Raw genomic sequence first — 112,485 nt, forward strand, 5'->3', positions numbered from 1 at the left:
GTCGGGACGCACGCCACCAGCCTTATGTACCAGCCGCCGGCCCCAGCCCAGGCTGTGCCCGACACGCTCACTAGCAGCCTCGATCGTCACCCCCGAGGCATACCCGTCCCAAAACACACACTGCTCAGCACGTAACGGCCGATAAACCATGACGACAACTCCTTCAGAACGAAGGTGTTGCGCTGACTCCTTGAATCCGCCCGCCGTTGGGTAGGCGTTCACGAAGGTACGCCGGGTCGTGGGCGCGGTGATGGTGATGACTGCAGAGCAGCGCTGCGTTGTCGAGATCTGTCAGGCCGCCTAGGGACCAGGCGAGCCAGTGGTGGGCTTCGGCCCAGGTGCCGGGGATGTCGCAACCTTCTGCCTCACAGGTCGCTGATCGTAGGAGGAGCGCTCGGCGTTGGGCGGCGGTGAAGAAGCGTTCCTTTCGGCCGAGGTCGAGGACCTCGGAAGCCCCTCCGAGGACGGCCGGGATGATGCCGGCGGTGCACGCGAGCCGTCGGGCCTCGGCCGCGGTGATCGGGCTGCCGCCGAGGATCTGGCCGATGCCGGCGTCTTTGCGGAGCTGGTCGAGGTCGATGGTCACGATCACCGTGGTCGCATCCCCGCCATGGATCGGAAGCCGGGCCGGGTCGAGGGTCTCGAGCATCTGGCAGAAGGCTCGCCCGAGCCGTCGGGCGTAGGGCAGGTACTCACCGGTCTCGGTGCGGGTGCCGTCATCGCGTCGCGGGGAGGCGAAGGCCTCCAGGTTGGTGGCCAGCCGGTCCGCAGCAGCGTCCGGGATGACCGCGGAGATCCGGGTGGTGCCGTCCCCGACCCGGCGCATGGTCAGGCGGGTCTTCTTCCTTGCGTGGGCTTCCTCGGCCGCGAGTCGTTTGGCTTCTTCGGCTTCGGCGATCTCGGGGGCGATGACGTCGAGGATCCGGCGTCCTAGGCGGCGGAGTCGGGTGGGGTCGAACTGGGTCGCACAGGCGACCAGGGCCTCTTCCGCCCGGTTCTTGATCTCGGGGTCGAGGTCCGCGGGAAGGTCGTCGAGAGCAGCGACGATCACCTGTGCCTGGGCGAGGTTGCAGTCCCCGGCGCGCATCGCCGCAGCGACCCGGTGATAGGTCCGATCCAACCTGTGCGCGAGCCGGAGGTCATCGCGCAGGGCCTCGGGACGTTGGTGGGCGTGGTGATGCAGCCATGCCGCTACATCGCGAGCCGCGCTGTCCGCAGCGACATCGTCGGCAGCCGCGATCACGCGTAACTCGAGCTCGGCCAACTGGGCTTTCGCCCGGGCGATCTCAAGGAGCGTGACGGCCTTCTCGGAGGTGGCCATGAACGACGGGTTCGCATCCGCGACCTGATCGAGAGAGCCCGTGATCGCGACCACCGCCGCCAGCACAGGATGCTGGGGCTGCTGCAGTGTGCTCATCACGGTCACCTCCCGACGTACGAACTCAAAAGGACTTCCTGCTAATTGCAGAATCCCTGCTTGGTTCGCTGGTCCCGGAGGCCCGCCAAACACGGGCTATTACTTACCCTCGCAGCTCAGCGCTCACGCCCCTGGATCCCCTGGAATACCCCACGCCCGTTGTCTCCGGGGCTGAGAGGCACGCCTCAGATGAGGTGGTCGGCCTTCACGTTCACGCCTACCCCCACCATAACATAATATGTGAGGCAAAGGAAGAGGAAGACCGAAAACCCAATCAGGGACAAGTATCCCAAACCCAACCCGAACCGCTGCTGGAAGCCCGCAAGACAGCCAAATGGCACCCAGCCCGGACACCCTGCTTCTAAATCTCCCAACCCAGACAACGTATTGGCCCCACCCGTGCTGGAACCCAGGCACGAGACCGACGGACACACATCCACCCGACCCATACGCAAGCGGCCAGCGAGCCGAAATCCACTACTCTCAACCCCGATGCCCACCACCACCATCGCCGCCGCCTACGACAGCCGCGCAGCCGAATACATCGACCTCTTCGGAACCATCGACCAGCTCGCAGAACAAGATCGCGACACGATCACCACCTGGCGAGACACCACGACCGGCCGCCTCCTGGACGCCGGCTGCGGCCCTGGCCTCTGGAGCCAGGAGCTCACCACGGACGGCGTACGCGAAGTAGTCGGCCTGGACGCCTCCGCCGAGTTGATCAAAGCAGCCCGAGAGCGCTTCCCGGCCATCGCGTTCCACCAGGCCGACCTCGCCGCGATCCCACTGGAGGACCACTCGGTCGGCGGCATCCTGGCGTGGTGCTCGATCATCCACACCCCGCCCGCCGACCTCCCCGCCATCCTGAGCGAGTTCGCCCGCGTCCTCTCCCCCGGCGGATCGGCACTGATCGGCTACTTCGAAGGCAAGCCCGGCGAGGCGTTCGACCACGCCGTGCACACCGCTTACTACTGGTCGGCACAAGCGCTCGAAGATCTGCTCACCGAGCACGGTTTCGCCGTCGAGCGCGCGTCGGCGAGACAAGATCCGGGCGCACGCCGGCAGGGCGACCTCGTCGCAAGACTCATCGCCTGATCGCCCTTCGGCTTGACCCTCACGCAGCGTGAGGCTGAACGATTCCCCGCATGAGCGACTACTACGACGCATTCGAGGTCAGCCCCGTGCCGAAGCCGGGACCCGACGCGATGGCCCCGGAGCCGTTTCGCGGGATCTACGGGATGCCTCAGTTCCTGACGGTGCCGTGCACCGACCTGGCCACCTCGACGGACTTCTGGATTCGTGGCCTCGGGTTCATCGAGCTGTTCAGCGTCCCTGGACAGGTGGTGCACCTACGCCGCTGGATGTTCCAGGACGTGCTGCTCGTCACCGCCGGGCCTGACCTCACCGAGCCGACAGCGCCGCCGGCGACGAGCGTCAGCTTCTCCTGCGTACTGAGCCAGATCGAGCAGGTCGCAGAGAGCTGCCGGGCGATCCTCCCCGACAGCGTCGAAGGGCCGCGCGACACATACTGGAACACGCGCGACATCGAGGTGATCACGCCCGAGCGCACGCGGGTGATCTTCACGGCCGCGAAGGAGTACGAAGCGACGAGCCAGGGCGCCCGCAACCTCGATGCGATGGGCATCCCGGCACCGAGCGAGTCCTGAGGGCACAATGACGTACGTGGCTGAGCGATCGCACGACACCGGCCTGACGGTCGGCGACACCGCCGCGCTGATCGGCGTGACCGTGCGGACGCTGCACCACTGGGACGAGATCGGCCTGGCCACACCATCGGCTCGTACGCCGGCGGGCTACCGCCTCTACACCGACGCCGACCTGGAGCGACTGAACCGGATCCTCGCCTACCGCGAGACCGGCCTCGGGCTGGACGCGATCCGCGGCGTACTCGACGATGCGGCCTCCGAGATCGGAGCCACCCTCCAGGAGCAGCGCGAACGGCTCGCGGCGCGGATCGCGGACCTGCAACGGCTCGAGGACCGGCTGGCCAAGATGGCCGAGGCGCACGAGCACGGGATCCCGCTGAGTCCCGACGAGCAGGAGGCCACGTTCGGTCCCGGCTGGGATCCCGCCAGGAGCGCCGAAGCCCGTGCCCGCTGGGGCGACTCACCGCAATGGGCACAGTTCGCGGAGCGTGCGGCCTTCCGCTCCAAGCAGGAATGGCGCGATCTGAGCCAGGCGATGTCGACGCTCGAGCAGGATCTCGCCGGCGTGCTCGAGGGAGGCGTACGACCCGGCAGCCCCGAGGCCAACGAGCTGGCCGAGCGCCATCGGGAGATCTTCAGCAGCTTCTTCCCGATCACCCGCCAGATGCAGGTCTGCCTCGGCCGGATGTTCGAGGCAGACCCCGGCTTCGCGGCCCATTACGACGGCATCCGTGACGGTCTGGCGAGCTGGTTCCGCCAGACCGTCGACGAAGCGGCGAGAGCCCACGGCATCGACCCTGCCCTGGCCACCTGGCGCTGACTGCGTCAGGTGGCCGGCCGGCTGGTCAGTAGTGGCGCACGCAGTCGCGCAGGGCGAGAGCGGTCTCCATGGCGGCCGCGGCAGCCTCGTAGCCCTTGTCCTCGCGAGACCCCTCGAGCCCGGCCCGGTCGAGCGCCTGCTCCTCGTCGTCGCAGGTCAGCAGGCCGAAACCGACGGGGATGATGTGGTCGATCGCGATCCGGTTCAGCCCGTCGGTGGCAGCCGAGCAGACGTAGTCGAAGTGCGGGGTGCCGCCACGGATGACGACCCCGAGCGCGACGATCGCGTCGTAGCCGGACTTGGCCAGCGCGGCCGCGGCGACCGGGAGCTCGAAGGCGCCGGGCACCCGGACGATGGTCAGACCGCCGACGGAGGCCTCCTTGAGTGCCCTCTCGGCGCCGTTCAGCAGGCCGGCCATGACCTCGTCGTGCCAGCGTGCAGCGACGACGGCGACCCGCAGATCGCTCGCATCGACGACCTCGGGGGTCGGGGCTCCCTTGCCACTCATCGGTTCTCCTCAGACAGATCAGGCAGCGCGTGACCCATCCGGTCACGCTTGGTCAGCAGGTAGGCGAGGTTGTGCTCGTTGGGTCGCGGAGTGAGCGGAACCCGCTCGGCGACCTCGACACCGTACGCCTCCAGATGACTCACCTTCTCAGGGTTGTTGGTCAACAGCTTCACCGAGTCGACCTTGAGGTCGCGCAGGATCTGCGAGGCGGCGCCGTAGTGCCGCGCGTCGGCCGGCAGACCGAGATCGAGGTTGGCGTCGACGGTGTCCCGCCCGCCGTCCTGGAGCTGGTAGGCCTGCAGCTTGGCGAGCAGCCCGATGCCGCGGCCCTCGTGGCCGCGCAGGTAGACCACCACGCCGCACCCGGCGTCCGCGATCCGTGCGAGCGCCTCCCGCAGCTGCGGCCCGCAGTCGCAGCGCTGCGACCCGAAGACGTCCCCGGTCAGGCACTCCGAGTGCACCCGGGCGAGCACGGGCTCGTTCCCGCCGATATCGCCGTGGACCAGCGCGACGTGCTCCACCTCGTCGTCGGTGGTGAGATATCCGTACGCGGTGAACTCACCGAACTCGGTGGGCAGCCGGGTCACCGCGCGCCGCTCGACCAGCACCTCCGTACGCCGCCGGTAGGTCACCAGGTCGGCGATCGAGATCATCGCGAGACCGTGCTCGTCGGCGAACTCGCGCAGCTGCGGCGCGCGCTGCATCGTGCCGTCGTCGTTGACCAGCTCGACCAGCGCGCCGGCCGGCTCCAGGCCGGCCAGCCGGGTCAGGTCGACGGCGGCCTCGGTGTGCCCGACCCGCACCAGCACTCCCCCGTCACGCGCGCGCAGCGGGAAGACGTGGCCCGGCCGGGTCAGGTCCCCGGCCACCGAGCCAGGCCCGGCGAGCAGGCGCGTGGTGAGCGCCCGGTCGGCCGCGGAGATGCCGGTCGAGACGCCCTCGCGGGCGTCCACCGAGATCGCGTAGGCAGTCTGCTTGCGGTCCTCGTTGACACGAGTCATCGGGGGCAGGTCGAGAGCATCGAGCCGCTGCCCCGGCAGCGCCACGCAGATCACGCCGGAGGACCAGCGGATCGCGAACGCCATCACCTCCGGAGTCGCCAGCTCGGCGGAGAAGATCAGGTCGCCCTCGTTCTCCCGGTCCTCGTCGTCGACGACCACGACCGGCTTCCCGGCCGCCAGGTCGGCGATCGCGTTCTCGACCGGATCCAGCCGGACCCCGGCGTACTGTTCCTCGTGCGTCATGACCGCACCCCTCCCAGAAGCTTCTCGACATGCTTGGCGATGATGTCGGTCTCGAGGTTGACCTCGTCGCCGACGGCCCGGAACCCGAGCGACGTACGCGCCAGGGTCTCGGGGATGAGGCTGACCGTGAACGCGTCCTCGGTCACGGACACGACGGTGAGGCTGATCCCGTCCACCGCGATCGAGCCCTTCTCGACGACATAGCGCGCGAGCTCGGGCTCGATGGAGACGGTGACGAGCTCCCAGTGCTCGCTGGGCTCGCGGGAGACGATGCGCCCGACACCGTCGACGTGGCCCTGGACGATGTGGCCGCCGAGCCGGGTGGACGGGGTGACGGCTCGCTCGAGGTTGACCTGGTCACCGACCTCGATCGCGTGGAGGCTGGTGCGCTTGAGCGTCTCCAGCATCACGTCGGCGGTCCACGCCTTCTCCCCGAGCGTCGCGACGGTCAGGCAGCAGCCGTTGACCGCGATGGAGGCGCCCAGCTCGGCGTCCGACAGCACCGTCTCGGCCGTGATGGTGAGGCGCACGGCGTCGCCCTGGTCTTCGATCCCGGCGACGGTGCCGAGCTCCTCAACGATCCCGGTGAACATCACTGCTCCCCTTTCTGTGGTTCCACGATGCTGTGTGGCTTCAACATGGTGTGTGGCTCCAAGATGAAGCGCACGTTGGGCTCCTCGCCTTCGGCAGCGGGAGCGAGGACGTCGACCGAGCGCACGCGCGGGCGGAAGGCCTCTGAGATGGTGTCGATCCCGAGGTCGGCGACCGCCGAGCGCCCGGCGCCGAGCAGGAACGGGGCGACGTAGACGACGATCTCGTCGACCAGGTCCTCCTCCAGGAACGCCGCGGCCAGGGTCGGTCCGCCCTCGAGGAAGACGTGGCGACGCTCCCGCTGCCACAGCTCGGCCAGCGCCGAGCGCGGGTCGCGGGTGCGTAGATGGAGCGACGGCGCCTGGGTGTCGAAGATCCGGCGGTCTTCGGGAAGGTCGCGCTCCCCCATGACGACCCGCAACGGCTGTACGCCGAGCGGCCGGTCCTCCGGGTCCCGGACCGTCAGCGCCGGGTCGTCCACCTCGACCGTGTTGGACCCGACCAGCATCGTGTCGCTCAGCGCCCGCAGCTTGTGGGCGTCGAGCCGCGCGGCACGCGAGGAGACCCAGCGGGAGGTGCCGTCGACGGCGGCGCTGCGCCCGTCGAGCGTGGTCGCGAACTTCCAGGTGACGTAGGGGCGCTGCAGCTCGGCCGCCCGGGTCCAGACCCGGTTGAGGTCACCGGACTCCGCTGCGTACAGGCCCTGCTCGACCTCGATGCCCGCCTGCTTCAGCGTCGCGGCGCCACCGGCGGCGACCGGGTTGGGGTCGGACTGGGCGTAGACCACCCGGGCGACGCCGGCGTCGATCAGCGCCTGCGCGCACGGACCGGTGCGGCCGGTGTGGTTGCACGGTTCGAGCGTCACGACGGCGGTCGCACCGCGGGCCGCGTGCCCCGCCTTGGCCAGCGCGTCCACCTCCGCGTGCGGGGTGCCGGGACCACGATGGAACCCCTCGGCGACCGTCGACCCGTCAGCCCCCAGGAGTACGCAGCCCACCCGCGGGTTCGGATAGGTGGCCGGCCCCGGGGCGCCGATCGCAGCGGCCAGCTCCAGGGCGCGACGCATCGCTCCCGGCTCCGGGCCACGCTGGTCCAAGCTCTTCATCTGATCCCCTCTGGTCCGTCTCACGGACTCCGGGGTCAGGCCGAGACATCGCGCCAAGCCCTGTGGAACCAGGGTGGTCACGACGAATCGGGCTGCGTGCGTCTTCCCATCCGGACTTTAACCGTCGGTGCAGGAGTTTCACCTGCTCAACCGATGGCTGGCTGCCATCGGGTCGCGGACTTCTAAGCCCCAAATTGGTAGAGGGACCCAGTCACCGCCGGCTCGGAATTTCACCGACCCCAGAGCACGCGAGCACAAGCTCGTCTCCAACAAGTGTGCCACATGCACGGCACGACCCCGGATCAGGCGTCGACGGCTGAGACGGCCCTCTCCCGCAGCGAGCTGATCATCGCGTCCGGGTCGGCGGCCGAGTAGACGGCGAAGCCGGCCACGAAGACGTCGGCTCCGGCCTCGGCGCAGCGCTCGATCGTCTCCAGCGAGACCCCACCGTCGACCTGCAGCCAGGTCTCGACGCCGGCCTTGTCCATCATCGCCCGGGCCCGGCGGATCTTGGGCAGCACCAGGTCGAGGAACTTCTGCCCCCCGAAGCCCGGCTCGACGGTCATCAGCAGCACCATGTCGAGCTCGGCCAGCATGTCCTCGTAGGGCTCGATCGGGGTCGCCGGCTTGAGCGCCATCGACGCCCGGGCGCCCTTCGCCCGGATCTCGCGAGCCAGCCGCACCGGGGCCTTGGTGGCCTCGACGTGGAACGTCACCGAGCCGCAGCCGGCCTCGACGTAGGCAGGGGCCTCGCGGTCGGCGTTCTCGATCATCAGGTGAGCATCCAGCGGCACCGAGGTGGACCGTGCCAGCGCCTCGATCATCGTCGGCCCGAAGGTCAGGTTGGGCACGAAGTGGTTGTCCATCACGTCCACATGGATCCAGTCGGCGCTGGGGATCCTGGCCACCTCGGCCCCGAGGGCGGCGAAGTCGGCGTTGAGGATGGACGGAGTGATCTGGATGTGGCCCACGAAGGCACCCTAGATGACCTCAGGGGTCACAGGGCAGCCAGGTCGGCGTACGTCATTCCCTCGAGCGTGTCGCGGAAGACCCGGCGCTCACCGGGGGCTACGGGGACGTGGTTCTCGATGACGAGGACGGTGCAGCCGGCGGCCTCGGCGGAGCGGGCGCCGGTGTTGGAGTCCTCCACCGCGACGGTGTCCTCGGCCGCGACCCCGAGCGCGGCGGCCGCGGTGAGGTAAGGCTCGGGATGGGGCTTGCCGTTACGCACCATGTCGCCGGTCACGATGACCTTGAAGGTGCCCTCGGGCAGCTGCTCGAGGATGGGTCCGACGAAGCGGGCGTACGACATCGTCACCAGCGCACACGGCACGCCCTGCTCGACCAGGTCGGTGAGCAGCTCGCGTGCCCCCGGCCGCCACGGGACCTCACGCTCGACCTGCTCGACCACACCGTCGAGGAGCATCTCGACGATCTCCTCGGGCTCGTGGGGAAGGCCCATGCCCTCCTTGACCAAGCGCGCCGACTCGATCAGCGCATTGCCGACCAGCGCCATCGCCTGCTCCTCGGACCAGGTAGCCCCGAAGCGCTCGGCGATGGCGTACTCCGCCGCGATCCAGTAGGGCTCGGTGTCGACCAGGGTGCCGTCCATGTCCATGAGAACAGCCGCAGGTTTCATGGCGGGAATCCTGCCACAGCCTCTTTGCCTAAACCCCTTCCCGCCACGTCAGCGGACGTACTCGTCGTAGGTTCGCTGACCGCGGAACGGGGCGACGTGCTGGGCGATGATTCCGACGGGCACGGTCTCGCGCTTGAGGACGCCGTACTCCTCGGGCCAGCTGCCGTCGCGCGGCAGCTTGAAGGAGCCCATCAGCATGTCGATGACCGGCAGGTGGATGGCGTAGTTGCGGTCCCAGTAGTCGAGGTGCCGGGCATGGTGCCAGTGGTGATAGCGCGGTAGAACCACCAGATACTCGAGGAACCCGAACCGGATGCCGATGTTGGCGTGGGCGACGACCGCCTGGATGCCGACCAGCACGGCGTACGCGTTGACGACGGAGGTCGAGAAGCCGAGGAAGAGCAGCGGGAGCAGCACGATGCTGCGGGTCAGCACGGTCTCGACGAAGTGAACGCGGGAGCCGGCCAGCCAGTCGAGCTCGGGGCTGGAGTGGTGCACCGCATGGAAGCGCCACAGCACCATGATCCGGTGGTAGCAGCGGTGCAGCACCGCCTGGGCGAGGTCGGCGAGGAAGACAGCGAGCAGGAAGGCCACCACGAACGGCAGTCCGTCGATCCAGGCCTCTATGCCCGGGACCTTCAACGTCGAGACCACCAGCGACGTCGAGGTGGTGACCAGGATCAGGATGAGCTGCACCAGCACGTGGCTCATGAAGAAGTAGCACGCGTCGGTGCGCCAACCGGGTCGGAAGACCGGCACCGGCCGGCGGGCGAAGGCGTGCTCCAGCGGGATGAAGACCAGCGCGGAGAAGAACAGCGCGAGCACGAACCAGTCGAGACCGAGTGAGAACGGCGTGTCCTTGACCGAGCCGTCGAAAGGCACGTCGGTGCCGCCGAGCAGCACCGCGGCGGTCGCCGTGCCGACGCCGGTGAACGCCAGCCGCTTGTGCTGGTCACGCAGCACCGCGATCGTGCCGGCGAAGAAGGCGGCGGCCAGGCCGACCAGGAGCAGCGTACGCGCGAAGTCCTCGGTGTAGACGGCGCGGAACTCGCGGGTGGTCAGCAGCTCTGGGAAGTGGAAGCAGAGCACCGTGGCCAGGCTGAGGACACCCAGGAAGCAGGAGCTCGCGGGCGCGAGCAGGTGGTGACCCGGCAGGGCGAGGATTCGCGGCTGCGTTCTGGTGGCATCGGTGTCGGGCATGGCAGCAGTCTGGCCGCCCGGTCCCCCGCTCGGCCTGAGCTCACGTACTCATTTCCGAGGAGCGGCTGGCCGCTGACGATGCCTCAGCCGACGGGGACGGCCTCGATGCGGTCGATGCGGTCGATGCCGGCGTAGATGTTCATCGAGGAGCCCCGCAGGAAGCCGACCAGGGTCAGGCCGTTGTCGTCGGCCAGGTCGACGGCGAGCGAGGAGGGGGCCGAGACGGCGGCGAGCAGCGGGATCCCGGCCATCACGGCCTTCTGGACGAGCTCGAAGGAGGCCCGGCCGCTCACCATCAGCATGTTGTTGCGCAGCGGCACCAGGCCCTCGCGCAGCGCGTGCCCGATGACCTTGTCGACCGCGTTGTGGCGGCCGACGTCCTCACGTACGCAGAGCAGGTTGCCCTCGGCGTCGAAGAGCCCGGCGGCGTGCAGGCCGCCGGTGCTGTCGAAGACGCGCTGCGCCTCCCGCAGCCGCTCGGGCAGGATCGCCAGGAGCTCGGGGGTCACCCGCAGGGTGTCCTCGGCGACCGACCAGACCGAGGACGTACGCACCGCATCGAGGGACGCCTTCCCGCACAGCCCGCACGAGGAGGTCGTGTAGAAGCTGCGCTCCAGCGAGGCGTCCGGCGGTGGGACGTGCGCGGCCAGGCCGACGTCGACCACGTTGTAGGTGTTGCCGCCGTCGGCGGTCGCGCCGGCGCAGTAACGGACGCTCGCGACGTCTTCGGCAGAGTGCACGACGCCCTCGCTGACCAGGAAGCCGATGGCCAGGTCGAAGTCGCCGCCGGGGGTGCGCATGGTGACCGTCAGGGGCCGTCCGTTGACCCTGATCTCCATCGGCTCCTCGGCGGCCAGCGTGTCCGGCCGCCGCGAGATGACGCCGTCGCGCACGCGCAGCACCGGTCGTCCAACTGTCACTCGTCCCATATCAGCTCCTGAGGTGAGGGGTGGGCGTTTCTCGCTTGGATACCAGCATCACAGCAGAAGCCTCGGCCGCTGCTCTTGAGGCAGAGGAGGCCGACGCAGCGGCCCTCGTCGACCACGGCCAGACGGCGGCGGCCGCTCTCGGTCATCCGCACCCAGGTCTCCCACAGGTCGGCGGCCGACGAGGTCGTGCGGCCCTGCAGCGTGCCCAGAGCGCTCGCGGCCGCCTCCTCGCAGGCCTCGGCCTCGTGCGGCTCGATGACCGTCAGCAGCCGTTCATCGTCGACGACGAGCGCGGCGTGCACGTGGTCGTCGCGGAACAGGTCGCGTACGTCGCTGCTGGTCGCCGCCGCCGTCAACAGCTTCGGCCGACGGACCATGGCGTCGGCCACGGTCGCCTCTCCCGGCGCGTACGCCACTCGCCCACCGCCGTACTCGACCCCGTCGATGGGCCGGGTGGGCGGCTTCCCGATCCGGGTGAGCGGCACGCTGTCCTCGGTTCTCTCTGCGGTGCTGGTATCTCCAAGTCTGCCTCGGCACCATCCTGACATCACGAAGGTGCCACCAGTTGAACCGTCGACTCGGCACAGGATCGCCGGGCCACGTACGATCTGCCTACCCTACGACTGGTCCCGGAGGTTCAGTGAACGAGATCCAGCTCAGCGACCTGAGTCTGGGACGCCATATCGCCCAGGGCTCGCAGGGCCGCATCATCGAGCTGGCCGACCATCCCGGGACGGTCGTGAAGCTCTACCGGACCCGTGAGCTGGGCCTCGTCGACGGCCGCGCGCTGGCGGAGCTGGTGCGCATCCGCGGGTTGGTCGAGAGCGAGGGTCTCCAGGTGGACCACTTCGCCGCCTGGCCGCACACGGTGGTCCTGGACGGGCTGCGTACGGCGGGCTTCCTGATGCAGCGCGTGGCCGAGCCGTTCCTGGCCGGGTTCGGTCCGACGACCTCGCTGGCCGAGCTGGGGCTGCTCGTGAACACGGGCGACGTCCAGCAGCCCGGAGTCTACGAGCGGGTGCTGCTGATGCGGGCGCTGGCGGCGGTGATGGATGCGCTGCACCGTCAGGGGCTCGTCCTCGGCGACCTCTCGCCGCGCAACATCGCCTGGTCGGTGTCGCCGGTCCCGCGGGTGATGCTGCTCGACTGCGACGGGATCCGGCCCGCCGGCGAGGACGGCGTCCTGCCGCCCGCCGACACCCGTGGCTGGGAGGACCCCAGCAACGCCGGGCGGCCGCCGACCGCTGACAGCGACCGGTTCAAGCTGGCTCTCACGATCGCCCGCGTCCTGACGGGGAACCGCAACGCCGCCCCCGCCCTCCGGCCGGACCTGGGCTTCGCGGGCGAGGCCGGCATCCTGGTCGGCCCGCTCACCCGGCTGATGGACCAGGCCGCCGGTCCTCCCGGGCTCCGCCCGACCGCCTCGCAGTGGGCCACCGTCCTGGACGTACGCAGCCCCTGGGCGGGTGCCGCAGCGCCGATGGCTCCCCCCGCGCGCCCGCCGATGCCACCGCCGATGCCACCGGCGATGCGTTCGCGTGGTCCGTCTCCCAGCGGTGAGATCCTGCGGCCGTTCCGGCGACCGCGCTGATGAGGGCCGTCATCGCAACCCCCGTCGACAGGTTGCTGAGTGCTGGTCGCTGAGGCCGAGCGCCTCCTCACCGACGACCTGGTCGAATGGCTCGCCGACCTCGTCGACCCTGCACTGGTCCGGTGTGAGTCGCCGAAAGCACGACGGCAGGGCATGGTCGGTGCGGTCGTCCACCGCATCGGCGTCAACGAGACCTTCGGACTGCTGCACTTTCGTGACGGGCTCGAGCACAACCCGTTGCCGCTGCGCGACCCCGACGGGCTGCGGCTGGTGCTGGTGACCAGCCGCGGGGAGGATCTCGGCCTGGACGACGTCGAGTTCATCGACTGGAGCCGCGACGACGACTGCCAGCGCTGCCGTACGGCGCTGGAGAGCTGGGAGCCGCCTGCCTTCGACCGTGGCTCACGGATCACCTCGGTCGGCGCTCTCCACATCGCCTACGACCACTCCGACCGCGCGGGGATGACGGCCAAGGACGTCCTCTCCCGGCTCCGGCCGGCGGTCGCCGAGGCGAACGCGGGGCTGAGCTCATGGGACGGCGCGACGGTCGGCGCCTACTGGTACCCGGCCACCGAGACCTGGGCACACGTCGTCCCGCTACGCCTGGACCCTGCAGCCGACCCGGTCGCCGGCGTGCTCATCCAGCACCCCGACGGCTATCACCTCGTCACGATCCTCACCCGGCGTACGGCCTTCTGGAACCTCGTCAGCGTCGGTCAGGTGCCGCCTGCCTGGCTCGACAATCCTGCCCTCGACGACCCCGCAGACGACCCCGCAGACGACCCGGTCAACGAGCCGACCACCCCGACCACCGAGTGACCTCGACCGCGATCACCGGCCCCTGCGGCGGCTGCTCGCGATAGTCGGCGTACTTCGCGACCAGCGGCTCCAGGTCGTAGGACTCGTGGACCCTCGCCACACCGTCGGCGCGCGCCCACCACAGCTGGTCCCAGTCGTCGGCATACTCGTCGACCAGCACCGACACTCGCGGGTTCGCCGCGATGTCGTCGAGCCGCCGAAGCCGCGTCGTCGACTTCGGCTTGTGGTCGACAGCAGTGATGAGTACGCCGCCGGCCACCGTGAACACGATCGGCACCACCCGCGGCGTCCCGTCGGCGGCCACGGTCGCCAGCCGCGCCACCCGCGCCGACGCGAACCGCTCTCGAGCCCACTCTTCGTCGCGCTTCATGAGCCGACCCTAGCGGCCACAAGTGGCGACGAAATAGCCCGCGACACGCCTGTTCACGGCGTGTCGCGGGTCGACCGGGCGGCCGTTGTGGCCGCCTGCCCGTGGGGGCGCTGAGCTCAGTCCTCGGGGTCGTAGCCCAGATTCGGCGAGAGCCAGCGCTCGGCCTCGGTCATCGTCCAGCCCTTGCGCTTGGCGTAGTCGGCGACCTGGTCCTGCCCGATACGCCCCACGACGAAGTACTGCGAGTCGGGGTGGGCGTAGTAGAGGCCGGAGACCGAGGCGCCGGGCCACATCGCCATCGACTCGGTGAGCTCGATGCCGGTTTTCTCCTTGACGTCGAGCAGCGACCAGATGGTCTGCTTCTCGGTGTGGTCGGGGCAGGCCGGGTAGCCCGGGGCAGGGCGGATGCCGGTGTACTTCTCGGCGATCAGGTCCTCGTTGGACAGCGAGCCGTCGGTCTCGTCGGCGGCGTAGCCCCAGAACTCGGTGCGTACGCGCTGGTGGAGCCGCTCCGCGAACGCTTCGGCCAGGCGGTCGGCGAGCGCCTCGACCATGATCGCGGAGTAGTCGTCGAGCTCGTTCTTGAACGCCATGACCCGCTCGGGCAGGCCGATCCCGGCGGTCACCGCGAAGGCACCGACGTGGTCTGCTCCCTCGCCGACCGGCGCGACGAAGTCGGCCATCGACTTGTTGGAGATGCCGTCGCGGTGCTGGCCCTGCTGACGCAGCTGGAACAGCGTCGCCCGCTCCTCGGTGCGCGAGGGGTCGGTGTAGACGACCACGTCCTCGCCGGTCGAGTTGGCCGGGAAGAGCCCGTAGACGCCGCGCGCCTCGATCCACTTCTCCTCGATGATCTTGTCGAGCATCGCCTGCGCGTCGTCGAAGAGCTTGCGCGCCTCCTCGCCGGTGGCCGGGTTGTTGAGGATGTCGGGGAATCGGCCCTTCATCTCCCAGGAGTTGAAGAACGGCTGCCAGTCGATGTAGTCCCGCAGCTCGGCTACGGAGTAGTCCAGCAGCGTGTGCACCCCGGGCTGCGCCGGCTCCGGCGGCAGCAACGAGTAGTCGATCTCGGGCTTGTTGGCCTTCGCCTGGACGTGCGTGAGGGAGACCCGCTCGCGCCGCTCGGCGTGGCGCGCGCGCAGCGAGTCGTAGTCGTCCTTGACCTCGGCCATCAGCTTCTCGCGCCGGCCGGCGTCGAGGAGGGCTGCCGCGGTCGGCACCGAACGGGAGGCGTCCTTGACCCAGACGACCGGGCCGTCGTACGCCTTGTCGATCTTGACCGCGGTGTGGGCCCGCGACGTGGTGGCGCCGCCGATGAGCAGCGGCAGGTCGAGCCCGACCCGCTGCATCTCTGCTGCGAAGCCGACCATCTCGTCCAGCGAGGGCGTGATCAGCCCGGAGAGGCCGATGATGTCGGCGTCGTGCTCCTTGGCGGCGTCGAGGATCTTCTGCGCCGGGACCATCACGCCGAGGTCGATCACCTCGTAGTTGTTGCACTGCAGCACCACGCCGACGATGTTCTTGCCGATGTCGTGGACGTCGCCCTTGACCGTGGCCATCACGATGGTGCCCTTCTTGGTCTCGGCGTCACCGGGCTTCTTCTCGGCCTCGATGAACGGGATCAGATAGGCGACCGCCTTCTTCATCACCCGGGCGCTCTTGACCACCTGCGGCAGGAACATCTTGCCGGCGCCGAACAGGTCGCCGACGACGTTCATGCCGTCCATCAGCGGGCCCTCGATGACCTCGATCGGACGGCCACCACGGGCCGAGATCTCGGCGCGGAGCTCCTCGGTGTCGGCCTCGACGTAGGCGTCCAGGCCCTTGACCAGCGCGTGGGTGATCCGCTCGCCGACCGGCAGCTCGCGCCAGGCCTCGGCCTTCGCCTCGGCCTCGGGCGTGTCCCGGTTGTACTTGGAGGCGATCTCGAGCAGCCGCTCGGCCGCGTCGGGCCGCCGGTTGAGCACGACGTCCTCGATGCGGTCGCGCAGCTCGGCGTCGACCTCGGAATAGGGCACCAGCGCGCCGGCGTTGACGATGCCCATGTCCAGGCCCGCCTCGATCGCGTGGTAGAGGAAGACCGCGTGGATCGCCTCGCGCACCGGGTTGTTGCCGCGGAAGGAGAAGCTCACGTTCGAGATGCCGCCGGAGACCTTGGCGCCCGGGAGGTTCTGCTTGATCCAGCGGACCGCCTCGATGAAGTCCTGGCCGTACGTCGCGTGCTCCTCGATCCCGGTCGCGACCGCGAACACGTTGGGGTCGAAGATGATGTCCTCGGGGTCGAAGCCGACCTCGTCCACGAGGATCCGGTAGGCGCGCTCGCAGACCGCGATCCGGCGCTCGTAGGAGTCGGCCTGGCCGTCCTCGTCGAAGGCCATCACGACCGCCGCGGCGCCATAGCGCTTGCACAGCTCGGCGTGCTCGACGAAGGACTCCACGCCCTCCTTGAGCGAGATCGAGTTGACGATCGGCTTGCCCTGGACGAGCTTCAGCCCGGCCTCGATGACCTCCCACTTGGAGGAGTCGATCATGATCGGCACCCGGCTGATGTCGGGCTCGGAGGCGATCAGGGTGAGGAACCGGGTCATCGCCGCGACCCCGTCGATCATGCCCTCGTCCATGTTGACGTCGATGACCTGCGCGCCGTTCTCGACCTGCTGCGCGGCCACCGAGAGGGCGGTGTCGAAGTCACCGGCCTTGATCAGGTTTCGGAACCGCGCCGAGCCGGTGATGTTGGTCCGCTCCCCGACGTTGACGAAGAGGCTCTCCTCCGTCACCGTGAACGGCTCCAGACCGGACAGGCGCAGCGCGGGCTTCACCTCGGGGATCTCGCGGGGCGTGACGCTCTCGACCTGCTTGGCGATCTCGGCGATGTGGGCCGGCGTGGTGCCGCAGCAGCCGCCGACGAGGTTCACGAAGCCGGCAGTGGCGAACTCGTGGACGTGGCCGGCCGTGTCGGTGGGGCCCTCGTCGTACTCGCCGAAGGCGTTCGGCAGGCCCGCGTTGGGGTAGCACGACACGAACGCGTCCGAGATCCGGGCGAGCTCGGCGATGTAGGGGCGCATCTCCTGGGCGCCGAGCGCGCAGTTGAGGCCGACTAGGAGCGGCTCGGCGTGGCGTACGGAATCCCAGAACGCCTCCGTGACCTGCCCGGACAGCGTGCGTCCGCTGGCGTCGGTGATCGTCCCGGAGATGACGACGGGCCAGCGGCGGCCGTACTCCTCGAAGACCTGCTGGACGCCGAAGATCGCCGCCTTGGCGTTGAGGGTGTCGAAGATGGTCTCGATGAAGATCAGGTCCGAGCCGCCCTCGAGGAGCGCGCGGGTGGCCTCGGCGTAGGCGTCGCGGAGCTGCTCGTAGGTGACGTTGCGGGCGCCGGGGTCGTTCACGTCGGGGCTGATGGAGGCCGTCCGCGACGTCGGGCCCAGCGTGCCGGCGACATAGCGCGGCTTGTCGGGCGTCGAGTAGGCGTCCGCGGCAGAACGGGCCAGTCTGGCCGCCTCGAAGTTGATCTCGTAGGCGAGGTCGACCATGTCGTAGTCGATCAGCGAGACCGCGTTGGCGTTGAACGTGTTGGTCTCGATGATGTCCGCGCCGGCCTCGAGGTATTCGCGGTGGATGCCCTCGATGATCTGCGGCTGGGTGAGGTTGAGCAGGTCGTTGTTGCCGATCAGGTCGACGTGCCAGTCCTTGAACCGCTCGCCGCGATAGCCGGCCTCGTCGGGACGGTCACGTTGGATCGCCGTGCCCATCGCGCCGTCGAGCACCATGATCCGCTCCTTGAGGGTGGCAGACATGGTCTCGGTGACATCAGGGCGCAGACTCACTCTTGGTTCCTTCCCGGCGTGCATTCTGGTGTGATCGGCTTTGCCTGAAACACGCTACGGCGTAGATGTGCGGGCAACGCCATCTCATTCCGCATCCTGACACCGCCAGTCCACCAGGTGGGAATTCGTGAGGTGTACGCAGGGTGAACGACGTCATCGGACTGGTGCTCATGGCTAGGGTGGAGAGGTGATCGAGATCGAAGAGACCCGCGACCTGGTCGATCCTGTGGTGATCGCCGCGTTCGAGGGATGGAACGATGCGGCCGATGCCGCGTCCGGCACGGTTGACCATCTGATGGACGTCTGGCATGCGCGGGTGGTGGCCGAGATCGATCCCGAGGACTTCTACGACTACCAGGTCAACCGCCCGGTCACCGGGACCGATGAGAACGGCTTCCGTTCGATCACCTGGCCCACCACCCAGGTGGCCGTCTGCTCCCCACCCGATATGGACCGTGACATCATCCTCGTGCGCGGCATCGAGCCCAACATGCGCTGGAAGCAGTTCGTCGGCGAGATCCTGGAGTGCGTCGACGAGCTCGGCGGCCAGCTCGTGGTGACCCTCGGCGCGCTCCTGGCCGACGCCCCGCACACCCGCCCGATCCCGGTCTCCGGCACCGCCACCGAGCCCGATCTCGTCGACCGGCTCAAGCTCGACTCGCCGACGTACGAAGGGCCGACCGGCATCGTCGGCGTCGTCCAGGAGGCCTGCGTCCAGTCCGACATCCCGGCGGTCTCCTACTGGGCGGCCGTCCCCCATTACGTCGCCGCGCCGCCGTGCCCCAAGGCCACCCTCGCGATCATCAACAAGCTCGAGGACCTGCTCCAGTGCTCCATCCCCCTCGGCGACCTCCCCGAGGACGCCAAAGCCTGGGAGCGCGGCGTCAACGACCTCGCCGAGGAGGACGAGGACGTCTCCGACTACGTACGCTCCCTGGAGGAGGCCCGCGACACCGTCGACCTCCCCGAGGCGAGCGGTGACGCGATCGCCCGGGAGTTCGAGCGCTACCTCAAGCGTCGCTCCGACGACTCCTGACAGCCGAAGCGTCACTCCCGTCGGCCGAAGCGTCACAGCGATGACGTCTCGGCCGACCGGAGTGACGTCTCGGCTAAAGCTTGATGCCCAGCGCGGCGTCGACGAGCTTGGTGATGGCCTCGCCCGCAAGCGCGTCGGAGGTCTCGGCGAGGCCGCCCTCACCGAGCGTGGCGGCGACCCAGGCGTCGACGGCCTTGACCGCGCGCGGGGCGTCGAGGTCGTCGGCCAGGGCGCCGAGGACCGTCTCGACGACCGGCGCCGCGGGGGCGCCGCGGCCGAGAGCGACGGCCTTGCGCCATTCGGCGACCTGGTCGACGGCGTCGAAGAGCTTGGCGTCGGTCCACTCCCAGTCGTCGCGGTAGTGGTGGCCGAGCAGCACCAGCCGGATCGCCATCGGGTCGATCTCGGAGTTGCGCAGCGCGGAGACGAAGACGAGGTTGCCCCGCGACTTCGACATCTTGTGACCGTCGTAGGCCACCATCCCGCCGTGGGTGTAGATCTCGGCGAACTCCTTGCCTGCCGCACGCGAGTGCGAGCCGGACATCTCGTGGTGCGGGAAGATGAGGTCGGAGCCGCCGGCCTGGACCGTGAACCCGGCTCCGAGGTGCTCCAGGGCGATCGCGGTGCACTCGATGTGCCAGCCGGGTCGGCCCGGGCCGTAGGGCGAGGGCCAGGACGGCTCCCCCGGGCGCTCGGCGCGCCACAGCAGCGGGTCGAGCGGGTCCTTCTTGCCGGCCCGCTCGGGGTCGCCGCCTCGCTCACCGAAGAGCTCGAGCATCTCCGAACGAGACATCCGTGACTCCTCGCCGAAGGCCTCGTCGACCGCCACCGAGGCGTAGACATCATCGTCGACCTTGTAGATCGCACCGCCCTCCTCGAGCTCGCCGATCAGCGAGACCACCAGCGGGATCGACTCGACGGCACCGATGTAGTTCTGCGGCGGCACGACCCGCAGCGCCTCCATGTCCTGGCGGAAGAGCTCGGTCTCGCGCTCGGCGAGCGCCTCCCACTCGATCCCGACCTTGTCCGCCCGCTCGAGCAGCGGGTCGTCGACGTCGGTGACGTTCTGGGTGTAGTCGACCTCGTGGCCGGCGTTGAGCCACGCGCGGTGGAGCAGGTCGAAGGCGACATAGGTGTTGGCGTGGCCGATGTGGGTCGCGTCGTAGGGCGTGATGCCACACACGTACAGCGAACGGCGTCCCTGACTTTCCGTCGGGACGACCGCGTCCCGCTGATGGTCATAGAGCTGCACCTCGGGCCCTCTGGCGGACAGTTCTGGGACTTCGGGTGCAGACCAAGCGCGCATGAGTGCAGCCTACTTGGCGCGCACCACGTGTCTCAGAAGGGCGGCCACGGGATGACATGGCGGTCGTACTCCGGCCGCGGGAAGACGCCCTCGGCGAGCAGCGTCTCGCACCGCAGAGCGAGCGCTTCGAGATCCCCACCCGAGAGGTACGCCGCCAGCTCCCGCCCGAGCGCACCGGAGAGCCCCGCGTGGACTGCCCGGATCCCGGCGAGCTCCTCGTCGGAGAAGCCCAGCCCGTGCCATCCCCACAAGATGGTGCGCAGCTTCGGCTCTTCGTGGAAGGTCAGCCCGTGATCGCAGCCGAAGCGGTGTCCGTCGGCGACCGCCAGGACGTGTCCGCCCTTGCGGTCGGCGTTGTTGGTGATCGCGTCGAAGACCGCCATCCGCCGCAGGGCGGGCGTGTCCTCGTGAGCCAGCGAAACGACCTGGTCGAGCGCGTCATAGCCGTCGAATACGTGCCGGAATCCGTCGGGGATCTCCCCGACGGGGACGATCGTCACCGGCTCCACGCTCTCGTCGGCCGAGATCCAGCGCTGCACCATCCCGACACCGTGCGGCCCTTCGCCGAGCCAGGTCTCGGGCACGACCGACCAGCCCAGCGCCTCGGAGACGAGGTAGGAGGCCACCTCGCGGTGGGCGAGGTGGCCGTCGGGGAAGTCCCACAGCGGCCGCTCTCCCGCGATCGGCTTGTAGACCACCTCGGTCTGCCCGATGGTGGCCAGGAACGTCGCGTTAGAGGCAGTCGTCAACCGTCCGACGAGCTCCATCGCCCCGTCGGCCGCATCGGTGGACTCGATGACCGGCTCCACCGGATCAGACCGGGTCGCGCCGCTTGAACCCGTTCGCCCGGACGCACAGGTGGCCTTCGGGGTCGATCGGGAAGCCGCAGAACGGGCAGTTGGGACGTCCGGCGCCCAGGACCGCCTCGGCACGTTTGACGAACGCCCGGGCGTTGCCCGGGTCGAACCGCACCAGCAGCACCTCGTCGGGCTCCGACTCCTCCAGCTCGATGGCCGCCACGGCGTCCTCGTCGACCAGGTGGCCGGCCTCGTCGACCTCGGCGATGATCTCGGTCTCGCTGATCGGAAAGACCTCGAGGACCACCTTGTCCTCGTCGGGGTCCCAGGCCAGCGTCATCGTGCCCGCCCGGAACTCCTCCTCGATCGGCTGCTCCAGCGGCCCGTTGTCGTCGAGGTCGACGGGGGCGATCGCGGGCACCACGGCGGGAGCCGACTTCATCACCTCGTCGAGGAGCTCGTCGAGCCGCTCGGTGAGCACCGTGACCTGCTGCTTCTCCAGGGCGACCGAGACGAGCCGCGTCCCCTCACGTGCCTGGAGGAAGAACGTACGCGCCCCTGGCTCGCCGACGGTGCCGACGACGAATCGTTCGGGCGGATCGAAGGCGTGCATCACAGGCATGGTCAAACCTTATCCAGACCGTCCTCGGGACCCGAGCCGCCGCCCACGACGGCGTCGTTTCGCCGGCGTGACGGCTTGCGCCCCTTCTTCGCGGGCGTCCTCTTGGAAGAGCCCTGTGGCGCCAGCCAGGAGAGGTCGCCGGCGTGGGTGTTCGTGGCCAGGACCGAGGGCCGCCCCTCGCCGTAGCGGACCACGGAGATGGAGGCCGGGTCGACGTGCAGCCGCTGGAACAGGTCCAGGTGCATGCCGAGCGCGTCGGCCAGGATCGCCTTGATCAGGTCGCCGTGGCTCACGCACAGCCAGACCGCCGAGTCTCCGTGCGCCGCCGTGACGGCGGCGTCGTGGCGGCGTACGGCCTCGACTCCGCGGGCCTGCATCGCCGCCATCGACTCGCCACCGGGGAACGTGACCGCGGACGGCTGCGCCTGCACCGTCTTCCACAGCCTTCGGCGCGCCAGCGTGCTGAGCTTCTCCCCCTGCCACTCGCCGTAGTCGCACTCGGACACGCCGTCCTCGACGACGACGGCGGGCTGCTCGGGGCGGTCCCCCAGGATCACCGACAGCGTCTGCTGGCAGCGCTCCATCGGACTGGTGACCGCCAGCGCGAGCGGCACCGGCGCGATCCGTTCAGCGGCCCTGCTCGCCTGCTCCACCCCGCGCTCGTCGAGCTTCACCCCAGGAAGCCGGCCGGCCAGGGTGCCGGATGCGTTCGCCGTCGTACGGCCGTGTCTCACCAGGATCATCGTCGCCACGATTGGCGACCCTATCCATCCCGGGGAAGGCGCACGGCATGCCCTAACCTGAAAGCGTGATCGTCGACAGCGCTCTCTACCGCGCCGGTGCGCGCGCGCAGACCGACTGTTCGCCCCACGACTACGCGGCGCTGCGCCGCGGGGTGAAGGGCGAGGGCGACTTCGTCTGGCTCGGGCTCTACCAGCCCAGCCAGTACGAGCTCGAGGAGGTCGCCGAGGCCTTCGGTCTGCACCCGCTCGCCGTGGAGGACGCGCTGACCGCCCACCAGCGCCCCAAGCTGGAGCGCTATGAAGGCGCGATGTTCCTCGTCGTCAAGACGCTGTGGTACGTCGATGCCGAGGACGCCGTCGAGACCGGTGAGGTCGCCTTCTTCATCGGCCCCGACTACGTGATCACCGTCCGCCACGGCCGCGGCTCCCAGCTCGCGCCCGCCCGCGAGCTGCTGGAGACCAGCGACGAGCACCTGCTCACCGAGGGCTCCTACTCGGCGGTCCATGCGGTCGTCGACTACATCGTCGACGGCTACGTGGACGTGGCGAACGAGCTCACCAAGGACGTCGACGAGGTCGAGACCTCGGTCTTCTCCGACGAGCGCACACACGACTCGGCCCGGATCTACCGGCTCCGCCGCGAGCTGGCAGAGGTACGCCGCGCGGTGATGCCGCTGCGCGAGCCGGTGCGCCGCTTCGCCAACGGGGAGGGCGGCATCGAGCCCGACCTGCGTCCCTACTTCCGCGACGTCCTCGACCACCTCTCCTCCATCGTGGAGTCGATCGAGAACCTCGAGACGCTGCTGTCCTCCGCCTTCGAGGCCCACCTGGCGCAGCTCTCGCTGCAGCAGAACGACGACATGCGCAAGATCTCCGCGGGCGCGGCGATGATCGTGGTGCCGACCCTGATCGCCGGGATCTACGGGATGAACTTCACCCACATGCCCGAGCTCGACTGGAGGTTCGGCTACCCCTTCGCGCTGCTGCTGATGGGCGGCGTGATCACCGGGATGTGGATCTTCTTCCGCAGGTCCGGCTGGTTCTGACCCCGCTGGTCGAGCCGCCGGTCAACCTCAGTGCAAGAAGGTGAACAGCGGTGAGTCAGGCGCGATCCGCTCGATGAGCAGGTCGCTGTCCCCCATCCGCTCGAGCAGACCATCGAGCCCGTCGGCGGAGTCGAGGTCGATCCCGATCAGCGCGGGGCCGAGCTCGCGGTTGGACTTCTTGACGTACTCGAAGACGACGATGTCCTCACCGTCGGCGAGAACGTCGTCGAGGAAACCTCGCAGCGCCCCGGGCGCCTGCGGGAACGAGACCAGGAAGTAGTGACGCAGGCCCTGGTGGATCAGCGCGCGCTCGAGCACGTCGGCGTAGCGGGAGACGTCGTTGTTGCCGCCGGAGAGAACCGCCCCGACGCGGGTGGCGCCACGCAGGTCGACCTGCCCCAGCGCAGCGACCGCGAGCGCGCCGGCGGGCTCGGCGATGATCCCCTCGGTCTGGTAGAGCTCGAGCATCTCCACGCAGACCGCGCCGACCGGAACGGAGACGAGCTCGTCGACGTACTCCTTGACGATCGGGTAGGTCACCTTCCCCGCGGTCGCGACCGCGGCGCCGTCCACAAACGTGTCGAGCGCCTCGAGTCGCACCGGGCCGCCGGCCTCGATCGCGGCGGCCATCGAGGCGGCGCCCGCAGGCTCGACCCCGACGATCCGGGTCTGCGGCCAGACCTCGCGCACCCAGGTCGCCACGCCGGAGGCGAGCCCGCCGCCACCGACCGGCAGCAGCAGCACGTCCAGCGGCTCGGTGATCTGGGAGGTCAGCTCGTAGCCGACGGTGCCCTGACCGGCGATCGTGCGCGGGTCGTCGAAGGCCGAGACGTACGTCGCCCCGAGCCCGCGGCCCAGCTCGTAGGCGTAGGCGGAGGCCTCGTCGTAGGTCGAGCCGTGGAGCGTCAACGTCACGTGGGAGCCGCCGAGGGCGGTGATCCGGTCGCGCTTCTGCTTGGGCGTGTTGGTCGGCACCACGATGTGGCCGGGCACCCCGAGACGGGCGCACGAGATCGCGACACCCTGGGCGTGGTTTCCGGCGCTGGCGCACACCACGCCGCGCTCGAGCTCGTCGGGCGAGAGCGAGCTCATCAGGTTGTAGGCGCCCCGGACCTTGTAGGAGCGGCCCAGCTGCAGGTCCTCGCGCTTGAGCAGGACCTCGGCGGCGTACCTCTCCGAGAGTCTGACGGAGCGTTCGACCGCCGTGCGCGTGGCGATCGTGCGCGCGGCGGCTTCCTCGATCGCAGCGGGTGTTACGACGGACTTCGCACCGGACTCAGACACATCCGTGAGTTTGGCACGATCACCACTCGGTGAGCACACCCACGCCGAGGAGCACCAAGACGGTGAGACCGAGGACGACCCGGTAGATCACGAACGGGGTGTAGGTGTTGCGGGAGAGGTACTTGAGGAGCCAAGCGATCACGGCGTAGCCGAGGACGAACGAGACGATCGTGGCGACGATCGTCGGGCCCCAGCCATAGAGGTTGGCTCCGTGGGCGATCTCGCCCATCTCGAACAGGCCGGCTCCGAAGACCGCCGGCAGCGCGAGCAGGAAGGCGTAGCGGGTCACCGTGGCCCGCTCGTAGCCGAGCGCACGGCCCATCGAGATCGTGGCCCCCGACCGGGAGACTCCCGGGATCAGCGCGCAGGCCTGGGCGCAGCCCATCAGGACCGCGTCACGCCAGGACAGGTCATCGAACCGCTTGCGGTTCGCGCCGATCCGGTCGGCCACACCGAGGACGATGCCCATGACCACGAGCATGGTGCCGACGACGTACAGGCTGCGCAGGTCGTGCTCGATGACGTCCTTCATCACGACGCCGATCGCCGCGATCGGGATCGAGCCGACGATGATGAACCAGCCCATCCGGGCGTCGGTGTGGCTGCGCAGCTCGGCGTTGAAGAGGCTGCGGAACCAGGTCACGATGATGTCGCGGATGTTGCGCCACATGTAGATGACCACGGCCAGCTCGGTGCCGATCTGGATCACGGCGGTGAACGCCGCGCCGGGGTCGCCCCAGCCGAGCAGCTCGGGGAAGATGCGCAGGTGCGCGCTCGAAGAGATGGGCAGGAACTCGGTGAGTGCCTGAAGGATGCCCAGTGCGATCGCCTGCAAATAATCCACGGGCGGAAACTCTAAGGGGCATGTACGCGGCGCCCGACCGCTGCCTCCCCGCCGGAGTGTCCGCCGTCACTGCCAGCGTGTCCGTCCGGGGCCGAAGGGAGGGCCCGGATAGATTGTCCCCATGCAGAGCCGACTCCTCGGAGCCACTGGGCTGCGAGTCTCGTCTCTCGCCCTGGGCACCATGACCTGGGGCAGCGTGACCGATGAGCACGAGGCCCGTGAGCAGCTGGCCGGCTTCGCCGAAGCCGGCGGCACCCTCCTCGACACCGCCGCAGGCTACGGCGGCGGCGCGTCCGAGGCGCTGCTCGGCTCGCTCCTCGGCGAAGGCGTCGTGGCCCGCGACGATGTCGTCCTGGCGACCAAAGGCGGCATCACCTGGCGCGGCGGCGACCGCGGCGTCGATACCTCGCGCGGCGGGCTGATCACCGGTCTCGACGCTTCGCTGAAGCGGCTCGGCGTGGACCACGTCGACCTGTGGCAGGTGCATGTCTGGTCCCCCGAGGTGCCCCTCGAGGAGACGCTCTCGGCGCTCGACATGGCGCTGAGCAGCGGCCGGGCGGCGTACGTCGGGGTCTCCAACTACAGCGGATGGCAGACCGCCCAGGCGGCGACCTGGCAGCGAGCCGTGCCCGGGCGAGCGATCCTGGCCTCCACCCAGGTGGAGTACTCACTCCTGGCCCGCGACATCGAGTACGAGGTGGTGCCGGCCGCCGAGGCGATGGGAATGGGCCTGCTGGCCTGGTCGCCGCTGGCGGGTGGCGTGCTGACCGGGAAGTACCGCACCGGCACCCCAACGCACTCCCGCGGCGCCGACCCCAACTTCTCCGCCCGGGTGGATGCCTACGACGACGAGCGCTCCCGCGGGATCGTCACCGCCGTCGCCAAGGCCGCTGAGGGTCTGGAGTGGACGCCTCTGCAGGTCTCGCTGGCCTGGGTGCGCGACCGTCCGGGTGTCACCGCACCGATCCTCGGGGCGCGTACGGCCGCTCAGCTCAAGGAGGCACTGCAGGTCGCCGACCTCACCTTGCCGCCCGAGATCGCGCTCGCTCTCGATGACGTCTCCGCCGTCTGAAGAACTTCCCTCGCGAGAACATCGATCCCCCGGAGGTCGAGCTCGTCGAGACCACCCCACGGGAACATCCGATCCGGCACACTGGTTCTCCTGAGTAGTCCATCAGAAGGAGTGCTGCCTTGGCTCGAGCCGAACGCCGCCCGCCCCGCCCCGGAGTGGTGTGGGAGTACGACAAAGTGATCTTCTCGCGTGAGTTCTCCCGCAACATCGTGACCAAGCTTCTCGTCGAACGCGCCGAGCACGGCGGCTGGGAGCTCGACCGGGTGCGGATCACCGCGGACGGCACCCGCCGGGTGACGCTGCGCCGCAAGATCATCCGGCAGCGGCTCACGGTCTGAGCGCGTCTTCGCGGCCCTCGCGGTGCGAAAGACTAGGGTCCGAAGCGTGATCCATCTCGTACGTCACGGTGAAGCTGCCGGTGAGGACAAGGCCGATCCGGGCCTCTCCGATCACGGCCGCCACCAGGTCCAGGCCCTTGCCAACCGGCTGGCCTTCCGACCGATCCGCCAGGTTCTGCACGGCCCGAGCCGGCGTACGTCCGAGACCGCCTGCGTCCTCACCGAGAACCTCGGCGCCGGGGCGACGCCCTCCGACCTCCTCGCCGACCGCACCCCGGTGCCATCGGCGGAGCGGCGCGGCGACTACCCGACCCACCGCTGGGAGTGGTTCGAGCACGTGCCCGCCGCCGAGCGCGACCTCGACGGCGCCGAGCTCACCGAGGCCTGGCACCAGCTCTGGTTCGAGCATCATGACGACGAGATCGTGCTGGTCACCCACGCGTTCGTGATCGCCTGGTTCGTACGCCAGGTCCTCAACGCCCCGCCCGCGACGTGGATGCGGATCGGTCCGATCGGCAACGCGACCCTGACCAGCATCGGCCCCAACATCGCCGCCGAGCCCGTGGTGGAGACGTTCAACGCCGAGGTCGTCCTCCCGATCTGAGCCGATCTGAGCCGATCTGGACAAGCGGCGCCCACAAGGTGCCAACAACATGGACATGTCGCCGCGACACGGCGGCTCGGGCCTGCTCAGCACTGGCAAGATCCGCCCGTGATCTCGGCACTCGACACCCTGACCCCCGCCCAGCGCGACCTCCTCGACCAATGGCTCCCCGGAGCCGAGGTGGTCGCCGACCGCAGCGCCCTGCACCGCGCCGGCACCACCGCCCTCGTGATCTCTGCAGGCGACGACCGCTTCCTCGTGAAGACCACGGCAGAAGGCGTACGCCACCTCGACCGTGAGCTCGCGGCACACCGCAGCTGGCTGGCCTCCTGGACCGACGCCGGCCGCGCGCCGGGCCTCGTCCAGGCCGACCTGGACGCCCGCATCATCGTGATGACCCACCTCGACGGCGAGCCGGCCGACACCTCGGCCGCCATCCATGACCCGGAGTTCTACCGTCAGGCGGGTGAGCTGCTGGCGACGTTCCACGGCCAGGCCGGCGTCGAGGACGAGGACTACGAGCCGGAGCTCAATCAGCGCGCCCTCGCCTCGCTCGACGGGGCGGGCCTGGAGGCCGACCTCGCCGAGCGTCTCCGCACCGAGATCACCTCGTGGCCGACCCCCACGACGGTGCTCGTCCCCACCCACGGCGACTGGCAGCCCACCAGCTGGGTCGTCGACGCGGGCATCCTGCGCGTGATCGACTCCGGCCGCTTCGCCTTCCGAGCCGCCCTCTACGATCTCTCCCGGCTCTCCGCGCGGGACTTCGTCCGCAACGACACCTTCGAGAAGGCCTTCCTCGAGGGCTACGGCTCCGACCCCCGCGAACCCGAGGCCTGGCACCGCCTCCAGGTCCGTGACGCCATCTCCGTCGCGGCCTGGGGCCACCGCGCCGGCCACGCCGCGGTCGCCACCCTGAGCGAGGAGACCCTCACCGCTCTCGTCCCCTGAAACGACGAAAACAGCGCCGAGTCGGTTCGTCAGACCTGGTCGAGGAAGCGGTCCATCACCCGCGCTCCGAACTGGAGCGCGTCGACCGGCACCCGCTCGTCGACGCCGTGGAAGAGAGCGGTGAAGTCGAGCTCCTCGGGCAGCCGCAGGGGCGCGAAGCCGTAAGTCCTCATCCCGAGCCGCTTGAAGTGCTTGGCGTCGGTGCCGGCCGACATCAGGTAAGGCGCGACCAGGGCGTCGGGGTCCTCGGCGATGAGCGAGCGCTCCATGGCGGCGACGATGGCGCCGTCGTAGGGCGTCTCCCACGGCATCTGGTTCTGCTCGAACTCGATGTCGATCCCCTCGCCGCACAGCTTGCGCAGGGTCTCGAAGAAGTCGTCCTCGTAGCCGGGCAGGAAGCGGCCATCGACGTGGGCGGTGGCCTCGGTGGGGATGACGTTGACCTTGTAGCCGGCGCTGGTCATCGTCGGGTTGGTGACGTTGCGCAGCGTGGCGCCGATCATCCGCGCGGCGGGGCCGAACTCCTCCACGAGCCGCTCGGCGTTCTCCGGGGTGGGCTCCTCACCCGCAATCTCGCCGACCGCGGCGAGCAGCGTCTGCATCGTCGGAGTCAGCTGCACCGGCCACTCGTGGGCGCCGATGCGGGCGATCGCGCCGGACAGCCTGGTGATCGGGTTGTCCCGGTTGATCATCGAGCCGTGCCCGGCGGTGCCGCGGGCGGTCAGCTTCATCCAGGCCATGCCCTTCTCGGCGGCCTCGATCAGATAGAGACGACGCCCCTTCACGGTCGTCGAGAAGCCGCCGACCTCGCCGACCGCCTCGGTGCAGTGGGCGAGCAGATCGGGGTGGTCCTCGACGAGCACGTGGGCGCCCTTCATCCCGCCGGCCTCCTCGTCGGCAGTGAAGGCGAGCGTGATCGGGCGCTCGGGGATCCGTCCGGTGCGCTGGCGCTCCCGGACGACCGCGAGCAGCATCGCGTCGAAGTCCTTCATGTCGACCGCGCCGCGGCCCCAGACGTACCCGTCCTGGATCTCCCCGGAGAAGGGGTCGACCTTCCAGTCCTCCGCAGCAGCAGGAACGACGTCGAGGTGCCCGTGCAACAGGAGTCCGTCACCGCTCGATCCACCCCACTGGGCGACGACCGAGGCGCGGCCCGACTCGGACTCGTAGATCTCGGAAGGGATCCCGACCTCGTCGAGCTGTGCCGCGACGTACTCGGCCGCCTTCCGCTCCCCCGGCCCCGGGTCGTTGCCGTAGTTGCTCGTGTCGATGCGGATCAGGTCACGGCAGAGGTCGACGACCTCGGTCTCGGCGCTGGTCATGTGGCCACCGTATCGACCTGCCGCGACAACCCGCCCCCTGAAGTCCACCTGAGCGCAACCTGAGGATTTAGATGCGGTCGAACGGGTGGGTTTCCATTGACGCATGCAGACGCGGGCCCTCCTCTCCGCTCACCGCGCCGCGGCGCGTCAGTCGGGGCACCGCGACAACTCCTGGGAGTCGCTGCTCGAGGCGGTCCGGATGGAGGTCGACTACGTCGAGTTCGACGTCCACCGCACCCGCGACGGCGAGCTCGTCCTCCACCACGACAGCCACGTCCGTGACCGCATCGGCCGCAAGGTCAAGATCGAGGACAGGACGTACGCCGCGCTCTCGCGGCTCGCGCCGTTCCGACTGGTGCGCTACCGGGAAGCCCTCGAGCTGCTCGCCGCGCACGGCAAGCACGCCCACATCGACCTCAAGTTCGCCTCCCCTGCCAACCACCTCGGACTCCCGCACGAGGTCGACGCCGCTGAGATCGCGCTCGAGGTGATGGACGAGAGCTTCATCGTGACCACGATGGTCGATGAGTCCGTACGCGTCCTGCGCGACTGGGCCGATCTCCGCTCCCCCTCGACCCTCGTCGGCCTCTCCCTCGGCGGCGTCGACTTCCGGCACCACCCCGTCAAGCTGCTCGGGCTGAAGCTCTCGGAGTTCTTCCCCGAGGGCCGCATCCGCTGCTGCCGCTCCAACCTCGTCGTCGTCGAGCATCGCCTAGCCGACGTCTGGCTGCTGCGCTGGGCCCACCGCCGCAACATCAAGGTCCTCGTCTGGACCGTCGACGACCCCGGCCGCCTGCGCCGTTTCGTTCACGACAAGCGCGTCTGGATGGTCACCAGCAACCACCCCGCCAGGGCCCTGCTTCCGGCCTGACCTGGGGCACTATCCAGAGGACTACCCCGATTCGGCACCAACGCCCCCTCCTGATAATGTTCTTCCTGTTGCGCGCGGGTGGCGGAATAGGCAGACGCGCTAGCTTGAGGTGCTAGTCCACGTACTAGTGGGTGGGGGTTCAAGTCCCCCCTCGCGCACGCATTGGATTGTGGCCCTGACCTGGGAGAACCGGGTCGGGGCCACACTTCGTTTTCGCCTAGTTGGGGACCAGAGCGTGCACGCATCCCCTCTTCAACTTTCCAGGTCAGCCTAACTGAACGCGTTGTCGTCTCTGGCGCAGAGCTTCGCGGAATCGAGCACCCCACCCTGCACGGCCCGCGCAGACGCGCACGACGGTGGCGCCAAAGGTGGCGCACGCAGGCGGCGCTCTTCATTGTTCTCTCTCAGGCCTTTGGCAGCTCGTCGTTGGCGATGAACACGACGCGACGGGCGTTCTCGACGGGGGCGAAGTTGAACTCCTCGGCGGGCTGCACAGGACGCGAAGGCATTGGCCCGCGAGTCGAAGAAAACGCGGTTTCGGTCAGCGGATTGGTCCGGCACCTATCCATCCACGACATCGGTGTGTCGTACGTCGAGTCGACATCGTCGCGGGTCTACCGATCTCGCGCCCTGATCCAGCGAGAGCCCCGCGACGACGTGCTGTTGTCCATCCACCTCAGTGGCAGCGGACAGGTTTCGCAGGCGGACCGCTGCGCTGTTCTCGTTCCCGGCGCTGGGGCACTCTATGACGCCGACCGGGCGTACGAACTCTCTTTTCCGACCACGATGAGCGAGATCGTGCTGCAGGTTCCCCGGGCTCGATCGGGTGTTCGGGACTCGATCATCCGCGATGCCACGGCCCGCCAGCTCGTCGCGGGTTCTCGACTCACGGTGTTGCGGCACCCGGGGCGCGCTGGCAGCACCCGTGATCGGTGGCTACATCGGCGCCGCCTACTGGTTCACCAGCTCCGCCTCATTCGCCAACCCGGCGGTCATGAGGTCAGACCTGGGCAGCCGCGGCGAGCAGGTGCGACCAGGCCGCGGAGGTCGGGTCGCCCCAGGCGGCGTGGTCGGCGCCGTCGACCACCTCCAGACGTACGTCGGGGTGTGCTGCCGCGTAGCGCTCGGAGATCGCGAGCGGAATCACGCTGTCGGAGGCGCCGTGCAGGACCCGCACGGGGATCTGTGGGGCGAGGCCGAGCGGGTCGGTAGCGGTGTACGCCTCGGGCGACTCGGCCGGGGTGCCGCCGAGGAACTCCTCGACCGCACCGTCGCCGAGACCTTCCTGGCTCATCGCGGCCAGCGCGGCGGCCGGGGCCAGAGCCACGACGCCGGTGACGAGAGTGCCTGCCTGGGCGGCCGCCCACAGGGCCAGTTGGCCGCCGGAGGAGTGGCCGACCAGGGTGATCCGGCGGGGTGCGTCGTTGTGGATGGTCCATTCCCGGCCGCTGAGCTGGATCGACTCGATCGCGGTCTCGACGTCCTCGAAGGCCTGCCGCCACTGGCCAGGTCCGTGCCGGTACTCCACCGTCGCGGTCAGATGGCCCGCCTCGGCCAGCGCCCGGCCGGCCGACCAGGTGCGCATCCGGTCGGAGTCGCGCCACATTCCGCCGTGGAGCAGCAGCACCAGCGAGTCGGTCGCCTCGGCCGGCTCGAAGACGTCGGCTACCTGCCGGGCGGTGGCTCCGTAGCGCATCGTCGCATCGGGGTAGGTGGTGTCGGTGGTGGTCATGACTTCTCCCTGCTGTTGTTTCGGCTGTCGTGGTCGAGCAGCATGCTGACCGCGAGACCGACCACCAGCCCCCAGAAGGCGGAGCCGATGTTGAAGACGGTGATGTCGGCGACGGTCACCAGGAAGGTGACCAGGGCGCCGGTGACGTGGGGACCGCTGAAGGCGGTCTGGAAGGCGCCCTGGAGCGGCTTGAGCATGGCCAGGCCGCCCAGCACGGCGACGTACGCCTCGGGCATGGTGGTGATGATCCGGACCATGCCGGGGGCTAGCAGGCCGAACCCGATCGCGAGCACGCCGCACCAGATCGCCGCCGCATAGTGCCGACGCCGCTCGCCCGAGGCGGTGACCAGCGCGTTGGTCGGACCCGCCAGGCACGTGGACACGCCTCCGAACGGGGCCGCGACCAGCGAGGTCACCCCGCACCAGCCGGTCACCTGGTTCATCCGCGGGTCGTGGCCGGCGGCCCGCAGGACCGCCATGCCCTGGCCGTTCTGGACGACGAGGACGGTGATCAGCAGGGGGATGGTGAGCTCGATGAAGGCGGACCCGGTGAAGGCCGGCGTGGTCCAGACCGGGTCGATCATCCAGCGGCCGGAGACCTCCACGGCCGGCCGGTCCGCGAGGCTCACCGCGACCGCGCCGACCGCGAGCGCGACCAGCACCGCCGGCAGCCAGCGCGCCAGCCGCGGGGCAGCGCTGACGGCGACGAACGCGACCACCATCGGGCCGGCCACCGCCAGGTCGCGGTCGACCGCGAGGACCAGGTCGGTGCCGAAGCGCAGGAAGACACCCGCCACCATCGCCATCACGATCGGCATCGGGAGCAGGTGCATGATGCGGTCGACCTGCCGGGTCAGGGCTAGTCCGATCAGCAGGACCGCGGCCAGGCAGAACCCGCCGACCGCCTCCGGCCAGGTGGTGCCGGCGGCCATCGCCTGGCCGACGACCACAGTGCCGGGAATGGTCCAGAAGTAGACCAGCGGCTGCCGGCTCCACCGCGAGGCGACGATCGTCAGCAACCCGTTGAGGCAGAAGACCGCGCTCACCCAGGAGGCGACCACAGCAGCGGAGAGCCCCGCACCCTGGCCGACGGCGAGGATCACCGCGACCGGGCCGGTGCAGGAGAACAGGAACCCGATGAAGCCGTTGACCAGCTCGTGACGGCCCAGGTCGCGTCGCAGACCGGCCCGGGGTTCTCGGACCTCGAGGTCGGTGCTCATGGTTCCTCCGTCGGCTCGGCTGCCATCGCGGCGAGCTCGGTCCGGCTGCGGACGCCGAGCTTCGCGTAGATGCGGGTCAGGTGGTACTGCACGGTCTTGGGCGAGACGAACAGCTGCGCGGCGACCTCGCGGTTGGAGAGACCGGAGGCGACCATCTCGGCGACGGTCTCCTCCTGCGGAGTCAGGTCCACCGGCCCACGGCGGCCGCGCGGCGCCCGCACTCCCCCGGCGCGCAGCTCCCGCTGGGCGGCGTCGACGTAGGTCACCGCGCCCAGCCCGTCCCACAGGTCGCGAGCCGAGGAGAGCAGCGCGTCGGCATCACGCCGACGGCCGGCGCGACGCAGCGCCTGCCCGTAGGCGAAGGTGACCCGGGCGCGCTCGTAGCGCAGCGGCAGCTCGTCGAGCAGACCGAGCGCGCGGTCGAACGTGTCGCGAACCCCGGCGAGCTCGCCACGCGCGCCGTGCCAGCGGCCGCGGGCGGTGGCGAGCCTGGCCTGGGCGGAGCGGTGTCCCTCCTCGTGGGCGCGGGCCTCGTGCGGGCGGAGGAACTCGTCGGCCTCGTCCAGCCTGCCCTCCGCGATCAGCGCGGCGGCGTACGTGTCGGCCCACGGCCAGATCGCCGGCTCGGTCAGCGCGCTGCCGGCCGGGGCCTGGGTGAGCGGCTCGAGGATGCGGAGGACGGCACGGAAGTCGCTGCGGGCCTCGGCGATGTGGGCGCGGGCGAGCAGCGCGGGGACGCGCATGATCTCGTAGCCCTGCGCCCCGATCTCGGCGGCGCGGGCGGTGCGGACGGCCTCCTCCCAGCTCCCGCGCAGCAGGTGGGTCTCGGTCGCGGTCCACTCCAGCAGCGGGGTGACCAGGGCGATGCCAGACTCGGCGGCCAGCGCCCGCCCGGCCGCGACCGTCTGCAGGGCCGCCTCCCCCTCCCCCGTAAGGAACTGCACCCGCGCCAGCCAGGCCAGGGCCCACATCGAGATCCGGGTCGAGCCGCCGAGGACCCTCGGGTCGGTGACTCCCTCCAGACGGCTGCGGGCCTCGTCGGGCTCGTCGGAGAGTACGTCGAGCCAGCCGCGGCCCATGGTGACCCGCTGGGTCTGGGCGCTGTGGCCGACGCGGCTGGCGGCTGCGGCGTACGCGTCGTGGGCCTCGTCGAACCGGCCGGCCATCGCCAGTCCGAGCCCACGGATCGCCGCCGCCTCGACGCCGGCCGCCGAGTCCCGGCCGGCCAGCGAGATCGCCCGGTCGGCCCAGGTGACGAGCTCGTCGCCGCGGCACAGCGCCAGCGAGTGCAGCACGTGGCGCGTGGCGATCAGCGCGGCGGTCTCCGGCTCCCGGTCGGCGTTGACGATGTCCCAGGCACGCTTGAGCCGGACCTCGGCCTCGGTGGCGCGCCCCCGCAGCATCGCCAGATAGGCGAGCACGGCATCGCGCAGCGGCGTCTCGCGCAGACTCTCGACGACGGGGACCAGCGCTGCCGCACCCATGCCGTCGCCGGCCGCGACCAGGGCGTCGACGGAGTGGATCAGCCGGTCGTCGCGCCGCACGGGGTCCTCGGTGAGCCGGCTGGAGTCGCGGTAGAGCGCCGCGGCCTCCGCCCAGGCACCCTCGTCGCCGCGCCGTTGGGCCAGCCGGGCGACCCCGTCGGCCAGTTCGGCGTCGGGCAGCGGGGTCGCGGCGACGAGGTGCCGGGCCCGGCGGACCTCGTCGTCGACGATCGCGGCGGCGCGCTGATGCGCGTCGGCAGCCCGGCGAGCGCCCATCGTGGCCAGCACGGCGACGCCGACCAGCGGCGTACGCCATCGGGGGCGGTGGTCACGCGTCGTCTCGACGAGCCCGGCCGCAACCAGGGCGTCGACCGCGGAGAGCGGGTCCTCGAGACCGGCGAGGGCGGCGGCCTGGCCCAGCGACGCGTCCTCTCCCAGGACCGCGAGGGCCTCGGCGAGGGCGCGTCCGGCGGCACCGCACCCGGCGAGGGCGAGCTGGACCTCGTCGCGTACGTGGGCCGGGGCCGGAAGCTGGGTGTCGGGCCGTGCCCAGCGGCTCGGTGGGAGCTCGTCGAGCAGCGCGACCGCGTCGCGCGGGCTGCCCGCCGTGTGACGGGTGAGGACGTCGGCCATCGACGGGTGCAGGACCCGACCGCGCAGCGAGGCGAGCTCGCCGATCGCGGCCGCGTCCAGCCCCTCGATGCGTACGGTCTCGGTCGCGATCTCGCCGAGGAACGCGGTGGTTCGAGTGGCTGCCAGCACCACCAGCAGCGGTGCCTCACGGTGGTGGCGCAGCGCGGAGGCGATCGCCTGCAGGGAGAACGTGTCGGCGAGGTCGGCGTCGTCGACGAGGACCAGACCGGGCTCGTTGGCACACCCGGCCAGGGCCCGCGTGACCAGAACGTCGGCCGCGGCGACCGGATCGGCCGGCGCAACCTCGCCGAGCAGCTGGCGCAGCACCGCCCCTGGCGAGTCCTGTTCCCACGCGCCGGCGCGCGCCCTCAGCGCCGGCGTCGCGGCCCGGTCCGCCAGGCCGCGCAGCAGCGCGGTCTTCCCCAGCCCCGGGTCACCGAGGACCAGGACGGCGGCGGAGCCGGAGGCGCGGGTGGCTGCCAGCCGCGAGGTGAGCTCGACGAGCTCGTCCTCGCGACCGACACACCCAGCTCGTTCGATGAGCACGGTCACACCCTAGGCCCCCTTCATGCTGGTACGCCGTCGTCGAGCGTGACACTCACGACGGTCTCTTCGGGCGACCGCGGCACCGCCACGGCCACCACGGCACCGAGCACCGCGACGCCCGCGAAGATCTGGAAGGCGGTGGTGCCGCCCACCCCGGCGGCGACCAGTGCCCCGCCGATGATGGGTCCGACGATGCCGCCCAGCCGGCCGAACCCGGCACACCAGGCGACGCCCGCGCCACGGGCCCGGGTCGGGTAGTAGTTGGCGACGAGCCCGTAGATGAGCACCTGCGTACCGATCGTGCCGACGCCGGCGATCGCGACGGCCGGGAACAGGACGGCGAGCGGCAGCCCGAGGGGCAGCAGCAACAGCATCAGGGCGGCGAGCACGAAGGTCGTCGCGACCACCTTCTTGGCGCCGGTGCGGTCAGCGACGTACGAGGCGAGGAGACCGCCGATGATGGCACCCCCGTTGAGCACCAGCAGGAAGGTGAGCGCGTACGCCTTGCCGTAGCCGTTGTCCTCCATGATCTTCGGCAGCCAGGTGTTCAGGCCGTAGGTCAGCAGCAGACCGGAGAAGCTCATCAGCCCGAGCACGAGGGTCGGGAACGCGAGCGGACGGCGGGCCAGGGCACTGAAGCCGACCGCCTCCTGGGCGGTGCTGGTCGACGCGACCCGGCCGCGGGAGTCGAGCCACAGCTGCGACTCGGGCAGCTTGGCGATGGCGAAAGGCAGCAGGAGCACCAGCGGCGCGGCGCCGATCGCCATCAGGATCCGCCAGTTGGAGCCGCTCGGGTCGATGATCAGCGCCATCACGGAGGCGGCCACGCCACCGGCGGGTATGCCGCTGTAGACGATCGCGTTGAGCCGGTTCTTCCGCTCCGGCGGCGCGAACTCGGCGACCAGGGCGCCGACGGTCGCCAGGATCGCGCCCAGCCCGATGCCGGTGAGGAAGCGGAGCATGCCGAAGACGGCGATCGACTGGGCGAACGCGGTCGCGGCCATCCCGAGCGAGAACCAGGTGATGCTGGCGAGCACGACCTTCCGGCGGCCGATCCGGTCGCTGACCGCGCCGGCGCTCAGCGCGCCGACGAGCACCCCGACCAGCGCATAGCTGCCCAGGGTGCCCGCCTGACCCGCGGAGAGCTGCCCGATCTGGGATGGATCGGCCATCAGGGTCGGCAGCACCGTGCCGTAGACCACGAGGTCGTAGCCGTCGAACATCAGGGCCAGCGCGGAGAGCGCGACGACCCAGGCGAGCTGGCGCCCGGTCTTGGCCCGAGTGATTTCTTCGGTGTTTGCTGTGTTGTCGGGCATGGGTGATCTCCATGGGTGACGCGAGCGCGCTCGCGAAGGGAGGGACGGCCCCGAGAAAGGACCTGGTGGCTCAGCCGAGGTCACCGCCGGCGACGGGAAGGACCGTGCCGGTGATGTAGGAGGCTTCCTCGGAGGCGAGGAAGCAGATCGCGGCGGCCTGCTCGTCGAGCGTGCCGTAGCGGTGCATCAGTGAGGTCTCGAGGGTCTGGTCGATGTGGGCCTGGAACCAGGCCTTCTCAGTGTCGCTACGCGGCTGTGGTGTGCCCCGGGAGATCCGGCGTGGCGGAGCCTCCGTACCTCCCGGGGCCGTCGCGGCGACCCGGACGCCCGAGCCGGCGTACTCCAGCGCGAGCGAGGCGGTGACCGCGTTGATCCCGCCCTTCGCCGCGGAGTACGGGATCCGGTGGACGCCGCGGGTCGCGGCCGAGGAGACGTTGACGATGACGCCGTGTCCGCGCTCGACCATGCCCGGCAGGGCGGCCCGACAGGCGTACAACGTGGTCATCAGCGACCGGGTGATCTCGGCGTCGATCTGCGCAGGCGTGAACTCGGTGAACGGCTTGAAGTTGATCGCGCCGCCGACGTTGTTGATCAGCACGTCGATCCGGCCGTACGTCTCCACAGCCTGCTCTACCAGCGCGGCCGCGCCCGCATAGTGCTCCAGATCGCACTCGACGGCGGTGGCACTCGCGCCCTGGCCGGTGAGCTCGTCGGTGACCTCGCCCACCAGCGGGGAGCGGTCGGCGAGGACGACCTTTCCGCCCTCGGCGCCGACCCGGCGGGCCACCTGGGCGCCGATGCCCTGGGCCGCCCCGGTGACCACCACGACCTGGCCGGCGAACCGGCCCGGCGTGATGAACCGCGGCCTGGTCGCGGCGGCCGACTCGGCCATCGCGCGCCGCATCGTCTCCTGAGACCGCTCGCTGTGGGCCTTGATCAGGTCGCGGGCCGCCACTCGGTCGACGCGGTCGAAGGCCTCGACGATGTCGAGGTGGTCCTGGGTGCACCGCGGGTGGCACCAGGTGGCGTTGCGCAGCACGTCCTCCATCCGGCCCTTGACCCCGAGCGCCTGGTAGGCGGCCAGCAGGTGGCTGTTGCCGGTGAGGGTGAACAGGTAGTCGTGGAAGGCCGCGTTCGACTCGGTGTAGCCGTGGGCGTCGAGGAACCGGTCGCCCTCGACGTACGGGAGGGTCGACTCGGCGAGCAGCCGGTAGCCGCTCAGCTGCCGGGAGTCGAGCCGTCCGATGGTGAGGTCGAGCGCTCCCACCTCCAGCGCCGCCCGGGCCTCGAAGATCGCATCGGAGGCCGAGATGTCCGGGTGCTCCTCACCGATCGTGTAGCCGTCCTCGGTCGTGTCCCCGCTGGTCGAGCCGCCGGAGCCGCTAGGCGGAGGCGTGTCGAGACCAACAGAGTCATCTCGAGCGAACACCTCTTGGCCGCCGATGCCACGCGCCTCCACGACAACGATCAGGTCCTCGACCGTGTTGGTCTCGACACGCTCGCTGGCGCTCGCGGCTCGACCAGGGGGGACCGGCGCGACCAGCTGACCGGCGATCCGGCGTACGACATCGCCGTCGTCGCGAGGCACATCAGCCGATCCGCTGGGACCGAGAGCGTGAGCCGGGAGCATCACCTGGCCCGCGATGGCTCGCGCCTCCGGGTGGGTCTCCAGCTCACGTACGAGTGACTTCTCGACCAACGCGGGTGACTTCTCGGCCGACGCCGCTGACGCCTCGGCCGACGGGGCTGACGCCTCGGCGGGGACTGCCAGGGCGAACTTCTCGTAGTAGAAGCCGGTGGGCTGGAGGCCGGCATCGGCGACGTGCGTACGCACCGCCTCGACCATCGGGGGCGGGCCGCACAGGTAGATCGCGACGTCGCCGTCGTGCAGGTCGTCGTCGCCGATCAGGCTCATCACGTAGCCCTTGTTGGCCGCGGTCGAGGCGGGGTCGGAGACGCAGTGGTCCCAGCTGAACCCGGGCAGCCGCGAGACCAGCTCACCGACCTCGTCGAGCTTGACCAGGTCGTCGTCGGTGCTGACGCCGTAGACCAGCCGGCCACCGCGGTCGCAGCCGTCGACCTCGAGCTGGCGCAGCATCGAGAGCACGGGCGCGAGCCCGGTGCCACCGGCCAGCATCAGCACCGGCCGGCGTGCCTCGCGCAGGAAGAAGGAGCCGTTCGGCCCGGTGAAGGTGACCTCGTCACCGACGGTGGCCTGCTCGGTCAGCCAGGTCGACATCGCGCCGCCCGGGGTGAGCTTGACCAGGAAGACGAGCCGCTCCTCGTGCGGGGCGTTCGCGAAGGAGTACGACCGGGTCACCTCGGTGCCCGGCACGGCGATGTTGACGTACTGACCCGGCAGGAAGGCCAGCTCGCCCCGGTTGGGGATGTCGATGGAGAGCTCGACCGTGGTCGGGCTGAGCCGGTCCAGGCCGACCACGGTGCCGGTGTAGCTCGCGGCGCCGGTCTTGGCGACCTCGGAGGTGGTGGCGATCTGCAGTGCGAGGTCTGAGCGCGGCTTCATCGAGCACGGCAGGGCGTACCCCTCGGCGGCCTCCGCCGCCGACAGCGCGTCCTCGATGTAGGTGCCGCCGTCGTACTCCCCCGACTCGCACAGCGCCTTGCACGTCCCGCAGGCGCCGTCGCGGCAGTCCAGCGGGATGTTGATCCGCTGCCGGTAGGACGCATCGGCGACGGTCTGGTCCTCGCGGACGGTGATGAACCGGGTCACCCCGTCCTCGAAGGAGAGCGCCACCTGGTGGGTCGCGACCCCAGTGGTCGGCTCGGTCTCTGTTGCAGTCATCGCGGTGCCTCAGACGTGGTAGATGTCGACGACGTGGTGGATGTAGTCGTTCTTCAGCACCACGGTCTTGCGGCGGATCAGCGGCTGCGAGCCTGTGAAGTCGATGGTGTAGAACGACGTGCCGTAGTAGGGGTCGACGGTCTTGTAGCGGAAGTACATGGTGTGCCAGTTGAAGCGCACGTCGACCAGGTCGCCGCGGCGCTCGATCACCTCGACGTTGCTGATGTTGTGCGACGTACGCGGCTCGGGCAGCGAGGTGGCCGAGGACCGCTCCGTACGGATCCGGAAGACCCGGTCCTCCAGGCCGCCCTTGTTGGGGTAGTAGATGAGCGACATCTCGGTCTGCGGGTCCTCGGTGAGGAGGTCCGCGTCGTCCCAGCAGGGCATCCAGTAGACGACGTCGTCGGCGTAGCACTCGAGCCACAACTCGTACTCGCGGTCGTCCAGGAAGCGCGCCTCGCGGTAGAGGAACTGCTCGATCATGCCGTGCGTGATCAGCTTCGCTCCGGCAGGAGCGCTCTGCGTGATGGTCATGGTCACTTCCCCTTCTCGTTCGCGATGGCCGTACGCATCTGGTCGGCCCACTGCGCGTGCATGACCGGGTAGAGACCCTCGTCCTCGTTCTTCGCGCCGGCCGAGATGACACCCGGCATCTCCAGCGCCTCGGCGACGTCGTCGGGTCCGGTGAGCCAGTGCTCGGCACCGCGGCTCATGTCGTTCCACGGCGCGGCGGAGGCCTGGTACGTCACGTAGCAGGAGCGGAACTCCTCCAGGTCGTCGGGCGTGGCCATGCCGGAGGCGTTGAAGAAGTCCTCGTACTGCCGGATCCGCCACGCCCGCGATTCGGGGCTCTCGCCCTTCGGGGCGATGCAGTAGATGGTGACCTCGGTCTTGTCGACCGAGATCGGGCGGAAGTGCCGGATCTGGGTCGAGAACTGGTCCATCAGATACACGTTCGGGTAGAGCAGCAGGTTGCGGGAGCCCTTGACCATGAACTCGCCCTTGGCCTCGCCGAACTTCTCCTTGAGCACGTCCATCTGGTCCCACAGCGGCCGGTCGGCGGGGTTGGCCGCCCAGGTCCACAGGCACAGGTGGCCGTTCGGGTACGACCAGTAGCCGCCGCCCGCCTTGCCCCAGCTGCCGGCGTCGACGGTCTTGGTCGTGTTCTTCGACTCGCCGGTGTTGCGACGCGAGGTGGTCGCCGCGTAGTTCCAGTGGGTGGCGGTGACGTGGTAGCCGTCGGCGCCGTTCTCCGCCTGGACCTTCCAGTTGCCGTCGTAGGTGTAGGTCGAGGAACCGCGCAGCACCTCGAGCCCCTCGGGCGACTGGTCGACGAGCATGTCGATCACCTTGACGGTGTCGCCGAGGTGCTCCTCGAGCGGCAGTACGTCCTGGTTGAGCGAGCCGAACAGGAAGCCGCGATAGCTGTCGAAGCGGGCGACGTGGGTGAGGTTGTGCGAGCCTTGCGTGTTGAAGCTCTCCGGGTAGCCCGCGTCATCGGGATCCTTGACCTTGAGCAGGGTCCCGTCGTTGCGGAACGTCCAGCCGTGGAACGGGCAGGTCAGGGTCATCCGGTTGTCGGTCTTGCGCCGGCACAGCATCGCACCACGGTGGGCGCAGGCGTTGATCATGCAGTGCAGTTCGCCGTCCTTGTCGCGCGTGATCATCACCGGCTGCCGCCCGATGTAGGTGGTGAAGTAGTCGCCGGGATTGGGCACCTGGCTCTCGTGGGCGAGGTAGATCCAGTTGCCTTCGAAGATGTGCTTCATCTCCAGCTCGAAGATCTCCTCGTCGGTGAAGATCCGGCGGTTGGCGCGGTAGATCCCGGCCTCGCGGTCCTCGACGACGGCGTCCGACAGGACGTTCTCGATGTGGCCCAGGCTCTCGGTGAGTGGTGCGGTCATGGTGATGCCTCCAACGGGTGACGGTCCCCACACCTTCGCAAGACGTGGCGACCGTCACACCAGGCGAATGCCCAGTTCCGACCTAGGCACCCATTGATCATTTAAATCAATCAATGAGCGCCAGTTTCGTCCTTGTTGTTTATCTATCGCAGACCTAGTGTGGCGGTCATCACCACCTCGTGAGGAGCGCTTCATGGAGCTACGCCACCTGCGGTATTTCGCCGCGGTCGCCGAGACCTGCCACTTCGGGCAGGCCGCGGCGCAGTTGCACATCGCCCAGCCGGCGCTCTCCCAGGCGATCCGCCAGCTCGAGTCCGAGCTCGACGTCACCCTGTTCACCCGGACGACCAGGCAGGTCTCCCTCACCCCGGCCGGCGAGTTCCTCCGCACCGAGGCCGCGCGGGTCCTGGCCGCCGTCGACGACAGCGTCCGAGGCGTACGCCGCATCGGGGCCGGCCGCCACGGCCTGGTCCGCCTGGGACTGACCGGCACCGCCTCGTTCTCGCATCTGCCGGGCATCGCCCGGGTGGTGAAGCGCGAGCTGCCCGAGGTGGCGCTCGAGATCCACGCCGACCTGCTCACCCCGGCCCAGTGCGAGCGGCTGCAGAGCGGGGCGCTCGACCTCGGGGTGCTGCGGCCGCCGGCCGTCGGCGAGGGGCTGACCCTGCGCACCCTCGAGGTCGAGCCGCTCGCCCTGGCGGTCCCCCTCGACCACCGGCTGGCCGTCGAGCCCGTCGTGGCCTTGGCCGACCTGCGCACCGAGCCGTTCGTGGCCTACAGCGCCCGCGACTCGGCGGTCAACGAGGCGGTCCTGCGCAGCTGTCGCGAAGCCGGGTTCGTGCCGCGCCGCGAGCACGAGGCGCCCAGCACCGCGGTCCTGCTGGCGCTGGTCGCGGCGGGCCTCGGCGTCGCGGTCGTCCCCGCGTCGGTCCGGGCGCTTCCGCTGGAGGGCGTGGTCTTCCGCGACCTGCTCGATGCGGGCAGCGTCGAGCTCTCCCTCGCCTACCGCACCGACGACGACAACCCCGTCGTCGACGCCGTCATCGACGTCCTCGAGGCAGCCGACCTGTTCACCGCACCCCGTCTGGAAGCTCCCCGATCATGAAGATCACCAAGGTCGAGGCGATCCCGTTCGCCATCCCCTACCGTAAGCCGCTGCGCTTCGCCTCCGGCGAGGTCCACACCGCCCAGCACGTGCTCGTCCGGGTGCACACCGACGACGGCGTCGTGGGTGTCGCCGAGGCGCCGCCGCGGCCGTTCACCTACGGCGAGACTCAGGCCGGGATCATCGCCGTCATCGACCAGCTCTTCGCCCCGCAGCTGGCCGGGCTCACCCTGCTCGAGCGCGAGACCGCCCAAGTCCTGATGGGGCGCACCGTCGGCAACCCGACCGCGAAGGCGGCCGTCGACATGGCCATGTGGGATGCCCTCGGCAAGACCTTGGACCTGCGGGTCGTCGACCTACTCGGTGCCTTCACCGACCGGATGCGGGTCTCCCACATGCTCGGCTTCGACACGCCTGAGGCGATGGTCGCCGAGGCAGAGCGGATGCGGGAGACGTACGGGATCTCGACGTTCAAGGTGAAGGTCGGCCGCTCCCCCATCGAGCTCGACACCGCCGTCGTCCGTGCGCTGCGCGAGCGGTTCGGCACCGAGATCGAGCTGTACGTCGACGGCAACCGCGGCTGGACCGCGGCCGAATCCGCCCGCGCGATGAAGCAGATGGCCGACCTGGACCTGCTCTTCGCCGAGGAGCTCAACCCCGCCGACGACGTGCTCGGGCGGCGCTGGCTGGTCAGCCAGCTCGACGTGCCGTTCATCGCCGACGAGTCGGTACCGACGGCGGCCGACGTCACCCGCGAGGTGCTCGGTGGCGCCGCCACCGCGATCAGCATCAAGACCGCGCGCACCGGCTTCACCGGGTCGCAGCAGGTGCTCCATCTCGCCGAGGGCCTCGGGCTGGAGGTCGTGATGGGCAACCAGATCGACGGCCAGCTCGGCAGCGCCTGCTCGATCGCCTTCGGTGCCGCTCATCGGCTCACCTCCCGCCGGGCCGGTGAGCTCTCCAACTTTCTCGACATGGCCGATGACCTGCTCACCGAGCCGCTCGAGATCCGCGACGGCGAGCTCGCCGTACGTCCTGGTGCCGGCCTCGGGGTCGAGATAGATCCAGAGAAGCTCGATCGCTACCGCACCGACAACTGAACACCTGACCCCACCGCAACACGAGAGGACACACCCATGACCACCGACCAGACCCTCGAGTCCACCGAGGCCGCCGAAGCGGCCTCCGCGGCCGCCTCGGGCGCCTCCGCCACCGACCGGTTCGCGGCCGACAAGTCGCCCTTCGACGCCGTCAAGGACACCCCGCCCGAGCGTGTCGACAGGCTCGCCAAGCGCGTCCTCAGCGCCATCTACGACACGATCCGCGAGGAGAAGGTCGGCTACGACGAGTACAACGCGCTCAAGGCATGGTTGATCCAGGTCGGCAAGGACGGCGAGTGGCCGCTCTTCCTCGACGTCTGGGTCGAGCACGAGATCGAGAAGGTCGCCACCGAGCACCGCGAGGGCAACAAGGGCACCATCGAGGGCCCCTACTACGTCCCCGACGCCCCCGAGCAGGGCGCGAACGGCACCATCCCGATGCGCGACGGTGAGGGCGGCACCCCACTGACCTGGACCGGCACGATCACCTCCACCGACGGCACCCCGCTCGACGGCGCCAAGGTCGAGCTGTGGCACGCCGACGCCGACGGCTTCTACTCGCAGTTCGCGCCCGGGATCCCGGAGTGGAACCTGCGTGGCAGCTTCACCGTCGGGGCCGACGGCGCCTTCGAGATCCACACGATCCAGCCGGCGCCCTACCAGATCCCGACCGACGGCTCCTGCGGCAAGCTCATCGCCGCCGCCGGCTGGCACGCCTGGCGTCCGGCGCACCTGCACGTCAAGGTGTCGGCCCCGGGCCACGAGCTGCTCACCGCCCAGCTCTACTTCCCCGGCGACGAGCACAACGACGACGACATCGCCTCGGCGGTCAAGCCCGAGCTGGTGCTCGCTCCCGTCACCAACGGTGACGGCACGGTCAGCGTCGACTACGGCTTCGTCCTCGACCCGGCTCGCGGCTGATGCTCTACCACGTACGCATGGACGTCCGGATCCCGCACGACCTGGATCCGGACGTCCGCGACGACACGATCGCCCGCGAGAAGGCCTACGCCCAGGAGCTCCAGCGCGCCGGGAAGTGGCCGCACCTGTGGCGGATCGCCGGGGAGTACGCCAACTTCTCGGTCTTCGACGTCGAGTCCCACGACGAGCTGCACCAGCTCCTCTCCGGCCTGCCGCTGTTCCCCTACATGGACGTGCACGTGACACCGCTCTCCAAGCACCCATCCGCCATCTGACAACGTGCCATCGATGGAATCGAGACCCTTGGTCAAGATGAGTTGGCTGGCATACGGTCCGGATCGACCGCTGCTCGTCGTGGGCCCCTCCCTCGGCACCAGCGTCGAGCGGATCTGGGGCGCGGTCGCCGCCCAGTTGGAGGGCTGGAACGTCATCGGCTGGGACCTGCCCGGGCACGGCGCCAGCCCTGCACCCGGACCACTCGCCAAACTGACGATCGCCGACCTGGCCGCCGCGGTGGTCCAGGCCGTCAACGACATCACCGGCGGCGCGCACGCGTTCGTCTACGCAGGCGACTCCGTAGGAGGAGCCGTCGGCCTCCAGCTCGCGCTCGACCACCCAGGCCGGATCACCGGGCTCGCCATGATGTGCAGCGCCGCCGCGTTCGGGACCTCGGCGGGTTGGCATGAACGGGCCATCCTCGTACGCCGCGAGGGAATGGCGCCGATGGTCGAGTCCTCGCCCGCCCGCTGGTTCGGACCGATCATCACCGCATCCGGCGACGGTCGGTGCAGAGCCGCTCTGTGCGATCTCGCAGAGGTCGAACCCGAGGGCTACGCCCTCGTGTGCGAGGCCCTGGCCGGCTACGACCTGCGGCCCCGTCTCGAATCGGTCCGAGTTCCTCTGCTCGCCGTCGCCGGCGCAGATGATCTGGCAACACCTCCTCAAACATTGGCCGAGATAACAGACCAGGTCTCGGACGGACGACTGGAGGTCCTCCCCGGCGTGGGCCACCTAGCACCGTACGAAGCACCCGAGGCCGTCGCCGGTCTGCTCCGAGAGTGGACCACCGCCCGCGTCACGGGGTGCGATACCGAGGCGGACCGGGCATAAGCCAGGGTCGGCCCAGGACGCTCGGGGCGCCCAGGCGACCGGCCGAGCGACCATCCTTCTACCTGTGCACGCCTATGAATGCGTCGCGGGCGGACCACGATGCTCGCGTCAGACGACGCTTCTGACGGAGACGATCCGAACCTCCGCGACTACCTGAGGCACGCGAACCTGCCGCCCTCGTCCTGGGACGCGGCCGTCGATGCCTTCCGGGCGGCCGCCGCCGAAGAGGAGCGGATCCGTCACCGCCGGCAACGAGCACATGAAGCAATCACCAACCTGTCTCACCTCGTTGGTGCGTCGGCCGAAGCAACGCGGGCTGCCGCCGTTACACGGGACACCCATGTCGCTGCTGGCGGTGCAGTCGTTGCCGTGGAGACGGCCGCCGCCGCGGCCGCACGGGCGCAGACCGCACGCGATCGACGACGCGAGCATCTGCAAACGGGTGGTTGGAGGTGCTCTTCACCTTCGGTTCCTCGATCCGGAGATGGCATGCCGAGGACCAGCCACTTGCGAAACGACAGCGGCAGTTGGAGACGGATGAGGACGAAGCAAACGATGCGCTCGCCCGGCAACAGGTTCTTCTCGAGGCCGCCGAGATCGATCTGGCCGGCGCACTCGCCGCCGCCGACACCGCCCACCACGACCTAGAAGCAGCCCGCTCGGCGATCGACACCGCCCGTCGCGAGATGAGTGGATCACAAGCGGAACTCCGCGTCCCGGATGAGGCCTGGAGCAGTAGCGAGCACCGAGAACGTCTCGCCCCGTGGCTCGATGTCACCTGGAACAAGGCACGTACGCAACTTTCCTGTCCGCTCTCGCGCTGCACGAGACCTTCCTCGGCTGCGCCGGTCAACCGATCCGCCAACTGCTGAGCGCAGCCATGGACGCGTCCAGGGGCTCCATTCCGAGTGACGCCGCGGCCGAAGCACATCAGGCAGCCTGGCATGCGCTGTTCCTCGTCGTGCCTGTGATCTCTACGACCTTCGCGTCCGCCGGCCGGATGTTCTCCGGCCTGGGCTCGGAGGCCATCGGCTGGCTGCTGATCGACGAGGCCGGCCAATCAACGCCCCAAGCAGTGCCGTTTGTCGATCGCGAAGAGCGTGAAGAACCGCAGGAAGTCGAAGATCGCGCTCGGGTCCAACACCCCCACCGCCTACTCACCGCTTCGAGCCCGTACGTCGCCCGGCGCCGTGCCGTCACCGGGCGACGGCTCCTCACGCCACGGCCCCACAGTTCCACGGGGATCCCGGCCGACCCGTAGCGGAAGCCCTTTCCCTCGGTGGCGAAGTTGAGCACGTTGCAGAGCCCGTGCGCGTTGCCCAAGGGGAGGTATGCGTAGCGACGCGACAGGGGCTCTCCGCGAGGCTGCCAGGTCTGACATCGCAAAGTGACCACATGGGCTGACGTACCCCGCGCGCGTGGCGCCGTCGGGCTCCTGGCCGACGCACCCGGAGTGCGATCCGGCGGAGGCGGTGCCCGGCGACCCGGCGCACGCGTCTTCGGCGGTCCAATGGACCCGCCGGAGTTCTAGCGGGTGGGCTTGGGGAGCTCCGGCACAGCCGCCACCTCGCTCGCCGCCGTCCCGGTCCCCGGGTCGGCGCTCGTCCTCGCGAACTCGCGCCGGCCCGGCAGGACCACGAAGACGAGCAGAGTTCCGGCGGCCATGATGATCGCGCCGACGAGGCTGGTGTGGGCGACGCCGTGGGCGAAGGCCTGGTGGACGGCTTCCACGGCGGCCTGGGCCTGCTGGGGCCCGGCGGAGGGATCCTGCGCGACCCGCTCGGCGATGGCCAGGCCGCCGCCGACCGAGTCCTTGGCGATCTCCATCGCCTCGGCCGGGAGCCGGTTGCCCACCAGGTCGGTCAGCTCGTCGCGGTAGGCCGTGCCCAGCAGTGAGCCCAGTACCGCGATACCCAGTGCCCCGCCCAGCTCCAGCGCGGTGTCGTTGACACCGCCGCCGACGCCCAGCTCGGCCTCGGGGAAGGAGCCCATGATCGTGTCGGTCGCCGGGGAGATGGCCAGTCCGAGCGCGAGGCCCAGCATCATCAGCGGCGCCAGGAAGTCCCCGTAGGTCGACCCCTTGTCGACCTGGGTGAGCAGGAACATGCCCCCCGTGCCGATGGCCAGGCCGGTCACGACCATCGCCCTCACCCCCAGCTTCGGGGTGAGCATCCCGGTCACCGCAGACCCGAGGAACACCGCACCGCCCAACGGCAGCAGCCGTAGCCCCGTTTCCAGGGCGTCGTAACCGAGGACGAACTGCAGGAACTGCGTCGCGTAGTAGATCACGGCGAACATAGAGAAGAAGAAGAACAGCACCGCGAGCATCGAGCCACTGAAGGGCCGCAGCGCGAACCTTCGGACGTTCAGCATCGGGTGCGGGTGCCGCAGCTCCCAGATGACGAAGGCGGCCAGACCGACACCGGCGGCCACTGCGGCGGCGACCGGGCCGACGCCCCAGCCGAAGTGCGGGCCCTCGATGGCGGCGTAGATCAGGGAACCGACGGTGACGATCGAGAGCAGACCACCAATGTAGTCGATCCGGCCCATGCCCTCCGCCTTGGACGGCGGCACCAGGACGAGCGCGCCGAGCACGGCGACAAGGGCGATCGGCACGTTGATCAGGAAGGTCGAGCCCCAGTCGTGGTCCTCGAGCAGCCAGCCGGAGACGAGCGGGCCGACGGCTACCGCCAGTCCGGAGGTCGCGGCCCAGGCGGTGATGGCTTTGGTCCGCTCGCTCCGGGGGAAGGTCGCGACCAGCAGGGACAGCGTGGCCGGCATCACGACCGCGGCACCGACACCCATGATCGCGCGGGCCACGATGACCAGCGAGGTCTCGTCGACCATGCTTCCCATCACCGAACCGCCAGCGAAGATCAGCAGACCCAGCACCAGTGCGCCGCGCCGGCTGTACTTGTCGCCGATCGAGCCCAGCACCAGCATCAGCGCCGCGTACGGAACGGTGTAGCTGTCGATGACCCACTGCAGGTCACTGCTGCTCAGGCCCAGGTCGGTTGTCATGTCGGGGGCGGCGACGATGAGCGAGGTGTTCGCCATCACCGTGATCAGCAGGCTCAGGCACAGCACGAGCAGCGCCCACCAGCGCCGGGCATACGGCCCGGTCATATTCTCCACGGGGGTGTTTGCAAGGAAGGGCATCAGTAGTAGCTCCTGAGAGGGGCGGGGCGGACGAGCGGAATCACTTGGTTGTCGATCGTGTGGCGTCATGTTCTGCTCGAGCGCTCAGTGGCTCGGGGCAACGGCCAGCTCGCGCAGGCGCGCGTTGTTCTGCAGCGCCCAGCGCATGGCCCGCGGTGGGCGCCCGAGCAGGGTTTCCAGTTGGGGTGGGTCTGCCGTTAGGACGCCCCTGCCGCACGGCGAACGGCCAATTCCGCCTGCGCGCGGCTGCCCGTTCGACATCGAGGGTTCAGGTGCGCGCGGGCGTCGTCTGCAGGAACAGCTCAAGGAGTGCCAGCAGCGTCTCGGGAGCGTCCTCGGTCGGGAAGTGGCCGGCGCCCGGGATCTCGACCACGGGTGCGTCGGGGTAGCTGAGCTTGAACGACGGGATCACGTACTCGGGCAGCAGCGCGGTGTCCCGCATCCCGACCGCCAGCATCGCCGGCACGGCTCGCAGCGCCGCGACGGATTCCAGGGGCGGCGGGCCGGGCGGAGGGCCCTGCGGGCCCTCCACGACCTGCCGGGGGAACGCGATGACACCGCGGCACTCCGCCGGGTTCGGGAAGGGGCTGGAGTACGCGCGGATCCAGGTCGGCGAGGCGATCTCGGGCCGGGCGACATGCTGCAGGTCGATCATCAGGTGGGCGATGGTGTGCCCCGCGTTTTGGAGGATCTGCTCGAACGAACCGTCCGAGAGCGCCGACCCGGCCCACTGGAACCACCGGCTCTCGGCGCCGTTGGCCTCCATGAGAGGGGCGATTTCGTCTGCGAGGGGCAGCACGGTGTTCGTGGCGAAGATCCGGGAGATCCGGTCAGGGTGGCGCAGCGCGAACCCGGTTCCGATGGGGCCGCCCCAGTCACGTAGCACCAGGGTGATGTCGGTGAGGTCGAGCGTTTCGACGAGCAGCGATTCGAGATTGAGGATGTGTTCGCTCGCGTCGTACGTGCGGTCCTGCGGTGTCTCGCTCTTACCGAAGCCCATGTGGTCGGGAACGATCACGCGATGGTGACGTGACAGCGGCCCGATCAGGTGGCGCCACTCGTAGCCCCACGTGGGCTCGCCGTGCAGCATTACGATGGTCTGATCGGGCCGTTCGGGGCCCTCGTCGACGTAGTGCTGGCGGAAGCCGGCCGCCTCGTTGAAGCGGGCGGGATACGGCCACGTGCCGTCGAACGTCTCTTCAGCAGCAATCATGGCATCTCGTGCCTTTCTGGGAGTGGGTGGTTTCGACGCCGGCGCGTTCAGAAATCAGCTGTCGGACTCGGTCCAGCCCCGTGCAGGGCCGCATCGGTGTCGGTGATGGCCAGCATCCGGTTGATGTCGGCGCCGGCCAGTGCGCCGGCCGCTGCTGAGGCCCCGACCTGGGCGACCAGATCGGTGACGTTGCCGGCCACCCACACACCCGGCACCTCGGTGATGCCGGCCACGCCGGAGGCGAAAGCGCGGCCCTTGTTCGGCAGGTCCTGCAGCGGCAGGCCCAGACCTTCCAGGCCCTGGGCGCGGATCTGCATCGGCGCGGCGACTGCGAGGACGCGGCGGGCCACGACTTGGCCGTCGGCCAGGCGTACACCGGCGAGGGCACCGTCCTCGTCGTTGACGACCTCGGTGACCGGGGTGTCGATGACGCGGATACCGCGGGCAGCGAAGCGGGCGCGGCTGTCCTCGTCCAGGTCGGTGCCGTGGGTGAAGTAGGTCAGGTCCTCGCTCAGCTGACGGAACAGAAACGCGTGACCGATGGACGCGGGCCCGGTGGCGAGGACACCGATGGGCTCATCACGCACCTCCCAGCCGTGGCAGTACGGGCAGTGCACCACACTGTGCCCCCAGTGCTCGGCGAGACCGGGCACCTGTGGCAGCACATCCGTGAGGCCGGTGGCCACCAGGACGCGGCGGGCGGTGATGCTGCGGCCGTCGGCCAGGGTGACGGTGAACCGCAGGTCCCCGTCCGCCGAGGGGGCGGCGGGTTCGGCCGCGACCACCTCGCCGAACACGACGCGTCCGCCGTACTGGCGCACCTGCTCCCGGCCCCGTCGAAGGATCTCGGACGGCGGGGTGCCGTCCAGGGCGAGGAGGCCGTGCACCGCCTCCGCGGGCGCGTTGCGCGGGGAGCCGCTGTCGATCACGACGACCGAGCGGCGGGAGCGGGCGAGGATCAACGCACCGTTCAGCCCCGCAGCGCCCCCGCCGATCACCACCACATCCACGGTCGCCTCGGCCAGCGCGTCGCTCGCGTACGGAGTAGTCGTCACCTTCATGGCCTCCTGCCTTTCTTGTCAGTCATGGTTCGGTCAAGCCTTCAAGTTCTGCGTGGTGGGGTTCTCGCCGCGAGGGTCCAGTAATCCGCTACCGGCCCATGCCGCGATTCGTTCCGCGATCGCCTCGGGAGCCTCGATGTGCAGGAAGTGGCCGACGTCGGGGACGACCTCCAGTGCGCGCGGGGCGGCGAACCGATGTCGATCGTCGACCTGCGGGGGGAGGATGCAGTCGTCGTCGGCACCGTGGAGGTGCAGCAGGGGCACCTCGATCGGCTGAGACAGTCGCCGCGCCGCCCTGAGCATGCCGGGTCGCATCATCTCCCGGTAGTACTTGATGGGCGCGGGCATGCTAGCCCGCAGGTGCTCGTGCAGCTCCGCCTGGACATCTGGATCGAGCGAGAGGCCGGGTGACCACTGACGCCAGAGGCGGTCGATGAGGGCGAGATCGTGGGCGCTGGCCATCCAGCCGCTTCCCGGCAGTTGAAAGAGCCCCATGTACCAGCTCCGGCGTAGCTGAGCGGGGCGCGGCCGGGTCACGAACGTGAGGGGGTGGGGGATGGCGAGCGCGACCGCGCGTTCGATCCGCTCCGGCGCGGTGACGACGGCATCGTATGTGATCATGGCGCCCCAGTCGTGGCCGACCAGCTCCACGGCTCGCCCCGGAGACCAGCGGTCGATCAGCGCGAGTACGTCGCCGGTGAGCGACGCGAAGTCGAACGGCCCGGCGGTCGGGGACGGCGCGTAACCGCGAAGCCAGGGCGCGAGGACGCGCCGTCCGCGGCGACCGAGCTCGGCAAGGAAGGGCGCCGCGGTCGGCGGATGGTCCGGGAAGCCGTGCAGGACGAGCGTCGGTTGACCATCGGGATCACCACCCTGCAGCGCGTGAAAGGTTCCGTGTGGCAGGTCGAAGGTGACGTGTTCCAACTCCATGTGCGTCAGCCGGCCAGTCGATTGAGCTTGCGGATCTGCGTGTCGAAGGCGCGCGAGGGCACGAACCGACGCAGGAGGCTGACGCGTCCGGCCATCGAGCCGGCGGTGTATCGGAGCTTGGGCTTGGCATCGGTGGAGGCCGCGACGATCACCTTCGCCACCACGTCCGGGTCGTCGGCGTTGCGTACGGCCGTAGCCAGCACGTCTCGGGAGACCTCCCGCTGTGAGGCGTAGATCGGCAGGGGCGAGTCGGGTGTCAGGCTGCGCGCCTCGAAACTCGTGCTGGTGTAGGCCGGCTCGACCAGCAGCATCCGGACGCCGTGCTCACGAAGCTCATGGTCGACCGACTCGGAGTAGCCCTCGATCGCATGTTTGGTGGCGGCGTAGACGGCCATGAAGGGGGCCGGGATCAGGCCGAGTACCGAGGAGACGTTGACCACTCGGCCACTGCCCTGTGCCCGCATGTGCGGCATCACGGCGTTGGTCATCCGGATCAGGCCGAAGACGTTGATGTCGAAGACCTCCTTGGCCTGGTTGATCGAGCTCTCCTCGCCGGCGCCGACCGCGCCCACACCTGCGTTGTTGACCAGGACGTCGATCCGACCGAACCGCTCGATCACCTCCTCGACCAGGGTGCGAACCGACTCGTCGCTGGCCACGTCCAGATCGAGGAACGTCACCCCGGCGATCGGCTCGACGTTCATGGCGTTGCGGCTCGTGCCGACCACCGCAAAACCGGCGTCCACGAGGGCGAGCGCGGCCGCCCGGCCGATCCCGGAAGAGGCGCCCGTCACCAGGGCAACGGGGGGAGCTGTCTGCATGCTGGTTCCTTCTGTTGTGGGCACGACTTTGCCCATGTGCGGTCGCCCTGTTGAGCGCAATGGCGGCGGACCCTCCCACTCGCCAGATGAAACCTCTAGAGGAAAGTTCTACCGCTAGAGGAAAGTTCTAGCACAGATACCGAGGATTCCTCTAACCGATGTAAACTGGATCAATGACCAGGACCCCCACTGCCACTACGGGCCAACGGGCAGCGAGGCCCGCCTCGCGCCGCGAGGACATCGCCGCCGCCGCGATCGAGCTGTTCCTCGACCGGGGTATCGCGGCGACCCGGGTGGAAGACATCCTGGCCGCGGCCGGCGTGAGCGTGGGCAGCTTCTACCACCACTTCCGCGACAAGCTCGACCTGGCCGCCACGGTCTACCTGGAACACCTGCAGCGCTTCCAGAGCGACCTGCTCGTCGAGCTTGACCGCCACGAGCGCACCGAGGACGCGGTCCGCGGGCTGGTGACGGCCTACCTACGGTGGGCCGGGGCTGATCCACGCGCCATGGGCTACCTGCACCAGTGCCGCGAGTCCAACGTCGCCGAGATCTCCGAAGGCGAAGAAGCTCGGCTCAAGCAAGCCTTCTACGGTCGCCTCACCGGCTGGCTCGGCGAACGCGCCGCGACCGGGGAGCTACGAGCGCTGCCGAACGAGCACAGCCTTGCGCTATGGCTCGGGCCCGCCGAACAGCTCGTTCGGGCCGCCATCGACCCCTCCGAGCATTTCGCCGCACCGGAGCCCGACGCCCTGGTCGCACACCTCACCCGCGCCGAACGAGTCCTCGCCGACGCCGCCTGGGAAACCCTTCGACGCCCCACCACGGACGACGACGCCGACCAAGCGCGCGAGTAGCGATCAGCGGCGGCGCGGCAGCAACCAGATTCCCCGCCGATCTGGGAAGAGGGCGAGGACATCAGCCAGCTGGCGCAGGTGATCCCCCCCGGGGCGTCTTCGGTGCTCACGAGGATCTCAGCAAATACCCAAAGCGATCACGGTAGGGACGATGGCACGGCGGGCGTGTTCTCTTGGCGGACGGAAACCGTAGCCCCCGTCCAACCTGTCAGAACACGCCCGCAGCTCTCGTCCCACATGAAAGGACGCAGACCACGCCACCGTCAGCCGGTTCTTGCCGGAGCCACGGACATGGCCGCAATCGCTTTCTCGGTCTTGGAATACTCGGCCCAACGCACGAGCACGAACCTGACAGGACGCTCACCAGGCACAGATTCAATCTTCTTCGGCATAGCGCCCTCCTTTCAACTCGAAAGGAAGCGGCAGCAAACCTGGGACGGTTCACCAGACCGTTCGAGGGTCGAATCGAAGTTTCTTGTCAGCGCGCTGCCCAGATCACGACGTTACGTTGACTGTGCAGTATCGCGCGATCTGCCATACTCCGTCAGCAGACTTGCGTAGCAGGAACAGCTCCTGGTACGACGCGCTGTGGGCCTCTCCTGTCGCCTTGATGGTTTGAGTCCCCTCGGTGGCGCTCCGAACGAAGCCCCAGTCTGCGCTGGTCTGCACGACCTCCTTGATCTCGTATTTCATGTCGAAGCCGACATTTTCAAAGATACCTGGGTAGGTTTCGGCGAGGCTTGACTTGCCTACTGTCGCGGGCCTACCTGGAGACATCAGCACACCGTCATCGGCATACGTCGAGACCACCGCAGCGGCGTCTCCGCGGTTGAACGCTGTCAGGTAGGAGACCGCGGCGGCCTCGATTGCAGTGGTGTCTTCCATAAACGCGTCGTTCATGACAATTCCTCACATTTCAGGTCTTGAGGCTGGCGTGATCTCACAGCTCATCCGTGGGATGGCGGTCGTAGTTGGCGCGATCGACTCCCAAGCGGCGATCGCTGCGATGAGCCGCGAGTGACATCGGCACTCTGGAACTTTTCGTTGACTCGTGTGGTGCCCTACGTCAGCGAACATAGGTTCCTTTCGCTAAACGCGGGTATGGACAGGGTATGACACCTCCTTTCGCCCAGAACGTGGCTCTCAGCAAGCGGGAAAAGCCGTGGCCCTGACGATTGGGTTCGTGGGTTGTGGCGTGGTCACGTGGCATTCCCCGACGCGCAGAATGTCTGGGATCTGCGCGCCGGGAAGTGCCGGGCGGACGGTCGCCGCAAGGGCGGACAGGCCTCAGAACGGGTACTTCGGCAGGTCTCCTCGCACGGTGACCCACTGGGTCTCGGTGAATGCGTCGAGGTTGGCGGCCGAGCCTCCGTGGCGAGAGCCGGTGCCGGAGTCACCGAGCCCGCCGAACGGTGCGTTGGGCTCGTCGTTCACGGTCTGGTCGTTGATGTGGACCAAGCCGGTCGGGATTCGCTCGGCCAGCGCCAGACCAGCCATGACATCCCGCGTGAGGATGCCGAGGGACAGGCCGTAGGGCGTCGCCGTCGCGAGTCGGACGGCCTCGTCGAGATCGTGGAAGACGGAGACCGGGGCGACCGGGCCGAAGATCTCGGCGGAGAAGGCGGGCACCTCCGGGGTGACCCCACCGAGGACCGTCGGCTTGTAGAATAGGTCGTCGTAGGACCCACCGGTCACCAGCTCGGCGCCTGCCTCGACGCTGCTGGTGACCAGCCCGTGCACTCGGTCTCGCTGGCCTGCGTCGATCATCGGGCCGATGGCCACCGCGCCTGTCGGGTCACCGACCGGAAGCTTCTCTGCGTGCGCAGCAAGTACGCGGACGTACTCTTCGGCTACGGCGTGGTGAACCAGATGCCGGCCGGTGGCCATGCAGATCTGTCCGGCGTGGTTGAACGAACCGAACGCCCCGACGGAGACCGCGGCCTCGAGGTCGACATCGTCGAGCACGACCAGGGCGGAGTTTCCGCCGAGCTCGAGGTGGACTCGCTTGAGGTGCTTGGCAGCGAGCGTCGCGACGGCACGACCGGCGCCGGTGGAGCCGGTGAAGGCGATCACCCCGATCTCGGGCGCCTCGACGAGCGCCGCTCCCACGGCTGCGTCGCCGGACAGGACGTGCAAGAGGCCCGCGGGAAGCCCGGCCTCTTCGAAGACGCGGGCGAAGACGACTCCTCCGCTGACCGCCGTTCGGGGGTCCGGCTTGCACACGACAGCATTGCCGAGGGCCAAGGCCGGGGCGATCGCACGGATGGCGAGAACGATGGGAGCGTTGAACGGTGCGATCACTCCGGCAACCCCGACCGGCACGCGTCGAGCCATCGACAGCCGCGGGGCGGCTGTGCGCAGCAGCTGACCGTACGGTTCCGCCGCCAGCGCCGCTGCCGCGAAGCACTCCTCGGCGGCCACCTGCGTCTGAAACTCGGCGAACGGCCGGATCGCGCCTGATTCGCGTACGAGCCAGTCAGCGATCTCCGCGGCGTGCTCGGTGAACAGCTGGCCCGCGCGCCGCAGCACTGCGGCCCGCACAGCGTAGGGCTGCGCCGCCCAGTCCCGCTGGGCGTCTGCCGCGCGGCTGGCCGCCTTGGTCACGTCGGTGGGCGTAGCCACCCCGACCTGTGCGAGCTCGGTTCCGGTGGCGGGCTCGACGACGGGGGCGGCACCGCCGCCGCCTTCGATCCATCCGTCGGAGTAGATCAGTCCTTGCCAGTTGGTGAGGTCGAGCAGCGACATCAGCTTTGGCCTTTCGTATCGAGGTCGGATTCAGAGAGCCGGAGCACGGGCTTGACGACGTCGCCGTGCTTGGACGCCTCCATGGCCTCGTTGATCTCGGTGAGTGGGAAGTACTGGATCAGGTCGGTGAACGGGAAGCGGCCCTGGTCGTGCAGCGCCAGGAGGGCGGGCACGAACCGCGGGCTCTGGCTCTCCCCGCCGAGCGTGCCCACGATGCGCTTGCCCCAAAGGGTGGTCAGGTGGTCGGCGCTGAACTCTGCTCCCGCCGGCGCGGCCCCGATCAGCACCGCCGTGCCGAGCATGCCGACGCTGTCGATCGTCTGCCTGATGACGGCCGGGATCCCCGTGCAGTCCAGGGCTGCGTCAGCGGTGCCCTTGCAGATCTCGTGGATCGTGGGGACGACATCGACGGCGCCCGGATCGATGACCTCGGTCGCACCCAGCTTCAACGCCAGCTCTCGGCGAACCGGGTTGGGCTCGACGACCACGATGGTCGTCGTCGGCGTCAGCCTTGCCGCCATCACCGCGGCGAGACCGACGGCTCCGCCACCGAAGACGACGAGGCTGTCCCCGGGGCCGAGCTGCAACGTGTTGAGGACGGCTCCCGCTCCCGTCGCGATCCCACAGGCCAGTACGCCGACGGCTTCCGTTGGCGCGGTGGTCGAGATCGGGACCAGGCTGCTGGGGTCGACGATGGCATGGTGGGCGAACGAGGACTGCCCGAAGAAGTGGCTGTGCAGAGGGCTCCCATCGAGCTTGCGCAGGGACGTCGAGCCATCCGTCCGCCCGCCTCCGATGAGAAGCGGGGCGAGCTGCATGCAGTAGCGGGGCTGCCCGGCGAGACAGTTACGGCACCGGCCACACCAAGGCCAACCGAGCATGACGGTGTCGCCGATCTCGTGGCCGGTGACGCCGTCGCCAAGCGCCTCGATCCGTCCGACTCCTTCGTGACCGAGCACTCCGGGCGCAGGGAAAGGAAGATCACCCTGTTGAGCGACGGCGTCGGTGTGACACACGCCTGATGCGATCAGGCGTACGAGCACTTCACCTGCCCGGGGCTCGTCGATCTCGACCTCCTCGACCGTGAACTGACTCTTTTGGCTGTCGAGGACAGCTGCTGTCGTACGCATGGACCACTCCGTCCGTTTGATGGGTTGTAGAGAAAGAGCCCGAGACGATCGGGGACCCGCCTCATCCGTGCGCCGCCTCAAAGGTCGAGCACCAGTCGGGGGCAGGTGGCGGCGGCCCGCGAGACGCACACCATCAGGGACTCGCCTTTGGCGCGTTCCGCGTCGCTGAGGATGGCGTCTCGATGGTCGACCTCTCCAGAGACGATGCGGGTCTCGCAGGACCCGCACGTCCCCTCCTCGCAGGAGGACTCGATATAGACGTCGTTGTCGAGCAGGACATCGAGGACGGACTCCCCCGGCGTGACCGTGAGGACCCGCCCCGACGAAGCCAGCTCGATGTCGAAAGCGCGGCGCTCGACGGGCCCTTTCGACTTGAGGGGCGCGAAGCGCTCGAGGTGGAGGCATTCAGGACGATCGGCCATGCGCTGAGCGAGCGCGTCGAGGAGGGGACCGGGGCCGCAGGCGTAGACCTCGGTGGAGGGTTGGAGACCCGCGAGCAGCGTGTCGAGATCGATGAGCCCACAGACGTCCTGCGGGTGGTAGGTGACCCTTCCCGGGTACGTCTTCTCGAGCTCGTCGGCGAACGCCATGGACTGCTTGCTGCGGCCGCCGTAGGTCAGGTGCCAGTCCACTCCATCGCGTGTGGCCTGCGCCATCATCGGCAGGAGCGGAGTGATACCGATTCCTCCGGCGATGAAGTGGTACCCAGCCCCCGGCAGGAGAGGAAAATGGTTGCGTGGGCCCCGAGCGAGGACCTGCTCGCCCTCTCGGACCTCCTCGTGGATGTAGCGAGACCCGCCGCGACCGTTCTCCTCTCGCAGCACCGCGACACGCCATGTCATCCGGTCGTCGGGATTCCCGCACAGCGAGTACTGGCGTGTCATGCCCCCAGGGAGAAGCAGGTCGACGTGAGCACCGGACTGCCATTCCGGAAGCGGCTTCTCGTCGGCCGCCCGCAAGTCGAGCACGACGATGTCGGCTGCCACTTCACGGCGGGCGTGCACGGTCAGAGCCCGCTGGCTGTCAGTTTCGGGATGTTCCATCGCACTGCCTCACTTGTCTTCGATTCCTCTTCGTCTGCCGGGCGGCAGGCTCGCCTAACCGGCCACCTGGATCGCCGCGACGGGGCACCCCCGGGCCGCGGCGGCTGCGGCCTCGACGACGTCACCGGCAACATCCGTGGTCAAGACCTCGACGGCGCCCTCGTCGTGAAGGACGAACACGTCGGGCGCGATTCCTACGCACACTGCGTGACCTTCACAGCGGGATGCATCGACGACGATCTTGGACATGAGGTCCCCTTCTTTCAGATCGGGATGGTGTCTGGTTTCAGTTGATGGAGCTGCCGGACGGAGAACTCAGGAGTGGATCGTGACCGGCAGCGTGGAGATCCCGCGGAGAATGTTGTGCACGTTCCAGACCGGCTCGCCGGCGAGCTCGAAGCGGGAGACCCTGTCGGCAAGAGCGTTGAACAGCGCGTTGGCCTCCAGCTTCGCGAGCCCCTGCCCGACACAGCTGTGGATGCCGGAGCCGAAGCCGACGTGTCCGGCGGTGTCGCGGTAGATGTCGAAGCGACCGGGGTCCTCCCAACGTCGCTCGTCCCGGTTGGCCGAGGCGTAACTGACGAAGACCCAGTCGCCGGCGGGCAAGGTCACGCCGTCGATGTCGTAGTCCCGGGTGAGGTGGCGGGCGAAGCCCCGGATCGGTGCTTCGAGCCGGACCGCCTCGTTGACCACGTTCGCGATCAGCGAGCGGTCGCGTCGCAACTCGTCCCACTGGTCCGGGTGGAGGGCGAACTGCCAGATCGCGGTAGACAGTGCGCTGATGGTGGTGTCGATCGACGGACCGAGGTAGTCGAGGAGCAGCAGCGGCAGCATCTTCTCGTCGATCTCGCCGGACCGGGCCTCGAGCAGCATCTGGTGGCCCCAGCTGCCAGGTGTCAGCTTCTCCTCGCCCGCGACACCGGACATGTATTCGAGGAACTCCTGCAGGCTCGGCAGGGAGGCCTGGGTTCGCTCGTTCATCGGGCCCTCAGCCTGGAAGGCCGCCGACGCCCACGTCAGCAGGTGCTCACGGCCGTCCTCGGGTACGCCGAGCAGGTCGGGGACCACAGAGAGCGGGAATGCCGAGGAGAAGTCGGCGACGGCGTCGAAGGAGCCCTTCTCGATGAGCTCGTCGACCAGCACATGCGCCCGCCGCGTGAAGTCCTCGCTGTGTCCGCGCAGCGCCCGGGGCGTCAGCCGGGTCCCGAGGATCCGCCGCAGCAGGTCGTGGTCGGGCGGGTCTGTGCACAGGACGCTGCCACCCTTGGTGGCCTGGTTCATCACTTCGTTGAGAGCCACGCCGGAGCCGGAGGAGAAGCTGTCATGGTCGCGCAGCGCCGCGAAGGCCTCGGCGTAGCGGGGAAGGACCCAGCATTCGTACCGGGACATCCAGAGCGCAGGGCCCGCATCGCGCAGCTCGCGGTACGTCGGGTGCGGGTCGGCGATCACATCGTCGGCAAAGAGATCGGCGTCTGTGCTGGGAATGGTTGGGGTCATCGTTGTTCACTCCTCGGTTGTTGGCGTCGGTTTCAAGTCGGTCGAGAACAGTGGGCTCTCCGGGCCGCCGTAGCGAGCCCAGCGCCTTAGGTGCGGCTGCCCAGCGACTCCGCGGTGGCCAGCTCCTCGAACAGTTCGGCGTCACGGGGTCCACCTGTTCGCAGCAGCTCTCCCGCCTCGGCGATCTGCTCGATGCGCTCGAGGATCGCCGAGGGTGCTCCCTCGACCTCGCCGCGGAGCAGGCTGGTCACCGTGCCGGAGAGCACCTCGGCCGTGGCGGTCGGCGCGGTGGCCGTCCGCCACGCGACGTGCCTGTCGGGGCGGACCAGCAGCGCGCCGCTGCGGTCGATATCGCGGGCGGCGGCCCACTCCCCTGTCGGATCCTGGTAGGCACCCCCGGACCCCACCGCGACGACTCGGATCGGGCATCCGGACTCTCTCTCGGCAACGGTCGCCGCTTCGGTCCAGATGTCGGCGGCGTCCGCGGCGACGAACAGGGTGAACCCGCTGCGAGCGACCAGGTCGGAGGTCGAGACCTGCCGCCCGTCCTGGTTCAACCAGACGTGAGGGATGTGGTGCCCCGGGCGGCTGGTCTGGGTGAACTCGGTCGCCGAGTCGTGGGTGGCGGGCGGTGGTGTGCCGTCGGGGCGAACCGCGCCGACCTCGTAGCTGAAGCCGGCCTCGACGTTGAGCTGGCTGTAGTCCTCGGCGTTGGCGGCGATCGCCGTCTCGGCAGCGCGTCGCCGCTCGGCGCCCTCGTCGGTGTCACTCGCCCAGGTCCCGATCTCCTGCCAACCCTCCTCGATGCTGAGGCCGGCACCAAGACCGAGCGCAGCAGCGACGGGGCCGTGCCGGCCGGCGTTACGAAGCGAGTGCTCAACGTTCCGTGCGGCAACCGGCTGCCGCTCGAGCTCGTAGGTGTCCAGGAGCGCGTCCTCGGCGTAGCCGGCGAGGACCGCTTCCAGCTTCCAGGCGAGGTTGGCGACATCGCCGACGGCCGTGTTCAGGCCGAGGCCGCCGGTCGGTGGGTGCCGATGTGCGGCGTCGCCGATGATGAGCGCGGGACCGACACGGAACCGCTCCGCGACGACTCCCTCGAACTGCCAGTGGCTGATCGAGTGCACTTCCATCTCGAGATCCTCGACCCCGATCATCCGGCGGGCGCGCTCGACCAGCTGCTCGTGATCCTGCCCGTTCGGGTCGCCGATCCGGAACGCGACAACAGCCGACCACTCCGAGCAGTGGCGACCCCAACGGTCAGGGCCCAGGCCCAGGAGCGCACCCTCGAAGCTGCCCTGCCCCTCGGGATTGATGAAGTAGGTGATGAGCGCCTCCTCGTCCGCATGGTCGGACAGGTCGGCGGAGAAGTAGACGTTGATGAGATCCAGCAGTGCGCGCGGGCCGATGGCCTCGACCCCGAGGAGCTTCGCCGTCGTGCGGCCGCCGTCCGCGGCCACGACGTAGCGGGCCCGGATCGTGCGCGTCTCACCGGTCGTGACGTCGCGCACCGTGGCCAGCGCACCGTCGTCCTCGGTGACCAGGTCGACCAGCTCGGTGTTACCGAGCACGCGGCCTGGCCAGGCGCGATCGGCGTGCTCCCACAGGATCCGGTCGACCCGGATCTGGGGCAGGTTGGCGAACGGGCGAGGGCTGGCCGTGCGGTAGGAGGTCAGGTCGTGGCCACCACCCCACGCGTCGACGTACCCGATCCTGCGTCCGTGAAGATCGGTGGGGCCGCCGAGCGAGGTGTACCACGCGACCCGGTGCCACTGGTCCTCCGGCGGCGAGAGACGATAGACGTCGTCGGCGACCCCGATGTCGTGGAAGGTCTCCATCGTGCGGACGTTGAGGAGATGCGCGCGCGGATAGCGAGGCGAGAAGTCGCGCCGTTCGACCAGCAGACCGTCGATCCCACGCTGCGCCAGTTCCAAGGCCAGCGTGAGACCGGCCGGGCCTCCGCCCACGATGAGAACCGGGACGACCTCGTCCGCGGCGGTGCTGGGTGCGACATTCACTTGGTTCCTCCTGAGCATTGCTTGGCGATCCGAATCTGCTCGTAGACGTCGGCCCGCAGTTCGGTGAACCGATTCGACCCCGTTGTGGTGCGCGACTCGTTCTCCAGAACCGCACGGATGTCGCGCGTCAGAAAAATGCTCATGGCGTCAGACCCATCAGCTCGATCGTGCTGGCCCCTGCGCGAAGAGCGGCCATCATCGAGGCCTCCTTGTCCTCGCGCTCTCTGGAGGCCTTCAGTACCTCGTCGACCCGGGCCTTCGGCAGGGCAACCACGCCATCCGCGTCTCCGACGACCATGTCGCCCTTCGCGATCGTGATCCCGCCGATCGTGACCCGCTCCGGGAAACCACCGCCAGCCTCCGGATCCTTGATGGTGCCGCGCATGCAGGTCGTGGCAGCGAACACGGGAAAGCCCACCTGGCCGAGAACCTCGGTATCGCGCACACCACCATCGAGCACGAGACCACCTAGGCCGCGGCTCGCAGCCGCCACACTCAGGATCTCGCCCCAGTAGCCGTACTCCTCTTCGCCCGTGGTGGCCACGACCAGAACCTCACCAGGCTGCGCGGCGTAGACCCCCCGATGCAGCCACAGGTTGTCGCCCTGCGGACACACCACCGGCCGCGCAGGGCCGCTGAACGTTGCCCCTGCGTACGCCGGCCGAAGCCGGGCCGGCAGGGCTCCTACGCGACCGGCCGCCTCATGCAGGGTCGCCGCCGAGAAAAGGGACCGGTTGCCGGTCGATGTGGTCTCAGTCACAATCGGTACGCTAAATGACGGCAAGATTGAATGCAATAGTTCAGACAAAACTTCACTCCGTGACTCCGGGCACCGCGAGACGGCAGGCTGGAACGACCTTCATGGGCCTCTGACACGAGCGAGCCGGGCGTGCCAGACGAGTCCGGCGGGCGTCGCGAGCTGCGCGAACTGACGCAACGGCTTCAAGGGCCGAAGTTGTGCCGATCAGCGGCGACCACCTGGGCAGCCGGCTGGCTGCTCAGGTGGTCACCGGTGCGGCTCGCCCTACTGAGCCAGAAGTGGTTCGAGCGCGATGATCCCGGCACCGGTGTTGGAGACCGGCACGTGGTAAGCGGAGTAGGCGACGTTGACCGCCTCTGCCATCGCTCCCCGCATGACAAGCCACATGACGAGTTCGGCACCCTCAGAGCCGGCCTCGAGGATGTACTCGCGGTTACTCAGCGCGGCCAGGTTTGCCGGGTCGTCTGCGATGTCGGCGAGGAAGCGGCGGTCGAACTCCTGGTTGATGTGTCCGGCTCGCGTCCCTTGTAGCTGATGAGACATTCCCCCGGTGCCCACGACCCCGACGCGCCGGGCCTCCGGGAAGGAGGCGATGGCCCGGCCGATTGCCCGGCCGAGATCGAAGCATCGTTGCGCAGATGGGGTCGGCTGCTGGACCACGTTGACCGCGATCGGCACGACGCGAACCGGCCACTCTTCTGGCTTCCCGTAGAGAACGGTCAGCGGGACGGTGAACCCGTGGTCGACGTCAAGCTGTTGGCAGATGGCCAGGTCGAAGCCCTCGGGGATGACGCTGTCGATCAGGTGCCATGACAGGTCTAGGTCACCCTCGCAGTCGGGGACCTCGCGGGCACCATAGCCTTCGTCTGCCGGCGCGTACGAGGGCGCGGCGCCGATGGCGAACGTGGGGTAGAGCTCAAGGGAGAACGCAGCGGCGTGGTCGTTGTAGATCACGATGAGTGTGTCCAGATCGAGCTTCTCCACCCAGTCCCGGACCGGCTCGAACATCTCGAAGACCGCGGAGGCCGGACCTTCCTGACCACTCTCCATCGCGTCCCCGAGCGCCGGGACGTGCGATACGCCGACGCCGGCGATCACCTCAGCCATGCGGACTCCTCCCCCCGTTGCGCATCATCTCGACGAACTCCTCTGTGGTCTGACCGGCCATGCGCGCCACGATGTCCGGCACCTTGAGCCCGTCGACCATCCCGATCTTGTAGATGAAGTAGATGTTTCCGCCGAGCTCGATCATCCTGAGGAAGTCGCGCTGACGTACGGCTTCCTTCTGCTCCTCGCTGAGTCGGAACCGGGCCATGAACGCCTCGGGATCGGCAACGAACTGCTCTCGTTCCGCCGCCTTGTTGAGAGCCATGGCGAGATTGTTGAGCGGTAGACCGGACCGAGCCTGCCGGCCGTCGAAGACGACGGTGCCCGGGATCTCGACTCCGTCCTCGTTCATGAGACCGCTTTCGCCAGGCGACTGGCCAGCCGCGGGTACACCGCCAACGCGTTGTCCTGGTAGATCGCGCGTCGGTCGGCGTCGGTGAGGAAGTCGATCTTGTCGATGACGGGCTTGAAGTCATCGAAGTGGTGTCCGGTGTCAGGGTTCATCGCCGAGCCGCTGCCTGGTCGCTCGGTCCCGAACAGAACCCGGTCCGGCCCCACGGTCTTGAGGAGCAGCTCGAGAGATGCGGGGTTGTGCAGGACGCTGTCGAAGTAGAACCTCTTCAGCGCGACCTCGAAGCGCTCCTCGTCATCGTTGCCGCCGAGAATCGGGAGCAACCGCTCGGCTTGCCAACGGCCGATCTGGTAGGGCACCGATCCCCCACCGTGCGAGATCATGATCCGCAGCGCCGGGTAGCGCTGGAACACGTCGCTGCGAAGCAGCGAGAGGATGGCGATCGACTCTTCGGTGATGAAGTGCTCGCTGTAGGACTCCCGGCCTGAGTAGCAGCCGGCCGAGTGGATGTGCATCGGCACGTCGAGCTCGATGAGCTTCTCGTAGAGCGGCCACCAGTAGGGGTCGTTCAGAGTTGGCGGCTTGCCAAGGCCCTCGGTCGGGTCGGGGTTGACCAGGGCGCCGACGAATCCGAGCTCGTTGACGGTGCGCTCGAGCTCGCCGAACGCGTGCTCGACCGCCTGCTCCGGCACGATCGGCAGTCCGGCGACGCCGGCAAACCGGTCGGGGTGCATCTCCACGGTGCGGGCGATGATGTCATTGTTGGCCGCGATCCACGGCTCGACGATCGACGCTGGGGTCATCGAGTGGCCCTGGCCGTAAGGCCGGGGAGAGAGCAGCTGTATGTCGGTTCCGACCTCGTCGAGAGCGTCGACGTTCAGCTTGGCGCAGGCGGCGAGGTCGTCGTCGCTGACCTTCGGGGAACCGAAGAAGTAGCCGCCGTTGGCGAGCAGGTTGGCGCGGTATGCGTAGAGCCCATCAGGAGCGACCAGGTGGGCGTGGGAGTCGATGATCATCGGTTGAGTCCTTCGATGTTGGCGACCAGCTCGCACTGCAGGTGCTGCGTGGCCGAGAGTTCCTGAACGAGGGTGTGACGGGCCGGTCTGCTGGCAGCGTCGGGGAAGGCGGTGACCCAGTGCTGGTCGATCAGCTCCCGGATGCCGCGGTCCTTGACGAAGAAGGTGCACTTGACGATGTCGCCGAGATCGCCGCCGGCCTCAACGAGCAGAGCGCGGATGTTGTCGAAGACCAAGGCGACCTGGACCTCGGCTTCGGGCGGGATCCTGCCTTCGCGGTCCATCCCGTTGATGCCGCTGGACATCAGCAGCGAGCCCACCAACGAGGCCTGCGGGATGGGTGCCCCTCCGTGGTGGAGTCCCTCTAGGTCGACGGAGCGTCGCCATGGCGTGCTCATGTGGTCAGCCTTTCTTCGTCTGAAGCTGGTGGTAGCCGTAGTTGTCACGGGCCTCACGAAGGCTGGCGCCACCGTCGACGGCGGCTCGGATCGCCTCTTCAGCCTCGCGGATGCCGACGGCGAGGTCGATCACCTCGGTGACCCGGCCGGCCGGGATACAGACGACGCCGTCGGCATCACCGACCAGGTAGTCGGCTGGTTCCACACACGTCGTGCCGAGCGTGATCGGCACGTCGTAGCTGTCGACACGGACCCGGTCCTTCCCGGTCCGCATCCACCGGGACCGGGCGTAGACCGGGTAACCGAGCTCGACGGCGCGGTCCGAGTCGCGGCAGACTCCGTCGATCACCGTGCCGCCGAGTCCGCGCTGGTGCGCGGTCGCGGTCAGCAGGTCCCCCCAGACCGTCGTATCCAGGCGGCCAGCATTGTCGATGACGACGACCGTGCCCGGGGGAAGGTCGTCGACGTAGTCGCCCACCGTGCCAGAAGTGCCGGTGATCGGTACGTAGCGAACCGTGAACGCGCGACCGACGAGGCGGTCACTTCGCTGCAGGGGAAGCAGGCCGGCAATCTGTCCCGGAATCTCCAGCTTGTCCAAGGCGTCGCTGACATGGCTGGTGTCGAGGAGCGCCAGCTCGCGCAGCACGCCCTCGTCATTGTTCGAATTCATCTTCGCCTGTCCTCTCATCACTGGGCCAGCAAGTTCTCGTAGTCGGCGCCCATGACCTCGACCATGGACGCGCCCTCGTGCACCTTCGCGACCATCGCGCGCTCCTTTGCCGCTACGAGTTCGGCCTTGTCGAGCACGGTCTGGATGTGAGCGGCCGGCACGAAGACCACTCCACTGCCGTCCGCAACCACGTAGTCGCCCGGGGCCACATCTACGCCGGCTACCGTGACGTCGACATTCCAGCCGCGCTCCACGACACGACTGCGTGCGGTGACCGGTACGCCTGCACGGGCGTAGACCGCCAACCCCAGGTCGGTCGCCTCATCGACGTCGCGGACCGCCCCGTCGACGACAATGCCCTCGATCCCACGTTTCCGCGCTCCGGCGCTGAGGACGCCACCCCAACCTGAGACGTGAGTCCGGCCGTCATGGGCCACCACGACGACATCACCTGGCCCAGAGGCGTCTACGGCCGCAGTGCCGAGGTGGCGCGGCGACTCGACGGTGCCGGCGGCAACCAACTCGACCGTCACAGCGCGTCCGGACACCCGGTGCCGCCCCGTGACCGAATGGATGCCCAGCGCTGCGCCCGGCAGCCCGAGCGCGTCGAGAGCATCCGAGACTGCACAGGTGTCCAGCGTCCCGAGTCGTTCCAGGTGGGGATCTTCAGTAGGCATGATGCGTCGTTCCTAACCGCGAGATGCCGCGATGGCGGGATGCATGCAACTTTGCATTCAATTTACCACGACCTGTGCTCCTCGTCACCACCTACGCCAACTCCGTGCAGGTCGCTCTCGCGAAGCCCGGGAATGCATGGACTTTTGAATGCATTTCTGCACAATAGAGTGTGATGCCGGCCACTTTCAAGCCTTGACGGCCGGGACCATGACAGACCAACGCCACGCGCAGGCGGCCGGGGAAGCCGCTGAACTCAGAGGTGATGGACCAGGTCCGTGACAAGTGGGGCTGACCGTCCGCGACGGGGTCCGGACAGACCGGGCTGCCGCGGCTATCGGGAACGTGCCTGGAACGCGGGTCAAGCCCGGGGTCAGTGGGAGCTCCTACCACTCCGGCGACGTCGCCTCACGAGACGAGGACGGATACATCTTCTACATCGGCCGGACCGACGACGTCTTCAAGGACTACGACTACAAGATCTCGCCCTTCGAGCTCGAGAGCGTGCTCATCGAGCACCCCGCGGTCGCCGAGGCTGCCGTGGTCCCGCGCCGGACGAGCTGACGCTTTCCGTGCCGAAGGCCTGCGTCGCCCTGGCATCCGGCTTCGAGGCAGACAAAGACACCGCCCGAGACATCCTCAGGCACGCGAGGGCGGGGCTGGCGCCGTACCAGCGGATCAGGCGGCTCGAGTTCTTCGACCTGCCCAAGACGATCTCCGGGAAGATCCGCCGCGTGGACCTCCGAAGCCGCGAGAACGCTGCCGCGTCTGGAGAAACCAGAGTCGACGAGTGGCGCGACGACCAGTTCCCCGAGCTTCGCGACGACGGGAAGACCTACTAGAGGAAGGTCGGCTCCGCACCTTCGATGGTGGCGCGTCGATGGTCGGAGCTGACCTGCTCGAGTGCCTCGACATCTCGGGCTTCGACCGCATCGATGATCCGCTCGTGGAAGTCAACTGCCGCCTGGCGATCCTTCGGCAGCCGGTAGGCACGAGCGACGTAGGCGTCAGCCAGAGGCCAGATACGTTCCACCTGTTCGCAGATGACGTTACGGGTCGACAGCGACCACAGCGTGCTGTGGAACTTGTGGTTCAACTCGACGATCTCGAACCAGTCCGGGGCCTCGACCAGGTCCGCCATACGACGATTGAGGTCGCGCAACTGAGCGATCATCGGCTCATCGGGCCACCGCAGCGTGCGCAGGAGCTCGGACTCGAGCAGGTCGAGCATGAAGTGGACCTGCGCGAGCTCGTCATGGGTCCGCTTCGCAACGACGAAGCCCTGCTGACTCTTGTGGTCAAGAAGTCCCTGGTTCGCCAGAACCAGCAACGCCTCCCGCAAGGGAACTCGACTGATACCCAGCTGGGCCGCAAGCCGCTCCTGGCGAAGCTGCTCTCCGGGAAGGAGCTCACCTCGCAGCACCATGCGCTTGAGGGCAACCAGAGCCCGCGAAGTACCCGTTTCCCGTGCTGTCGCCTCAGGCGCCGCCATAGCCATGCCCACAGTATAAATGAAGTCTTAACTGCATGCAGGCTTGAAGACATCGGTGGTTCGCAATACTCGTGCACATGACGCACGAGACAAGCTCACCTGCCGACTGGTACTTCGAGGACTTCGCCGTCGGCCAGGTGTTCCGCACACAGGGCAGGACCATTACCGAGACCGACCTCGTGTCCTTCGCCGGATGGAGCTGGGACACCAACCCCGTACACACCGACGCAGAGCACAGTGCACACGGCCGATTCCGGCAGCCCATCGCCCACGGCGTCCTGGGCTTGTCGGTCGCCATGGGCCTGGTCTCTCGTCTCGGGATCTTCGAACGCTGCTCGGTGGCGCTTCTCGGCATCAACGGATGGACCTTCAAGCACCCGGTCTTCGTCGGCGACACCGTCCACTGCACGCTTCGCATCGCTGATGTCCGCGCCGCCAGCTCGGGCAACGTCGGGATCCTGGAACGAGAGTTCGTCATGTTCAACCAGGACAGAACGGTCGTCCAACAGGGCGAGATCGGCCTCATGGTGGCGCGCCGTCCGGCCACCTGACGCAACTGCAACAGAGTGCGCCTACGCAGCACCTCTACTGTGCGGCGACGCTGAAGGTGGCCGAAAGTATCCTCAACTCCATGAGCCTCTAGTTCTCGCTGCGCCCGCACATCGGCTTCGAGGAGCGAAACGTACGTGGCACCGACCAGTGTCGGATTCAGGTCGCGGCGGGAGTCGGGCCGGTTCAGCGTCCAGGTCTCGACGTCACCGCTGCGACTTGTGATGAGGACCTCACTCACAACTTCGTCACCGGGCGCCCCCGACTTCGGCGTGCTGCTTGCGCAGCACCGCGCGCTGCACCTTGCCGCTCGGTGTCTTGGGCAGCTCCGCCACGAACTCGATCTGGCGGGGGTAGGCGTGGGCGGCGTACTCCTTCTTCACCCAGTCCTGCAGCTCCTTCACCAGAGCGTCGCTGCGCTCGAACCCCGGGGTCAGCACGACGAACGCATGGATCACCTCGCCCCGCAGCTCATCCGGCGCGGCCACAACCGCACACTCGGCCACCGCCGGATGCGTGCCCAGCGCGCTCTCGACGTCGAACGGGCCGATCCGGTAACCGGCCATCAGGATCACGTCGTCATCGCGAGAGGAGAAGTGGATCAGACCATCGCAGTCGACCGTGATCAGATCGCCGCTGAGGTAGAGCTCCCCGTCGGCGCTGAACCGGTCACCGCGGTGACCACGATCGGAGCCATACCCGGTGAAGGTGAAGAACGCACTCTCCGCGACACGCACCGCCAGCCGCCCGACCTCGCCGGCCTCGGCCGGTACGTCCTCATCCAGCCTGAGGGCGGTCAGGGACCAGCCCGGGAAGCTGTAGCCCATCGCTGCCGGCTGGACCTGGGTGGCGGCGTGGGGATGGTGGGCGAAGCCCGCGGGCATCCCCACCTCGGTCTGACCGAAGTGGTCATGGATCTCCAATCCCCACTGCTGCTGCGCCCAGGCGAACACATCGGGCGTGAGCGGCTCACCAGCACTCGAGAGGCGCCTCAACGCCGGCAGCTCCGCCCGCGTCTTCGCACCTCGCAGGCCACGGAAGATCGTGGGCGCCGCCGCCAGGTCGGTGACCCCGTACGTCTCCAGGATCCACCAGGTGGTCTCGGCATCGAACTTCGCCGTGCTCACGATGTTCGAGACGCCCGCGCACATCGGCGCGACCACCCCGGCGTACAGGCCATAGGCCCAGCCCGGGTCGGCGGCGTTCCAGTAGACCGAGCGGTCATCGACGCCGAGGCCGATCTCGAGGTAGGCCTGCCACCCCGCCACATAAGCCAGCGGATGGATGACCGTCTTGGGCTTGCCCGTCGTTCCAGAGGTGAACATGTGGGTCAGCTCCACCTCGGGCCCGGTCGGCACCGGCCCCTCCCACAGGGAGGCGGCCGCCACGACGGCCGCGAGATTGATACCACCGACGGGAGCAGCGGCACCTGTGTCCAGGCCGGCCACCAGCCGGACACGGTCCTCGGGGAGCTTGTCGAACTGGTCACCGTCGGTGACCACCACGCCGACCCCGCCCTGATCGAGACGGTCGGCCACAGCTGAGGCCGCGAACGCCGTGAACAACGGCATGTAAACCGCCCCCAGACGCCAGATCCCCAGGATCACCGCGGGCAGATCGACGTCCTTACCCATCAGCGTCGCCACCCGATCACCCGCACGCACGCCATGCGCACTCAGCACCGACGCGATCCGTCGCGACCGGTCGGCGAGCACGCCATAGGTCAACGACACCTCCGCCAGCTCCGCATCGATGAACCTGAACGCGACCCCAGCGCGCGGATGGCGATCACACATCAGCTCGGGCGCGCTCGCGGCCGGCGAAGCGAACTCGCGGAGAATTTCCCCGACTCGTTCCTCGAGGTGGATATTCATGGGTTACTCCTAGTGACCAGGCGGATCTTTATCAGCGTCGATGATCGGAAGGACGAGCAGCTGGGGTGTGCGCGATGTATTGGACGCGGGCGACGTGCAGAGACCTACGCCCAGACGTCGTCGGTGTAGCGCGCATCGACGCGGGCCGCTCGACCTCCTCACGTAACGGTCTGGCCCGGTTCAGCAGCATCCGACCGAGGACGTGTCCGGCCCTGCGGCAACGAGCACCCCGGCCAGCACACCTAGGTGACGAACACGATCTTGCCTTCGGTGTCACCTTCCAACATCGATCGAAAGCCCGTCTCAGCATCCCGCAGCGCCATCTGTGCACCGATCCTTGGCTGGATTCCTGCCAGATCCACGAACTGCAACAGGTCCATCAGCTCCGCCCGGGTGCCCATGGTGGAACCGAGGATCCGTAGTTGAAGGAAGAACACCCGCTGCAACTCGGCCTCCGCGTCGGGACCGCTCGTCGAGCCTGAAACCACGACGACCCCACCCGGCTTGAGCGCCTTTATCGAATGGCCCCATGTCGCTTTGCCGACGGTTTCGAAGACCCCATCGACGCGCTCAGGGAGCCGCGCACCGGGTTCGAAACTCTGATGCGCGCCGAGCTGCTCTGCGAGAGCGCGCTTGGCTGCGGTCCTCCCCGTGACCCACACCCGAAGACCTGCGGCTCGTCCGAGCTGGACCAGCGCCGTGGAGACGCCACCAGACGCACCTTGCACCAGCATGGTCTGCCCGGGCCGGAGACCCGACTTCACGAACAGCATCCGATAGGCGGTCAGCCACGCGGTCCCCATGGTCGCGGCCTCGGCGAAGGAGAGGCCAGCAGGCTTCGGCACAACGTTGCGGGCAGGTACGACGACGTGGTCCGCAAACGTTCCCTGGTGCAGCTCGGTGAGCAATGTACGGCGAGGATCGAGCGTCTCGTCCCCGCCCCGATCCGCGTCGCCGATGATCGAGTGGAGGACGACCTCGGTGCCGTCCTCCAAGACGCCGGCGCCGTCGCACCCCAAGATCATGGGGAACTGCTCACCTTTGATGCCGACTCCGCGGAGTGTCCAGATGTCGTGCATGTTCAGGCTGGCGGCCCTCACTGCGACCTTGACCCAGCCATCCGGAACATCCGGTTCGGGTCGCTCGCCCGTAGCAAGCGACTTCAGCGGCTCCTCGTAGTTGGGTTCGCGAGCATAGACGGCAAACATCGCGTTCTCTCTCCCTGATGGCGTGCGTTACTGGTGCGGGAAACCGGCGCGACGGAACCGCGTGCCCCAGATGCCGGACTTGCCGGGTGCGATGATCCCGTTCGGGTCCAACGTGTCTTTGATGGTCTCGTTGAACCGGCGCTGTGCATGGTCGTTGAATCCGTACTGGTCCGCTGCAAGGTCCATGAACGACAGATGGGCGCGGTACTCGCCGTATCCCAGCTTTCCGGCCGTGGCGACCATGTGCTTCGCATGCGCGTACGCCGCCTCGACCTGCACCTCGTCGTGCGTGTTGAAGGGGATCATGTTCACCATGGCGGCGGAGCGCGCGTTGATCGGCAGCATTCCCATGATGTAGTCGAAACCTGCGTCGTTACACATCGAGGAGAACAGTTCCTGCGCGGCTTTGACGGCCTTCGAGGTCATTGGCACCACAGGGGAGAAGTCGACGTGGCCACCTTCGTCCCCTCCCGACCATCCGGCCATCTTGTAGAGGTCCATGCTGGGCACTCCGATCTGGACTCGCTCGCCCGGGTTCGGCAATGTCTCCCAGGCGTCGGGACCGTGCTTCTCACCCGTGACCGTGGCCGTGGGGATCGACTCGAACCGCTCCTTGAGCTTGGCGAAGTTGTGGTCGACGACGGACTCGTCGCCGTACAGCGCGAACCGCATCATCCACCGCCCGATACCTAGGTCCTTGGCGATCTTGTCGATGATCGAGTCGGGCATCGCGCCGGAGCCGTCGTACCAGTCCGCACGCGCAGTCAGCATCGATGCCACGCAGAGAGTGTTGACGATCTGCGGACGCATGTTGATGGTGCCGTCGAGCATCAAGCCGCGCAAAGCGTCGACCACGGCCGGCATCTGCGAGTCGTCCCACAGCTGCAACCACAGGGGCATGTAGATCTGGGGCTTCGGCATCAGCCAGTAGCCCATCTTGGTCACGATGCCGAAGTTGGACTGCATGAACAGCTCTGTGGACGTAGGGCCGAGTCCACGCTTGTAGAGCGGCCACGCCGGGTTGCTGTCCATCGCGCCCGAGCCCGTGCGGAGCAGCTCACCGCTCGGAAGGACGACCTCGAAGCCGCAGTGGGAAGCCTGGTCAAGGCTGTACGGCATATAGCTCATGCCATGATCAAGGGTGTTCGACACGACCCCGCCCCAGCCGATGTCGACGATGGAGGCGGCAAGGTTGTGTCCGCCGGCGTTGATGGCATCGTGCAGGTCGAACCAGCTCACGCCGGGCTCGACGATGGCGTAGCCGAGCTCCTCGTTGATCTCGAGGACTCTGTTCATGTTGCGGAAGGACACCATCAGCGATCCGCGAACCTGCGGTGCAGCGCCACCGTAGCCGTTGTTCTTTCCCCGGCCGATCGGCCAGACCGGGATCCGGTGTTCGTTGGCGAGACGGACGATGGCCTGTACGTCCTCGACGGTGCTCGGGCTGGCAACGCCGGAAGGGAGATTCGTCTCCGATCCGGGGAACTGATAGGGATCGCGGAAGTCCGCCAACGCCTCCCCATCCGTGGCGACCTTGTCCTCTCCGATCGCGGCGGCGATCGCCGCGAGGGCACGGTCGAGATCTCGCTGGGTGAGGCCCGGAGGGGTGGGCTGGTCGGTCTCGGTCGACACGTCAGTCATGGTTCGTTCCTTCGCAGATCAAGTAGTGGTCATCCAGCAGCTCGGCACTTCGATGTGGCCGAGATCACTCGTCGATCCTGAGGGCCAGTCCCCGGCACCGGAAAGCAAGAGGTCATTCAATGACCAACAAGCCGTGTCCGAGCGGTCACCCGTCGGAAGGCACGAGGACGATGTCGAAGCGCACCCTGCTCCACGTACCGTCGATGGCCCGGCCATCGGGCGTCGGAGTGCCGACGCGTTGCCGGTCGAACTTCTTGATGAGGGATTTCTTGACGCCGAACACTGAGTCCTTCCAGCCGACGGGATCACCTTCGGGAAAGATGTGAGTGACCAAGGTGCGCGCGCTGCGGTGGCTCACCATGAAGTGCAGGTGTGCGGCACGCAACGGGGAACGTCCGACGGCAGCGAGCATCTGACCGACTGGCCCGTCATCGGGAATCGGGTAGGGGGTGGGCGTGAGTCCCCAAAAGCGGTAGCTGCCGTCGCGCTCGGTGAACATGTGGGCCCGGGCAGCCCGCTTGCCGGCGTCGTACTGCACGTCGTAGAGCCCGTCATCGTCGGCCTCCCACACCTCGATCCGCGCACCCCCCAGCGGTTTACCGTCGGTGTCGCGGACCGTTCCCTCCACCCAGCAGGGCTCGCCGGGGGCTCCGAAGGACATGTCGCCACCGAGCTCGATGCCCGGGGCGTCCTCTACGAAGAACGGCCCGAACACGGTGGCTTCGGTGGCATCGGCGTAGGCCTGGTTGTTGACGTTGATCGTCTGCATCGACGCACCCAACGTGTCGGAGAGCAGGATGAACTCCTGCCGCACGTCGTCGGTGATGTGGCCGGCCCTGGTGAGAAAGTCGATCGCGGTCGCCCACTCACCCTCGGTCAACCGGGTCTCGCGGATGAAGGAGTGCAGGTGCTCGACCAGGGAGACCATCAGCTCCCTCAGACGCGGGTCCTCGCATGAGACGAAGCTCATGACGACGTTGTCGACCAGGGTCTGCTCGACGGTCTGCTGCTCGGCGCTGACCTCTCGCAGGGCGCGTCCGTGTGCGCCGACCAGAGTCGAGCCGGACTCGAGATGGGTCTCGGTGTCGCTGTAGATGTCGCTCATGGCAGATCTCCTTCCCAGGCCGCGCGCAGGAGCGCAGCGAGGTTCTCAGGTGTCACGGGAGTGGGGTTGTCCCTCGGAATCGCAGTCAGGATCGGTTCGACCGCCTTGGCGATACCGTCTTTCGGCATGCCGTAGTCACGCAGAGCGGCCGGCGCCTTCAGGGTCGCCCGCAGCTCCGCCAATCCTTCGGCCGCACCCATCGACCCGAATCCGGCTGCGATGCGCTGCTCGGCCTCAGGAGCATTGGGAGCGTTGAACGCCACCACGTATGGCAGAAGGACTGCGTGAGTCTCAGCATGAGGCAGGTCGAACATCCCACCAAGCACGTGGCAGATCTTGTGATGCATCCCCGATCCGGCGGATGCGAACGCGACCGCGGCGAGGTAGGCGCCGTAGAGCACTTGCCCGATCCCCTCGAGATTCTCGCCGTCGTCGGCAACCACAGGAAGACCAGCGCCCAGCGCCCGGATCCCCTCGCCCGCAAGCACCTGATCGACAGGGTCGACCCGCGGGCCCCACATCGAGTCGACGCAGTGCGCCAGCGCATTGAGCCCGCTGGCCACAGCCATGTCGGCCGGGAGCGATGTCAGCAGTCCAGCGTCGTAGACGATCGAACGAGGCAGGACCTTTTCATCAACGCCAGTCGTCTTGGCCCCGCCGTCGGTCAGACCCCACACGTTGGTCGCCTCCGAACCAGCGTAGGTCGTGGGAACCGCGACAATCGGCAGACCGGTTGTGAGAGCCACCGCCTTCGCCAATCCTGTCGTGGACCCGCCGCCGACCGTCACCAGGACCTCAGCCCGACTCACGGCCGCTGCTGCGCGGGCACGCTCTGCCGACGCGACAGGAACATGCATGACGACTTCGCCATGACGTCGCACCACCGCCAACTCCGCAGCAATGGGGTCCGCCAGCGCCGCCTCGCGATCTGACGCGATCAGCATCACACGGCTCGCACCCAGCGTCGAGACCTCGGCCGCAACCGCCTCGGGCGCTGATTCTGGCGCGAACACGACCCGCTGGGGCAAGGACTCGTGAACGAACCTCACCGCACCGCCACCGTCTCCGCGAACGACGCTTCGAGATCGTGGCCGTAGATCCATCCGTTGACGAGCAGCGGATCCTCGTTGGCGTAGGCCTGGTCGCGCCGCTGCTGCTCGGGCCCGTCGGGCAGATGGTTGATCTCTGCCCTCATATGACTGGCGGCTTGCAGCTTGGTCGTGCGGGGAATCCGGATGGCCTCATAACGACGCAGGGCTGTCGCCGGGTCGTCTACACCTTCGGCCAGGCAACGGGCTAGGACCGCGGCGTCCTCGATCGCCTGGGCCGCTCCCTGCGCGAAGAACGGATACATGGGATGCGCGGCATCCCCGAGCAAGGTCACTCCATCCTCGGACCACCGGGCCAGAGGTTCACGATCCAGCAGCGCCCAGCGTCCCGGAACGCCAGCGGCGCGGATGAGGTCGGTCAGGCGTGGGTCCCAACCCTCGAACTCGGCAAGGAACTCATCGACCGTCGCGGTCGCGGTCCACGACTCGGTGGTGTAGTCGCCGGCCGGAGCGAAAGCGACCAGATTGACGTAGTCACCTCCTGCGACCGGGTAGTGCACCAGGTGGTGTGCGGGGCCGATCCACAGAGTCTGGGCAGGCCGCCGGGCGAACTCTGGCGCCCGATCCGCCGGCACAAGAGCCCGGAAGGCGCACAGGCCGGAGTAGGTCGCCGCCGACGCTCCGAAGAGCGTGTTCCTCACGATCGAGTGGACCCCATCGGCGCCGATGACAACGTCAGCCTCCGCAGATTCGCCACCGGCGAAGTCGAGGCGGAGGGTGTTCCCGCTCGTATCCAGGCCCACGCACTTGCGGTCAAGGATCACATCCTCGACCGGGACCCGGGACTGGATGGCCGCCAATAGGTCAGCCCGGTGCGCGGTGTAGGTGTGTTCGCCATACAACCGTTGGCATGAGGATGCCAGATTCTCGGACGAGAGAACGGTGCCATCCTGCCAGCGCCGAAACTCCCAGCCGGTCTCGAGCTTGACAGCATTTTTGGCCAGCTCCTCCAGCACTCCGAGGCGGCGCAGCTGCCGTGCCGCGTTGGGGGCGACCACCAGGCCGGCCCCGACCTCGGCGATGCGGGTAGCCTGCTCGAAGACCGTGGCGTCGAACCCTTCTCGCCGCAGGAACGCAGCAGTTGCCAGGCCGCCGATTCCGCCACCCAGGATGGCAAGCCTCGGCTTGTCGGCGGTACGTGTTGTCATCGTCAAGCTCCTTGTACGCGTGGAAGAGTGCTCCGCCCATCGCCGTCAACTGGACGCAGTCGGCGCGAGCGGCCTTTACATCCGCATGGTTCCCTGGTGACGTACCTTTGTGGGCATCATGTGTCATTCAACGAACATCCCCGGGGCCGCGAAGCCGCACCAGCGAGGTAGGGGCGTAGGTCATGCCGAGGACTAGCGAGCCGGGCCGCACCGTCAGCTCGCGCCTGTTGGAGCTGCTGTTCTCCTTCGCACCCGACGCCCCGGAGCTGAGCCTCGCGGACCTGGCGCGCAGGACGGGTCTACCGCACCCGACTGCGCGCCGCTTGGTACTGGAACTGGCAAAAGCCGGCGCCCTCGACCAGCGCCCGGACGGCCGGTACGTCGTAGGACTGCGGTTGTGGCAGCTCGGAACCCTGTCGCCGTTGACCGAATCGCTTCGCACCATGGCGCAGCCGTTCATGGAAGATCTCTTCACGGCCCTCGACCAACACGTGCAGCTTGCCGTCCTCAAAGGTCAGGAGGCAGTAGTCCTCGAGCGTCTCTCCGCGCCTCGCGCCGTTGGGCTGATGTCCCAGGTGGGTGGACGGCTCCCGTTGCACTGCTCGGCGGTCGGCAAGGTCCTTCTGAGCCACGCGGGCAGCGACCTGATCGATGAAGTGATCAGCGGCGAGCTGCGGCGGCATACGGCCAAGACGGTGACGGACCCACGGGTCCTGCGCCAGGAGCTGGCGGAATGCCGCCGCACCGGATATGCGCTCGTACGTGGCGAGCTCACCGATGGCGCCGACTCGATCGCCACACGCGTCCTCGACCGAGAAGGCCACGTTGTGGCAGCCCTCTCAGTGGTCGTACGCTCGGGCTCTGTTCAGCCGCAAACGGTGCTGCCGTCAGTCATCACCAGCGGTCTCGGTTTGTCACGCACACTGGGATGGCGGCCGGGAGTACGTTTCCGCGACGACCTTGGTCGGCACTGACTGCTTGGCAGCTTGTTTCACCCACCAGCAGGTCGCCGCGGTGTGTTGCACCGCTGGCGCGGGCCTGTGCCGCTCGTGGCGCCCGCCGTCCGCACCAATCGACGCGACGTGCAATTTCCCGGTCGAGGTAACGCCTGCAGGCGTTACCTCGACCGGGAACTGCGTCTAGTGCGGGCCCTCGATCACCGGGACCTGGATGTACGACAGGTGGTCGGGACCGGAGTGGATGATGTGTGTGCCGTGGTTGTCCGCAGGCGGGTTCACGGCGGCCTGTCGACCGCCGCGCAAGGGGCCCTCCTCAGTCGCCTCGAGGTCGACACCAGTGCCCCGGACGTTCCACCCGGCCACGGTCAGCCGCAGCTGCTGTCCGGGCTCGAAGTGGTAGGCGCGTGGCGTGAGGCCGATGTCGACCGGGACGACCTCTCCGGGACTCAGCTTCTTGGCCTCCCTGAAGGCGTGAACGGGCAGGAACTCCGTCGAGAGCGTCGAATCGAGCTCCCGCATCGAGACTCGGAGGCGACCTGGCGCACCAGGGGGCGAGATCGGGTAGGTGTCAGCGTGCTCACGGTGCGGCGCAAGCAGGCTGCCTTCGGCGTCCAGCTTCTCCACCAGGAGGAACAGGTCCATGTCGTCGGCATCCTGTGCCTCGACCCAGAGCCGTACCGACATGTAGCCGACGAGCGTCATGGCTTCGGTGAGCTTGAGCGTGAACGTGGTGGATCCATCCACGCCGGCATAGCTCGAGGTTGACGGCTGCTTCGGTGGTGTTGCTGAGAGGAGCCCGCTGGCAGCGTCAAGATAGACCTTCTCATAGCGGGTCTCCGGGAGGGGCCACTCGGCGAACGGCACGTCGACGAGGTCCTCACCACCTGCATTGATGATGCACGCTCGGACACGAGCGGTCTCCTGCCACTCGTTGTCGTCGCCCTTCAGGTAGTGGTCGAAGAACCGAAGCACGTCCTCCTGGTAGCGGTCGCTGTACTGGTCGTACCACTCCTGGGTGTTGTTGATCCGCAACCACTTCTCGCTCGACCCCAACCGCCGAAACGCTTCGGGTCCTCCCATCGAGTGCAGCCCGGTGACACCGTCGACGACGACGTAGGCCGGAACGGTGACATCGGACAGGTCCGGGGTCTTGTCCTGCCAGTAGTCGTTGTAAAGACCCTCACGCATCGCCATGTCCGCAACGCTCTCGATCGCGCTCGTGTCACCGGGGATCATGAAAGGGAGGAACCCGAAGAAACCCGGGTCCGGGATACCACCCCAACGCAGGTGGGTGCGGAAGGGGTCGTAGATCCCGTTCCACGGAGCGATGGCCGCGAGGTGCGGCGGTTTCGTGGCGGCGATACCCCACTGCGCGTAAGCGAGCCACGAAGCGCCGTACAACGCGACCTTGGTGTTGCTCCAGGGCTGCGCCGCCACCCATTCGATGAGGTCGTAGCCGTCGTGACCATCCACCGAGCCCCAGTTCTGGATGTCGCCGCCGGACTTTCCAGCTCCGCGGACGTCAGGGTTGACCAGCGCGTAGCCCTTGTCCAACCAGAAGGCGCCATCAGCCCCCTCGAACTTCGCGAGACCCGAGAAGTTCTCCCTGGGGACTCCGAACGGCGGTTCGGTCGGTAGCGACTTGCCGTAGGCGCTCCAGCTGACGATGGCGGGGAGGTTGGTGTCCTGGTCGGCGGGTCGGAGGACGTCGGTGTAGATGACCACGCCGTCGCGGAGGGTGACCGGGATGTCTTGCTCCCACACCACGTCGCAGGGCAGTGGCTTCCCGCCCTCGATGAGCACGGTGCCGGCTTTCAGATGCTTGGTCTCGCGACCGACACCGTATCCCTCTGGCAACGGCGTGGCAGGTACGAACGCGACGTCCCACTCCGCGGGGTAGGCCGACGGTCGCATGTCATTCCGGGCAATGGAGTTCATCTCTCCTACTTCCTGATCTAGTTGGTGGCTTGCTGGAACTGGGGTCGATGCAGCGCGCCGAGATGTCCGCACGTCAACGCACCGGGGTGCGGCCTTGGCGCGGGGTGTTGCGCCTCAGCTGGACAGCTGAGAGATCCAGTCGATGACGGGTCTGACCGTCTCGTGCGCGTTGACCTCGAAGATGAGGCCGTGTCCGTTTCCGACGATGCCGGACTCCTGCAGGTCGACCCAGGTCGCCTTCGCGCCTGCCGTACTGAGGAAGTCGACGGTTGCGGGGGCCCAGTCCCTGAACGGCGAGGCACTGGCCGTGAAGACCGCGACGGGCTTGTCTGCGAAGGACGGGATCCGGAGGTCGGCCGGCAAAGCGTCGCGGACGTCTTGAGCATGTTGGAACGAGCCGGCGAAGGTGACCGGGGCTGTGGTCAACCCCCAGTCGAGCGCACCGAAAGGGAACGTCGCGAACGGAGGACCCATGGGCTCGACAGCGGCAATCGCGACGACCTCCTCGGGTGCCTTGTCCGCAACGAGCCATCCCGCGGGTCCTCCGGCAGAATGCGTTACCAGCACCGCGGGCCCGATGATGTCGAGCAGCGACACGATTCGGGCGGCATCGAGCTCCTGTGACGCGGCCAGATCAGCCGGCAGGGGACCGAACCCGGCCATCAGCTGGTCCAGCTCCCGTCCGCCGATCTCTCGGCTGTAGGGCCACTGAGTATGGTCGGCGGCCCGGTCGGGCGGTGCGAAGATCCCGATGGCGCCTTCGTATGGGATGGCGGCACCCATCGCGCCGATTGCCTCGGGGTTGTAGGGCGACCGCCCCATCCCCGGTCGATCGACCACGTAAGTGGCGAAGCCAGCCGCGACGAAGTGGGTCGCCCAGCCCGGTTTGCCGTCCAAGGTGAACAGCCATTCGGAGCCCTGTCCCCCACCGCCGTGCACCAGGACCACCGGGTGTGGTTGGGTGACTGACTCGGGGGCCTCCCAGGTGACGTACATCGGGCCTCGCTGCACGGTGCCGTGGTCCGAGGCGATGACATCGCCCGGGACCCAGAACTGACCGCGGCGCGAGCTGATGAGTGGACTGTCGGCGAGGTGGGGCGCAGTCTGCGAAGACATCACGCGCCCGAGATCTTGTCGGTGGACTCCTCTGCGGCCGCGCCGAAGCCCATCGGGCACCCGGCTGACGCGGTGTCATCGCTCTGGTCCGCCTTAGCGCCGGCCGTGATGGACGAGCGCATGATCGGGCCAAGAGCCTTACCTTGCTCGCGCGCCTCGCGCAGGATCTTTTCGACCACAGACTCCTTGGGAGACGGCATCATCTGGGTTCCGACCAGCGCGGCGCGCATGTAGTTCTTGGCCGCCGATCGCCAGAACGGGGTCGGCCTCTCGATGCCGTTGCACTCGAACTGCCCGTCGTGCCAGAAGGTGGTCACCAGAGCATCGGCGAGCGGGCGGGGAAGTCGCTTGTTACGTTGAGCGTACTTGTCAAGCACTGCTTGGTGGCATGCCCTCGTGTTCGCGTCCGGCGTCCACGGCTGGGACTCGTACTCATGGACGAAGGCGACGAAGTCCTCGAACGTCTCGAGATGGGGCATGACATCGCTCAGTGGCCCGCCGTCGATGTAGGTGAAGGACTCTGCGAGCTTGCGTCCCCACACGGCGCGAGCCTCTCGCTCCTTCGCGCTGAGCTTCGGCAGGCCCATGTACTCCTCGGCGAGGATCGAGAGGCCAGCGACCTCCCAGGCGATGACGTAGATCCACAGGGGCAGGTCGTCGAACGCGGAGGGGTAGACCTTCTGAAACTTGGCGTGCAGCGCGTTGATGATGTCGACCGAGCGCTTGGTCTCCGGCGAGTCGGGGCCGAACTCGTTCCACACGAGGAAATGGTGCGTGGTGTCATCGAAGCGGTTGTCGGCTGTGGTGACCAGCTTGCCGGTCCCTTCACGGTTGATCGCCACGGCGCTGTGCCCATTGGTGGCACGACACATGATCGTCGTGAACGCCCAGTCGAGGACGAAGTCGTTGACGTGGAACATAGAGCCCAGCTTGACGATCTCGGTGTAGTCCCGCTGCGGGTCGAGCGTCTCCATGCGACGCTTGATCCACCGTGGGCCTCTGCGGACCTCAATCGGCGGGTTCAACGGGTTCAAGGCGGTGACGGTCATGATCCTTGTCCTTTCGCGAAGGGCATTCGGTAAGTGGTGAGGTTGGTGACGAGTGCGTGGGCTGAGGCCCGTCAGATCGGGTAGTGTCGATCCCCGGTCTGGATCGTGATCCAGCGCAGCTCGGTGAACTCCTCGAGCGCGGCCTTCGAGCCGAACCGGCCCCAGCCGCTGGCGCCGACGCCGCCGAAGGGCATCTGCGGCTCGTCATGCACGGTGGGCCCGTTGATGTGGCAGATACCAGAGCGGATCCGCTTGGCAACCTGCAATCCGGTGCCGGCGTTCTCGGTGAAGACCGCGGCGGAGAGCCCGTACTCGCTGTCGTTCGCGCTTTCGATCGCCGTCTCGATGCCATCCACCTCGATGATGGACACGACCGGCCCGAAGGACTCCTCGGTGTAGATACGCATCTCGCTCGTGACGCCCCGCAGCACCGTCGGGTGCACATAGAGACCGTCGTGGGTTCCGCCACAGAGGACCTTGGCCCCCTTGGCCCTGGCGTCCTCGATCAGGCCGATGACGTGATCTCGAGCACCTGCATGGACCAAGGGGCCGAGCTGTGATCGAGGGTCGTCCGGGGCACCGACGGTCAGGCGCGAGGCGCGCGCAACCAGCTTGTCGCTGAACGCGTCCGCGACCGCGGCGTCCACGATCAGACGCTCGGTGGACATGCAGATCTCACCCTGGTTCATGAAGGCGCCGAAGTTGGCTGCTGCGGCTGCTTTCTCCAGGTCCGCATCGGCGAGGACCACCAACGGCGCCTTTCCACCGAGCTCGAGCACCACGCGCTTGAGGTAACGGCCCGCGATCTCGCCGATGACTCGTCCGATCTTGGTGGAGCCGGTGAAGTTCACCCTCGCCGTGGACGGGTGCGAAACCAGCGCCTCGACCACATCGGCGGCATCCTCCGGAGCGTTCGTGATCAGGTTGATCACTCCGGCCGGTACGCCGGCATCGATGAAGGTCTGCACGATCATGGCCTGCGTCAGTGGCGCCTGCTCCGAGGCTTTGAGCACCACGGTGTTGCCGAACGCCAACGGCATGACGACCGCTCGCACGCCGAGGATCAGGGGGGCGTTCCACGGAGCGATTCCGATCACGACGCCAGCTGGCTGACGTACGCCCATGGCGAACATCCCCGGGACGTCGGACGGGATCGTGTCCCCGACCATCGCGTAGGTCTGTGCCGCTGCCTCCTGCACCATTCCGGTCGCAACGTGAACGTTGAACCCGGCCCACGGAGCGGTCGCGCCCATCTCCCGCCCCATCAGCGGAACGAGCTCACCGGCCCGCTCCTCCAACAAGGCAGCAGCACGCTGCAGGATTGCGCGGCGCTCCCCCGGAGACACCGCGGCCCACTCCGGCAGTGCCGAAGCCGCGGCTTCGACCGCACGCTTGGCATCCGCGACCGACGCTGCGGCCACGTCTGCGATCGGCTCCCCCGTGAGCGCCTCGGTCGTCGTGAAGAAACGGCCACCTTCGGCAGCGGTCGCGACGCCACCGATCAAGAGCTCTGAGGCGATGATATCCGGCGTCCTCACGGAATCCGACGTGCTCGATGACATGTGACTTCTCCTCATGCTGCGGTGCGGTGGACGATGCGAGTGTGTCCCGCGTCACTTCCCGCATCAATACATGTGATCGTTGAATGAACACACGCCGGCAGCCGCAACCTCAATCTCGCCGCCGCGCTCAAGCACCTCGCCGCGCATCGCGCGCCCTCGGTCTATTTCGACCACGCGTGGCACCTAAGAACGACGCCCGACGTCGAGGACCATCGCGATCGGCCACTCACCGAACCTCGATCACCCTGGCGATGTAGTGGAGATCCGTGACGAAGTTCATGACAGCGGAGCACTTCCGATCGGGGGTCTCGCTCTGCGAAACACCCCGAGCATTGATGTTATATCAGATAACGCATAGAGTGACGCAGCACACACCGACCACTTCAGATCCGCTGACCCGGATCAGCCAAGGAGAGCGTGAAAAACATGTCCCGACCCACTCGACAGCCGATCATCACGCGACTCCGACGGCACGGTCAGCGTGCCTCCCGATCACGAGCCGCCGGGACGTCGGTCGCACTTCTCGCGGCCGCGACCCTGACCGTCGCCGGAGGACCGGCAGCTGCGGATCCCCGAACTCTGCTCGATCCGCTGCCGGCGTTGGTGACCGCCGATGATGCCTTCTACGTGCCGCCGACACCTCTCCCAGACGGAAAGCCGGGAGATCTGATCAGAGCCGAGGACATCGCACTGTCGACCTATCTCAACGCGCGCGCCCAGAAGGTGATGTACCTGTCGACGAACAACCGGGGCAAGCATGTCGCGGTCACCGGTCTCCTGCTGACCCCGCTCAACCAGCAGGCCGGCAACAACAACCCTCTCGTCGTCCACACGCCGGGAACGCGCGGGCTCGCAGATCGATGCGCACCGTCCAAGCAGGCCGACCTGCTCACCTTGAATCCGACCAGCCCGGAATACGCGATGGCCGAGTATTTACAGTTCTTGCTCAAGGGCATCAGCGTCATTGTCAGCGACTACCTCGGCGCCGGCACCCCGGACCTCCCGGAATATCTCGTCGGCAGATCCGAAGGCTACAACGGTCTGGACGCCTTACGCGCCGCCATGCAGGTCCCCGGGTCGGGCGTCTCGCGGACGTCGCCGGTCGGGATCTCTGGATACTCCCAAGGTGGCCAGGCCGCAGGATGGGCAGCGGAGCTGCAGCCGTCCTATGCTCCGGAGCTCCGACTCGAGGGCGTGCTCGCAGGTGGCGTACCCACCGACGTCCTCGCCGTGGTCAACCACCTCAACGGCAACCCGATCGGCAGCGGCGTCCCGCTCGCCGCACTGATCGGCCTCGACGCCGCCAACCCAGAGCTCGGACTCGATGATCGGCTGACCCCCAGAGGTCGGCAAGTTGTCGAGCAGGTCGAGAACAGCTGCTACCCCGAGCTCATCGCAGCCTTCGGAACAACGACCGTCGCGGACGTCAGCGAGCCCGACGTGCTGGCTGATCCGCGATGGCAGAAGCGGTTCACCGAGTCCCTCCTCGGCACAGCAGCACCCGGGGCGCCGGCCTACATCGTCCACGGATCGCTCGACATAATTGTCCCGTTCGATCAGGGTTCCCACCTCTATCACGAATGGTGCCGACTGGGCGCGGACGTCATCTTCGAGTCCACCCCTGCCGTGGATCACGTCAGCACCAGCGTCGTGGGGATGACAAACGGCGTCAACTGGCTCGCGGATCGACTCCACGATGTGGAGGCCGACCAGGGATGTCACGAGGTGGGGTTGAGCTAGATCCAAGACTTCGCTATTGGTCCACGCGAGCCGGCGACATGTGTCGCTGGCTCGCGTGGACCGGACGAACTCAGCCGTCCAGCAGAGACCGTCCACGTGGTTCGGTCAGCATGAGCACACAGACAGCACTGAGGAGAGCGAAAGCCGCGATCAGAGAGGCCAGAGCCGTAGGACCGGCGCCCTCCTCGGGATGCCGGTTGAGACCACCCTGGCGGCCGCCAGCCTGCTCGCAGGCGGGGTGCTCGACCGGCATCCCGGACTTCAGGTCTGCCTGGCTCACGGCGGGGGCGCGCTGCGACTCCTCCTCCCGCGCCTGGGCCACGGCCAGACGATCGGTGTCGCACCCGAAGCGACGCAGCTCCGATGCTCGAGACGGCGCACCGTCCCCTCCATCTGCCTGAATCGTACTTGCGTGGCACTCACACCCGCCGGAACAAGGCGGCCAAAGCCTGGCCGCCCCCGATACACATCGTCACGATGCCAAGCTCGAGGTCACGACGCACCATGTCCTTCGCCACGCGAAGTGTGAGGTTGGCACCGGTCGCCCCGACGGGGTGACCCAAGGCGATCGCCCCTCCGTATGGGTTGACCTGTTCCGGGTCGAGCTTGGCGTCTCGGATGCAGGCCACCGCCTGCGCCGCGAAGGCCTCGTTCAGCTCGATGATGCCGATGTCCTGCGGAGAGGTCCCGGTCTGCTCGAAGAGCGAGCGGAGCGCGAGCACCGGCGCATAGCCCATGAGCTCCGGCTCCATTGCGGCGGTGGTGACTGCCTCCAACGAGACCAGCGCTTCCAGACCGCGGTCAGCTGCCACCTCCTCACGAGCGAGGACGAGCGCGGCACCCCCGTCGTTGATCCCGGAAGAGTTCCCGGCGGTGACGGTGCCGCCAGGAGTGAACGCTGGTCGAAGACCGGCCAGGGTCTCGACGGTGGTCGCGGGCTTCGGGTGCTCGTCGACGCTGGCGATGAACGGCTTGCGTCCGCCGACCTCGACCGGGGCGATCTCCTCGATGAAGGCAGCCTCGGCCTGCGGGCTTGCGGCCCGACGCTGTGACTCGGCGGCGAACTCGTCCTGCTCCGCGCGTGTGACGCCCCACCTGTTGGCCACGTTCTCGGCGGTGACGCCCATGTGGGTGCCGCCGAACGGGTCGGTGAGCATCATCACCGTACCGTCGACGAGCTCCCGGTTGCCGAGCTTGTAGCCGCTGCGGGCGCCGAAGTCGTAGAACGGCATCCGCGTCATGGACTCGTTTCCGCCGGCAACGGCGATGTCGACACCGCCCCACCGCATCTGCATCGCGGCCGACCAGACTGCCTGCAGCCCGGACCCGCAGAGCCGGTTGACCGTGTAGGCCGGCACCGCCTTCGGAAGTCCTGCGGTGATCGCGACGCGTCGGGCGTTGTACGCGTCGGCCCCGACCTGGCCGATACAGCCCATCACCACCTCGTCGACTGCCTCGGTTTCCACGCCGGCTCGCCGGAGCGCCTCCTTCGTCGCCACCGCACCGAGCTCGAAGCCCGGCACGTCCTTGAACATGCCGCCGAAGCTGCCGATCGCGGTGCGCGCTCCGTCGACGATGACGATCTTCTCCTGATTCACTGCAGCACTCCTCCGCTGACGATGCTCACCGCGCTGCTCAGCTGCTCAGCTTGACGTTGATCTGCTTGGTCTGGGTGAACCCCTCGATCGCGCCCTCCAGCGAGAACTCCCGGCCGATCCCGGACTGCTTGTAGCCGCCGTAGGACTGACCGACGACCTGGCCGCCACCCTGGTTGACCTGCACCCAGCCGGACTCGATGCGATGTGCGGTCGTGATGGCCTCGTCCAGCTGGGCGGACCAGACGTACGCTGCCAGGCCGTAGTGAGAGTCGTTCGCCATCGCCACGACGTCGTCGACCTCACGCCACGGGATCACGACCAGGACTGGCCCGAAGATCTCCTCGCGCGCGACTCGCCACGTGTTCTGGACACCGGCCAGGATGGTCGGTCCCTGGTAGAAGCCGTCCAGCCCCTCGGTCGCGAGCTCGGTGCCGTCCAGGACCACTCGGACGCCGTCCTGGTTCTTGCCGTCCTCGATGTACTCGCGCACCGTCTGGTGCTGCTTCGCGCTGATGATGGTGCCCATGTCGGTCTCCTCGTCCAGGGGGTCACCGACCTTGAGCGCCGACACCTGGCGGGTGAGCTCTTCGAGGAACTGCTCGTAGACGTCCTCGTGGACGAAGAGCCTGGATCCCGCAGTGCACGACTGACCCTGCCGGGTGAACCGCATCGCCAGCAGCACGCCGGCAGCGGTGGCCTCGATCCGGTCCGGGGTGGCTGCCGAGGGGAAGACGATGCTGGGGCTCTTTCCGCCCAGCTCCAACGAGACGTGGGCCATCCGCTCACCCGCAGCCGCTGCCACGTGTCGTCCGACCGATGTGGACCCGGTGAAGGAGACCTTGTCGATGTCGGGGTGCTGGACGATCGCCTCGCCGACCGTGCTGCCGCGACCGGTCACGACGTTGAGCACGCCGGCGGGGAGGTGCTCACCGATGATCTCGGCCAGCCGGAGGATCGTGAGGGGTGCGTCCTCAGCCGGCTTGACCACGACCGTGTTGCCGGTCACGAGCGCAGCGGGGATCTTCATGGCGGCGATCATGAGCGGGGAGTTCCACGGCAGGATGGCGCCCACGACGCCGAGCGGTTCCACGCGGGTGTACTGGAGCTGGTCGTCTCCGGCCGGCAGCACCGTCCCCTTGAACTCGCCGGCGATACCGCCGAAGTACCGGAAGAGTGCGACCAAGGTGGCCGACTCCGGACGAGCCTGGGTACGCAGTGCGTTCCCGGTGTCCTGGGCGGTCAGCACGGCGAGCGCCTCGGCGTTCGCTTCCAGCGCGTCGGCGACCTTGAGTAGCGCGCGCTGCCGGGCGGTGAAGTGCTGGGCGGCCCAAGCCGGCTGCGCAACTCGGGCGGCAGCCACGGCGCGGTCGACATCGGCCGAGGTGCCTGACGGCACCCGGGCGAGGGTCGTACCAGCTCGTGAGGGGCACACGACGTCGGCCCAGGCCCCGTCGACCGACGCGACCCACCCTCCGCCGACATACATCGGCCAGTCCGGGATGTCGGATCCGTTCAGTTCGAGGATCGTCTGGTGCTTCATGGGATTACCTCCGGGGTGATCAGGCGTGGCGGAACTGGGGAGCGCGCTTCTCGACGAACGCGTTCATGCCTTCGGTGCGGTCAGCGAGCGCGAAGGTGGCGTGGAAGGTGCGGCGCTCGAAACGGACGCCCGCGTCGAGCGTGGACTCGTACGCCTGGGCGACGGCCTCCTTGGCGGCGTAGGCCGCAGGCAGCGACATCGAGGCGATCTTCTCGGCCACGGCCAGCGCCTCTTCGACCAGATTCTCGGTCGGCACGATCCGGGCGACGAGCCCGGATCGCTCCGCCTCCTCGGCATCCATCGTCCGTCCGGTGAGCACCAGGTCCATCGCCTTGGCCTTGCCCACCGCCCTGGCAAGACGCTGAGTTCCGCCGATGCCGGGGATCGTGCCGAGCGTGATCTCGGGTTGGCCGAACTTGGCGTTCTCCGCAGCGATGATGAAGTCGCACATCATCGCGACCTCGCACCCGCCACCGAGCGCGTAGCCGGCGACAGCCGCGATGGTGGGGGTGCGTACAGCGGCGAACCGGTCCCAGCCGGCGAAGAAGTCCTGGTGGACCACCGCGGCGTAGTCGAGGGCGGCCATCTCCTTGATGTCGGCTCCAGCCGCGAACGCCTTCTCGGATCCGGTCAGGAGAATCGCACCGATCCCGGGGTCCGCGTCGAGCTCCGTCGATGCCGCGACGACCTCGGCACCGAGGCCCACGTTGAGAGCGTTGAGCGCCTTCGGTCGGTTCAGCGTGATGACCGCGACTCGCCCGTGCTTCTCGAGCGTGATGTGCTCGTAGCCCGTCATCGACCCATCCCCTCGATCGGCTCCTCACGGATTTGCGCGATGATCGCGGAGAAGTCCAGGTCGCGTCCGTCGCCGAACGCGAAGTCTCGGTAGAGGTTCGCGGCCATCTGGCCCAGCTTCGTGTCGGTGAGGGTCGCGTCGGCCGCCTTCATCGCCAGCCCGAGGTCCTTGGCCATGAGCGGAGACGCGAACCCGGGGGCGTAGTCCCGGTTGGCGGGACTCGTCGGCACCGGTCCGGGGACCGGGCAGTTCGACGTCAGCGACCAGCACTGGCCCGAGGCGGTCGAGGCGACGTCAAAGAGCGCCTGGTGGGTGAGACCCAGCCGCTCGCCGAGGACGAACGCCTCCGACACGGCGATCATCGAGATGCCGAGGATCATGTTGTTGCAGATCTTGGCCGCCTGGCCGGACCCCGTCTCCCCGCACGGCACGACGCGGCCCGCCATCGGCTCCAGCAACGTGCGCACCGTGCCGAAGTCCTCCTCCGACGACCCGACCATGAAGGTCAGCGTGCCCGCTGCTGCGCCCTGGACGCCGCCGGAGACCGGTGCATCGACCGCCCGGTATCCCGCCTCCCGGGCGGCCGTCGCAGCGGCGCGGGCGTCCTGTACGGCGATCGTCGAGCAGTCGATGAGCAGGGCACCGGCGGGGGCCGTGCCGATGACTGGCTCGGTTCCGCGGCGCCCCAGGTAGACGTCCAGGACGTGGTCGCCGGCGGGCAGCATCGTGAACACGACCTCGGCGTCCGTGGCCGCCTCGGCGGGTGAGGCCGCCACGGCGATCCCGTTCTGTGTTGCCTGCTCCTGCGCCTGTGGCGAGGGGTCGTACCCGGACACGGTGTAGCCGGCCTTCACCAGGTTGGCCGCCATCGGGCCACCCATGTTTCCGAGACCGATGAATGCGATTCTCGTGCTCATGCTGTTCCTCCTTCAGTGCTGCGTGCAGCGTGCAGCGACGGGTCCTTGTCGAAGCGCAGCTCGGCGTCTCCGAGATGCGAGAAATAGGCGTCCACGGCCCCGGCGTCGACCTGTTCGACCGACGGCGGGCTCCACCGGGGCTTTCTGTCCTTGTCGATCACCTGGGCTCGGATGCCCTCCGGGAAGTCGTGGCCGCGCAGCATTCGCAGCGCGATCCGGTACTCCTGGGCGAGCGCGTCCTCGAGCGTGCCGAGCTCGCGTGCGCGTCGCAGGGCGCGGAGCGTGACGACCAGCGAGGTCGGTGACTTCGTGGTCAGCGCTTCTCGCGCCGCGGCGGCCATGGGTTCCAGGTGCGCTTCGAGCGCGGTCAGGATGTCGACGACCTCGTCATGAGCGAAGGTCTCGTCGATCCACGCCCGGGACTCGGCGAGCCGGGACGGGGGATGAACGTGCGTGACCTCGGGGAGTGCCTGATCGATCGGCTGCTCGACGAGCAGGTCGACCAGGCGGGCCAGGTCGGAGGAGGGCACGAAGTGGTCGGCCAGGCCGAGCTCGATCGCGTCACCGGCGTCCACGTGGCCCGCGGTGAGCGCAACATAGGTCCCCAGCTGGCCGGGTGCATGCGAGAGCAGCCAGGTGCCGCCCGCGTCGGGTACGAACCCGATGCCGGTCTCAGGCATCCCGATGCGAGTCCGCTCAGTGACGACGCGGTACGCCGCGTGCGCCGATACGCCTACCCCTCCACCCAGCACGATGCCGTCCATGAGGGCGATGTAGGGCTTGGGATAGGAGGCGATGGTCGCATCGAGCCTGTACTCGTCGCGCCAGAAGTCCTCGGAGCCTCGACCACCGGTGACCGCGTCGTGATGGATGGAGACGATGTCGCCGCCGGCGCACAGGCCTCGCTCGCCGGCGCCGGTGAGGACGACGGTCGCGATGGCCGGATCATCGGCCCACTCGTCGAGGGCCGCTTGCAGCAGGCCGACCATCTCGTGGCTCAACGCATTGAGCGCCTTGGGTCGGTTGAGGGTCAGGATCCCGACGCGTCCCCGACGCTCGACCAGGACGGCAGGTGCGTGGTTCTCGCTCATGCGGCTCCCCCCAGCGCGGCACGGCCCACGATCAGCCGCATGATCTCGTTGGTGCCCTCGAGGATCTGATGTACGCGCAGATCGCGGACCACCCGCTCCACGCCGTACTCCGCGAGGTAGCCGTATCCGCCGTGCATCTGGAGCGCGGCGTTGGCGGCATCGAAGCACTGGTCGGTCACGAACTGCTTGGCCATGGCGCACAGCTGCACGGCGTCCGGTGTACCGGCGTCGAGCGCGGACGCTGCCCGCTGGAGCAGGCACCTCGACGCCTCCAGGCTGGTCTCCATGTCCGCCAGCCGGAACTGGAGCGCCTGCTGGGAACTGAGCGGCTTGCCGAACGCGATCCGCTCATTCAGGTGGGCCTTCGCCCGGTCGACGGCCCACGATGCGCCGCCCAGGGAGCAGGCGGCAATGTTGAGCCGCCCGCCGTTGAGGCCCCTCATCGCGATGGTGAACCCCTCGCCCTCCTCGCCCAGCCGCAGAGCCAGCGGGATCCGAACCCCGTCCAGGACGACCTGCCGCGTGGGCTGGGCGTTCCAACCCATCTTCCGCTCGTTCGGGCCGAAGGAGAGGCCTGGTGTCTCGGCGGGCACGAGGAACGCCGAGATGCCTCGTGCACCGGGTTGTCCGGTGCGGGCCATCACGACGTACGCGTGGGAGGTGCCCGCTCCAGAGATGAACTGCTTCACCCCGTCGAGGACGTACGCCTCACCGTCGCGTCGTGCGGTGGTGCGGATCGAGGCTGCGTCAGAGCCGGCATCCGGCTCGGTGAGGCAGTAGCTGGCCAGCTTGTCCATACTCGCCAGCTCCGGCACCCATTCGGCTCGGACCTCGTCGGTGGCGTAGGAGTCGATCATCCAGACCGCCATGTTGTGAATGCTGATGTAGGCCGCGAGGGCCACGTCACCACGTGCGAGCTCGGCGATCAGCCGAACGGCGACCGCCCGGGGAAGGTCGGCACCGCCGTACTCGTCCTTGATATAGATCCCGCCCAGCCCGAGCTCGCCGGCGCGGGCCAGCACGTCGGTCGGGAACAGCTTCTTCTCGTCGCGTTCCTGGGCGAAGGGCGCCAGCTCGCTGTCCGCGAACTTGCGGACAGCGGTCAGCATCGCGTTCAGCTCATCGTCTTCGAGGTTCACTGCTTCTCCTCACTTTCGTCAGGTGCGTTGGCCGACAGACCCAGCCACGCACGCACTGATTCGTCGTGCTCACCGAGGAGCGGTGGATGGATGTGCGTCGTCCGTCCGCCCGCGTAGGGGTTGCTGTCGAACCGAAGGGCAGGGCCCGGGAGCTCCACCGGCCCGAGACTCGGGTGGTCGACCTCGATCACCAGCCCTTGGGAACGGGTCTGCTCCCAGGCGTAGACCTGCTCGAGGTTGCGCACGCGTCCGGCAGGGACGCCGGCACGGTCGAGAAGCGCCAGCCAGTGCTCCGCAGAGGCGCAGCGGAGGATGCTGTTGAGGAGTGCGGTGATCTGGTCCCGGGCTGCCACACGGCCGGGGTTGGTGGCGAAGCGTGGATCATCGTCCGAGACACCGAGGACGCCACAGAGCCGGCGCCAGATGGCGTCGTTGCCACAGGCGATCTGGATCGCCGAGTCGGCCGTCTCGAACAGACCGTACGGAGAGATCGACGGATGGTGGTTGCCCTCCCCCGCCGGCACCAGCCCGCCGACCGTGTGGCGCGTGCCCTGGAAGGCGTGGACCCCGACGATGCTGGACAGGAGGCTGGTACGGACCACGCGGCCGAACCCTGTGCGCTCTCGTTCCAGGAGTGCGGCCACGATGCCGTAGGCGGCGTTCATCCCGGCGAGCAGATCGCCGATGGGTACGCCGACCTTGGTGGGATCACCGGCCGCACCGGTGATGCTCATCAGACCCGCTTCACCCTGGGCGATCTGGTCGTACCCTGCACGCTGACCCTCTGGACCGTCGTGACCGAAGCCGGATATCGAGCAGACCACCAGCCGGGGGTTGAGCTCACGTAGACGGTCCTCGCTGAATCCGAGGCGCTCCAGCGTCCCGGGCCGGAAGTTCTCGACGAGGACGTCCGCCTTGCGAACCAGCGCCTTGAGGAGAGCCTGACCGTCAGGGTCGGTCAGGTCAGCGGTGACCGACTCCTTGTTGCGGTTACACGACATGAAGTACGTAGAGATGGAGTCGTCACCGACGAACGGTGGGCCCCAGTGTCGCGAGTCGTCGCCAGTTGGCCGCTCGACCTTGATCACTCGAGCACCCAGGTCTGCGAGCATCATCGTCGCTTGAGGTCCCGCCAGCGCGCGCGACAGGTCTACGACAAGCAGGCCATCCAACAGCTCACTCGTCATCAGCACCTCCCAAGGAAATTACTTTGACATCCACGTAATATGTTATAACAGTCATAGAGATGCACGGCAAGAACGTAATCTGCGCAGGCACTGTGCAAAACTGCACAGATGCAGCGCGCACTCAGCACCGACGACCTGTTGGTTCTTCTTGCCGTTTCCCGAGGCCGCACCTTCAGCGCGGCCGGACTCGACCTGGGCGTCGGCCACACCACGGTCGCTCGGCGGATACGGTCCCTGGAGAAGGCGATGGGAGGCCGACTCCTCACCGAGGCCGCCGGCGGATGGGAGCTGACTCCCTTGGGCGAGGACGCGTGCAACGCCGCCCGCGAGGTCGAGGCGACCCTCTCCCGCCTGGGCAACATGGCCGAGGCGCGACCGGATCGGCTTCGCGGCCTGGTCAGGGTGAGCGCCCCAGAGATCTTCATGGTCGAGGTCGTGGCACCAGCCGTAGCTTCGGTGTCTGCACAGCACCCCGAGCTCCGCACAGAGCTCGTGTCCGTGACGCGTACCACGCCCCTTCACGGGCCGAGCACCGACCTGGACATCACACCGAGCAAATCACCGTCGAGACGACTGACCACACGCCGCCTCGCCGACTACCAGCTCGGCCTCTTCGCGGCACGCTCGTACCTGGAAGCCCATGAACCGATAGCGGCCAGATCGAATCTGCGAGCGCACACGCTGGTCTACTACGTCGAGTCGATGGTCCAGGTCGCAGACCTGGACCTGGTCGACCAGTTCTGGCCGAGAGACACCCGAATCGTCGGAGCCACCAGCGTCGCAGCCCAGGCCCGACTCACACTGGCCGGTGCTGGGATCGGCCTGCTTCCTGTCTACTACGCTCGCGGGTTCGAAGAGCTTCAACCCGTGCTCGGATCCGATGCCGTCGCAACGCTGAGCTATTGGATGACTGCCAGGCAGGCGAACCTACGCCGGCCGGAGACCGCAGAGGTCGCCAAGGCGATTGCTCTGCAGGCGGACAGGTTCTTCGGAAATCTCGATCCTTCGTGAGTTCAGAGGTCGAACTCGGCACCTTCCAGCGTCCGTTTGAGGTCAGCAAGGAAACGCCCGGCGTCGGCACCGTCGACCACCCGGTGGTCATAGGTCAGCGAGAAGTAGGCCATCGAACGGATGCCGATGATGTCGCCGAGCGCCGGGTCCGAGATCACCATCGGCCGCTTGACCACTGCACCTGGCCCGAGAATGGCGACCTGAGGCTGGTTGATGATCGGGGTGTCGAAGAGGGCACCGAAGCTTCCGATGTTGGTGATGGTGAAGGTGCCTCCGGTCAGCTCGTCGGGGCTGACCGAGTTCGTTCGGGTCCGGTGCGCGAGGTCGGCTATCCGGTTCGCGATCCCGGCGATGGAAAGCTCGCCGGCGTTGCGGATGACAGGTGTGTAGAGACCCTTGACCGTGTCGACGGCCATCGCGATGTGCTCGTGGTCGTAGTAGGTGACTGTGCCGGCGTCGACGTCCAGGCTGGAGTTCAGCGCGGGATGCCGCGGCAGCACCTCGGTGGTTGCCTTGACGAAGAACGGAAGGTAGGTGAGCTTGACACCCTCACGCTGTTGGAACGCCGCTTTGTGCATCTCACGCAGACGTGCGACCCCGGTGAGATCTATCTCGACGACCTGGGTGAGCTGCGCGGCAACCTGCAGTGACTCGGTCATACGTCGCGCGATGACGCTCCGCAGGCGGCTGATCCCCTGCGTCGTACCGCGCAGTTCCTCGCTCTTATTGGTGACACTGGGCGCGGGGGTCGGGCTCGGCTGAGGTGCCTGTGTGGTCCCGACGTCGGCGCTGTCCCCCACCGGCCGCTCGACGGTGTCGAGTGACGTCGCGGTGTCGTCGGGGACTGCGTCGGCGCCGGAGGTCGGGACTTCGCCGGCATCCACGGGCATCGACGATCCGATGACAGCGAGGGCGGCCCCGACCGCGATCTGTTCGTCCTCCTCGGCGAGTACGCGAAGCAGAACGCCCTCCGCGGGCGAAGGGATCTCCGTGTCGACCTTGTCGGTCGACACTTCCAACAACGGCTCGTCGACGGCGACATGGTCACCGGGTGACTTCAACCACCGGGTGATGGTCCCCTCCGTCACCGACTCCCCCAGGCTCGGCAGCTCCACGGTGACCTCGGACGCGTTGCCGGCGACATCGGCGTCATCTGCCTGTGGGGCGGTGGGTTCTACCTCGGGTTCAGACGGCGCTTCAGGCGGGGCAACCACAGACTGGTCACCGACGACCCCGAGGACCGCGCCGACCTCGACCGTCTCGTCTTCCTGCGCCAAGATCTCCTGCAGGATGCCCGCTACGGGCGAGGGGATCTCTGTGTCGACCTTGTCGGTCGTCACCTCCAGCAGGGGCTCATCGGCGGCGACGTGGTCGCCGGGTGACTTCAACCACCGGGTGATGGTCCCCTCGGTCACCGATTCACCCAGGCCGGGGAGCCTGATCTCAATGGGCATGCTGTTCTTGGCCTCAGTTCGTCGAGTTTGCGGTGGTCGGGGTCGGGGGTCGGGGGTCGGCGGCACCTTGTGCGCCGTCAGGATCGCGCCGCTGAAGCGGACGCGGTCAGCGTCCGGTCAGGCCGAGCGCGGCATCGACGATCGATCCGGTGCCGATCCCGTGGATACGGTGGGCGTCAGCGAGGTCCGATGACTGACCGAACTCCGTCACTCCCAGGCACCGGATCCGGTCACCCCTCGCTCCGGACAGGAACGACAGGGTGTGCGGGTGCCCGTCGAGGACGGTGACCAGCGGCGCAGCGGCGTGAGCGGGGAACAGCTCATCGATGATGCTGCCGCCGGTTCCCGGCGCCCGATCACCGCGCTGCTGGAACGAGCGGAAGACGAGGTCGGGGCTGGTCAGGCACACCACGCCCGCGACGATCCCGGTCTCGGCGAGGACCGCCGCGGCTTCCAGGACCTCCGGCATCATGGCACCGACTCCGACCAGAGTGACGTCGTCGGTTGCGGGGTCGTGCTCGGAAAGGCGGTAGCCACCGGCCACAGACTGACGGCGGCGACGTTCCAGCAGGTGCGGATCTTCCGGAACCCGGGCAAGAGCGGGGTCGATCGGCCGGGTGGAGAGCCGGAAGTAGGACGAGGTCCCGTCCTCGCGTCCCACCTGGTCCATCGCGTGGAGGAACGTCCACTCCAGGTCGCTGTGGAAGGCAGGCTCCCAGGCCACACAGCCCGGCTGTTCCAGGCCGATGGACGGCGTGGTGATGGACTGATGCGCTCCCCCTTCTGGGGCGAGAGTCACGCCGGAGGGGGTGCCGACCAGGATGGACTGGCCACCGGCGTAGATGCCGTAGGACCAGGGCTCGAGGGCGCGGGAGACGAACGGGTCGTACATGAAGGCGATCGGGATCAGCCGCTGCCCCCATCGACTCCAGGTGGCGCCGAGCTCGCCGAGCAGTCCGACGAGATTGACCTCGGCGATGCCGAGCTCGATGTGCTGGCCGTTGACCCGCTCGGACCACCGCAGGACACGCTCCGCGTCGTCGGCGAACCAGTCGTGGCGGTCCTGGACGGACCACACGCCGGTCTTGTTGATCCAGCCACCGAGGTTGGTCGTGGACGCTACGTCGGGACTGCAGGTCACCACGCGTTGCGCGGCCTGCGGCGCGTCACGCGGGAGATCGGCGAGGAGACGGCCCAGCGCGGCCTGGGTGGAGATGGGCTTACGGTGCGGGTGCCCGAGCTCGGTCGGGACGGTGAATTCAGGAGTGGACTCGACCGGTGCACGCTTCAGCGTGGCGGACCGAGCCGAGCAGAGTGCTCCTTCCGCGGTATCCGGTCCGAACGCCGTCCATGGGTCGTCGAGCGAGGTCTCGGAGACGGCCGCGAGCTGCTGCATCTGACTCTCGGTCAAGAGCGCGGAGTGGTTGTTGGGATGTCCTTCGGTCGGCAGTCCCTTGCCCTTCACCGTGTAGGCGAAGACCACGGTGGGGCGGTCGGGAACGACCGAGTCGAAGGTGTCGACCAAGAGGCCGAGGTCATGCCCGCCGAGGTCCCGGATGATCTCGGTGAGCTCGAGCGGAGCCAGGTCTCGCAGCAGCGCCTGGAGTGCATCGCTGCCGCCTCCGCTCAGGATCCGATCAACGATCTCGGAGGAGTCTGCCCGCAGCATCCTCTGGTACTCCTCGTTCGGCATCTCCTCCAGGCGGCGCTGGAGATCCTGTCCGCCGGGGCGCTGGAAGATCTCGGTGATGCGGCGTCCCCACTTGACGGTGAGGACCTGCCAGCCGGCTGCCGCGAACATGCCCTGCAGCCGCTCGATCTGGATGTCGGGGACGACGCGGTCGAGTGACTGGCGGTTGAGGTCGACGACCCAGAGAAGCTCGCCGAGCTTGGCGACTGCAGGATCGGCGACGGCCTCCCAGATGGCACCTTCGTCGAGCTCGGCGTCGCCGAGGAGGCTGATCATCCGGCCGCCGGTCGGTGTCCCGGGGAAGTGGGACCGGAGGTACCGGTGGGACATCGCCGCCCACAGCGTGGCGGTGGCGCCGATGCCGACCGATCCGGTGGAGAAGTCGACGGTGTCGGGGTCCTTGAGGCGGCTCGGGTAGCTCTGCAGCCCACCCTTCGCCCGCAGGGTGGGCAGATAGCGGGGGTCGAGGTCGCCAAGGAGGTAGTTGATGGCGTGCAGAACCGGCGAGGCGTGCGGCTTGACGGAGACCCGGTCGTGGGAGGTGAGCTCGTGGAACCAGAGCGCCACCATGATGTCGACCATCGACGCCGAGGAGGCCTGGTGGCCGCCCACCTTGATTCCACCCGAGCTGGGGCGGCCCCGGTTGGCGGCGTCGACGATCGCGGCGGAGAGCCAGAGCACCCGCTGAGCGATGGCGCGCAGGGTCTGCTCGTCCACGCTGGCCCCTGTTGACGCCGTGTCGGCGGTGCGGGTGTGGGCGATCTGGGTCATGAGGTTTCCTTTCCTCGGTGCTCAACCGTGCGAGCACGTCGGTTTCTTGTGGTCAGGTCAGCCGGCCAGGCGCGGCAGCAGAGGATCGGTGATGAAGAGGCCCACGTCCTCCCCCGTCAGCAGGAGGAATCCGAGAAGGAGCAATGCTGCCCCTGCCAAGGAGAGGTCCTTGTTGAAGTGGAGCTGCTCCATCAGACGGACCTGCGGGTCCTTCTCCGTCCAGAAGTTGTGGATGAAGATCGCCGTCGGAACAAGGAAGCAGAACAAGGCGAGGGCCGCGACATCGGCCCACAGGCCGAGGATCAGCATGAGCGAAGCGGTCACGAGCAGAACACCGGTCGAGAGCACTACTGCGCGAGCAGCTGGAATGCCCTTCGACTGCACGATCTGCGTCATGTCCGTGGTCGCCGTGAGGTGTCCGATGCCGCCCGCGACGAAGATGAGGGCGAACAGGATGCGGCCGATCAGGATGATGATGTCCATAATGCTCCTCGATTCTCAGGACGCCGCGGCCACCGGGCCGGCGTCCATGACCTGCACGGGGTCGTTGACAACAGTCATGATTCGGGGGACCTTTCGACAGGGATCAAGGTGTCTGCGGCGGCACCGTCCTGGGTGCCATCGGCAGCGTTGCTCGGATGAAGGCGGCGTCTGATGTCCTCGACGAGACCCGGGTTCTCGGCTCCGGAGAGGTCCCCGGGGTCGCTGTCGAGCGCGGCCGCACGCATGGCACGGCGCATCAGCTTCCCCGAGCGCGTCCGCGGCAGTGCGTCGACGCGGATCAGCTGCTTCGGCGCAAAGGGTTTGCCGACGTTGTCCGCGACAGCGGTGCGGAGCCGTTGAGCAACGGCCTCCTCGGCGTCGCTGCCGGTCAGCTGCGCTGGGTTGCGAGCCGTCCAGAAGGCCCAGACCTGCTCGCCTCCGCTCGGGCCAGGGACACCGACGATCGCGATGTCGGCGACCGCTTCGTCGTCAGAGACGAAGGACTCGATCTCACCGGGCGCGATCCGTTTGCCGCCCACGTTGATGACGTCGTCAGATCGTCCGAGGATGAACCAGTTCCCGGTGTCGTCGACCATCGCGTGATCGCCGTGCACCCACAGTCCGGGGATGGTGGACCAGTAGGTGGCGATGTAGCGCTCGGGGTCCTTCCACAGGCCGCGCGTCATGCTGGGCCACGGCTGGCGGCACACCAGCTCCCCGATCGTACCTCGGACCGGGCGACCTTCCTCGTCGACAACGTCGACGTCCATGCCGAGGGCGGGACCGCCGAGTGAGCAGCTGGCGATCTCCTCGGCAGGGTAGGGAGAGAGGAAGGAACCTCCTACCTCGGTGCCACCGGAGAAGTTGATCACCGGCACGCGTCCTCGGAAGATGTCGCGGGCGAGCCAGTCGTAGGCAGCTGGATCCCAGGGCTCGCCGGTGGAGCCGATGATCCGGACACTCGACACCTCGGTGTGAGGGGCGCCTTCTGGGCTCGAACGCAGCGCACGGATCAGGCTGGGTGAGATGCCGAGCATCGAGACGTCATGCCGCTCGACGAGCTGCCAGAGACGCTGGGTGTCGGGTCTGTCGTGGGAACCCTCGTAGAGCAGAAGGGTCCCGCCGTTGGCGTGGGTGCCGAAGATCGACAAGGGGCCCATGATCCAGCCCATGTCGGTGATCCAGGTGAATGTGCGTCCCGGAACGATGTCGAAGCCGTACGCGACCTCGCTCGCGACCTTCACCAGGAACCCGGCGTGGGTGTGCACGGCGCCCTTGGGCTTACCCGAGGTGCCCGAGGTGTAGCCGAGGAGGAGGGTGTCCGATGCGGCTGTGTCCTCGATGATGTCGTCGTCACCCGAGCCGACCACGTCGTCCCAGGCGACCTCCCCCAGCTCGGGGCGCAGCGCCGTCTTGCTCGTTCCGCTGGTCGACAGGTTGTCCACGACCACGACGTGCTCGATGGTCGGGCATGTGCCGACCGCCTCCCGGACGTTGGGCAGGAGGGCGAGCTGCTTGCCTCGACGGATGGTGCCATCTGCCGTGACGATCACCTTTGCCCCCGAGTCCTGCACCCGCGCGGCGACCGCGCTGGCGGCGAACCCGGAGAAGAGCGGAACAGCGATCGCGCCCAGGCCGGCGATGGCGTACGTCGCCACCACGGCCTCGGGAATCATCGGCAGGTAGATCGCGACAGCGTCTCCCCTCCCGATGCCACGGGCCCGTAGCCCCGACCGGATCCTGGCGACCTGTTCCTCGAGCTCGGCGAAGGTGAACCGGCGTACGTTGCCCTGCTCGTCCTCGTGGACCAGCGCTGTGGCCGCCGGTGTCTGGTCGGCCCACCGGCCCACGCATGCCTGCGCCGCGTTGACCCGAGCCCCGGGGAACCAGTCAGCGTGTGGAACCCCGGCGCTCAGGTCGAGCGGCTGGTCCCAAGGTGTGCTGAACGGGATCCGCAGATCGGCGATCACATGCGACCAGAAGGCACCCACGTCCGAAGTCGAGACCCGGCGCAGGTCGTCGACCGTGGTGACGCCCAGGTTGCGCATGAGCCTCGCGACATTGGTCGTCTCCATGTGCTCATCGGTCGGGTGCCATACGTAGCTGCTCACCGGGTTCTCGCTCCTTCCGGTCTCGGACGTGGGTGCCATGGTCATGTCAGCGCCCCAGGATCTGGGTCAGGGCGGCAGTCAGGTCGTCACCGGGAGTGCTGCTGACGGTCTGGCTGCGCCAGGCGACGTGGTTGTCCGGGCGAACCAGTACGGCGCCGCCGTCCTCGACGCCGCGGTAGGTCGCCCAGGTGCCGTCGACGTCGCTGGCGTCGACGCCGATCTTGACGACGTCGATGGTGATGCCGAGCTTGGCCTGTGCCTCCTCGGCGGCCTCGGCCCACTCGCTGCCGGTCTCGTCGGTGATGAGCACCAGCGAGCCGTACGCACCGAGGTCGTGGGTGGAGACGCGTTCGCCGCCGCGGTCGAGCCAGGCGTGCGGGAGGCGGCTGCCGGGTCGGGTGTTGGCCTGGTAGATGCGACCCATGTCGTCGCGGGCGATCGGCTCGGTGCCGTCCTCGACCACCGCGTTGCTGGTGTAGGTGAAGCCGATCTCGACGTCGTGAGCCTGGAACTCCCACGTCTGCGTCCCGATGGCGACCTCGGCACGAGCACGAAGCGCACGGCCGAGGCGACTGTCGGAGAAGAGCGTCTCGAAGGCGGCCTTGTTGACCTCGACGGGAGCGCCGGGGACCAGGCCGATGCCGGCGTCGATGACGCCGTGGTTCATGAACGCCAGCAGAGCCCAGTCGGCCCCGTCGATGCTGACCGGGAGGCGCTCGGCCTCGTAGGTGTCGAGCAGCTCCTCGCCGGCCTCACCCTTGATGACCTTCGCGAGCTTCCAGGTGAGGTTGTACGCGTCCTGGATGCCGGTGTTGAGCCCCAGCCCACTGGTCGGCGGCTGGCGGTGGGCGGCGTCGCCGGCGAGGAAGATGTTGCCGAAGCGCCAGCGGTCGGCGTGGACTCGCTCGAGGATCCAGTGGCTGACCTTGTGGACCTTGGGCTCGATGTCGGGGAGCTTCAGCATCTGCTTCATCCGGGGGATGATGGCTTCCTCGTTGAAGCGCTCCTCGTCGTCGGTGCCGAAGGCGAAGTGCAGGACGAACTCCTCGGAGTCCTTGCCCCAGGTCGGGCCCATCTGGACCACGACGCCTGAGCCCCAGGAGTCGGCGCCCTCAGGGTTGAGGAACCAGTTGATCAGGGTGCCGTCGTCCCAGTAGTCGGAGAGGTCGCAGGAGAAGTGGGTGCTGACCATGTCGACCATGTCGGTGGGGCCGAGCATGTTGGCCCCGAGCCGGGGACCGACGGTCCGGCCGCCGTCGGCGGCGATGACGTAGCCGGCCTGGACGGTGTAGGTCCGGTCGGCGTCGTGGTCCTTGATCGTGACCCGAACCCCCTGCCCGCTGTCGTCCCAGTCGAGGACCTCGTGGTGGTAGCGGATCTGCCCCGGGGCGCGCTGCTCGGCCTGGGCGCGAAGCAGCGGCTCGAGGCGCAGCTGCGGGTAGTTGGACGAGATCACCGGGCTGTCGGCCTCGTACCGCTCGCGAAGCGATCCGCCACCGAAGGCCTCCATCTCGTGGATCACCTTGCGGTCGAGCGGGCCATCGCCACCCATCGATGTCGTCCAGCGGACCTTGCCGAACTTCTCGAGCGGCGCACCGACCTCGTAGATGGCATCGGCCACGCCGTGCTGGCGGAAGGCCTCCATCGTGCGCTGATTGAGGTAGTGGGCCTTGGGGAGGAGCGAGGTCGACTCGTGGCGCTCGACGAGGAGGTGCTCCACGCCGAGATTGGAGAGGAAGATCGAGGCGGAGAGGCCGCAACCGCCTCCGCCGATGACGAGGACGGGTACCTGGATGTCGGTCATGACCGGTGCCTTTCAGTGATGGGTTGCGGTGAAGGCGTGGCGCATCTCGCCGATGCCTTCGATGGTGGTGGTGAGCTGGTCGTGGACGCCGATGAGGCGCCGAGGGTCGCGGGTCCAGCCGACGCCGTCGGGGGTGCCGGTGAAGATCAGGTCACCAGGACGGAGCTCGACGGTCGCCGACAGTGCGGCGATCAGCTCCGGGATGCTGAACAGGAACTCGCTGGTGCGCGCCTTCTGCATCTCTTCGCCGTTGAGTACGCAGCGGATCTCGAGATCCTCGGGCTGCGAGAGCTCGTCGGGAGTGACCAGGCACGGGCCGATCGGCGCGAACCCGGCGAAGGACTTGCCGAGGTTGAACTGCTGAGGATCGGGAGGTCGCAGCTGGGTCTCCCGGTCGGAGAGGTCCTGTCCGACGGTGAGGCCGGCGACGTGGTCCCAAGCCTCGTCACGGCTGATGTTGCGGCCGCCAATGCCGATCACCACCACGAGCTCTGCCTCGAAGTCGACGGAGCCCGACGGGAGAGCGACGGTCGTGTAGGGGCCGGCGACCGCACTGGGGAACTTGGTGAAGACCATCGGCTCCTTTGGTAGCGCGATCCCGGCCTCCTCCGCGTGGCCCCGATAGTTCAGCCCGATCGCGAAGACCTGACCCGGTTTGGGTGAGGGCGGTCCGATCTCCAGGTCGTTCAACGGGCGGGAGTCCAGATCTCCGGGGCGCCAGGTGGCGGCCCAGTTCCGAAATTCCGTCCAGTTGGCGTACACGTCCATCGGGTCGGCGGAGAATCGGCCTGCTGAGGCTGTCTCGATGTCGACGGTGCCGCCGGATGTACCCAGGGCAGCGCGCCCTGCGATGTTGTACAGGCGCATGGTGGTTCCTCCTAGTGGGCAGGCTCTAGCAGGGCTACGACGGCGCAGCCCAGCAGATGAGGGGTCGTCTCAGGTGACGAGCGACGAAGAGGTCAGTTCCTGGATGAAGGTCTCGACGGATCCGGGCTCGCGACCGAGGACGTCGTGGACGGTCGTGGTGGCGAAGTCCGCGGCACCGTCTCCGAAGCGGGTGAGCATCTCGCGCAGATGGTCGGCCTCCCATTCCGAGAGGCCCCGGGACCGCATCCGAGCGGAGACCTCGCTCGGCGAGCTCGCCCTGACCGTGGCAGGGACGCCGGCTTCGTCGATGATGTGTGTGAGCTCCAGGTAGGACACCGACCTCGGCCCGGTCAGCACCAGGGTTCGACCGTCCAGGTCCTGGTCGGCGACGCACCGGGCGATGACCTCGCCGATGTCTCTGCAGTCGATCGCGTTGATCCCGGCGCCGGCGATCGGATCGGAGACTGCTCCCGTGCTGCGCGCCTCCATCAGTACGCCGGCGACCAGCCCCTGCATGAAGGCGTTGGGCCGGACGATGACATGCGGCTGACCGAGCCGCGCCATCTCCTGCTCGACGAGCCAGTGCTGCCGGCATGCGTCGGGTCCGTCGGGGGCGATCAGGGATCCGGTGCCCGACACCTTGACGACCCGGACATCTCGGCGAGCCGCGTCCCCGAGGATGGCCATCTGGGTCTGCGCCATCTCAGGTCCGTGCGGGGTGAGCAGGACCAACGAGTCGGCCTCGTCCAACCGGTGGTTCAGCCACTCCCGGTCGCCCAGGTCACCGATCGCGAGCTCGGCCTCCCCAGGGAGCGCCGCCGCGGCCTTGGCCTTGTCCCGCGCAACGGCGGTCACCGGCTCGCCGGCGGCGAGCAGAGCAGCCACGACGCTGGGTCCGAGCCTGCCGGTAGCGGCCAGAACGAGAGTGGTCATCGCCGATCCTCCGAGTCTCAGAAGTCGATCACGACGGCGTCGGCCGGGATGTCGTCGTTGATCGGGCCGTCGAGGCGACGCCAGAGCTCGTAGCCGTTCTCACGGGTGATCCGGCCGTTGTCGTCAAGCTCGAAGATGTGGACGATGCGCATGCTGACCTCGGTGCCGGCAGGGAACGGGCAACCGGGAACGTTGTTCTCGACGTCGCCGACCAGAGTCATCTCCGCGATGCTGTCGTCGACCACAGAGTTGCCGGTACCGAACCGGCTGACCTGGATCATCTTCGTCACCTGGTAGGACTCGAAGAGCTTGAGGTAGGCCTCCTTGACCTCGGCCTTGTCCCGCAGCAGCACACCCCGCGCGGGCACCTCCCACACGATCGTCTCGCCATACAGGTCGATCGCCTTGTCGATGTCCTCGGGGTTCTCGTTGTGGAAGTGCGCATCCACGACCGCCAAATTCCGCTCGACGATCTGCTCGGGCGTGAGGGCGGCTGCATCGGTGGTGGTCATTGGGGCTCCTTGAGCTCACGGCGATGTTGTGATGCCCACCACACTGCCTGATATCTGTTATAACAACAACCCCTTGGCCAAACTTTTTTCCGAGACCTGAGCCGGGCCCCAGAGCGGCAGCCTGATATAACACTCCGAGAGGAGGTTTTGAGATGAGTACTGCGAGCGAACCACGAGGCGTACGGCCTGTCGAACGTGGCGCGTCCGTGGCCGACATGGTCACCAACGAGATCCGGCGCTCGATCCTCTCCGGCGACCTTCGCCCCGGCGAAGAGTTCTCCCTGCGCAAGCTGGCCGAGCGCCTGGACGTGAGTTTCATCCCCGTCCGCGAAGCGCTGCGCCGCCTCGAGGGACAGGGCCTGGTCGTCGTTGGTAAGGGCCGCAGCTCCTACGTCGCCCCTCTCAGCCACGACGACCTGCACGGCATCTACCGCCTTCGCCGGCAGCTAGAGCCCGAGATCGCCGAACGGGCCTGCCTCCAGATCTCCCCCGACGAGGTCAGTCGGCTCGCAGAGGTGGCCCACTCCTTCGCCGACGCCGATGCCAACATCGACGATGTCTACGAGGCCCACCACGACTTCCACCGCGCCCTCCTCGCCCCAGCCGCCACCGCCTGGGACCTCGCCACCCTGGAGAACCTATGGCGCGCCGCCGAGCGCTACATCCGCCTCGCCTTCAGCGCACGCGACGAGAACCCGTACGAGCACACCCACCGGGCTCAAGCACATTCAGAGCTCGTCGACGCCTACCGCGCACAGGACCCCGAGCGAGTACGCGCCGCCACCCTCACCCACCTCGACGAGAACGAGTCCATCGCGCACGGCGCGATTCTCTGAGGCATGCGCTGGGTTCCCATGCACCCGGACAGGACAGTCCGACTGTTGACCAGCGATACTTCACTGATCACGCCCTAAGCACGCGTGTTGCTGAGTTGCACCCCTACGACATCCCCCACGTCGTCGCGAGCCCGATCGTCGGCGGACTGACGCCCTATCTGAACTGAATAGCCGAGGAGAGAGTCAACACCGTTCGGACGCACGAAACCCTCGCCCCCGTTGGGCACATCACCGGTGAGAACCGGAGGCAACGGGAGCCAGATTCACGCCTGAAGTGCCAGTACGAGGGCCTGACCTGGGGCGTTTAGACCGGTTCATGTCCCCCCTCGCGCACAAAGAGAAGCCCCAGGGAAACCTGGGGCTTCTCGCATTTGACGGCCGTGGTTGCGGCGGCCCGGAACTCGTCCGGCTCAGCGCCTCAGCTCACGCTTGAGGATCTTGCCGGTCGCACCCTTCGGGAGCGCCTCGAGCACCTGCAGGTCGCGGGGATACTTGTACGCCGCCAGCCGCTCCCTGCAGTGAGCGGTCAGCTCCGTCGGGCCGATGCTCGCCCCGGGCTTGAGAGCGACGAAAGCGACGACCTCCTCCCCCAAGCGGTCGTCGGGGCGGCCGATGACGGCGGCCTCGACAACGTCGGGATGCTCGTAGAGAACCTCTTCCACCTCGCGCGGATAGACGTTGTACCCACCGCGGATGACGAGGTCCTTGAGCCGGTCGACGACGAAGAAGTAGCCCTCGTCATCCTGGTAGCCGAGGTCGCCGGTGTGGAACCAGCCGTTCTTGATCGCCGCCGCGGTGGCGTCCGGGCGGTTGTAGTAGCCCTTCATCACGTTGTGACCACGCACGACGATCTCGCCGACGTTGTCCTCGCCCGGCGGCAGCGGGTTGCCCTCGGTGTCGACGACGCGCACCTCGACACCCCAGATCTGCTTGCCGACCGAGAGCACCTTGCGCTGCTCGGCGCTGACGTTGAAGGTCGTCGTGCTCGCGGTCTCCGACAGCCCGTAGCCCTCGAGGATCACGACGCCGGGGACCTGTGCCTCGAACTCCCGGATCACCTCGCCGGGGATCGAGGCGCCGCCCGAGATGCACGCCCGCAGCGCCGAGAGGTCACGGGCGCTGAGGTCCTCCTGGAGCAGCGCGACGTACATCGTCGGTACACCGGCGAAGATCGTGCACCGATGCGCCTCCAGAGCCTCGAGCGCGACCTTCGCCTCGAAACGAGGCTGGAGCACCAGGCTGGCACCGAACCGGACGGCGTTGTTGAGGACGCTGGAGAGCCCGAACACGTGGAAGAACGGCAGCACCGCCAACGTGACGTCGTCGGCGCTGACCCGGAAGAGCTCGCCCGCGACGGTGCAGTTCATGTAGAGCTGGAAGTGGGTGAGCTCGGCACCCTTCGGCTTGCCCGTGGTGCCGCTGGTGTAGAGCAGCACGGCGGTGTCGTCGGAGGAGGTCGCGTGGACGTCTCCGTCGTCCTCGGTGGCCAGCAGATCGTCGAACGAGCGCGCACCCTCCGGCACCGCGCCGCCGTGGCTGACCACGTAGGTCGGTACGCCGCCCGCCGATCGTGCTCCGGACATGCCCGTCGCGGCCAACGGCTCGAAGGTGACCAGCAGCCGGGCATCGCTGTCATGGAGGTGGTAGCCCACCTCGGGACCGGTGAGCAGCGGGTTGAGCGGGACCATCGTCAGGCCGGCCTTGAGGATGCCGAAGTAGCAGAAGAGGAACTGCGGCAGGTTCGGCAGCTGCACGGCGACCTTGTCACCCGGCTCCAGGCCGAGGGCACGCAGCGATGCCGCGACCCTCCCCGAGAGAGCGTCGACCTCGGCATAGGTGAATGCCGCGTCGCCGGCGTGCATCAGTGGCTTGTCAGGCCGCGCGGTCGCAGACTCCCGCAGCATGGTGGCGAGGTTGAACGACATCGGTTCTGTTGCTCCTTCGTTGTGAGGACGGGCTCAGGGCACCACGACGGCGAGCGACTCGACCACGCAGGCGGGCTTGTCGCCGCCGTCGCGCTCGACGGTCACCCGGGTGGCGACCTGGTAGCCGAGCGAGCTCGGCGTGACGGCGAGCAGCTCCACGCCGGCACGTACGCGGGAGTCGACCGGCACCGGGGACGGGAAGCGCAGCTTGTTGGCGCCGTAGTTGACGCCCATCTTCACGCCCTCGACCCGGTAGACCTGGGAGGCGAGCATCGGCACCAGCGAGAGGGTGAGGAAGCCGTGCGCGACGGTCGTCCCGAACGGGCCCGACTGCGCTTTCTCGGTGTCGATGTGGATCCACTGGTGGTCACCGGTCGCGTCGGCGAACAGGTCGATCTGCTTCTGGTCGACGGTGTGCCACTCGGAGTGGCCCAGGTGCGTACCGACCGCAGCCTCGAGCTCCTCGATGCCGTTGAAGGTCCTCATGCCTTCGGCCCTCCCGCGACGTAGAGCACCTGGCCCGATACGAACCCAGCACCCTCGCTGGCGAAGAACGAGACCGCGTGGGCGATGTCCTCCGGCTTGCCGGTGCGCGCCACCGGGATCTGTGCGGCCGCGCCCTTCTTGAAGTCCTCGAACGGTACGCCGACCCGCTCGGCCGTGGCCGCGGTCATCTCCGTCTCGATGAAGCCTGGGGCGATGGCGTTGGCAGTCACGCCATAGCGGCCGAGCTCGAGGGCGAGCGTCTTGGTGAAGCCCTGGACGCCGGCCTTCGCGGCGGCGTAGTTGGCCTGACCACGGTTGCCGAGCGCCGAGGTGCTCGACAGGTTGATGACCCGGCCCCAGCCGGCCTCGCGCATGTGGCTCTCGACGGCGCGCGTCAGCAGGAACGAGCCGCGCAGGTGCACGCTCATCACCGAGTCCCAGTCCTCGACGCTCATCTTGAAGAGCAGGTTGTCGCGGATGATTCCGGCGTTGTTGACCAGGACGGTCGGAGTGCCGAGGTCGCGTACGACTCGGTCGACGGCACCGGCGACCTGCTCCTCGTCGGCGACGTCGGCGCCGACGGCGATCGCCCGCCCACCGGCGGCCTCGATCTCGTCGGCCACGCGCTTGCAGGCGGTCTCGTCGAGGTCGAGCACGGCGACGGACATCCCGTCGGCGGCGAGCCGCTTGGCGACGCCGGCTCCGATGCCGCGTGCGGCTCCGGTGACGATGGCGGTTCGGGTCATGAGTTCACTCCTGAGGATGTAGGGGAAAGGAGAGGACGAGTCCGGCTCACGAGAGCCGCTCCAGCACCATCGCCATGCCCTGGCCACCACCGACGCACATGGTCTCGAGGCCGAACTGCTTGTCGTGGTGCTGCAGGGAGTTGATCAGGGTGCTGGTGATGCGCGCACCGGTCATGCCGAAGGGATGACCGATCGCGATCGCCCCGCCGTTGACGTTGAGGCGGTCCTCGGCGATCCCCAGCTCTCGTGCCGAGGCGAGCACCTGGGCGGCGAAGGCCTCGTTGATCTCCACCAGGTCGACGTCGTCGACGGAGAGGCCGGCCCGCGCCAGCGCCTGCCGGGACGCATCGACCGGGCCGAGGCCCATGATCTCGGGCGAGAGGCCGCTGATGCCGGTGCTCACGATCCGGGCGAGCGGGGTCAGGCCAAGCTGCTTCGCCTTGGTGTCAGACATGATCACGACCGCTGCGGCGCCGTCGTTGAGCGGGCAGCAGTTGCCGGCGGTGACGGTTCCGTCAGGACGGAAGACCGGCTTGAGCGCCGAGACGGCCTCCAGGGTGACGCCCGCGCGGGGGCCGTCGTCGGCGCTGACCACCGTGCCGTCCGGCAGCGTGACCGGGGTGATGTCCTTGGCCCAGAAGCCCTCGGCGATGGCCTGTTCGGCGCGGTTCTGGCTGCGTACGCCGAATGCGTCCTGGTCAGCCCGGGTGACCCCGTTGACCTGAGCGACGTTCTCGGCGGTCTGGCCCATCGCGATGTAGAGGTCGGGAAGCACTCCCCCATCTCGCGGGTCCTGCCAGGTCTCGCCGCCGGCGGCGAGCTTCTCCGTACGCGCCTGGGCGTCGTCGAACAGCGGGTTCTGGGTGTCGGGCAGACCGTCGGCGTTGCCCTTGAAGTAGCGGCTGACCGTCTCGACACCGACGGAGAGGAAGGCGTCGCCCTCCCCCGCCTTGATCGCGTGCAGGGCCATCCGGGTGGTCTGCAGGCTCGAGGAGCAGTAGCGGTTCACGGTGGTGCCGGGCAGGTGGTCCATCCCCGCCAGCACGGCGACCGCGCGACCGAGGTTGTTGCCGGCCTCACCGGCGGGCTGGCCGACGCCGAGCATCAGGTCGTCGATCTCGCGCGGGTCGAGATCGGGCACCTTGGCCAGGGCTGCCTGCACCATCTGGACGGCGAGGTCGTCGGGGCGCATGTCCTTGAGCGACCCCTTCACCGCCCGACCGATCGGCGAGCGAGCAATGGCGACGATGACTGCTTCAGGCATGAGATCTCCTATTACAAACTAAGCAGTTGCTTAGTACGGATTCGCATAGCCTGCCGCAGTGATCCCGATCACGTCAACCATCCCGCCGGATCGCGATCTCTCCGCGACCGGCGATCAGGCAGGACTCGTGACGGCGCTCACCGACCGACCAGGCCGGCGATGAACAGCTCCGCGAACGATCTGCCCACCTCCTCAGCCGTGAGACGACCGGTCGGCTTCAGCCACATCGGTAGGTGGTGCACGGACCCGAAGAAGTAGTCGACGCACAGTTCCGCGCTCACGTCGCCACGGAAGACGCCGCTCTCCTGACCTTCGATGATCAGTCCACGGAAGGTCTCGTGGTAGCGGCGACGCTCGCGACGTACCTCATGCTGCTTCTCCGTACTCATCTGATGCAGCGAGCGGAAGAAGATAGTGGTGCCCTCGAGGTTGTTCGCCGTGGTGACGACCACATCCGCGCAGGCTGCTCGCAACCGGTCCTCGACCGGGCCCTCCTGCACGACAACCTCGTCCAGCCGCTCCATCTGCATCCGAAGCACCCGGCCGTAGATCTCGTAGAGCAGGTCTTCCTTGGAGTTGAAGTAGTGGTACATCGCACCTTTGGTGACACCGGCAGCCACCACCACGTCTTGGACCGAGGTGCTCTCGAAGCCCTTCTCCGCGAACAGCTCCAGGGCGGCGGCGAGGATCCGCTGCGGCACGGTCTTGCCGTCCACCATCGACGGCGGCCGACCGGTTCTTCGCTGCGCCTGCACTGCCAACGGACCAACCCCCTCGGGACGACCCACAGAGTAACCGAACCGGCGGGTTGCAGGTCCTGGCCTGAGGTCATGACCCGGTACGGCCCGGGGTACTGGCCGAATCATGTCCATTCCTCCACGGCCGCGCGCCCGTTGACGCAGATGTCCATGTCACTCGCAGAACGCTCGACTCGCCTCAGCAGCC

Annotated in this window: 106 protein-coding genes, 1 tRNA gene, 1 pseudogene and 1 riboswitch (1 of these 109 only partly in view); of the genes and pseudogenes, 30 read left to right on the forward strand and 78 right to left on the reverse strand. The window is 68.2% G+C overall.

Annotation, left to right across the window (positions count from 1 at the left end; translation table 11 throughout):
• Positions 1-163: 163 nt before the first annotated feature.
• Positions 164-1,417, reverse strand: coding sequence for a DUF222 domain-containing protein (locus ABZZ22_RS04185; protein WP_354927114.1), 1,254 nt, complete (start codon positions 1,415-1,417; stop codon positions 164-166).
• A 492-nt stretch (positions 1,418-1,909) separates the two neighbouring features.
• On the opposite strand from ABZZ22_RS04185, the gene ABZZ22_RS04190 reads away from it, so the two are divergent.
• The 3 genes from ABZZ22_RS04190 to ABZZ22_RS04200 are packed head-to-tail and all read left to right on the forward strand — an operon-like array spanning position 1,910 to position 3,907.
• On the forward strand, positions 1,910-2,515 hold the full coding sequence (locus ABZZ22_RS04190; RefSeq protein WP_354927116.1) for a class I SAM-dependent methyltransferase: 606 nt from the start codon (positions 1,910-1,912) through the stop codon (positions 2,513-2,515).
• A 50-nt stretch (positions 2,516-2,565) separates the two neighbouring features.
• Positions 2,566-3,087, forward strand: a complete 522-nt coding sequence (locus tag ABZZ22_RS04195) for a VOC family protein (protein WP_354927118.1) — start codon at positions 2,566-2,568, stop codon at positions 3,085-3,087.
• A 16-nt stretch (positions 3,088-3,103) separates the two neighbouring features.
• Positions 3,104-3,907, forward strand: coding sequence for a MerR family transcriptional regulator (locus tag ABZZ22_RS04200; RefSeq protein WP_354927120.1), 804 nt, complete (start codon positions 3,104-3,106; stop codon positions 3,905-3,907).
• Between the two features lie 25 nt (positions 3,908-3,932).
• On the opposite strand, the gene ribH is transcribed toward ABZZ22_RS04200, so the two are convergent.
• The 9 genes from ribH to ABZZ22_RS04245 form a co-directional block, all read right to left on the reverse strand.
• Positions 3,933-4,415: a 6,7-dimethyl-8-ribityllumazine synthase gene (gene ribH, locus ABZZ22_RS04205; RefSeq protein ID WP_354927122.1), complete on the reverse strand. Its 483-nt coding sequence runs from the start codon at positions 4,413-4,415 to the stop codon at positions 3,933-3,935.
• Positions 4,412-5,659: a bifunctional 3,4-dihydroxy-2-butanone-4-phosphate synthase/GTP cyclohydrolase II gene (locus tag ABZZ22_RS04210; RefSeq protein WP_354927124.1), complete on the reverse strand. Its 1,248-nt coding sequence runs from the start codon at positions 5,657-5,659 to the stop codon at positions 4,412-4,414. Before ABZZ22_RS04210 ends, ribH begins: the two co-directional genes overlap by 4 nt.
• Positions 5,656-6,252, reverse strand: a complete 597-nt coding sequence (locus ABZZ22_RS04215) for a riboflavin synthase (RefSeq protein WP_354927126.1) — start codon at positions 6,250-6,252, stop codon at positions 5,656-5,658. Before ABZZ22_RS04215 ends, ABZZ22_RS04210 begins: the two co-directional genes overlap by 4 nt.
• Entirely contained in the window at positions 6,252-7,355 is a 1,104-nt protein-coding gene (gene ribD / locus ABZZ22_RS04220) for a bifunctional diaminohydroxyphosphoribosylaminopyrimidine deaminase/5-amino-6-(5-phosphoribosylamino)uracil reductase RibD (protein ID WP_354927128.1), read from the reverse strand. The genes ABZZ22_RS04215 and ribD overlap by 1 nt, the downstream gene beginning before the upstream one ends.
• Positions 7,356-7,447: 92 nt before the next feature.
• Positions 7,448-7,607: riboswitch (FMN riboswitch) on the reverse strand.
• A 50-nt stretch (positions 7,608-7,657) separates the two neighbouring features.
• On the reverse strand, positions 7,658-8,326 hold the full coding sequence (rpe, locus tag ABZZ22_RS04225; protein ID WP_354927130.1) for a ribulose-phosphate 3-epimerase: 669 nt from the start codon (positions 8,324-8,326) through the stop codon (positions 7,658-7,660).
• 26 nt (positions 8,327-8,352) lie between these two features.
• A complete protein-coding gene (locus ABZZ22_RS04230; RefSeq protein ID WP_354927132.1) occupies positions 8,353-8,994 on the reverse strand; it encodes an HAD family phosphatase in 642 nt (213 codons plus the stop codon).
• Positions 8,995-9,042: 48 nt separating this feature from the next.
• A complete protein-coding gene (locus ABZZ22_RS04235) occupies positions 9,043-10,194 on the reverse strand; it encodes a sterol desaturase family protein (protein WP_354927134.1) in 1,152 nt (383 codons plus the stop codon).
• 83 nt (positions 10,195-10,277) lie between these two features.
• Positions 10,278-11,123: a formate dehydrogenase accessory sulfurtransferase FdhD gene (fdhD, locus tag ABZZ22_RS04240; protein WP_354927136.1), complete on the reverse strand. Its 846-nt coding sequence runs from the start codon at positions 11,121-11,123 to the stop codon at positions 10,278-10,280.
• A complete protein-coding gene (locus ABZZ22_RS04245) occupies positions 11,111-11,608 on the reverse strand; it encodes a hypothetical protein (protein WP_354927138.1) in 498 nt (165 codons plus the stop codon). The genes fdhD and ABZZ22_RS04245 overlap by 13 nt, the downstream gene beginning before the upstream one ends.
• 155 nt (positions 11,609-11,763) lie before the next feature.
• Between ABZZ22_RS04245 and ABZZ22_RS04250 the strand changes: the two genes are divergently transcribed.
• Positions 11,764-12,714, forward strand: coding sequence for a hypothetical protein (locus ABZZ22_RS04250; protein ID WP_354927140.1), 951 nt, complete (start codon positions 11,764-11,766; stop codon positions 12,712-12,714).
• A gap of 39 nt (positions 12,715-12,753) precedes the next feature.
• Positions 12,754-13,533, forward strand: coding sequence for a hypothetical protein (locus ABZZ22_RS04255; protein WP_354927142.1), 780 nt, complete (start codon positions 12,754-12,756; stop codon positions 13,531-13,533).
• Here ABZZ22_RS04255 and ABZZ22_RS04260 read toward each other — a convergent pair.
• Positions 13,502-13,903 (reverse strand): TIGR03668 family PPOX class F420-dependent oxidoreductase, encoded by a 402-nt coding sequence (locus ABZZ22_RS04260; RefSeq protein ID WP_354927144.1) that lies wholly within the window; start codon positions 13,901-13,903, stop codon positions 13,502-13,504. The genes ABZZ22_RS04255 and ABZZ22_RS04260 overlap by 32 nt on opposite strands.
• 116 nt (positions 13,904-14,019) lie before the next feature.
• Positions 14,020-17,730 (reverse strand): methionine synthase, encoded by a 3,711-nt coding sequence (gene metH, locus ABZZ22_RS04265; protein WP_354927146.1) that lies wholly within the window; start codon positions 17,728-17,730, stop codon positions 14,020-14,022.
• A 187-nt stretch (positions 17,731-17,917) separates the two neighbouring features.
• Between metH and ABZZ22_RS04270 the strand changes: the two genes are divergently transcribed.
• Entirely contained in the window at positions 17,918-18,766 is an 849-nt protein-coding gene (locus tag ABZZ22_RS04270) for a PAC2 family protein (RefSeq protein ID WP_354927148.1), read from the forward strand.
• Positions 18,767-18,839: 73 nt separating this feature from the next.
• On the opposite strand, the gene mshC is transcribed toward ABZZ22_RS04270, so the two are convergent.
• The 4 genes from mshC to ABZZ22_RS04290 are packed head-to-tail and all read right to left on the reverse strand — an operon-like array spanning position 18,840 to position 22,243.
• Positions 18,840-20,072, reverse strand: a complete 1,233-nt coding sequence (gene mshC / locus ABZZ22_RS04275) for a cysteine--1-D-myo-inosityl 2-amino-2-deoxy-alpha-D-glucopyranoside ligase (RefSeq protein ID WP_354927150.1) — start codon at positions 20,070-20,072, stop codon at positions 18,840-18,842.
• Positions 20,073-20,104: 32 nt separating this feature from the next.
• Positions 20,105-20,881, reverse strand: coding sequence for an SCO1664 family protein (locus tag ABZZ22_RS04280; RefSeq protein ID WP_354927152.1), 777 nt, complete (start codon positions 20,879-20,881; stop codon positions 20,105-20,107).
• 4 nt (positions 20,882-20,885) lie between these two features.
• Positions 20,886-21,491 carry a DUF3090 domain-containing protein gene (locus ABZZ22_RS04285; protein WP_354927154.1) on the reverse strand — a complete coding sequence of 202 codons (606 nt, stop codon included), beginning with the start codon at positions 21,489-21,491 and terminating at the stop codon, positions 20,886-20,888.
• 2 nt (positions 21,492-21,493) lie between these two features.
• Positions 21,494-22,243, reverse strand: a complete 750-nt coding sequence (locus tag ABZZ22_RS04290; protein WP_354927156.1) for a histidine phosphatase family protein — start codon at positions 22,241-22,243, stop codon at positions 21,494-21,496.
• 56 nt (positions 22,244-22,299) lie between these two features.
• Here ABZZ22_RS04290 and corA point away from each other — a divergent pair, with 56 nt between their 5' ends.
• Complete coding sequence (gene corA / locus ABZZ22_RS04295) at positions 22,300-23,280, forward strand: magnesium/cobalt transporter CorA (RefSeq protein ID WP_354927158.1); 981 nt, start codon at positions 22,300-22,302, stop codon at positions 23,278-23,280.
• 27 nt (positions 23,281-23,307) lie between these two features.
• Here the strand turns inward: corA and ilvA are convergent, their stop codons facing one another.
• Positions 23,308-24,564, reverse strand: coding sequence for a threonine ammonia-lyase IlvA (gene ilvA, locus ABZZ22_RS04300; RefSeq protein ID WP_354927160.1), 1,257 nt, complete (start codon positions 24,562-24,564; stop codon positions 23,308-23,310).
• Between the two features lie 19 nt (positions 24,565-24,583).
• The gene (locus tag ABZZ22_RS04305; RefSeq protein ID WP_354927162.1) at positions 24,584-25,408 is read right to left on the reverse strand and encodes an undecaprenyl-diphosphate phosphatase; all 825 of its coding nucleotides are present in this window, start codon (positions 25,406-25,408) and stop codon (positions 24,584-24,586) included.
• Positions 25,409-25,529: 121 nt separating this feature from the next.
• Between ABZZ22_RS04305 and ABZZ22_RS04310 the strand changes: the two genes are divergently transcribed.
• The 4 genes from ABZZ22_RS04310 (at position 25,530) to ABZZ22_RS04325 (ending at position 28,373) form a co-directional block, all read left to right on the forward strand.
• Entirely contained in the window at positions 25,530-26,480 is a 951-nt protein-coding gene (locus tag ABZZ22_RS04310; protein ID WP_354927164.1) for an aldo/keto reductase, read from the forward strand.
• Between the two features lie 155 nt (positions 26,481-26,635).
• On the forward strand, positions 26,636-26,818 hold the full coding sequence (locus ABZZ22_RS04315; RefSeq protein ID WP_179661391.1) for a DUF5703 family protein: 183 nt from the start codon (positions 26,636-26,638) through the stop codon (positions 26,816-26,818).
• Positions 26,819-26,864: 46 nt separating this feature from the next.
• On the forward strand, positions 26,865-27,422 hold the full coding sequence (locus ABZZ22_RS04320; RefSeq protein WP_354927166.1) for a histidine phosphatase family protein: 558 nt from the start codon (positions 26,865-26,867) through the stop codon (positions 27,420-27,422).
• A gap of 108 nt (positions 27,423-27,530) precedes the next feature.
• Positions 27,531-28,373 carry an aminoglycoside phosphotransferase family protein gene (locus ABZZ22_RS04325; protein ID WP_354927168.1) on the forward strand — a complete coding sequence of 281 codons (843 nt, stop codon included), beginning with the start codon at positions 27,531-27,533 and terminating at the stop codon, positions 28,371-28,373.
• A 29-nt stretch (positions 28,374-28,402) separates the two neighbouring features.
• On the opposite strand, the gene ABZZ22_RS04330 is transcribed toward ABZZ22_RS04325, so the two are convergent.
• Positions 28,403-29,695: a M20/M25/M40 family metallo-hydrolase gene (locus ABZZ22_RS04330; RefSeq protein ID WP_354927170.1), complete on the reverse strand. Its 1,293-nt coding sequence runs from the start codon at positions 29,693-29,695 to the stop codon at positions 28,403-28,405.
• A 103-nt stretch (positions 29,696-29,798) separates the two neighbouring features.
• Between ABZZ22_RS04330 and ABZZ22_RS04335 the strand changes: the two genes are divergently transcribed.
• From ABZZ22_RS04335 to ABZZ22_RS04345, 3 genes and pseudogenes are all read left to right on the forward strand, one after another.
• Positions 29,799-30,566: a glycerophosphodiester phosphodiesterase gene (locus ABZZ22_RS04335; protein ID WP_354927172.1), complete on the forward strand. Its 768-nt coding sequence runs from the start codon at positions 29,799-29,801 to the stop codon at positions 30,564-30,566.
• A gap of 72 nt (positions 30,567-30,638) precedes the next feature.
• A tRNA-Leu gene (locus ABZZ22_RS04340) sits at positions 30,639-30,724 on the forward strand.
• Between the two features lie 424 nt (positions 30,725-31,148).
• A pseudogene (locus tag ABZZ22_RS04345) lies at positions 31,149-31,475 on the forward strand (hypothetical protein); the annotation flags it as partial.
• 91 nt (positions 31,476-31,566) lie between these two features.
• Here ABZZ22_RS04345 and ABZZ22_RS04350 read toward each other — a convergent pair.
• From ABZZ22_RS04350 to benA, 7 genes are all read right to left on the reverse strand, one after another.
• Positions 31,567-32,298 carry an alpha/beta hydrolase gene (locus ABZZ22_RS04350; RefSeq protein WP_354927174.1) on the reverse strand — a complete coding sequence of 244 codons (732 nt, stop codon included), beginning with the start codon at positions 32,296-32,298 and terminating at the stop codon, positions 31,567-31,569.
• On the reverse strand, positions 32,295-33,518 hold the full coding sequence (locus tag ABZZ22_RS04355; RefSeq protein WP_354927176.1) for a benzoate/H(+) symporter BenE family transporter: 1,224 nt from the start codon (positions 33,516-33,518) through the stop codon (positions 32,295-32,297). Before ABZZ22_RS04355 ends, ABZZ22_RS04350 begins: the two co-directional genes overlap by 4 nt.
• Complete coding sequence (locus ABZZ22_RS04360) at positions 33,515-36,181, reverse strand: LuxR C-terminal-related transcriptional regulator (protein WP_354927178.1); 2,667 nt, start codon at positions 36,179-36,181, stop codon at positions 33,515-33,517. The genes ABZZ22_RS04355 and ABZZ22_RS04360 overlap by 4 nt, the downstream gene beginning before the upstream one ends.
• A gap of 20 nt (positions 36,182-36,201) precedes the next feature.
• On the reverse strand, positions 36,202-37,497 hold the full coding sequence (locus tag ABZZ22_RS04365; RefSeq protein ID WP_354927180.1) for an aromatic acid/H+ symport family MFS transporter: 1,296 nt from the start codon (positions 37,495-37,497) through the stop codon (positions 36,202-36,204).
• A 70-nt stretch (positions 37,498-37,567) separates the two neighbouring features.
• Complete coding sequence (gene benC, locus ABZZ22_RS04370; protein WP_354927182.1) at positions 37,568-40,300, reverse strand: benzoate 1,2-dioxygenase electron transfer component BenC; 2,733 nt, start codon at positions 40,298-40,300, stop codon at positions 37,568-37,570.
• A 9-nt stretch (positions 40,301-40,309) separates the two neighbouring features.
• Positions 40,310-40,834: a benzoate 1,2-dioxygenase small subunit gene (benB, locus tag ABZZ22_RS04375; RefSeq protein ID WP_354927184.1), complete on the reverse strand. Its 525-nt coding sequence runs from the start codon at positions 40,832-40,834 to the stop codon at positions 40,310-40,312.
• Between the two features lie 2 nt (positions 40,835-40,836).
• Positions 40,837-42,204, reverse strand: a complete 1,368-nt coding sequence (benA, locus tag ABZZ22_RS04380) for a benzoate 1,2-dioxygenase large subunit (protein WP_354927186.1) — start codon at positions 42,202-42,204, stop codon at positions 40,837-40,839.
• A gap of 193 nt (positions 42,205-42,397) precedes the next feature.
• Between benA and ABZZ22_RS04385 the strand changes: the two genes are divergently transcribed.
• The 7 genes from ABZZ22_RS04385 (at position 42,398) to ABZZ22_RS04415 (ending at position 47,701) form a co-directional block, all read left to right on the forward strand.
• Entirely contained in the window at positions 42,398-43,309 is a 912-nt protein-coding gene (locus ABZZ22_RS04385; protein WP_354927188.1) for a LysR substrate-binding domain-containing protein, read from the forward strand.
• Positions 43,306-44,409: an enolase C-terminal domain-like protein gene (locus ABZZ22_RS04390; protein WP_354927190.1), complete on the forward strand. Its 1,104-nt coding sequence runs from the start codon at positions 43,306-43,308 to the stop codon at positions 44,407-44,409. The genes ABZZ22_RS04385 and ABZZ22_RS04390 overlap by 4 nt, the downstream gene beginning before the upstream one ends.
• Positions 44,410-44,445: 36 nt before the next feature.
• Entirely contained in the window at positions 44,446-45,330 is an 885-nt protein-coding gene (gene catA, locus ABZZ22_RS04395; protein ID WP_354927192.1) for a catechol 1,2-dioxygenase, read from the forward strand.
• Positions 45,330-45,605, forward strand: a complete 276-nt coding sequence (gene catC / locus ABZZ22_RS04400) for a muconolactone Delta-isomerase (RefSeq protein WP_354927194.1) — start codon at positions 45,330-45,332, stop codon at positions 45,603-45,605. The genes catA and catC overlap by 1 nt, the downstream gene beginning before the upstream one ends.
• A gap of 37 nt (positions 45,606-45,642) precedes the next feature.
• Positions 45,643-46,440 (forward strand): alpha/beta fold hydrolase, encoded by a 798-nt coding sequence (locus ABZZ22_RS04405; protein WP_354927196.1) that lies wholly within the window; start codon positions 45,643-45,645, stop codon positions 46,438-46,440.
• A 452-nt stretch (positions 46,441-46,892) separates the two neighbouring features.
• Positions 46,893-47,312 (forward strand): hypothetical protein, encoded by a 420-nt coding sequence (locus ABZZ22_RS04410; RefSeq protein WP_354927198.1) that lies wholly within the window; start codon positions 46,893-46,895, stop codon positions 47,310-47,312.
• A gap of 8 nt (positions 47,313-47,320) precedes the next feature.
• Positions 47,321-47,701, forward strand: coding sequence for a hypothetical protein (locus ABZZ22_RS04415; RefSeq protein WP_354927200.1), 381 nt, complete (start codon positions 47,321-47,323; stop codon positions 47,699-47,701).
• A 266-nt stretch (positions 47,702-47,967) separates the two neighbouring features.
• Here the strand turns inward: ABZZ22_RS04415 and ABZZ22_RS04420 are convergent, their stop codons facing one another.
• The 5 genes from ABZZ22_RS04420 to ABZZ22_RS04440 all read right to left on the reverse strand — a co-directional run bounded on the left by ABZZ22_RS04420 (position 47,968) and on the right by ABZZ22_RS04440 (position 53,624).
• Positions 47,968-49,599 (reverse strand): MFS transporter, encoded by a 1,632-nt coding sequence (locus tag ABZZ22_RS04420; RefSeq protein WP_354927202.1) that lies wholly within the window; start codon positions 49,597-49,599, stop codon positions 47,968-47,970.
• 268 nt (positions 49,600-49,867) lie between these two features.
• On the reverse strand, positions 49,868-50,812 hold the full coding sequence (locus ABZZ22_RS04425) for an alpha/beta fold hydrolase (protein ID WP_354927203.1): 945 nt from the start codon (positions 50,810-50,812) through the stop codon (positions 49,868-49,870).
• A 47-nt stretch (positions 50,813-50,859) separates the two neighbouring features.
• Positions 50,860-51,873, reverse strand: coding sequence for an NAD(P)/FAD-dependent oxidoreductase (locus tag ABZZ22_RS04430; protein ID WP_354927205.1), 1,014 nt, complete (start codon positions 51,871-51,873; stop codon positions 50,860-50,862).
• A gap of 33 nt (positions 51,874-51,906) precedes the next feature.
• Positions 51,907-52,803: an alpha/beta hydrolase gene (locus tag ABZZ22_RS04435; RefSeq protein WP_354927207.1), complete on the reverse strand. Its 897-nt coding sequence runs from the start codon at positions 52,801-52,803 to the stop codon at positions 51,907-51,909.
• A gap of 5 nt (positions 52,804-52,808) precedes the next feature.
• Positions 52,809-53,624 (reverse strand): oxidoreductase, encoded by an 816-nt coding sequence (locus ABZZ22_RS04440; RefSeq protein WP_354927209.1) that lies wholly within the window; start codon positions 53,622-53,624, stop codon positions 52,809-52,811.
• Positions 53,625-53,797: 173 nt separating this feature from the next.
• Between ABZZ22_RS04440 and ABZZ22_RS04445 the strand changes: the two genes are divergently transcribed.
• On the forward strand, positions 53,798-54,481 hold the full coding sequence (locus ABZZ22_RS04445) for a helix-turn-helix domain-containing protein (protein ID WP_354927211.1): 684 nt from the start codon (positions 53,798-53,800) through the stop codon (positions 54,479-54,481).
• A gap of 263 nt (positions 54,482-54,744) precedes the next feature.
• On the opposite strand, the gene ABZZ22_RS04450 is transcribed toward ABZZ22_RS04445, so the two are convergent.
• The 15 genes from ABZZ22_RS04450 to ABZZ22_RS04520 form a co-directional block, all read right to left on the reverse strand.
• Positions 54,745-54,873, reverse strand: a complete 129-nt coding sequence (locus ABZZ22_RS04450; RefSeq protein WP_354927213.1) for a hypothetical protein — start codon at positions 54,871-54,873, stop codon at positions 54,745-54,747.
• 103 nt (positions 54,874-54,976) lie between these two features.
• Positions 54,977-55,381, reverse strand: a complete 405-nt coding sequence (locus ABZZ22_RS04455) for an SgcJ/EcaC family oxidoreductase (protein ID WP_354927215.1) — start codon at positions 55,379-55,381, stop codon at positions 54,977-54,979.
• A gap of 387 nt (positions 55,382-55,768) precedes the next feature.
• A complete protein-coding gene (locus tag ABZZ22_RS04460) occupies positions 55,769-57,226 on the reverse strand; it encodes a benzaldehyde dehydrogenase (protein WP_354927217.1) in 1,458 nt (485 codons plus the stop codon).
• A complete protein-coding gene (locus ABZZ22_RS04465) occupies positions 57,226-58,356 on the reverse strand; it encodes an NAD(P)-dependent alcohol dehydrogenase (RefSeq protein ID WP_354927219.1) in 1,131 nt (376 codons plus the stop codon). Before ABZZ22_RS04465 ends, ABZZ22_RS04460 begins: the two co-directional genes overlap by 1 nt.
• A gap of 77 nt (positions 58,357-58,433) precedes the next feature.
• Positions 58,434-59,240, reverse strand: coding sequence for a PDR/VanB family oxidoreductase (locus ABZZ22_RS04470; protein WP_354927345.1), 807 nt, complete (start codon positions 59,238-59,240; stop codon positions 58,434-58,436).
• Between the two features lie 213 nt (positions 59,241-59,453).
• Positions 59,454-59,648, reverse strand: coding sequence for a ferredoxin (locus tag ABZZ22_RS04475; protein WP_354927221.1), 195 nt, complete (start codon positions 59,646-59,648; stop codon positions 59,454-59,456).
• Between the two features lie 66 nt (positions 59,649-59,714).
• A complete protein-coding gene (locus ABZZ22_RS04480; protein WP_354927223.1) occupies positions 59,715-60,896 on the reverse strand; it encodes a cytochrome P450 in 1,182 nt (393 codons plus the stop codon).
• Positions 60,897-60,982: 86 nt separating this feature from the next.
• A complete protein-coding gene (locus tag ABZZ22_RS04485) occupies positions 60,983-62,911 on the reverse strand; it encodes an FAD-dependent monooxygenase (protein WP_354927225.1) in 1,929 nt (642 codons plus the stop codon).
• A 139-nt stretch (positions 62,912-63,050) separates the two neighbouring features.
• Complete coding sequence (locus ABZZ22_RS04490; RefSeq protein WP_354927227.1) at positions 63,051-63,671, reverse strand: dimethylmenaquinone methyltransferase; 621 nt, start codon at positions 63,669-63,671, stop codon at positions 63,051-63,053.
• A 264-nt stretch (positions 63,672-63,935) separates the two neighbouring features.
• A complete protein-coding gene (locus ABZZ22_RS04495; RefSeq protein WP_354927229.1) occupies positions 63,936-64,778 on the reverse strand; it encodes a class III extradiol dioxygenase subunit beta in 843 nt (280 codons plus the stop codon).
• A complete protein-coding gene (locus ABZZ22_RS04500; protein ID WP_354927231.1) occupies positions 64,771-65,130 on the reverse strand; it encodes a hypothetical protein in 360 nt (119 codons plus the stop codon). The genes ABZZ22_RS04495 and ABZZ22_RS04500 overlap by 8 nt, the downstream gene beginning before the upstream one ends.
• Positions 65,127-66,146: an amidohydrolase family protein gene (locus tag ABZZ22_RS04505; protein ID WP_354927233.1), complete on the reverse strand. Its 1,020-nt coding sequence runs from the start codon at positions 66,144-66,146 to the stop codon at positions 65,127-65,129. The genes ABZZ22_RS04500 and ABZZ22_RS04505 overlap by 4 nt, the downstream gene beginning before the upstream one ends.
• On the reverse strand, positions 66,143-66,544 hold the full coding sequence (locus ABZZ22_RS04510) for a RidA family protein (protein ID WP_354927235.1): 402 nt from the start codon (positions 66,542-66,544) through the stop codon (positions 66,143-66,145). Before ABZZ22_RS04510 ends, ABZZ22_RS04505 begins: the two co-directional genes overlap by 4 nt.
• Before the next feature lie 4 nt (positions 66,545-66,548).
• Positions 66,549-67,214 carry an RraA family protein gene (locus ABZZ22_RS04515; protein ID WP_354927237.1) on the reverse strand — a complete coding sequence of 222 codons (666 nt, stop codon included), beginning with the start codon at positions 67,212-67,214 and terminating at the stop codon, positions 66,549-66,551.
• 17 nt (positions 67,215-67,231) lie between these two features.
• Positions 67,232-67,891, reverse strand: coding sequence for a demethylmenaquinone methyltransferase (locus ABZZ22_RS04520; RefSeq protein WP_354927239.1), 660 nt, complete (start codon positions 67,889-67,891; stop codon positions 67,232-67,234).
• Between the two features lie 283 nt (positions 67,892-68,174).
• Here ABZZ22_RS04520 and ABZZ22_RS04525 point away from each other — a divergent pair, with 283 nt between their 5' ends.
• On the forward strand, positions 68,175-68,453 hold the full coding sequence (locus tag ABZZ22_RS04525) for a hypothetical protein (protein WP_354927241.1): 279 nt from the start codon (positions 68,175-68,177) through the stop codon (positions 68,451-68,453).
• 8 nt (positions 68,454-68,461) lie between these two features.
• Positions 68,462-68,731, forward strand: a complete 270-nt coding sequence (locus tag ABZZ22_RS04530; protein WP_354927243.1) for a hypothetical protein — start codon at positions 68,462-68,464, stop codon at positions 68,729-68,731.
• Here the strand turns inward: ABZZ22_RS04530 and ABZZ22_RS04535 are convergent.
• On the reverse strand, positions 68,728-69,387 hold the full coding sequence (locus tag ABZZ22_RS04535) for a GntR family transcriptional regulator (RefSeq protein ID WP_354927245.1): 660 nt from the start codon (positions 69,385-69,387) through the stop codon (positions 68,728-68,730). The genes ABZZ22_RS04530 and ABZZ22_RS04535 overlap by 4 nt on opposite strands.
• A gap of 71 nt (positions 69,388-69,458) precedes the next feature.
• Between ABZZ22_RS04535 and ABZZ22_RS04540 the strand changes: the two genes are divergently transcribed.
• Positions 69,459-69,932 (forward strand): MaoC/PaaZ C-terminal domain-containing protein, encoded by a 474-nt coding sequence (locus tag ABZZ22_RS04540; RefSeq protein ID WP_354927247.1) that lies wholly within the window; start codon positions 69,459-69,461, stop codon positions 69,930-69,932.
• 246 nt (positions 69,933-70,178) lie between these two features.
• On the opposite strand, the gene ABZZ22_RS04545 is transcribed toward ABZZ22_RS04540, so the two are convergent.
• The 6 genes from ABZZ22_RS04545 to ABZZ22_RS04570 form a co-directional block, all read right to left on the reverse strand.
• Positions 70,179-71,804 carry an AMP-binding protein gene (locus tag ABZZ22_RS04545; RefSeq protein ID WP_354927249.1) on the reverse strand — a complete coding sequence of 542 codons (1,626 nt, stop codon included), beginning with the start codon at positions 71,802-71,804 and terminating at the stop codon, positions 70,179-70,181.
• Between the two features lie 242 nt (positions 71,805-72,046).
• On the reverse strand, positions 72,047-73,012 hold the full coding sequence (locus tag ABZZ22_RS04550) for a zinc-binding dehydrogenase (RefSeq protein WP_354927251.1): 966 nt from the start codon (positions 73,010-73,012) through the stop codon (positions 72,047-72,049).
• 27 nt (positions 73,013-73,039) lie between these two features.
• A complete protein-coding gene (locus ABZZ22_RS04555) occupies positions 73,040-74,653 on the reverse strand; it encodes an FAD-binding oxidoreductase (protein ID WP_354927253.1) in 1,614 nt (537 codons plus the stop codon).
• Positions 74,654-74,798: 145 nt separating this feature from the next.
• Complete coding sequence (locus ABZZ22_RS04560) at positions 74,799-75,758, reverse strand: dioxygenase (RefSeq protein ID WP_354927255.1); 960 nt, start codon at positions 75,756-75,758, stop codon at positions 74,799-74,801.
• Positions 75,755-76,861 carry a maleylacetate reductase gene (locus ABZZ22_RS04565; RefSeq protein WP_354927257.1) on the reverse strand — a complete coding sequence of 369 codons (1,107 nt, stop codon included), beginning with the start codon at positions 76,859-76,861 and terminating at the stop codon, positions 75,755-75,757. Before ABZZ22_RS04565 ends, ABZZ22_RS04560 begins: the two co-directional genes overlap by 4 nt.
• Entirely contained in the window at positions 76,804-78,015 is a 1,212-nt protein-coding gene (locus ABZZ22_RS04570) for an FAD-dependent monooxygenase (protein ID WP_354927259.1), read from the reverse strand. The genes ABZZ22_RS04565 and ABZZ22_RS04570 overlap by 58 nt, the downstream gene beginning before the upstream one ends.
• 227 nt (positions 78,016-78,242) lie before the next feature.
• On the opposite strand from ABZZ22_RS04570, the gene ABZZ22_RS04575 reads away from it, so the two are divergent.
• Positions 78,243-78,989, forward strand: coding sequence for an IclR family transcriptional regulator (locus ABZZ22_RS04575; RefSeq protein ID WP_354927261.1), 747 nt, complete (start codon positions 78,243-78,245; stop codon positions 78,987-78,989).
• Positions 78,990-79,154: 165 nt separating this feature from the next.
• Here ABZZ22_RS04575 and ABZZ22_RS04580 read toward each other — a convergent pair whose 3' ends face one another.
• The 4 genes from ABZZ22_RS04580 to ABZZ22_RS04595 all read right to left on the reverse strand — a co-directional run bounded on the left by ABZZ22_RS04580 (position 79,155) and on the right by ABZZ22_RS04595 (position 84,615).
• Positions 79,155-80,912, reverse strand: a complete 1,758-nt coding sequence (locus ABZZ22_RS04580; RefSeq protein WP_354927263.1) for a CocE/NonD family hydrolase — start codon at positions 80,910-80,912, stop codon at positions 79,155-79,157.
• A 114-nt stretch (positions 80,913-81,026) separates the two neighbouring features.
• A complete protein-coding gene (locus ABZZ22_RS04585; protein ID WP_354927265.1) occupies positions 81,027-82,028 on the reverse strand; it encodes an alpha/beta fold hydrolase in 1,002 nt (333 codons plus the stop codon).
• Positions 82,028-83,002 (reverse strand): hypothetical protein, encoded by a 975-nt coding sequence (locus tag ABZZ22_RS04590; RefSeq protein ID WP_354927267.1) that lies wholly within the window; start codon positions 83,000-83,002, stop codon positions 82,028-82,030. Before ABZZ22_RS04590 ends, ABZZ22_RS04585 begins: the two co-directional genes overlap by 1 nt.
• A gap of 146 nt (positions 83,003-83,148) precedes the next feature.
• Positions 83,149-84,615, reverse strand: coding sequence for an aldehyde dehydrogenase (locus tag ABZZ22_RS04595; protein ID WP_354927269.1), 1,467 nt, complete (start codon positions 84,613-84,615; stop codon positions 83,149-83,151).
• 450 nt (positions 84,616-85,065) lie between these two features.
• On the opposite strand from ABZZ22_RS04595, the gene ABZZ22_RS04600 reads away from it, so the two are divergent.
• Entirely contained in the window at positions 85,066-86,379 is a 1,314-nt protein-coding gene (locus ABZZ22_RS04600) for a lipase family protein (protein WP_354927271.1), read from the forward strand.
• 70 nt (positions 86,380-86,449) lie between these two features.
• Here ABZZ22_RS04600 and ABZZ22_RS04605 read toward each other — a convergent pair whose 3' ends face one another.
• The 8 genes from ABZZ22_RS04605 to ABZZ22_RS04640 all read right to left on the reverse strand — a co-directional run bounded on the left by ABZZ22_RS04605 (position 86,450) and on the right by ABZZ22_RS04640 (position 94,647).
• Positions 86,450-86,701, reverse strand: a complete 252-nt coding sequence (locus tag ABZZ22_RS04605) for a hypothetical protein (RefSeq protein ID WP_354927273.1) — start codon at positions 86,699-86,701, stop codon at positions 86,450-86,452.
• Positions 86,702-86,798: 97 nt separating this feature from the next.
• On the reverse strand, positions 86,799-87,977 hold the full coding sequence (locus ABZZ22_RS04610) for a thiolase family protein (protein WP_354927275.1): 1,179 nt from the start codon (positions 87,975-87,977) through the stop codon (positions 86,799-86,801).
• A 37-nt stretch (positions 87,978-88,014) separates the two neighbouring features.
• On the reverse strand, positions 88,015-89,517 hold the full coding sequence (locus ABZZ22_RS04615; RefSeq protein ID WP_354927277.1) for an aldehyde dehydrogenase family protein: 1,503 nt from the start codon (positions 89,515-89,517) through the stop codon (positions 88,015-88,017).
• 19 nt (positions 89,518-89,536) lie between these two features.
• Entirely contained in the window at positions 89,537-90,313 is a 777-nt protein-coding gene (locus ABZZ22_RS04620) for an enoyl-CoA hydratase (RefSeq protein WP_354927279.1), read from the reverse strand.
• Positions 90,310-91,230 (reverse strand): 3-hydroxyisobutyrate dehydrogenase, encoded by a 921-nt coding sequence (gene mmsB, locus ABZZ22_RS04625; RefSeq protein ID WP_354927281.1) that lies wholly within the window; start codon positions 91,228-91,230, stop codon positions 90,310-90,312. The genes ABZZ22_RS04620 and mmsB overlap by 4 nt, the downstream gene beginning before the upstream one ends.
• A complete protein-coding gene (locus tag ABZZ22_RS04630) occupies positions 91,227-92,321 on the reverse strand; it encodes an enoyl-CoA hydratase/isomerase family protein (protein WP_354927283.1) in 1,095 nt (364 codons plus the stop codon). The genes mmsB and ABZZ22_RS04630 overlap by 4 nt, the downstream gene beginning before the upstream one ends.
• Entirely contained in the window at positions 92,318-93,460 is a 1,143-nt protein-coding gene (locus ABZZ22_RS04635; RefSeq protein ID WP_354927285.1) for an acyl-CoA dehydrogenase family protein, read from the reverse strand. Before ABZZ22_RS04635 ends, ABZZ22_RS04630 begins: the two co-directional genes overlap by 4 nt.
• On the reverse strand, positions 93,457-94,647 hold the full coding sequence (locus ABZZ22_RS04640) for a CoA transferase (RefSeq protein ID WP_354927287.1): 1,191 nt from the start codon (positions 94,645-94,647) through the stop codon (positions 93,457-93,459). Before ABZZ22_RS04640 ends, ABZZ22_RS04635 begins: the two co-directional genes overlap by 4 nt.
• 108 nt (positions 94,648-94,755) lie before the next feature.
• Here ABZZ22_RS04640 and ABZZ22_RS04645 point away from each other — a divergent pair, with 108 nt between their 5' ends.
• Positions 94,756-95,658, forward strand: a complete 903-nt coding sequence (locus ABZZ22_RS04645) for a LysR family transcriptional regulator (protein ID WP_354927289.1) — start codon at positions 94,756-94,758, stop codon at positions 95,656-95,658.
• A 2-nt stretch (positions 95,659-95,660) separates the two neighbouring features.
• Here ABZZ22_RS04645 and ABZZ22_RS04650 read toward each other — a convergent pair whose 3' ends face one another.
• The 8 genes from ABZZ22_RS04650 to ABZZ22_RS04685 form a co-directional block, all read right to left on the reverse strand.
• Positions 95,661-97,112, reverse strand: a complete 1,452-nt coding sequence (locus tag ABZZ22_RS04650; protein ID WP_354927291.1) for a 2-oxo acid dehydrogenase subunit E2 — start codon at positions 97,110-97,112, stop codon at positions 95,661-95,663.
• A 106-nt stretch (positions 97,113-97,218) separates the two neighbouring features.
• On the reverse strand, positions 97,219-99,573 hold the full coding sequence (locus ABZZ22_RS04655; protein ID WP_354927293.1) for a transketolase C-terminal domain-containing protein: 2,355 nt from the start codon (positions 99,571-99,573) through the stop codon (positions 97,219-97,221).
• 57 nt (positions 99,574-99,630) lie between these two features.
• Positions 99,631-100,056: a DoxX family protein gene (locus tag ABZZ22_RS04660; RefSeq protein ID WP_354927295.1), complete on the reverse strand. Its 426-nt coding sequence runs from the start codon at positions 100,054-100,056 to the stop codon at positions 99,631-99,633.
• Positions 100,057-100,130: 74 nt separating this feature from the next.
• Positions 100,131-102,167, reverse strand: a complete 2,037-nt coding sequence (locus ABZZ22_RS04665; protein WP_354927297.1) for an AMP-binding protein — start codon at positions 102,165-102,167, stop codon at positions 100,131-100,133.
• A 46-nt stretch (positions 102,168-102,213) separates the two neighbouring features.
• Positions 102,214-103,971: an FAD-dependent monooxygenase gene (locus ABZZ22_RS04670; protein ID WP_354927299.1), complete on the reverse strand. Its 1,758-nt coding sequence runs from the start codon at positions 103,969-103,971 to the stop codon at positions 102,214-102,216.
• 12 nt (positions 103,972-103,983) lie between these two features.
• On the reverse strand, positions 103,984-104,838 hold the full coding sequence (locus ABZZ22_RS04675) for a fumarylacetoacetate hydrolase family protein (protein ID WP_354927301.1): 855 nt from the start codon (positions 104,836-104,838) through the stop codon (positions 103,984-103,986).
• A 69-nt stretch (positions 104,839-104,907) separates the two neighbouring features.
• Positions 104,908-105,771 (reverse strand): NAD(P)H-binding protein, encoded by an 864-nt coding sequence (locus ABZZ22_RS04680; protein ID WP_354927303.1) that lies wholly within the window; start codon positions 105,769-105,771, stop codon positions 104,908-104,910.
• A gap of 17 nt (positions 105,772-105,788) precedes the next feature.
• Positions 105,789-106,283, reverse strand: coding sequence for a nuclear transport factor 2 family protein (locus tag ABZZ22_RS04685; RefSeq protein WP_354927305.1), 495 nt, complete (start codon positions 106,281-106,283; stop codon positions 105,789-105,791).
• A 152-nt stretch (positions 106,284-106,435) separates the two neighbouring features.
• Here ABZZ22_RS04685 and ABZZ22_RS04690 point away from each other — a divergent pair, with 152 nt between their 5' ends.
• Positions 106,436-107,119: a GntR family transcriptional regulator gene (locus ABZZ22_RS04690; protein WP_354927307.1), complete on the forward strand. Its 684-nt coding sequence runs from the start codon at positions 106,436-106,438 to the stop codon at positions 107,117-107,119.
• A gap of 410 nt (positions 107,120-107,529) precedes the next feature.
• Here ABZZ22_RS04690 and ABZZ22_RS04695 read toward each other — a convergent pair whose 3' ends face one another.
• The 5 genes from ABZZ22_RS04695 to ABZZ22_RS04715 all read right to left on the reverse strand — a co-directional run bounded on the left by ABZZ22_RS04695 (position 107,530) and on the right by ABZZ22_RS04715 (position 112,295).
• On the reverse strand, positions 107,530-109,044 hold the full coding sequence (locus ABZZ22_RS04695; protein WP_354927309.1) for a long-chain fatty acid--CoA ligase: 1,515 nt from the start codon (positions 109,042-109,044) through the stop codon (positions 107,530-107,532).
• A 33-nt stretch (positions 109,045-109,077) separates the two neighbouring features.
• A complete protein-coding gene (locus ABZZ22_RS04700; RefSeq protein ID WP_292650267.1) occupies positions 109,078-109,530 on the reverse strand; it encodes a MaoC family dehydratase in 453 nt (150 codons plus the stop codon).
• Positions 109,527-110,276 carry a 3-oxoacyl-ACP reductase FabG gene (gene fabG, locus ABZZ22_RS04705; RefSeq protein WP_354927311.1) on the reverse strand — a complete coding sequence of 250 codons (750 nt, stop codon included), beginning with the start codon at positions 110,274-110,276 and terminating at the stop codon, positions 109,527-109,529. The genes ABZZ22_RS04700 and fabG overlap by 4 nt, the downstream gene beginning before the upstream one ends.
• Before the next feature lie 46 nt (positions 110,277-110,322).
• Positions 110,323-111,540: an acetyl-CoA C-acetyltransferase gene (locus tag ABZZ22_RS04710; RefSeq protein WP_354927313.1), complete on the reverse strand. Its 1,218-nt coding sequence runs from the start codon at positions 111,538-111,540 to the stop codon at positions 110,323-110,325.
• Between the two features lie 137 nt (positions 111,541-111,677).
• A complete protein-coding gene (locus ABZZ22_RS04715) occupies positions 111,678-112,295 on the reverse strand; it encodes a TetR/AcrR family transcriptional regulator (RefSeq protein ID WP_354927347.1) in 618 nt (205 codons plus the stop codon).
• A gap of 153 nt (positions 112,296-112,448) precedes the next feature.
• Here ABZZ22_RS04715 and ABZZ22_RS04720 point away from each other — a divergent pair, with 153 nt between their 5' ends.
• A protein-coding gene (locus ABZZ22_RS04720) for a hypothetical protein (RefSeq protein WP_354927315.1) crosses the window boundary here: on the forward strand, positions 112,449-112,485 show its 5' portion. 1,055 nt of this gene lie beyond the right edge of the window; 37 of the gene's 1,092 nt are visible here — the first part of the coding sequence; it begins with the start codon at positions 112,449-112,451; the stop codon falls past the right edge of the window.

Origin of the sequence: Nocardioides sp. NPDC006273, from assembly GCF_040613495.1 — a bacterium.
Lineage (GTDB): Bacteria > Actinomycetota > Actinomycetes > Propionibacteriales > Nocardioidaceae > Nocardioides.

Bases quoted from the DNA above. Each gene is read 5' to 3' on its own strand.
- ABZZ22_RS04185 (WP_354927114.1), bottom strand. From the start codon at position 1,417: ATGAGCACACTGCAGCAGCCCCAGCATCCTGTGCTGGCGGCGGTGGTC.
- ABZZ22_RS04190 (WP_354927116.1), top strand. From the start codon at position 1,910: ATGCCCACCACCACCATCGCCGCCGCCTACGACAGCCGCGCAGCCGAA.
- ABZZ22_RS04195 (WP_354927118.1), top strand. From the start codon at position 2,566: ATGAGCGACTACTACGACGCATTCGAGGTCAGCCCCGTGCCGAAGCCG.
- ribH (WP_354927122.1), bottom strand. From the start codon at position 4,415: ATGAGTGGCAAGGGAGCCCCGACCCCCGAGGTCGTCGATGCGAGCGAT.
- ABZZ22_RS04210 (WP_354927124.1), bottom strand. From the start codon at position 5,659: ATGACGCACGAGGAACAGTACGCCGGGGTCCGGCTGGATCCGGTCGAG.
- ABZZ22_RS04215 (WP_354927126.1), bottom strand. From the start codon at position 6,252: ATGTTCACCGGGATCGTTGAGGAGCTCGGCACCGTCGCCGGGATCGAA.
- ribD (WP_354927128.1), bottom strand. From the start codon at position 7,355: ATGAAGAGCTTGGACCAGCGTGGCCCGGAGCCGGGAGCGATGCGTCGC.
- ABZZ22_RS04230 (WP_354927132.1), bottom strand. From the start codon at position 8,994: ATGAAACCTGCGGCTGTTCTCATGGACATGGACGGCACCCTGGTCGAC.
- ABZZ22_RS04235 (WP_354927134.1), bottom strand. From the start codon at position 10,194: ATGCCCGACACCGATGCCACCAGAACGCAGCCGCGAATCCTCGCCCTG.
- fdhD (WP_354927136.1), bottom strand. From the start codon at position 11,123: ATGGGACGAGTGACAGTTGGACGACCGGTGCTGCGCGTGCGCGACGGC.
- ABZZ22_RS04260 (WP_354927144.1), bottom strand. From the start codon at position 13,903: ATGAAGCGCGACGAAGAGTGGGCTCGAGAGCGGTTCGCGTCGGCGCGG.
- mshC (WP_354927150.1), bottom strand. From the start codon at position 20,072: ATGCGCGCTTGGTCTGCACCCGAAGTCCCAGAACTGTCCGCCAGAGGG.
- ABZZ22_RS04285 (WP_354927154.1), bottom strand. From the start codon at position 21,491: ATGCCTGTGATGCACGCCTTCGATCCGCCCGAACGATTCGTCGTCGGC.
- ABZZ22_RS04310 (WP_354927164.1), top strand. From the start codon at position 25,530: ATGCAGAGCCGACTCCTCGGAGCCACTGGGCTGCGAGTCTCGTCTCTC.
- ABZZ22_RS04330 (WP_354927170.1), bottom strand. From the start codon at position 29,695: ATGACCAGCGCCGAGACCGAGGTCGTCGACCTCTGCCGTGACCTGATC.
- ABZZ22_RS04335 (WP_354927172.1), top strand. From the start codon at position 29,799: ATGCAGACGCGGGCCCTCCTCTCCGCTCACCGCGCCGCGGCGCGTCAG.
- ABZZ22_RS04350 (WP_354927174.1), bottom strand. From the start codon at position 32,298: ATGACCACCACCGACACCACCTACCCCGATGCGACGATGCGCTACGGA.
- ABZZ22_RS04355 (WP_354927176.1), bottom strand. From the start codon at position 33,518: ATGAGCACCGACCTCGAGGTCCGAGAACCCCGGGCCGGTCTGCGACGC.
- ABZZ22_RS04365 (WP_354927180.1), bottom strand. From the start codon at position 37,497: ATGCCCGACAACACAGCAAACACCGAAGAAATCACTCGGGCCAAGACC.
- benC (WP_354927182.1), bottom strand. From the start codon at position 40,300: ATGACTGCAACAGAGACCGAGCCGACCACTGGGGTCGCGACCCACCAG.
- benB (WP_354927184.1), bottom strand. From the start codon at position 40,834: ATGACCATCACGCAGAGCGCTCCTGCCGGAGCGAAGCTGATCACGCAC.
- benA (WP_354927186.1), bottom strand. From the start codon at position 42,204: ATGACCGCACCACTCACCGAGAGCCTGGGCCACATCGAGAACGTCCTG.
- ABZZ22_RS04385 (WP_354927188.1), top strand. From the start codon at position 42,398: ATGGAGCTACGCCACCTGCGGTATTTCGCCGCGGTCGCCGAGACCTGC.
- ABZZ22_RS04390 (WP_354927190.1), top strand. From the start codon at position 43,306: ATGAAGATCACCAAGGTCGAGGCGATCCCGTTCGCCATCCCCTACCGT.
- catA (WP_354927192.1), top strand. From the start codon at position 44,446: ATGACCACCGACCAGACCCTCGAGTCCACCGAGGCCGCCGAAGCGGCC.
- catC (WP_354927194.1), top strand. From the start codon at position 45,330: ATGCTCTACCACGTACGCATGGACGTCCGGATCCCGCACGACCTGGAT.
- ABZZ22_RS04405 (WP_354927196.1), top strand. From the start codon at position 45,643: ATGAGTTGGCTGGCATACGGTCCGGATCGACCGCTGCTCGTCGTGGGC.
- ABZZ22_RS04415 (WP_354927200.1), top strand. From the start codon at position 47,321: ATGGACGCGTCCAGGGGCTCCATTCCGAGTGACGCCGCGGCCGAAGCA.
- ABZZ22_RS04420 (WP_354927202.1), bottom strand. From the start codon at position 49,599: ATGCCCTTCCTTGCAAACACCCCCGTGGAGAATATGACCGGGCCGTAT.
- ABZZ22_RS04425 (WP_354927203.1), bottom strand. From the start codon at position 50,812: ATGATTGCTGCTGAAGAGACGTTCGACGGCACGTGGCCGTATCCCGCC.
- ABZZ22_RS04430 (WP_354927205.1), bottom strand. From the start codon at position 51,873: ATGAAGGTGACGACTACTCCGTACGCGAGCGACGCGCTGGCCGAGGCG.
- ABZZ22_RS04435 (WP_354927207.1), bottom strand. From the start codon at position 52,803: ATGGAGTTGGAACACGTCACCTTCGACCTGCCACACGGAACCTTTCAC.
- ABZZ22_RS04440 (WP_354927209.1), bottom strand. From the start codon at position 53,624: ATGCAGACAGCTCCCCCCGTTGCCCTGGTGACGGGCGCCTCTTCCGGG.
- ABZZ22_RS04445 (WP_354927211.1), top strand. From the start codon at position 53,798: ATGACCAGGACCCCCACTGCCACTACGGGCCAACGGGCAGCGAGGCCC.
- ABZZ22_RS04450 (WP_354927213.1), bottom strand. From the start codon at position 54,873: ATGCCGAAGAAGATTGAATCTGTGCCTGGTGAGCGTCCTGTCAGGTTC.
- ABZZ22_RS04455 (WP_354927215.1), bottom strand. From the start codon at position 55,381: ATGAACGACGCGTTTATGGAAGACACCACTGCAATCGAGGCCGCCGCG.
- ABZZ22_RS04460 (WP_354927217.1), bottom strand. From the start codon at position 57,226: ATGTCGCTGCTCGACCTCACCAACTGGCAAGGACTGATCTACTCCGAC.
- ABZZ22_RS04465 (WP_354927219.1), bottom strand. From the start codon at position 58,356: ATGCGTACGACAGCAGCTGTCCTCGACAGCCAAAAGAGTCAGTTCACG.
- ABZZ22_RS04470 (WP_354927345.1), bottom strand. From the start codon at position 59,240: ATGACACGCCAGTACTCGCTGTGCGGGAATCCCGACGACCGGATGACA.
- ABZZ22_RS04475 (WP_354927221.1), bottom strand. From the start codon at position 59,648: ATGTCCAAGATCGTCGTCGATGCATCCCGCTGTGAAGGTCACGCAGTG.
- ABZZ22_RS04480 (WP_354927223.1), bottom strand. From the start codon at position 60,896: ATGACCCCAACCATTCCCAGCACAGACGCCGATCTCTTTGCCGACGAT.
- ABZZ22_RS04495 (WP_354927229.1), bottom strand. From the start codon at position 64,778: ATGGCTGAGGTGATCGCCGGCGTCGGCGTATCGCACGTCCCGGCGCTC.
- ABZZ22_RS04500 (WP_354927231.1), bottom strand. From the start codon at position 65,130: ATGAACGAGGACGGAGTCGAGATCCCGGGCACCGTCGTCTTCGACGGC.
- ABZZ22_RS04505 (WP_354927233.1), bottom strand. From the start codon at position 66,146: ATGATCATCGACTCCCACGCCCACCTGGTCGCTCCTGATGGGCTCTAC.
- ABZZ22_RS04510 (WP_354927235.1), bottom strand. From the start codon at position 66,544: ATGAGCACGCCATGGCGACGCTCCGTCGACCTAGAGGGACTCCACCAC.
- ABZZ22_RS04515 (WP_354927237.1), bottom strand. From the start codon at position 67,214: ATGAATTCGAACAATGACGAGGGCGTGCTGCGCGAGCTGGCGCTCCTC.
- ABZZ22_RS04520 (WP_354927239.1), bottom strand. From the start codon at position 67,891: ATGCCTACTGAAGATCCCCACCTGGAACGACTCGGGACGCTGGACACC.
- ABZZ22_RS04535 (WP_354927245.1), bottom strand. From the start codon at position 69,387: ATGGCTATGGCGGCGCCTGAGGCGACAGCACGGGAAACGGGTACTTCG.
- ABZZ22_RS04540 (WP_354927247.1), top strand. From the start codon at position 69,459: ATGACGCACGAGACAAGCTCACCTGCCGACTGGTACTTCGAGGACTTC.
- ABZZ22_RS04545 (WP_354927249.1), bottom strand. From the start codon at position 71,804: ATGAATATCCACCTCGAGGAACGAGTCGGGGAAATTCTCCGCGAGTTC.
- ABZZ22_RS04550 (WP_354927251.1), bottom strand. From the start codon at position 73,012: ATGTTTGCCGTCTATGCTCGCGAACCCAACTACGAGGAGCCGCTGAAG.
- ABZZ22_RS04555 (WP_354927253.1), bottom strand. From the start codon at position 74,653: ATGACTGACGTGTCGACCGAGACCGACCAGCCCACCCCTCCGGGCCTC.
- ABZZ22_RS04560 (WP_354927255.1), bottom strand. From the start codon at position 75,758: ATGAGCGACATCTACAGCGACACCGAGACCCATCTCGAGTCCGGCTCG.
- ABZZ22_RS04565 (WP_354927257.1), bottom strand. From the start codon at position 76,861: ATGGATCTACGGCCACGATCTCGAAGCGTCGTTCGCGGAGACGGTGGC.
- ABZZ22_RS04570 (WP_354927259.1), bottom strand. From the start codon at position 78,015: ATGACAACACGTACCGCCGACAAGCCGAGGCTTGCCATCCTGGGTGGC.
- ABZZ22_RS04580 (WP_354927263.1), bottom strand. From the start codon at position 80,912: ATGAACTCCATTGCCCGGAATGACATGCGACCGTCGGCCTACCCCGCG.
- ABZZ22_RS04585 (WP_354927265.1), bottom strand. From the start codon at position 82,028: ATGTCTTCGCAGACTGCGCCCCACCTCGCCGACAGTCCACTCATCAGC.
- ABZZ22_RS04590 (WP_354927267.1), bottom strand. From the start codon at position 83,002: ATGGAGACGCTCGACCCGCAGCGGGACTACACCGAGATCGTCAAGCTG.
- ABZZ22_RS04600 (WP_354927271.1), top strand. From the start codon at position 85,066: ATGTCCCGACCCACTCGACAGCCGATCATCACGCGACTCCGACGGCAC.
- ABZZ22_RS04615 (WP_354927277.1), bottom strand. From the start codon at position 89,517: ATGAAGCACCAGACGATCCTCGAACTGAACGGATCCGACATCCCGGAC.
- ABZZ22_RS04620 (WP_354927279.1), bottom strand. From the start codon at position 90,313: ATGACGGGCTACGAGCACATCACGCTCGAGAAGCACGGGCGAGTCGCG.
- mmsB (WP_354927281.1), bottom strand. From the start codon at position 91,230: ATGAGCACGAGAATCGCATTCATCGGTCTCGGAAACATGGGTGGCCCG.
- ABZZ22_RS04630 (WP_354927283.1), bottom strand. From the start codon at position 92,321: ATGAGCGAGAACCACGCACCTGCCGTCCTGGTCGAGCGTCGGGGACGC.
- ABZZ22_RS04640 (WP_354927287.1), bottom strand. From the start codon at position 94,647: ATGACGAGTGAGCTGTTGGATGGCCTGCTTGTCGTAGACCTGTCGCGC.
- ABZZ22_RS04645 (WP_354927289.1), top strand. From the start codon at position 94,756: ATGCAGCGCGCACTCAGCACCGACGACCTGTTGGTTCTTCTTGCCGTT.
- ABZZ22_RS04650 (WP_354927291.1), bottom strand. From the start codon at position 97,112: ATGCCCATTGAGATCAGGCTCCCCGGCCTGGGTGAATCGGTGACCGAG.
- ABZZ22_RS04655 (WP_354927293.1), bottom strand. From the start codon at position 99,573: ATGACCCAGATCGCCCACACCCGCACCGCCGACACGGCGTCAACAGGG.
- ABZZ22_RS04660 (WP_354927295.1), bottom strand. From the start codon at position 100,056: ATGGACATCATCATCCTGATCGGCCGCATCCTGTTCGCCCTCATCTTC.
- ABZZ22_RS04670 (WP_354927299.1), bottom strand. From the start codon at position 103,971: ATGACCGACATCCAGGTACCCGTCCTCGTCATCGGCGGAGGCGGTTGC.
- ABZZ22_RS04675 (WP_354927301.1), bottom strand. From the start codon at position 104,838: ATGCGCCTGTACAACATCGCAGGGCGCGCTGCCCTGGGTACATCCGGC.
- ABZZ22_RS04680 (WP_354927303.1), bottom strand. From the start codon at position 105,771: ATGACCACTCTCGTTCTGGCCGCTACCGGCAGGCTCGGACCCAGCGTC.
- ABZZ22_RS04685 (WP_354927305.1), bottom strand. From the start codon at position 106,283: ATGACCACCACCGATGCAGCCGCCCTCACGCCCGAGCAGATCGTCGAG.
- ABZZ22_RS04690 (WP_354927307.1), top strand. From the start codon at position 106,436: ATGAGTACTGCGAGCGAACCACGAGGCGTACGGCCTGTCGAACGTGGC.
- ABZZ22_RS04695 (WP_354927309.1), bottom strand. From the start codon at position 109,044: ATGTCGTTCAACCTCGCCACCATGCTGCGGGAGTCTGCGACCGCGCGG.
- ABZZ22_RS04700 (WP_292650267.1), bottom strand. From the start codon at position 109,530: ATGAGGACCTTCAACGGCATCGAGGAGCTCGAGGCTGCGGTCGGTACG.
- fabG (WP_354927311.1), bottom strand. From the start codon at position 110,276: ATGACCCGAACCGCCATCGTCACCGGAGCCGCACGCGGCATCGGAGCC.
- ABZZ22_RS04710 (WP_354927313.1), bottom strand. From the start codon at position 111,540: ATGCCTGAAGCAGTCATCGTCGCCATTGCTCGCTCGCCGATCGGTCGG.